The organism is Ensifer sp. 2TAB8, assembly GCF_052115125.1.
Lineage (GTDB): Bacteria > Pseudomonadota > Alphaproteobacteria > Rhizobiales > Rhizobiaceae > Ensifer.
Genome location: NZ_JBFRGB010000012.1, coordinates 110681 through 222738 on the forward strand (window position 1 = coordinate 110681; position 112058 = coordinate 222738).

At 61.3% G+C, this 112058-nt stretch carries 104 protein-coding genes and 6 pseudogenes (2 of these 110 running past the window's edge); 64 read left to right on the forward strand and 46 right to left on the reverse strand.

The features are described from left to right. The 5 genes from AB4Z53_RS20245 to AB4Z53_RS20265 all read right to left on the reverse strand — a co-directional run. Positions 1-420, reverse strand: the 5' portion of a protein-coding gene (locus AB4Z53_RS20245; RefSeq protein ID WP_441597464.1) for a response regulator transcription factor. It extends 273 nt beyond the left edge of the window; 420 of the gene's 693 nt are visible here — the first part of the coding sequence; it begins with the start codon at positions 418-420; the stop codon falls past the left edge of the window. Continuing rightward, on the reverse strand, positions 417-1865 hold the full coding sequence (locus tag AB4Z53_RS20250) for a sensor histidine kinase (RefSeq protein WP_441597465.1): 1449 nt from the start codon (positions 1863-1865) through the stop codon (positions 417-419). Before AB4Z53_RS20250 ends, AB4Z53_RS20245 begins: the two co-directional genes overlap by 4 nt. A gap of 235 nt (positions 1866-2100) precedes the next feature. Next, the gene (locus tag AB4Z53_RS20255; RefSeq protein ID WP_441597466.1) at positions 2101-2694 is read right to left on the reverse strand and encodes an OmpA family protein; all 594 of its coding nucleotides are present in this window, start codon (positions 2692-2694) and stop codon (positions 2101-2103) included. After that, complete coding sequence (locus AB4Z53_RS20260; protein ID WP_441597467.1) at positions 2691-3194, reverse strand: hypothetical protein; 504 nt, start codon at positions 3192-3194, stop codon at positions 2691-2693. The genes AB4Z53_RS20255 and AB4Z53_RS20260 overlap by 4 nt, the downstream gene beginning before the upstream one ends. A gap of 16 nt (positions 3195-3210) precedes the next feature. Further along, positions 3211-3900: a TetR/AcrR family transcriptional regulator gene (locus AB4Z53_RS20265; RefSeq protein WP_441597468.1), complete on the reverse strand. Its 690-nt coding sequence runs from the start codon at positions 3898-3900 to the stop codon at positions 3211-3213. Positions 3901-4157: 257 nt separating this feature from the next. Here AB4Z53_RS20265 and AB4Z53_RS20270 point away from each other — a divergent pair. Then, positions 4158-4562 (forward strand): annotated as a pseudogene (locus AB4Z53_RS20270) (ISNCY family transposase); the annotation flags it as partial. A 41-nt stretch (positions 4563-4603) separates the two neighbouring features. On the opposite strand, the pseudogene AB4Z53_RS20275 reads toward AB4Z53_RS20270, so the two are convergent. Continuing rightward, positions 4604-4765 (reverse strand): annotated as a pseudogene (locus AB4Z53_RS20275) (IS30 family transposase); the annotation flags it as partial. Positions 4766-5330: 565 nt separating this feature from the next. Here AB4Z53_RS20275 and AB4Z53_RS20280 point away from each other — a divergent pair. From AB4Z53_RS20280 to AB4Z53_RS20315, 8 genes are all read left to right on the forward strand, one after another. Beyond that, positions 5331-5918, forward strand: coding sequence for a hypothetical protein (locus AB4Z53_RS20280; RefSeq protein WP_441597469.1), 588 nt, complete (start codon positions 5331-5333; stop codon positions 5916-5918). 22 nt (positions 5919-5940) lie between these two features. Continuing rightward, entirely contained in the window at positions 5941-6618 is a 678-nt protein-coding gene (locus tag AB4Z53_RS20285; protein ID WP_441597470.1) for a hypothetical protein, read from the forward strand. Between the two features lie 6 nt (positions 6619-6624). Continuing rightward, positions 6625-7980, forward strand: a complete 1356-nt coding sequence (locus tag AB4Z53_RS20290) for a hypothetical protein (protein ID WP_441597471.1) — start codon at positions 6625-6627, stop codon at positions 7978-7980. Between the two features lies 1 nt (position 7981). After that, positions 7982-10156: a hypothetical protein gene (locus AB4Z53_RS20295; protein WP_291157281.1), complete on the forward strand. Its 2175-nt coding sequence runs from the start codon at positions 7982-7984 to the stop codon at positions 10154-10156. Positions 10157-10175: 19 nt separating this feature from the next. Then, entirely contained in the window at positions 10176-11252 is a 1077-nt protein-coding gene (locus AB4Z53_RS20300) for an aminotransferase class I/II-fold pyridoxal phosphate-dependent enzyme (RefSeq protein ID WP_441597472.1), read from the forward strand. A 13-nt stretch (positions 11253-11265) separates the two neighbouring features. Beyond that, entirely contained in the window at positions 11266-12114 is an 849-nt protein-coding gene (locus AB4Z53_RS20305) for a peptidoglycan-binding protein (protein WP_441597473.1), read from the forward strand. 40 nt (positions 12115-12154) lie between these two features. Next, complete coding sequence (locus AB4Z53_RS20310; RefSeq protein ID WP_441597474.1) at positions 12155-12883, forward strand: hypothetical protein; 729 nt, start codon at positions 12155-12157, stop codon at positions 12881-12883. Between the two features lie 96 nt (positions 12884-12979). Further along, the gene (locus tag AB4Z53_RS20315; protein WP_113536209.1) at positions 12980-13729 is read left to right on the forward strand and encodes an amidohydrolase family protein; all 750 of its coding nucleotides are present in this window, start codon (positions 12980-12982) and stop codon (positions 13727-13729) included. Here AB4Z53_RS20315 and AB4Z53_RS20320 read toward each other — a convergent pair. Then, on the reverse strand, positions 13705-15102 hold the full coding sequence (locus AB4Z53_RS20320; RefSeq protein ID WP_441597475.1) for a sigma-54-dependent transcriptional regulator: 1398 nt from the start codon (positions 15100-15102) through the stop codon (positions 13705-13707). The genes AB4Z53_RS20315 and AB4Z53_RS20320 overlap by 25 nt on opposite strands. A gap of 687 nt (positions 15103-15789) precedes the next feature. Next, positions 15790-17373: a sulfatase-like hydrolase/transferase gene (locus AB4Z53_RS20325; protein ID WP_441597476.1), complete on the reverse strand. Its 1584-nt coding sequence runs from the start codon at positions 17371-17373 to the stop codon at positions 15790-15792. Between the two features lie 211 nt (positions 17374-17584). Between AB4Z53_RS20325 and AB4Z53_RS20330 the strand changes: the two are divergent. The 4 genes and pseudogenes from AB4Z53_RS20330 to AB4Z53_RS20345 all read left to right on the forward strand — a co-directional run. Continuing rightward, a pseudogene (locus AB4Z53_RS20330) lies at positions 17585-17809 on the forward strand (LysR family transcriptional regulator); the annotation flags it as partial. A gap of 460 nt (positions 17810-18269) precedes the next feature. Continuing rightward, positions 18270-19106, forward strand: a complete 837-nt coding sequence (locus tag AB4Z53_RS20335) for an alpha/beta fold hydrolase (RefSeq protein ID WP_441597477.1) — start codon at positions 18270-18272, stop codon at positions 19104-19106. A gap of 97 nt (positions 19107-19203) precedes the next feature. Next, positions 19204-19662: a RidA family protein gene (locus AB4Z53_RS20340; RefSeq protein ID WP_441597478.1), complete on the forward strand. Its 459-nt coding sequence runs from the start codon at positions 19204-19206 to the stop codon at positions 19660-19662. 117 nt (positions 19663-19779) lie between these two features. Beyond that, positions 19780-20466 (forward strand): gamma-glutamylcyclotransferase, encoded by a 687-nt coding sequence (locus AB4Z53_RS20345; RefSeq protein ID WP_441597479.1) that lies wholly within the window; start codon positions 19780-19782, stop codon positions 20464-20466. Positions 20467-20506: 40 nt separating this feature from the next. On the opposite strand, the gene AB4Z53_RS20350 is transcribed toward AB4Z53_RS20345, so the two are convergent. After that, positions 20507-21406 carry a LysR family transcriptional regulator gene (locus AB4Z53_RS20350; protein ID WP_441597480.1) on the reverse strand — a complete coding sequence of 300 codons (900 nt, stop codon included), beginning with the start codon at positions 21404-21406 and terminating at the stop codon, positions 20507-20509. 111 nt (positions 21407-21517) lie between these two features. Here AB4Z53_RS20350 and AB4Z53_RS20355 point away from each other — a divergent pair, with 111 nt between their 5' ends. From AB4Z53_RS20355 to AB4Z53_RS20380, 6 genes and pseudogenes are all read left to right on the forward strand, one after another. Continuing rightward, positions 21518-22450, forward strand: a complete 933-nt coding sequence (locus AB4Z53_RS20355; protein ID WP_441597481.1) for a VOC family protein — start codon at positions 21518-21520, stop codon at positions 22448-22450. Between the two features lie 315 nt (positions 22451-22765). Continuing rightward, on the forward strand, positions 22766-23455 hold the full coding sequence (locus tag AB4Z53_RS20360) for a hydrolase (RefSeq protein WP_441597482.1): 690 nt from the start codon (positions 22766-22768) through the stop codon (positions 23453-23455). Between the two features lie 64 nt (positions 23456-23519). After that, positions 23520-23798, forward strand: a complete 279-nt coding sequence (locus AB4Z53_RS20365; protein WP_113536219.1) for a XapX domain-containing protein — start codon at positions 23520-23522, stop codon at positions 23796-23798. After that, positions 23798-25783, forward strand: coding sequence for an amidohydrolase (locus tag AB4Z53_RS20370; RefSeq protein ID WP_113536220.1), 1986 nt, complete (start codon positions 23798-23800; stop codon positions 25781-25783). The genes AB4Z53_RS20365 and AB4Z53_RS20370 overlap by 1 nt, the downstream gene beginning before the upstream one ends. 160 nt (positions 25784-25943) lie before the next feature. Next, positions 25944-26387 (forward strand): DoxX family protein, encoded by a 444-nt coding sequence (locus tag AB4Z53_RS20375; RefSeq protein ID WP_441597561.1) that lies wholly within the window; start codon positions 25944-25946, stop codon positions 26385-26387. Between the two features lie 140 nt (positions 26388-26527). Beyond that, positions 26528-26717, forward strand: a pseudogene (locus AB4Z53_RS20380) (MFS transporter); the annotation flags it as partial. A gap of 232 nt (positions 26718-26949) precedes the next feature. Here AB4Z53_RS20380 and fabF read toward each other — a convergent pair. The 3 genes from fabF to AB4Z53_RS20395 form a co-directional block, all read right to left on the reverse strand. Next, positions 26950-28218 (reverse strand): beta-ketoacyl-ACP synthase II, encoded by a 1269-nt coding sequence (fabF, locus tag AB4Z53_RS20385; RefSeq protein WP_441597483.1) that lies wholly within the window; start codon positions 28216-28218, stop codon positions 26950-26952. Between the two features lie 88 nt (positions 28219-28306). Beyond that, positions 28307-29500, reverse strand: a complete 1194-nt coding sequence (locus AB4Z53_RS20390) for an acetyl-CoA C-acyltransferase (protein ID WP_441597484.1) — start codon at positions 29498-29500, stop codon at positions 28307-28309. Positions 29501-29560: 60 nt separating this feature from the next. Beyond that, positions 29561-30154: a TetR/AcrR family transcriptional regulator gene (locus tag AB4Z53_RS20395; RefSeq protein WP_441597485.1), complete on the reverse strand. Its 594-nt coding sequence runs from the start codon at positions 30152-30154 to the stop codon at positions 29561-29563. Positions 30155-30409: 255 nt separating this feature from the next. On the opposite strand from AB4Z53_RS20395, the pseudogene AB4Z53_RS20400 reads away from it, so the two are divergent. The 8 genes and pseudogenes from AB4Z53_RS20400 to AB4Z53_RS20435 all read left to right on the forward strand — a co-directional run. Continuing rightward, positions 30410-30658 (forward strand): annotated as a pseudogene (locus AB4Z53_RS20400) (alpha/beta fold hydrolase); the annotation flags it as partial. Positions 30659-30770: 112 nt separating this feature from the next. Continuing rightward, the gene (locus AB4Z53_RS20405) at positions 30771-31436 is read left to right on the forward strand and encodes a DUF938 domain-containing protein (RefSeq protein WP_441597486.1); all 666 of its coding nucleotides are present in this window, start codon (positions 30771-30773) and stop codon (positions 31434-31436) included. A 396-nt stretch (positions 31437-31832) separates the two neighbouring features. Next, positions 31833-32450, forward strand: coding sequence for a helix-turn-helix domain-containing protein (locus AB4Z53_RS20410; protein WP_291162326.1), 618 nt, complete (start codon positions 31833-31835; stop codon positions 32448-32450). A 244-nt stretch (positions 32451-32694) separates the two neighbouring features. Then, entirely contained in the window at positions 32695-34281 is a 1587-nt protein-coding gene (locus AB4Z53_RS20415; RefSeq protein WP_441597487.1) for an ABC transporter substrate-binding protein, read from the forward strand. A gap of 87 nt (positions 34282-34368) precedes the next feature. Continuing rightward, positions 34369-35418, forward strand: a complete 1050-nt coding sequence (locus AB4Z53_RS20420; RefSeq protein WP_441597488.1) for an ABC transporter permease — start codon at positions 34369-34371, stop codon at positions 35416-35418. Positions 35419-35427: 9 nt separating this feature from the next. Then, positions 35428-36330, forward strand: coding sequence for a nickel transporter permease (nikC, locus tag AB4Z53_RS20425; RefSeq protein ID WP_441597489.1), 903 nt, complete (start codon positions 35428-35430; stop codon positions 36328-36330). After that, complete coding sequence (locus AB4Z53_RS20430; RefSeq protein ID WP_291162336.1) at positions 36327-37178, forward strand: ABC transporter ATP-binding protein; 852 nt, start codon at positions 36327-36329, stop codon at positions 37176-37178. The genes nikC and AB4Z53_RS20430 overlap by 4 nt, the downstream gene beginning before the upstream one ends. Next, positions 37175-37945 carry an ABC transporter ATP-binding protein gene (locus AB4Z53_RS20435; RefSeq protein WP_291162339.1) on the forward strand — a complete coding sequence of 257 codons (771 nt, stop codon included), beginning with the start codon at positions 37175-37177 and terminating at the stop codon, positions 37943-37945. The genes AB4Z53_RS20430 and AB4Z53_RS20435 overlap by 4 nt, the downstream gene beginning before the upstream one ends. 188 nt (positions 37946-38133) lie before the next feature. Here AB4Z53_RS20435 and AB4Z53_RS20440 read toward each other — a convergent pair whose 3' ends face one another. The 3 genes from AB4Z53_RS20440 to AB4Z53_RS20450 are packed head-to-tail and all read right to left on the reverse strand — an operon-like array spanning position 38134 to position 40337. Next, positions 38134-39189, reverse strand: coding sequence for a LacI family DNA-binding transcriptional regulator (locus tag AB4Z53_RS20440; RefSeq protein ID WP_291162342.1), 1056 nt, complete (start codon positions 39187-39189; stop codon positions 38134-38136). An 8-nt stretch (positions 39190-39197) separates the two neighbouring features. Beyond that, the gene (locus tag AB4Z53_RS20445; protein ID WP_441597490.1) at positions 39198-39410 is read right to left on the reverse strand and encodes a tautomerase family protein; all 213 of its coding nucleotides are present in this window, start codon (positions 39408-39410) and stop codon (positions 39198-39200) included. A 15-nt stretch (positions 39411-39425) separates the two neighbouring features. After that, positions 39426-40337, reverse strand: a complete 912-nt coding sequence (locus tag AB4Z53_RS20450) for an SMP-30/gluconolactonase/LRE family protein (RefSeq protein ID WP_441597491.1) — start codon at positions 40335-40337, stop codon at positions 39426-39428. Positions 40338-40688: 351 nt separating this feature from the next. Here AB4Z53_RS20450 and AB4Z53_RS20455 point away from each other — a divergent pair, with 351 nt between their 5' ends. The 5 genes from AB4Z53_RS20455 to AB4Z53_RS20475 all read left to right on the forward strand — a co-directional run bounded on the left by AB4Z53_RS20455 (position 40689) and on the right by AB4Z53_RS20475 (position 45975). Continuing rightward, the gene (locus AB4Z53_RS20455; protein ID WP_441597492.1) at positions 40689-41813 is read left to right on the forward strand and encodes a sugar ABC transporter substrate-binding protein; all 1125 of its coding nucleotides are present in this window, start codon (positions 40689-40691) and stop codon (positions 41811-41813) included. 67 nt (positions 41814-41880) lie between these two features. Next, the gene (locus AB4Z53_RS20460; RefSeq protein ID WP_441597493.1) at positions 41881-43422 is read left to right on the forward strand and encodes a sugar ABC transporter ATP-binding protein; all 1542 of its coding nucleotides are present in this window, start codon (positions 41881-41883) and stop codon (positions 43420-43422) included. After that, positions 43419-44399, forward strand: a complete 981-nt coding sequence (locus tag AB4Z53_RS20465; RefSeq protein WP_441597494.1) for an ABC transporter permease — start codon at positions 43419-43421, stop codon at positions 44397-44399. The genes AB4Z53_RS20460 and AB4Z53_RS20465 overlap by 4 nt, the downstream gene beginning before the upstream one ends. An 11-nt stretch (positions 44400-44410) precedes the next feature. Next, the gene (locus AB4Z53_RS20470) at positions 44411-45382 is read left to right on the forward strand and encodes an ABC transporter permease (RefSeq protein ID WP_441597562.1); all 972 of its coding nucleotides are present in this window, start codon (positions 44411-44413) and stop codon (positions 45380-45382) included. A gap of 380 nt (positions 45383-45762) precedes the next feature. Beyond that, positions 45763-45975, forward strand: coding sequence for a hypothetical protein (locus tag AB4Z53_RS20475; RefSeq protein ID WP_441597495.1), 213 nt, complete (start codon positions 45763-45765; stop codon positions 45973-45975). 349 nt (positions 45976-46324) lie between these two features. On the opposite strand, the gene AB4Z53_RS20480 is transcribed toward AB4Z53_RS20475, so the two are convergent. Together AB4Z53_RS20480 and AB4Z53_RS20485 are read right to left on the reverse strand one after the other, a co-directional pair. Continuing rightward, entirely contained in the window at positions 46325-46816 is a 492-nt protein-coding gene (locus AB4Z53_RS20480) for a hypothetical protein (protein ID WP_441597496.1), read from the reverse strand. A 198-nt stretch (positions 46817-47014) separates the two neighbouring features. Then, positions 47015-47172, reverse strand: a pseudogene (locus AB4Z53_RS20485) (adenylate/guanylate cyclase domain-containing protein); the annotation flags it as partial. Positions 47173-47410: 238 nt separating this feature from the next. Here AB4Z53_RS20485 and AB4Z53_RS20490 point away from each other — a divergent pair. The 7 genes from AB4Z53_RS20490 (at position 47411) to apnL (ending at position 55517) form a co-directional block, all read left to right on the forward strand. Then, positions 47411-48238: a phosphogluconate dehydrogenase C-terminal domain-containing protein gene (locus AB4Z53_RS20490; RefSeq protein WP_441597497.1), complete on the forward strand. Its 828-nt coding sequence runs from the start codon at positions 47411-47413 to the stop codon at positions 48236-48238. A gap of 123 nt (positions 48239-48361) precedes the next feature. Next, positions 48362-49303 carry a D-ribose ABC transporter substrate-binding protein gene (locus AB4Z53_RS20495; RefSeq protein WP_113536981.1) on the forward strand — a complete coding sequence of 314 codons (942 nt, stop codon included), beginning with the start codon at positions 48362-48364 and terminating at the stop codon, positions 49301-49303. Positions 49304-49371: 68 nt separating this feature from the next. Then, complete coding sequence (locus AB4Z53_RS20500) at positions 49372-50016, forward strand: DUF2291 family protein (RefSeq protein WP_113536982.1); 645 nt, start codon at positions 49372-49374, stop codon at positions 50014-50016. Continuing rightward, entirely contained in the window at positions 50013-51554 is a 1542-nt protein-coding gene (locus AB4Z53_RS20505; RefSeq protein ID WP_113536983.1) for a sugar ABC transporter ATP-binding protein, read from the forward strand. Before AB4Z53_RS20500 ends, AB4Z53_RS20505 begins: the two co-directional genes overlap by 4 nt. Then, the gene (locus AB4Z53_RS20510) at positions 51554-52618 is read left to right on the forward strand and encodes an ABC transporter permease (protein ID WP_223729586.1); all 1065 of its coding nucleotides are present in this window, start codon (positions 51554-51556) and stop codon (positions 52616-52618) included. Before AB4Z53_RS20505 ends, AB4Z53_RS20510 begins: the two co-directional genes overlap by 1 nt. A 2-nt stretch (positions 52619-52620) precedes the next feature. Next, positions 52621-53655 carry a Gfo/Idh/MocA family protein gene (locus AB4Z53_RS20515; RefSeq protein WP_441597498.1) on the forward strand — a complete coding sequence of 345 codons (1035 nt, stop codon included), beginning with the start codon at positions 52621-52623 and terminating at the stop codon, positions 53653-53655. Further along, positions 53652-55517 (forward strand): D-apionate lactonase, encoded by a 1866-nt coding sequence (apnL, locus tag AB4Z53_RS20520; protein ID WP_291162850.1) that lies wholly within the window; start codon positions 53652-53654, stop codon positions 55515-55517. The genes AB4Z53_RS20515 and apnL overlap by 4 nt, the downstream gene beginning before the upstream one ends. Positions 55518-55520: 3 nt before the next feature. On the opposite strand, the gene AB4Z53_RS20525 is transcribed toward apnL, so the two are convergent. Beyond that, positions 55521-56237 (reverse strand): transcriptional regulator NanR, encoded by a 717-nt coding sequence (locus AB4Z53_RS20525; RefSeq protein ID WP_113536987.1) that lies wholly within the window; start codon positions 56235-56237, stop codon positions 55521-55523. A gap of 135 nt (positions 56238-56372) precedes the next feature. Here AB4Z53_RS20525 and oiaX point away from each other — a divergent pair, with 135 nt between their 5' ends. From oiaX to AB4Z53_RS20540, 3 genes are all read left to right on the forward strand, one after another. Further along, positions 56373-57629, forward strand: a complete 1257-nt coding sequence (gene oiaX, locus AB4Z53_RS20530) for a 3-oxo-isoapionate-4-phosphate decarboxylase OiaX (RefSeq protein ID WP_441597499.1) — start codon at positions 56373-56375, stop codon at positions 57627-57629. Positions 57630-57632: 3 nt separating this feature from the next. Beyond that, a complete protein-coding gene (locus tag AB4Z53_RS20535) occupies positions 57633-58928 on the forward strand; it encodes a four-carbon acid sugar kinase family protein (RefSeq protein WP_441597500.1) in 1296 nt (431 codons plus the stop codon). A 455-nt stretch (positions 58929-59383) separates the two neighbouring features. Beyond that, a complete protein-coding gene (locus tag AB4Z53_RS20540; RefSeq protein WP_441597501.1) occupies positions 59384-61831 on the forward strand; it encodes an OmpA family protein in 2448 nt (815 codons plus the stop codon). A 122-nt stretch (positions 61832-61953) separates the two neighbouring features. Here AB4Z53_RS20540 and AB4Z53_RS20545 read toward each other — a convergent pair whose 3' ends face one another. From AB4Z53_RS20545 to AB4Z53_RS20555, 3 genes are read right to left on the reverse strand one after another with little or no spacing between them, the layout of a single operon-like run. Next, positions 61954-62568: a YceI family protein gene (locus AB4Z53_RS20545; protein WP_113536992.1), complete on the reverse strand. Its 615-nt coding sequence runs from the start codon at positions 62566-62568 to the stop codon at positions 61954-61956. 35 nt (positions 62569-62603) lie between these two features. Further along, a complete protein-coding gene (locus AB4Z53_RS20550) occupies positions 62604-63449 on the reverse strand; it encodes an arylamine N-acetyltransferase family protein (RefSeq protein ID WP_441597502.1) in 846 nt (281 codons plus the stop codon). Between the two features lie 58 nt (positions 63450-63507). Next, positions 63508-63969, reverse strand: coding sequence for a cupin domain-containing protein (locus AB4Z53_RS20555; RefSeq protein ID WP_113536994.1), 462 nt, complete (start codon positions 63967-63969; stop codon positions 63508-63510). A 281-nt stretch (positions 63970-64250) separates the two neighbouring features. On the opposite strand from AB4Z53_RS20555, the gene AB4Z53_RS20560 reads away from it, so the two are divergent. Both AB4Z53_RS20560 and AB4Z53_RS20565 read left to right on the forward strand, forming a co-directional pair. Then, entirely contained in the window at positions 64251-64724 is a 474-nt protein-coding gene (locus AB4Z53_RS20560) for a pyridoxamine 5'-phosphate oxidase family protein (protein WP_113536995.1), read from the forward strand. Then, on the forward strand, positions 64721-66073 hold the full coding sequence (locus AB4Z53_RS20565; RefSeq protein ID WP_441597503.1) for a GAF domain-containing protein: 1353 nt from the start codon (positions 64721-64723) through the stop codon (positions 66071-66073). The genes AB4Z53_RS20560 and AB4Z53_RS20565 overlap by 4 nt, the downstream gene beginning before the upstream one ends. Positions 66074-66141: 68 nt before the next feature. Here the strand turns inward: AB4Z53_RS20565 and AB4Z53_RS20570 are convergent, their stop codons facing one another. The 5 genes from AB4Z53_RS20570 to AB4Z53_RS20590 all read right to left on the reverse strand — a co-directional run bounded on the left by AB4Z53_RS20570 (position 66142) and on the right by AB4Z53_RS20590 (position 69867). Then, complete coding sequence (locus tag AB4Z53_RS20570) at positions 66142-66447, reverse strand: hypothetical protein (RefSeq protein WP_113536997.1); 306 nt, start codon at positions 66445-66447, stop codon at positions 66142-66144. A gap of 269 nt (positions 66448-66716) precedes the next feature. Beyond that, the gene (locus AB4Z53_RS20575; RefSeq protein ID WP_441597504.1) at positions 66717-66992 is read right to left on the reverse strand and encodes a metal-sensing transcriptional repressor; all 276 of its coding nucleotides are present in this window, start codon (positions 66990-66992) and stop codon (positions 66717-66719) included. A 58-nt stretch (positions 66993-67050) separates the two neighbouring features. Next, positions 67051-68064 carry an amidohydrolase family protein gene (locus tag AB4Z53_RS20580; RefSeq protein WP_441597505.1) on the reverse strand — a complete coding sequence of 338 codons (1014 nt, stop codon included), beginning with the start codon at positions 68062-68064 and terminating at the stop codon, positions 67051-67053. A 29-nt stretch (positions 68065-68093) separates the two neighbouring features. Next, positions 68094-68786 carry a class II aldolase/adducin family protein gene (locus AB4Z53_RS20585; protein WP_441597506.1) on the reverse strand — a complete coding sequence of 231 codons (693 nt, stop codon included), beginning with the start codon at positions 68784-68786 and terminating at the stop codon, positions 68094-68096. 91 nt (positions 68787-68877) lie between these two features. Next, on the reverse strand, positions 68878-69867 hold the full coding sequence (locus tag AB4Z53_RS20590; RefSeq protein ID WP_441597507.1) for an ABC transporter substrate-binding protein: 990 nt from the start codon (positions 69865-69867) through the stop codon (positions 68878-68880). Positions 69868-70109: 242 nt separating this feature from the next. Here AB4Z53_RS20590 and AB4Z53_RS20595 point away from each other — a divergent pair, with 242 nt between their 5' ends. Further along, positions 70110-71723, forward strand: coding sequence for an FAD-dependent monooxygenase (locus AB4Z53_RS20595; protein WP_441597508.1), 1614 nt, complete (start codon positions 70110-70112; stop codon positions 71721-71723). A gap of 64 nt (positions 71724-71787) precedes the next feature. Here the strand turns inward: AB4Z53_RS20595 and AB4Z53_RS20600 are convergent, their stop codons facing one another. From AB4Z53_RS20600 to AB4Z53_RS20620, 5 genes are all read right to left on the reverse strand, one after another. Continuing rightward, a complete protein-coding gene (locus AB4Z53_RS20600; protein ID WP_441597509.1) occupies positions 71788-73302 on the reverse strand; it encodes an ethanolamine ammonia-lyase reactivating factor EutA in 1515 nt (504 codons plus the stop codon). 3 nt (positions 73303-73305) lie between these two features. Continuing rightward, positions 73306-74544, reverse strand: coding sequence for a cupin domain-containing protein (locus tag AB4Z53_RS20605; protein ID WP_441597510.1), 1239 nt, complete (start codon positions 74542-74544; stop codon positions 73306-73308). A gap of 160 nt (positions 74545-74704) precedes the next feature. Further along, positions 74705-75454, reverse strand: coding sequence for an IclR family transcriptional regulator (locus tag AB4Z53_RS20610; RefSeq protein WP_441597511.1), 750 nt, complete (start codon positions 75452-75454; stop codon positions 74705-74707). 234 nt (positions 75455-75688) lie between these two features. After that, positions 75689-76381, reverse strand: coding sequence for a class II aldolase/adducin family protein (locus AB4Z53_RS20615; RefSeq protein ID WP_441597512.1), 693 nt, complete (start codon positions 76379-76381; stop codon positions 75689-75691). A 156-nt stretch (positions 76382-76537) separates the two neighbouring features. Next, entirely contained in the window at positions 76538-76855 is a 318-nt protein-coding gene (locus AB4Z53_RS20620; protein ID WP_113537006.1) for a non-heme iron oxygenase ferredoxin subunit, read from the reverse strand. 226 nt (positions 76856-77081) lie between these two features. On the opposite strand from AB4Z53_RS20620, the gene AB4Z53_RS20625 reads away from it, so the two are divergent. The 7 genes from AB4Z53_RS20625 (at position 77082) to AB4Z53_RS20655 (ending at position 83415) form a co-directional block, all read left to right on the forward strand. Then, a complete protein-coding gene (locus AB4Z53_RS20625; RefSeq protein WP_441597513.1) occupies positions 77082-78368 on the forward strand; it encodes an aromatic ring-hydroxylating dioxygenase subunit alpha in 1287 nt (428 codons plus the stop codon). An 84-nt stretch (positions 78369-78452) separates the two neighbouring features. Next, positions 78453-78974 (forward strand): hypothetical protein, encoded by a 522-nt coding sequence (locus AB4Z53_RS20630; protein ID WP_441597514.1) that lies wholly within the window; start codon positions 78453-78455, stop codon positions 78972-78974. Between the two features lie 80 nt (positions 78975-79054). Beyond that, positions 79055-79885 (forward strand): IclR family transcriptional regulator, encoded by an 831-nt coding sequence (locus AB4Z53_RS20635; RefSeq protein ID WP_113537009.1) that lies wholly within the window; start codon positions 79055-79057, stop codon positions 79883-79885. Between the two features lie 2 nt (positions 79886-79887). Next, positions 79888-80892 (forward strand): FAD-binding oxidoreductase, encoded by a 1005-nt coding sequence (locus AB4Z53_RS20640; protein ID WP_441597515.1) that lies wholly within the window; start codon positions 79888-79890, stop codon positions 80890-80892. Between the two features lie 29 nt (positions 80893-80921). Then, positions 80922-81872: a LysR family transcriptional regulator gene (locus tag AB4Z53_RS20645; RefSeq protein ID WP_162768701.1), complete on the forward strand. Its 951-nt coding sequence runs from the start codon at positions 80922-80924 to the stop codon at positions 81870-81872. A gap of 229 nt (positions 81873-82101) precedes the next feature. Continuing rightward, entirely contained in the window at positions 82102-83037 is a 936-nt protein-coding gene (locus tag AB4Z53_RS20650; RefSeq protein WP_441597516.1) for an ABC transporter substrate-binding protein, read from the forward strand. Between the two features lie 177 nt (positions 83038-83214). Next, complete coding sequence (locus tag AB4Z53_RS20655; RefSeq protein ID WP_113537012.1) at positions 83215-83415, forward strand: hypothetical protein; 201 nt, start codon at positions 83215-83217, stop codon at positions 83413-83415. A 154-nt stretch (positions 83416-83569) separates the two neighbouring features. On the opposite strand, the gene AB4Z53_RS20660 is transcribed toward AB4Z53_RS20655, so the two are convergent. After that, positions 83570-84166: a HupE/UreJ family protein gene (locus tag AB4Z53_RS20660; protein ID WP_441597517.1), complete on the reverse strand. Its 597-nt coding sequence runs from the start codon at positions 84164-84166 to the stop codon at positions 83570-83572. Positions 84167-84333: 167 nt separating this feature from the next. Here AB4Z53_RS20660 and AB4Z53_RS20665 point away from each other — a divergent pair, with 167 nt between their 5' ends. Then, a complete protein-coding gene (locus AB4Z53_RS20665) occupies positions 84334-85269 on the forward strand; it encodes a LysR family transcriptional regulator (RefSeq protein ID WP_441597518.1) in 936 nt (311 codons plus the stop codon). A 24-nt stretch (positions 85270-85293) separates the two neighbouring features. Here AB4Z53_RS20665 and AB4Z53_RS20670 read toward each other — a convergent pair whose 3' ends face one another. The 3 genes from AB4Z53_RS20670 to AB4Z53_RS20680 form a co-directional block, all read right to left on the reverse strand. Next, positions 85294-86154 carry an alpha/beta fold hydrolase gene (locus AB4Z53_RS20670; protein ID WP_441597519.1) on the reverse strand — a complete coding sequence of 287 codons (861 nt, stop codon included), beginning with the start codon at positions 86152-86154 and terminating at the stop codon, positions 85294-85296. A gap of 114 nt (positions 86155-86268) precedes the next feature. Further along, a complete protein-coding gene (locus AB4Z53_RS20675; protein WP_441597520.1) occupies positions 86269-86946 on the reverse strand; it encodes an RraA family protein in 678 nt (225 codons plus the stop codon). A gap of 23 nt (positions 86947-86969) precedes the next feature. Continuing rightward, positions 86970-88079 carry a zinc-dependent alcohol dehydrogenase gene (locus AB4Z53_RS20680; RefSeq protein ID WP_441597521.1) on the reverse strand — a complete coding sequence of 370 codons (1110 nt, stop codon included), beginning with the start codon at positions 88077-88079 and terminating at the stop codon, positions 86970-86972. A 157-nt stretch (positions 88080-88236) separates the two neighbouring features. Here AB4Z53_RS20680 and AB4Z53_RS20685 point away from each other — a divergent pair, with 157 nt between their 5' ends. After that, positions 88237-88530, forward strand: coding sequence for a hypothetical protein (locus tag AB4Z53_RS20685; RefSeq protein ID WP_113537017.1), 294 nt, complete (start codon positions 88237-88239; stop codon positions 88528-88530). Positions 88531-88553: 23 nt separating this feature from the next. Here AB4Z53_RS20685 and AB4Z53_RS20690 read toward each other — a convergent pair whose 3' ends face one another. The 4 genes from AB4Z53_RS20690 to AB4Z53_RS20705 all read right to left on the reverse strand — a co-directional run bounded on the left by AB4Z53_RS20690 (position 88554) and on the right by AB4Z53_RS20705 (position 91787). Continuing rightward, entirely contained in the window at positions 88554-89597 is a 1044-nt protein-coding gene (locus tag AB4Z53_RS20690; protein WP_441597522.1) for an amidohydrolase family protein, read from the reverse strand. A gap of 44 nt (positions 89598-89641) precedes the next feature. Next, positions 89642-90508, reverse strand: a complete 867-nt coding sequence (locus AB4Z53_RS20695) for a hypothetical protein (protein WP_441597523.1) — start codon at positions 90506-90508, stop codon at positions 89642-89644. Positions 90509-90664: 156 nt separating this feature from the next. Continuing rightward, entirely contained in the window at positions 90665-91204 is a 540-nt protein-coding gene (locus tag AB4Z53_RS20700) for a chromate transporter (RefSeq protein WP_113537019.1), read from the reverse strand. After that, positions 91197-91787: a chromate transporter gene (locus AB4Z53_RS20705; RefSeq protein ID WP_441597524.1), complete on the reverse strand. Its 591-nt coding sequence runs from the start codon at positions 91785-91787 to the stop codon at positions 91197-91199. The genes AB4Z53_RS20700 and AB4Z53_RS20705 overlap by 8 nt, the downstream gene beginning before the upstream one ends. Before the next feature lie 561 nt (positions 91788-92348). Between AB4Z53_RS20705 and AB4Z53_RS20710 the strand changes: the two genes are divergently transcribed. The 8 genes from AB4Z53_RS20710 to AB4Z53_RS20745 all read left to right on the forward strand — a co-directional run bounded on the left by AB4Z53_RS20710 (position 92349) and on the right by AB4Z53_RS20745 (position 101439). Next, the gene (locus AB4Z53_RS20710; RefSeq protein WP_441597525.1) at positions 92349-93860 is read left to right on the forward strand and encodes a tripartite tricarboxylate transporter permease; all 1512 of its coding nucleotides are present in this window, start codon (positions 92349-92351) and stop codon (positions 93858-93860) included. Continuing rightward, a complete protein-coding gene (locus tag AB4Z53_RS20715; protein WP_291149471.1) occupies positions 93857-94384 on the forward strand; it encodes a tripartite tricarboxylate transporter TctB family protein in 528 nt (175 codons plus the stop codon). Before AB4Z53_RS20710 ends, AB4Z53_RS20715 begins: the two co-directional genes overlap by 4 nt. 158 nt (positions 94385-94542) lie before the next feature. Then, entirely contained in the window at positions 94543-95547 is a 1005-nt protein-coding gene (locus AB4Z53_RS20720) for a Bug family tripartite tricarboxylate transporter substrate binding protein (RefSeq protein ID WP_291149474.1), read from the forward strand. Positions 95548-95587: 40 nt separating this feature from the next. Further along, complete coding sequence (locus AB4Z53_RS20725) at positions 95588-96592, forward strand: Bug family tripartite tricarboxylate transporter substrate binding protein (RefSeq protein WP_113537024.1); 1005 nt, start codon at positions 95588-95590, stop codon at positions 96590-96592. A gap of 115 nt (positions 96593-96707) precedes the next feature. Next, positions 96708-97562, forward strand: a complete 855-nt coding sequence (locus tag AB4Z53_RS20730; RefSeq protein ID WP_441597526.1) for an NAD(P)-dependent oxidoreductase — start codon at positions 96708-96710, stop codon at positions 97560-97562. A gap of 117 nt (positions 97563-97679) precedes the next feature. Next, positions 97680-98903: a hypothetical protein gene (locus AB4Z53_RS20735; protein ID WP_441597527.1), complete on the forward strand. Its 1224-nt coding sequence runs from the start codon at positions 97680-97682 to the stop codon at positions 98901-98903. A gap of 39 nt (positions 98904-98942) precedes the next feature. Beyond that, positions 98943-100448 carry an ethanolamine ammonia-lyase reactivating factor EutA gene (locus AB4Z53_RS20740; protein ID WP_441597528.1) on the forward strand — a complete coding sequence of 502 codons (1506 nt, stop codon included), beginning with the start codon at positions 98943-98945 and terminating at the stop codon, positions 100446-100448. Positions 100449-100485: 37 nt separating this feature from the next. Further along, a complete protein-coding gene (locus tag AB4Z53_RS20745; RefSeq protein WP_113537026.1) occupies positions 100486-101439 on the forward strand; it encodes a LysR family transcriptional regulator in 954 nt (317 codons plus the stop codon). A 121-nt stretch (positions 101440-101560) separates the two neighbouring features. On the opposite strand, the gene AB4Z53_RS20750 is transcribed toward AB4Z53_RS20745, so the two are convergent. Continuing rightward, on the reverse strand, positions 101561-103321 hold the full coding sequence (locus AB4Z53_RS20750; protein WP_441597529.1) for a hypothetical protein: 1761 nt from the start codon (positions 103319-103321) through the stop codon (positions 101561-101563). 161 nt (positions 103322-103482) lie between these two features. On the opposite strand from AB4Z53_RS20750, the gene AB4Z53_RS20755 reads away from it, so the two are divergent. Both AB4Z53_RS20755 and AB4Z53_RS20760 read left to right on the forward strand, forming a co-directional pair. Then, a complete protein-coding gene (locus AB4Z53_RS20755; RefSeq protein WP_441597530.1) occupies positions 103483-104040 on the forward strand; it encodes a phosphatase PAP2 family protein in 558 nt (185 codons plus the stop codon). 9 nt (positions 104041-104049) lie between these two features. Next, the gene (locus tag AB4Z53_RS20760; protein WP_441597531.1) at positions 104050-106092 is read left to right on the forward strand and encodes a VTT domain-containing protein; all 2043 of its coding nucleotides are present in this window, start codon (positions 104050-104052) and stop codon (positions 106090-106092) included. Between the two features lie 277 nt (positions 106093-106369). On the opposite strand, the gene AB4Z53_RS20765 is transcribed toward AB4Z53_RS20760, so the two are convergent. From AB4Z53_RS20765 to AB4Z53_RS20790, 6 genes are all read right to left on the reverse strand, one after another. Then, positions 106370-107431 carry an ornithine cyclodeaminase gene (locus AB4Z53_RS20765; RefSeq protein WP_441597532.1) on the reverse strand — a complete coding sequence of 354 codons (1062 nt, stop codon included), beginning with the start codon at positions 107429-107431 and terminating at the stop codon, positions 106370-106372. 58 nt (positions 107432-107489) lie between these two features. Next, positions 107490-109184: a M20/M25/M40 family metallo-hydrolase gene (locus AB4Z53_RS20770; RefSeq protein ID WP_441597533.1), complete on the reverse strand. Its 1695-nt coding sequence runs from the start codon at positions 109182-109184 to the stop codon at positions 107490-107492. Between the two features lie 17 nt (positions 109185-109201). Further along, positions 109202-109966 (reverse strand): amino acid ABC transporter ATP-binding protein, encoded by a 765-nt coding sequence (locus AB4Z53_RS20775; protein ID WP_273700238.1) that lies wholly within the window; start codon positions 109964-109966, stop codon positions 109202-109204. Continuing rightward, complete coding sequence (locus AB4Z53_RS20780; RefSeq protein ID WP_441597534.1) at positions 109963-110619, reverse strand: amino acid ABC transporter permease; 657 nt, start codon at positions 110617-110619, stop codon at positions 109963-109965. The genes AB4Z53_RS20775 and AB4Z53_RS20780 overlap by 4 nt, the downstream gene beginning before the upstream one ends. Beyond that, positions 110616-111278, reverse strand: coding sequence for an amino acid ABC transporter permease (locus AB4Z53_RS20785; protein WP_441597535.1), 663 nt, complete (start codon positions 111276-111278; stop codon positions 110616-110618). The genes AB4Z53_RS20780 and AB4Z53_RS20785 overlap by 4 nt, the downstream gene beginning before the upstream one ends. A 189-nt stretch (positions 111279-111467) precedes the next feature. Further along, positions 111468-112058 carry the 3' portion of a transporter substrate-binding domain-containing protein gene (locus tag AB4Z53_RS20790; RefSeq protein ID WP_113537031.1) on the reverse strand. It continues 183 nt past the right edge of the window, so only the last 591 of its 774 coding nucleotides appear in the window; its start codon lies off the right edge, out of view — the gene reads right to left on this strand; its stop codon occupies positions 111468-111470.

Genomic DNA, 112058 nt, shown 5'->3' on the forward strand with positions numbered 1-112058 from the left:
GTTGGTGCCATCCACCACCCATTGGTCGCCGTGGCCGTTCGTGGAAGCGGACAGTGGCCCGTTGCGCCGTAGCAGGCTGCGGGTCGCAGCCTCGATCTCGCGCAGCGTGCTGTGCTTGACGAGATAGATATCGGCGCCGCTTTCGAAACCTCGGATACGGTCGTCGCTGTCACCGAGCGCTGTCAGAATGATGATGCCGCAGCGATGGGTTCTGCGAAGCTGGCTGGCGAGCTCGAAGCCGTTGCCATCCGGCAGTCCGACATCGAGGATGACGACATCAGGCGTAGGCCCCTCTTGCAAGGCTTGCTGCAGCTCGTGCGCTGTCGCAACTCCGCTGGCCGCAAATCCGCATAGTCCGAGGAAATCCACCAGATCCTTACGTAGCCTGGTTTCGTCCTCGATGATCAGAATATGCGTCACGCTGTCATCTCCTCTCGCAGATAGGTACTGCGCGCCTCACGTGACGACGGTACGCGCACGATGGCTGTCGTTCCTACTTGGCCGTTCGTGACGAATTGCAACGTGCCGCCGTGATAGGCCAGAAACTTGCGGGCCGCGTAGAGCCCGAGGCCAGTACCCGTACTCGTCTTGGCGTTGGACGCCCGAAAGAAGCGGCGCCCAATCTTGCTGATTTCGGCGCTGGGAATTCCGATGCCCCGATCACGGACCTGGATTATGACGGAATCCACTTCTTCCCAGGCTTCAATGCGGATTGAAGGGTCGTCCGGCGCGTATTTCAAGGCGTTGTCGATCAGATTGATGATCACTGTTCCAAGCATGTCCGGGTCGCCATGCAGCAAGATTGTTTCATCGATCGGACTGAAGTGCAGACGATCACCGCGCTCCGTCATCTCAAAATGCAGCCGCGTATCCCCGATCAGGGAGCCGAGCTGCAATGGCTCGGGTTGGAAGCCATTTTCCCGGTCATCTGCCATGAACCTGTCGATGAGGGAGAAGAGTCGGTTGAGCGCCTCGTCGATGCCAGCGAGCCGCTCTCGGTTCGCTGCGGAGGATGTTTCGCCGACAAGGCCGATCATGTCGGCAGCGTTGCGAATAATCGCCAAGGGCGTTCGAAACTCGTGACTGACGACGCGCATGAAGTCCGCCTGCTCGTCACGCAAGGCACGCTCGGTCTCGAGGCTGGCACTCAGTTTACCCTCGAGTTTCCGTCGCTCTTCGACTTCCCGCAGCAGGGCATCGTGCTTCCCGCGCAGATCGGCGGAGAGCCTCGCACTGACCATGAAGAGGAGGCAGGCGAAAAAAGCGATCAGAAAGAGTGTACCCTGCAGCAGGTACCATGCGTTGCGATCGGCCAGGATCGGGCCGCCGTCGAAATCAGCGGACAGGCGATATTCGGCGACGCTCTGAAGGATGCTTGCCACCATATACTCGGCGAGAAGACCGATGGTGATCCAGCGCAGGAGCGACGGCTGCGTCCTGTCTCGCAGGAGACCCAGGCACATCACCGACATCATGACGACCGTGAAGATAGTCGAGCTGTGAATGCGGATCGCGATGTTGTCGGTGTCGATTGCAACGGCCGTGCTCCAGACGACGATCTGGCAGAAAAGGAGCGAGACGCCGATCCAAGTGTAACGCGGCTGCCCGAGGAAGCGAGCAAGTCCTTCTGCAAGCAGGACGAGCCCCAGCTTGATGACTATATTGTGCACTACGATGGCCAAGGCCGACGGCTCAGGGCCGCGGACGATCATCAACAGCAGGCCGAGGGCAATGGCCCCAAAGCCTGCGGCGAGAAACCTGAGTTCGTAGAGATGACGCCACGCCCGCCATACGAAGATCCAGGCGACCGCTTGCAGGCTTGCGGTCGCCAGTGAGACAACCAGAACCGTCTTCAGATCAAGCATTTCGGCGTAATTTCCCGAATCGTCTCCCGGCTGATGTTACATATAAACTGATGCTCTATTGCAGCGAATATCCCCCCGCCAAGATTCTGATATTTTTGGATTTTGTCAGAATTGATCTAAATTCGCTGGTAGAAACTCACTTCAGGCTCGTTTTATTCGAGCAGAAATACTTTTGTCTTTTTTAGCTCGGGTAGGGCTCATCGACCGCGGCGGCTGTCCCCGCAACGCCATGACATCACTTGATGTCCGGAAAGACGAATTCGACGCGCCGGTTCAGTGCGCGTCCCTCTGGATTATCTAGTCCCTCTCCATCCTCGTTGGGTGCAACGGGATGGTCGGGCCCCATGCCGGCGACAGCCAGCCTTGTCTGGTCGACACCGTGGGCTGTCAGCCATCTTGCGACCGCTTTTGCCCTACGCTCGGAGAGGATCTGATTGTAGGCGGCCGCCCCTTTCGAATCCGTATGTCCCTCGACCAAGATTCTGCCGCCCGGAGCGGAGACAATGAGGCGTGCAACCTCCTGCAATGTCGGTTTGGCGGTGGGCCTTATATCAGCGGCGTCAAAATCGAACAGCACGTCACCCAACATCGAAACCCTTATGGCCTTGCCTTCGCGTCGTGCCGTCAAGTCGCTGCGGTTGGTGACAAGGCTCTCTACCCTGCCCGACAGTGTTGAAGCCGAGGCCCCTGTTTCCGACTCGAGGCCCTTCAAGCTCAGGACGGTCGCTTTGAGGTCTCTGACGTCACGCTTGTAGTTGGAAGCGTAGCTGCTCGAATGGAAGGCCGCCGCACTGATCACAAGAGCGCATATTGTCGCAAATTTGCTCATTGCTGTTTGTCCGCAATAGGAATTCCATCGATCGTCTCTACGCCGCGAATGGTCAATGAGACTTCAGAAATCTCTTTCGGTGGAGCGGGAAACCGGCCGTACCAGGTCCCGGAAACCGTAGATTCCTTCGTATTTCGAATGGAAAGTTGCGGGCTTGCCAGGGGTGTATCTTGGCTGTCTCGCAGCAGGAGATACTTCTTGTCACCCGCAAGGACATAAAAGTTGTTTTCATAGTCTTGATCGGAAATTGCAGCGTAGATCGATTCCATTTTGTTCGGAACGATTGGGGCAAAGCGGATCTTGATCGTAAGGATGTCGCCGTTGCGAACAGCCTCGACGACTTGGGCCTCTGCCGCACCGCTATCGGTTATCCCGGTTGCGAGTGGCGGCTTGGATGTGCCCAATGCCTGAGCTTTAACAGCGTTGATGGCGCCAGTCCCGCTGATTGCCAGAGCGAGACACGTTGCGACGATACGCAAATCGGATCTATTCAAACGCATGAGCGAGTCTCTCCTATTAGAAACCATCGGAATGGATGTGACTACGGATGGGTTTCATCGTCGAAGCTGCCGAGACAGCCCTTTCAGGGACACCAATTTCGGCTTCAAGAATGAAAATAAGTATCTCTTTTTGCCGTTTCAGGAACTCAGCATCGGGCGCGAGAACATTGTAGAATATACTCCCGCGGAGGTTGGAAAGCGTGAAATGCATGAGATCCGAGCGCCTTTGGCTGTCTGGTATACGAGCCTCAAAGACCGCATCCCAATATCTCTCGAGTGTCGCTTGCGACTGGATTCTGTGCTGCATGAGTAATGTATGGAGGTGCGCGTCCGCGCGCGTTCCAATCACAATTTCCCATATCGCCATGTAGCTACGGCCGGCATAGATGTCGCGCAGAACCTCAATGAAAGACTTCCAATCAGTCACGGCGTTTCCGTCACTCGCGAACATCTCAAGCTGCGCGTGGACTGCCTCAAACTGATGATCGACGAGTGCAAGAACAAGGTCTTCTCTAGACGGAAAGTGATGTTGAAGTGCACCGGATGTCAGACCCGCTCTGCGCGTGATCTCGCCGGTCGTTGTGCGTGCATAGCCAAGCTCGACCAGCGCCGACATCATCCCTTCGAGCAGAGCCGCCCTGGTTTTGTCGCGTCGCTCTTGCTGTGTTCGTCCTTGGGTGCCCACCGGCTTTGAGGTCACTCGCATCGCCGACTCCTCTCCATGCAACATAAAACATCATATCGATGATGTTTTATGTTGCAATCATTTTCGGTCTCCCACGCGATAGCGGCATCATAGGGGAGGAGGCAGGAAGACTGGCTTTGAACAGGCGTAGCCATCGGGTCAAAAGCAGGAGCGCACGACGTACGCTCATCTAAAGTACTTCCTTGGATGCGTAGTTATTTCGGAACGGCGGACACCTCGGGCCAGGCTCGTGGGCCGAGACACGTCGGCAACGATGCCGATGCATTGATCCGCCCCGACCGCTGAACCTTGCCCCGGATCGGCTACGCGACGTTCTGTGCAAACGTGAGCAGCGTTATGTCGGTGCCCAGCTGACGTTTTCGTTCGAGCGCCAGCGGATCATGCTGGAGGAGACCGCGGTGACGCGCGGGCTGGTCGGTCGCTATGTCGAGACCTACGCGCTTGCCGACGGCAGGCTGGATGTGCGCTGGAAGGGGCATTCCCTACCCTACCGGGTATTCGACAAGGACCAGCGGGTGACGCATGCGGCGATCATCGAGAACAAAAGGCTCGGTGAACTCCTGACCTACATCAAGGAGCGTCAGGACCAGGAGGAAAAACCGGTTGTGAAGAGCAACAGCGAGAAGAACGGCTACGTTCGACGCGCGCGCGGCTTAGGGAGATCCTAACTGAAGTGCAACACGCCGGATTTCAGGGTAGGGGTTCAGCCTCCCTCTTGCAAATGTGCGCGGAACACTTCGGCGGGCGTCCTGTAGTCGAGGCACTTTCGCGGCTGGTCGTTGAGATGGCGAGCAAGCTGGATGAGCTTGCGTTGCGACACGCCTGCAAGGTCGGTATCGCCTGGCATGAACCGACGGATGCTTCGGAAGTGCTTTACGGTCAGTTGCGACAGTAGGATGAGGATAACCTATCTGACGGGCGGTGACGAGGATATGCGATCATTGCTGGACCACTGGCAAACCGGCCGCGAATCCGCTTCGCTGACAAGATCGCTATCCCTCTCGTCCCTAGTTCCATCGACGTTTACCACGATCCGGCGGGGTCGGTTCGTGATCCCACGATTGGAGACTTCCCGACGAAGCAGCGAACCCGTGCGTCGCTAAGCAGCGACTTGTGGCAGGACGGAGCGCGCATAGGAGCGGGCGCTCGCAATCTCTTGTTCAATCCTGGCTTTCGCCGCCGGTAGCGATCCGGGCAGCGGCGACCTTGGCAGCCCGCAAGAGAGCAGCGCGGAGGGGCTTGCGCTTGACCGGGTGATCCCGGCCAGAGGCGAATCGGACTTCGCCTTAAATCGGTACCCATCGCCCTGATTGCGAAGCTGTCTTCGCCTGGCGGGCCTGATTTTGCTTGAATCCCGGCCGAGGCGACTTGGCACGATCCTTGCGATCTCTGTTTCGGTGCAGCTGGTGGCTGCCGAATGGAGTGTTGGCATGAGCAACAGGCTTCTCACCTACAATCCTGAGACCGAGGGCGCAGACGGCCTTCTCATAATGGGCGTGCCGACGCGAGCGGCGCAGCCTCAGCCATCGACCGAGCTCGAGGAGCTCGAACTCGGCAGCGCCTTTCTCGAAGCCACGAGCAACAGCGAACTGGCCAGTGTCGTGAACCGGATTCTTCGCCATGGCGCATTGCTCGCCGGCAGGCCTATCGACCCGCAGGTCGTGCAGCATCTTGGATCGCGCCTAAACCGAGCCGGTCAATCCGTCAGGACTTTGCTGGCGCCGCCTGCGGGTCCATCCGACGCCGATCTTTCCGAGGCGATGGAGCGCATCACCGGCGCCGAGCTGGAAGGTCTGAGCGACGAGGATAAGGAATTTGAAACTGCGCGAGCGTTCGTGCGCTTCGCCATGGAGGCCGGGCGCCTCGCCGCCCGGGCGCCCTGGACCCAGCCGCCGGCCGCGATTGCGACTGCCGCGGCCAGGGTCGCGGCACGTCGCCACGCACCGGGATTGGACTTCGTCCAGCTTGTGCCGGGGTTCCGGGCGCGCCGCGCCATCAGACGTCAGAGCTTTGCTTGAAAACTCAACCCAGGAGAGCGTCATGCATGACATCGACCGTACCCAACTGGAATTCCAGGAAGCTTCCCCATTCCAGAACGAGGAGTTCGAATTCCAGGAATTCGAATGGGGCTCCGGCCAGTCGGAGCTCAGCGAGAACGAGGAAATCCAGCTCGCCCACGAGCTTCTGGCCGTCAACAACGAGCAGGAACTCGAGCAATTCCTCGGCGACTTCATCAAGAAAGCCGTCAGCGTCGTCGGTCAGGCTGCGAAGTCGCCCATCGGCCAGGCGATCGGCGGCGCGCTGAAGGGCGTTGCCAGGAAGGCCCTGCCCATGGCCGGCCAGGCATTGGGCGGTTACATCGCCGGGCCGCTGGGTGCCAAGATAGGTACCGGCCTTGCGAATGCGGCCGGCAGGGCGATCGGCCTTGAGCTCGAATTCGGCGAGAACGAGGAGTTGGAGTTCACCGGCGCCCGCCAGTTCGTCCGCCTCGCCTCAGACACTGCCAGGCAAGCGACCAGCGCGGCCGCCGCCGGAACGGATCCGCGCACTGCGGCGCAGCAGGCCGTGGTGGCCGCCGCCCGCAAGCATGCCCCAGGGCTCCTTGGGCCTGCAGGCGGAACGGCTTTGACGGCTAGGGCCGGCGGCATGCTCGGCCAACGTGCAGCCTCCGGCCGCTGGGTCAGGCAGGGCAACAGGATCGTCGTATACGGAGTCTGAGCTGCCATGGCGATCGACCCATTCACATTTCGCATGCTCGAGGAGGAGGCGCGCGGCCTACTGACGCGGCTCGACCGCGTCAAGCCGTTCGCCTTGCTCGAGCCGATGGTGCCGGCCGCCAATCTGTTTCCGAATGCGCAGTCGGCGATCGAGAGGGCCCTCATCGACGGGCGAAGGGAGCTAAGACGACTGATGGCAGGCTTCCTTGCCTGGCTGCAACGCGCAAGGGCGGTGGCGACGCCGGCCGATGCGCAACGACGCCTCTCGATCCTGCGCCTCAGGTTCCACCAGGTGCTCAACGAGTTCGACATGTACAGTGACGTCATCACGCAACGCAGCGAGCACGACAACGGGCCCTGGCTCTCAGGTCTCGATTCGGTCGCGGCCGATGCGCTCACTCTGAAGGGCCAATTCTACGACCTGCCGCCGGTCGTGTGTCACCTGGAGCGCGGGCCTGGCGCCGCTATCCGCCGGGCGCGCACGCGACTGCCCGGTGGTCGCACAAGTCCCGTCGCTGTCATCCGTGTCCCGCGCGAGCGAATGGTCGGCAGCGGCATCGCCTCTTCGCTCATTCACGAGACGGGGCATCAGGCGGCAGCCCTGATCGAGCTCGTTCCCTCGTTGCGCGCCATGCTGAAACCGCTCAAGGAGCAGGCCAGCCCCGACAAGGATCTGTGGGCGATCTGGGATCGCTGGATCTCCGAGATCGTCGCGGATTTCTTCTCGGTGGCCCGTGTCGGCATTACCTCGACGATCGGCCTGATCGGTGTCGTCAGCCTGCCGCGCGCCTTTGTGTTTCGCGTCGATGTCAACGATCCGCATCCAACACCGTGGCTGCGCGTGAAAATCAGTGCTGCGATCGGCCAGGCGCTCTACCCGCATCCGCAATGGGCCCGCATCTCGGCCCTTTGGGAACAGCTCTATCCGCGCGAGGGGCTCGACCTCGAGCGTCGTACCCTGTTCGAACGCCTCGAGACCCATATGCCGCAGTTCGTGGCGCGGCTCGTCGAGCATCGTCCGGAAAAGCTGCGCGGACAGACGCTGCCCGAGGTGCTGCAGGTCCAAACCCGCGCGCCGATGCAACTTTCGCTGATGTTCCAATCATGGTCGCGGTCGCCGGCTGGCATGTACCGGGCACGGCCGACGGTCGTTTTCGCGGTGCTGGGTCAGGCCCGCGCCGACGGCAAGCTCTCTCCGGAAGACGAGAGCGTGCTGATCGGCAAGCTGCTGACCTTCTGGGCGCTCAAGTCGACGCTCGACACCAGTTACGCATGCGCCCTCACGGGCGAGACCCTGCGTGGCGGACCTTTCCCCGCCGCTATCCGATCCACGAACCCCAGTCTGACCATCCAAGGAGGATGAGATGAGCCCGAGCACCGTTTCCGACAAAGTTCGCATCACCGTCCATGTCAGGGGCCTGCTGAGCACCGGCCTTCGCGTGTGCCTGACCGGCGTGGAGGTCGCCATCATCGATGACCGGACGATCGTTACCCAGATCAAGAAGGGCAAGGATGTCATTGGATACATCGTTGAAAACTGGGACACGATCCATCACGAGACGACAAAGGCGGATGGCAAAGCCAGGTTCGAGATCCCGAGGCCCGACGACATGGAAGAGGACTATGCTGTCGTAGTGCGCTTCCATAACGACGACATAAAGGAGCAAAAGCCCTTCCTGCTCAACCAGGACGGCGAGACGAGCATTGCGCTTAAGCTTCACCTCACCGACAATTTCAAGCTCTATGTGGCCTCGCCCGACCAGACTTCATTCGTGGAGGTTGGCGCTCGATTGCCGACGCTTCCCGTGGGGAAGAGCGCCACGTTCAAGTTCCGCTGGCCCACGGGCAAAGCGATCGTGCATGCACACCTTCGCGCTTCGCTGGGCCGCGTTGCGCCGGCTGCCCAAGATATCGAAGAAGGTGGCATGCTCGACAGCGAGTTCGTCCTGACGGCCGACCGCCAAGGCGAGGTCCACATGGTCGGTGGCTTCGGGAACGTGCCTCCCCAGGGGTTCGACTTCGCCAATGATGCGACCTCGTCCGGCGTTGTTGCACCGCCGGAACCCTCGGCCGTTGTCGGCCCCGTCACCGTCACCATGCAGCGCGCAAGCTCGTTCTCGACCAACGACATCTCGGTCGGGCCGGAGATTCGACGTGGCACCGACGCGCTCCTGTTCAAGAACTACTTCGATTTCATGGACTGGGTGTTCTGCGGCGATCCGCTAGGAACCGGCAATCCGATCGATAGAGGTCGAACCAGGGACACGCTGGCACGGACCACAAGGCGCCGGGCGCTGCCCTTCACGGACACCGACGCCTACCGCAACATCAAGGTCGCGACCGAAGCGTTCGTGATGGCGAATTGCGGCTTTCTCGGCGATGGGACCAGCTATTCCCAGGATGACGCTGACTTCATCACAAACCGCGTGGTCGTGCCGACGAACATCGGCGATCTGTCCACCTGGCTCGGGCGTTATCTCGAATTCGATTTCCAGGCGCAGGCGGGGCTGCTTCCTTATCTTGCCGTCATCCGGCGCAAGATGGCCGACGAGCCGATCAAGCTGACCGATATCGGCGACGTCGACCTCGAGCTTGATCCGAACGATTTTCATGAGCAGGTGAGCCGCTGCTACGGGATACTCAGGTCTCGGCTGACACAGCCCTGCCTGCTCGAACTCATCTGGTCGTACTGGCAGGAAGAAGGGATGCTCGTCCAAGCGATGAACTCGATCACGCGGCGCTTCCAGAACATCCGCGGGCCGATGCAGAACGATCCTCTTGCCAACATGGAGGTCGACCCGTTGCGGCCGCTCAACAATCTGCTCTGGGGTTACATCCAGGACGAGCAGCACCGCTTGAGCGTCGTCAGGCGCAACTACGAATATGACCACCACTACGGGCTGAGGCTCTCCGGCAAGGCCGTCAACAACATGCGCCCTGCTGACAGCCGGTCGAAATTCCTGGAGGCCTTCCACACGCTGCTCTCCGTCGTGTCGCGCTTCTACCGGCTTGACGACGACACGACCGTCAAGGCGGACGCGTTCCCGGTGCTCAACGCCCTGAAGGAAGCGCATCTCGTCCTGTCGCAAGGCGCGCACAACCAGTTCGGTGACCTGCCTTCGACGGCGCGCATCGAGATGCTCATGCAGCAGTGGATACTCGCTCGACCCGAGTTCCGCGAGTTCCTGCCGACGCGCATCATGGTCGCCTATCCCGAACCCTGGATGGATCGCGTCGATGCCATGAAGAAGCTGCAGGGATGGTCGGACACCAGCAGCCTGCACTTCCGCAACCTCGCGATCTTTGGCGAGCAGGTGCTGCTGTCGGTCCGTTTCGGCAATTGGGCCGACGTCAACGATCCCTACAGCGCGCTGAACTGGGCCCGTTACTGGCGCTCCGAGGTCCAGGGCTACCTACATGCCTACCGGTCGGCGACCGGCATCGACTTGTCGCTCGACGTCCAGAACGCGCGGATCGACGCCACCATGCCCTCGGTGCATCTCGTCAGGCGCCTGGACGAGCAGCGGCGCCTGGTCTGACCGCGAGGGAGTGTGTGCCATGCTGGACTTTACGTCCGCACTCTATCTCGGGTTGGACCATCCGAGCGCATCGCTTGCCCCGTGGCAGGCGTTGACGCTCGGCCGGCCCGCCGCCCTCGATGAGCCCAAGGGCGCGCGCCCGCTGGCGCGGGACCTGGCACTGCTCATGGGCGAGGAGGCTGGGCTGCTCTATCCTTCGACGCTGCACCTGTTCCGCGATCTGTTCCAGGCCGCCGTGTCGAAGGACAGCCTTCTCCTGTTCGACGCTTCATCCTATCCGATCGCACGCTGGAGCGCCGAGCGCGTCCAGCTCGACCAGGTGCCGGTGGAGACCTACCGGCACCATGATACGGCCAGCTTGGAGCGGCGGCTGCGAAAGGCGCGTCGCGCCGGCCAGCGTCCGGTCATCGTCACGGATGGGCTTTGCCCATCTTGCGGCCAGGTAGCGCCTTTGCCCGCTCTGTCGCGCCTGGCGGCCGACATGGGAGGGCGCCTTGTGATCGACGACACCCAGGCGCTCGGTGTGCTTGGCCGCAACCCGTCGCCGGCCAAACCGCTTGGCCTCGGCGGTGGCGGCTCGCTCGCCTGGCATGGCCTGTCCTGTGCCAACATTGCGACGGGTGCATCGCTCGCCAAGGCGTTCGGCGTGCCTTTGGCCGTGCTGTGCGGCACCCAAGACTTCATCGCGCGCGCCGCGCGTGACGGGGAAACCCGTGTTCACACCAGCCCGCCGTCGGTCGCGGACATTGCCGCGGCAATGTCCGCGCTTGCGGCAAACTGCAGCGCCGGCGACACTTTGCGGGCGCGCGTCGCGCTGCTTGTCGAGCAGTTTCGCGCCGGCGTGAGGCGGATAGGTTTGCAGGTCAGGAGCCTGCTGCCGGTTCCGATGCAAACCATCGCCATGCCTTCCACCGACGCGGCGCGAGCCGCGCTGGAGTCGCTTGCCGGCATGGGCGTGCGCGCGCTGGCGACCCGTTCGTGCGGCGAGGGCAATCCGAACCTTTCGTTTTTGGTGACTGCGCGTCATGCGCCGGCCGACATCGGCCGCCTGCTGGCCGCACTGGAGCGCATCGCGGACGGCATTTCGGCCGCGTGAGACAGGAGGCGTTATGAGCACGATCCGAACCATCGACCCTTTCCCGGCGCAACTGGAATTCGAGCGCTCATCCAGGTCCGCCCGTGGCGCAGCCGCGGGGCCGAGGGGTGGACAGCCGCCCCGCCCGACGCGCTCGTCCCAGCCGCCATACATTCCCGCCTGGCGCAGGCGGCGATCTGGCGGCCCGCGCTACCCGACGATCGGCCCTGCATACGACGAGCCGGATCCGCAGCCAGCGCTGCGCATGGCGGACGGAGAGCCGGCGCGTCCGGGCAGCTCCGAATATGTCCGCTGGGTGCAGGACACGCTCAACACCGCTCTCGGGACCACGCTTAGTGTCGACGGCGTCATGACCAACTCCTTACGACAATGGATACGCGCCTTCCAGCGGCGTTGTCGCTTGCCGGTCAGCGGCTTCATCGGTCCGGATACCGAGGCCGCGTTACGCAGGGTCCGGCGCGACCGTGAGCAGCGCGAGTTCGAATTCGAATGGGAGCTATCGGGTGAGGCGCTGAGGGCGGAAAACGCGCTCGCGGTTGCCAATGCAAAGCCCGTGGCGCTCGTGTTGAAGGCGCTGGGCAACCAGAAGATTCCCGGTCTCTACCGCTTCCACACGCCCACCGGCAAGTTCTACACCGGCAAGGCCGTCGATCTGCGCCGCCGCCTCATCCAGCACATGTGGTGCCTGTCGCATTTCGGGAAGACCGCAAGAGGCATGAAGCTCGCGCTCCACCTCATGAGGGACGCCACGGAAGCGCAGGTCCGTGCGCTCGAAAAGAAGATCAACGAGCATCACAAGAACGACAACAACCGCCTCAACAGGGTCACCGAGCTGGAGGTCCTCGCGCTCAATGAAATCTGAACACGCAATCATCACGTCACTCTAACAACAGGAGGCTAGTATGCATCCGCTGAGCTGCAATTGCCCAAACTGCCGCGCCGCGGCAGGGGAATTTGAACTGTATGGAGCTTTCGAGGCCGGCGAGCTCCTCTCAGAGAACGAAGAGTTCGAACTGGCCATGGAACTGCTCTCTGCCCAGAACGAACAGGAGCTTGAGCAATTCCTTGGCGGTCTCTTCAAGAAAGTCGGCGCCGGTCTGAAATCGGTCGGCAAGTTCGTCGGCAAGAACGTGCTGCCGGTGGTCGGCCCGGCGCTGAAGTCGCTTGCCAAGGCCGCGCTGCCGATCGCCGGCGGCGCGCTCGGCTCGCTGATCCCCATTCCTGGGGTCGGAACGATGATCGGCCGGGGGCTGGGCCAGGCTGTGGCCAGCGCGCTCGAATTGGAAACCGCGGGGATGAGCCCGGATCAGGCCGACATCGAGAAGGCTCGCCGCTTTATCAGGATTGCAGCAACCGCGATCGCCGATGCCTCGGCGGCGCTCGGAACCTCGCCGGTCGTGCCCGGTTCTGCGCCTGCCGAGCAGATTGCGCGCAGCGTCGTGGCCAACGCAACGCGCCGTCATGTGCCTGGCGTGAATGCCACCGTGCTGCGGCAGGTCGCGTCCGGAGCCCGCACGTCGTACCCGTCGAAAGGGCTGGCCGCATCGGGTGGGGCTTCGGCGATCGCCGGAAGATCTGCGGGCGGCAGGTGGTGGCGCCGCGGCAACGCCGTGGTCATCGAAGGCGTGTAAACATCCTGTCCGCCGCGGACGGCTGTCCCCAATCCTTTCGGGATGAGCCCGGCCGTGGCGGGCCGGGTCCGGTAACCGCATTGAGGTTCTCTGGCCATGATCATCGACTGCCATTGTCACGCCGGAAAGGGCAACGGGCTCACGCAGCCTGCCGACACGTCCGCTCCGCTTGGCCGTTATCTCGCCCGTGCGCGCGAGGCCAATATCGACCGCACCATCATCTTCGCGGCCTTTTCCGACGGCTACCTTCTGGCCAATCGGGAAGTGGCGCGCATCATTGCCGGCAGACCCGATCGCCTTCTCGGCTTCGCCTTTGTTCACCCGGTCGCCGACAAGGGCCGCGTCGAGATGATGATCCGCGAGGCGGTAGTGTCGCTGGGCCTCGTCGGCATCAAGGTTCATCGTCACGACGGGCACATAACCCGCGAGATCTGCGAAGCCGCGCGCCGCTATCGGCTTCCGGTCCTCTATGACGTCATGGGTGAAGTTTCGGTCGCCGAAATCCTTGCCCAAGAATATCCGGACGTGCCGTTCATCATTCCGCATCTCGGTAGTTTCGCCGACGACTGGAAGGCGCAGAGTGCGCTCATTGACCATCTGGTCCGGCACAGGAATATCTTCACCGACACTGCCGGCGTGCGTCGTTTCGACATTCTCGAAGAGGCGGTCAAACGCGCCGGCGCCAGCAAGATACTGTTTGGGTCGGACGGGCCCTGGCTGCATCCCGGCGTCGAGATCGCCAAGATCGAGGCGCTTGGTCTCAACCCCGAAGACCGTGCAGCGGTCCTCGGCGGCAATGTGCTCAGGCTTGTCAGCCGCGTTCAGGGGTTCTCGGTCGCCGCGTGACGTGCGCCGGCCACGGCCGGCTGGCCTTGACCGGCGCGGCGCAGTTGCAGCGCGCGATCGGTGATCCCGAGGCGGCGCGCGGCGCGATGTAGGTTGCCGCGCTCCTGTTCGAGCGACAGGTTGATGGCAGCGTTGGAAACGGCGCGGCCGATTTCCTTCAGGCCAATGCCGTAGTCGAAGGCGTGCTGGATTGCCAGCAGGAAGCCGGGCTCGCCGAATGGTTCGGGCGGTCGCCCGCCCGCCGGCCGATCGTCGACCGGAAGCGCCCCGATCGTGATCGGTCCCTTGCCGACATGGCGCGAATGAAGACGCATTACCAGCCGTCTCAGATCGCGCACATTACCTGGATAGTCACGGCTGACGAGATAGTCGGCCAGGGCCGGTTCGATTTCGGGAGCGGCGGCGTCGCCGCTCGCAGCCGTCAGGAAATGCCGCGCCAGCGGGAGGATGTCGGCGCGCCGCTCGCGCAGCGGCGGCGGGTTGATCACCCAGTCGGCGATCCGGTAGTACAGGTCGCCGCGAAAGCCGCCTTCCGCCACGAGTTTCTCCAGGTCGCGGTTGCTGGCGCAGATCAGGCGAAACTCGGAGCGGTTCCACACATTGCCGCCGACGCGCTTGTAGGTACGCTCCTGGATCACGCGCAGCAGTTGCGCCTGCAGCTGCAATGGCAGTTCGCCGATCTCGTCGAGGAAGAGCGAGCCTCCATTGGCGAGTGCGAAGGCGCCGTCACGCTCCGTGATAGCCCCGGTGAAGGCGCCGCGTTCGTGCCCGAACAGCTCGCTTCCCGACAGCTCCGGAGACAAAATAGTGCAGTCGACGACGACCAGTTCCGGCTTGCCTGCCCGCTTGCTAAGCTTGTGAATAGCTCTGGCGATCTGCTCCTTGCCGGTGCCGGTCTCGCCGACGAGGAGCACGTTGCCCAAGGAATATGCGGCCGCCTCGACCAGTTTGCGCTTCAATGATTTCCAGCACAGGGAGCCACCGACGAGGTTCTGCCGAAGCGTGTCGCTCTCGACCAGCTGCGCGATCTCGATCCAGCGCGTGAGGCGCGCCGCGATTTCCTCGGGCAGCGCACGCTCGTCGCTCCAGTCGAGCACGTCCATGGCGCCTGCGTTGAGAAGCTCCCACCGCGCATCTGCCGCGCCGTTTGAACCCGGGATCAGGACAACGATGAGCTGGAAGCGCTGTGACAGCTCGCCGATATAGGCGATGAGCGCGGCATCGACGTCCGAGATGAAGGCAATGCAGTACTCGGCGTCGCCTTCGCGTTCTGCAAGCGCGTCCTGAAAGCCGAGTTCCGATAGCCGGCTTCGCACGACATCGACGGCTGTCCCCGTGCCTGCGAAACACAAAAAACGGACCGGGTTCCCCATCGCGGCCGCTCCACATCAAGCGGCGATGGTTAGATCCGCAAAACCTACCGCGTCGAGGCGCGTTCGATCACTTGCTTGTGGCAAGTGCCGCCTTCCCAGGCCCGGCCCATGCGCAAAAAGAGGTGGCGCACATCATTTGACGGAATTTCAACACCATCGTTGCCGACTCGAATTTCACGAATACGCTGCGCTGACACTGGGCAACCCCTAGGCTGCCATTACTAAGATGCGACCACAAGAACCACGGTTCCTGCCCGGCGCGTGGGCCAATCTTCAAGCTCGGGAGAGTATCTCTCATCATTGACGAGTTCAACCAAACCTGGGTCTTCCTCAATATGTGTGGTTCATTCGACGTTAACGATAATGCCGCTTTGGGCGGCATGCGAACCAAAACGAAATGGGCACCCGGCCCAGGTCAAAGTTCTTAAGCGTCGCGCTCATCGATGATACGAGCCGGGTTGTTTCCAGTGGGGGATCACCCGCATTCGCGCAAATGCGGCATGACAGCCGCGCTATGGCCTTCGGCGACGCCCTCGAACGGCTGCACTTGACCCTCTTCCACGTATCTGGCCGCAATTGAGCGGCGGTCGCTTGGTGACCAATAAATGCTTCTCGAGGACGGTCGTCCCCGCTCTGGATATCGGCTCACATATCCGAGTGAAGTAGCTGTGTCCGGCTTCCGGCCGATCAAGTCGATGGTTTCAGGCCCCATAGGCGGTCGCGCAATGCGGTATCGGCCAGGATGGAATGATCAAGGAAAGGCAAGCCTATCTGCTCTACCAAAGTTGGTGCGGAGGAAAACAACGATGTTCCCAAGCCGGCCCGATCGTTCGGAAGCTCGTAGTTCATGGCCTCCAGGATCGTCGGAAGGACATCGATCATACTTCCGGCCTTTGGGGCTGTTTGGCCTGAAATTCCCTCTTTGATAATAATCAGCATGTTGCGCCGCTCCTGACCCTCAAGCATCGAATATATCTCGTTGCGCATGGCAAGATGGTCGCTTTGAATGACAAGGACAGTGTCTTCCATAAGGCCAGACCGCTCCAGGCGGTCGACAAACTCGGCAGTCAAGGCATTGGTGCACGCCAGAGCCCTGAGCGTGTCATTCGGATAGCTCATAATGTCCGAACGTCCTGTGCAGCCATTTGATATATAGCCGCGTGGGCTGTGGCCACCCAGAGTTTGAAGCGTCATATGGAACGGCTTTGCTTCGCGTTTCAACAGCTCGATCTGTTGAAACGCAGCTTCAAAAACGCGTTCGTCGTCCAGGCCCCAATCATTGTCAGAGACGCGTTCTTCGCCCGCGAGCTCGTCGAAGCCGTATGTCTCTTCATATTTGTGGGCGGCGAGATACCGGTCGGTGCCCGAAAAGCTAAGCTGAGCTCCCTTGATAAAAACCTGTCGGTAGCCGTCCCGTGCGAGCACGTCGCCCAGGCATGTCGCGTTCGGCATAAAATCGGCAATGTTCGAGAACTCGTTGCGGTCGATTGCACCAAGGCTGAAGAGGGGCACGCCGCAATCGCTCGCCACCGTTCCAGCGAGCGTCCATCCCGTAAGTTCTATCTGGTGAATTCCGGTTGCCGAGAATCCACGCTGTTCGAGCTTTTTCAGCGGTGCTGCGACATGGCCGAACAAATCCTCGTTCCAGATTGTTCTTTCGGTGCTCTCCAGAATGACGCGGATCAGGTTCTTGGGCTTCTCCGTCGGCGCCGCCGCAAGGGACGGGTCGGTGTAGTAGGAAGCCAGGGAAATACTGGATGTGGAATAGGCGCTCTTAAGGTACGCTGCCGTTGCGGTTGTAAACGGGTTGACCACGAGGAAGGGCAAGACCATTGCTCTGCCAAATCGTTGTAGCTGTCTGTTTCCTCGCGCAAACGCAACCCAACAGGTCGCGACAAGAACAAATGGGAGAATGGCATTCGCTATTTGCAGAGCGACTTCGGAGGCAACATCGTTGGAGCCGAGATCGTATTGAAGGTGAAATAGGATAGCAGGTATCGAAAAGGCGCCGAACACCTGAACGAAAACATGCCAAATCATCCAGAGGGTAAGCGGGGCGAGGGGCAGCCACCAGCCGGCGTCGGACCTTGCATTTGGGGCCGATCGCCCAAGGCGCATCAGGAAGAAGGCCAAGCCCACAATTGGGAATAAGTAAAGGATGACGGACGGATTGACGTCAACGGCATAAACAAAAATATGCGTTAGCCCGTAGGCGAAAACGAACGCCCAAACYGGCCAAAAGAATCGCTGGGTATGAGTATGATCAGCCATCACAAGCAACCTGTGCGAGAATAACAGCACAAGAAGGCGGTATAGTTGTTAATGTCAGACTAATAGTCTTCGTGAAAATGCTCGTTCTGGTGGAAAGCTTTGATGACGTCGCATGCACTATGAGCGAGAATGGGCTTTTCCGCTTTTGCCCGATCCTTACAGCCGCAGGAAGATCAAGGCTTCGACCGCACTCGGTTCATCCTAAAAACGCTGCGACGACACGTTCTCGCTGGTGTCGCTGGTTTCAGCCGGCCTCGGCATCGGCTTTGCGCCGGAATGGACGAAGGATCTGCCGAACCGCAACTTCGAGCTTAAGTCCGTGCGCGGCGTCGATCTGAAGATCGGGCTGGGCGTCGCCTGGAACAAGGAAGATCCGACGGCGTCACGGGACGACATCATCGACATTGCCCGGTCGCTGGCGCGGCCGGGCAGGTGAGGGGGAGGGTGCTTGATCGCCCACCCTCACTTCACGATCGGCCATTGGCCTAGCTCCAAGCCGCTGCGCGACGCGTCTGTACCAGACCAAGGCGTTTGTCTCCGCTTGAGCATTCAGGACCGGGGCTGATCGGACCGTAGCGTGGCGAAATGTTGAGGAACCATCGGACCATCGATCGCCTCACCGTTTCAATTTCCGCAATAAAATCGAAACTATTGGCGCAATTGTGAGTGCCATGCGCTTGCGGCACTATCAGCCCGTCAGACGAACTTAGTGTCGACTGAAGCCTCAATGAAGAAGCCGCAGGCAGACGAAAATGACCCAGACCTTTTCTTCCATCACACGCAGGAGCGCGCTTCGTTCCGCAGGTGCCGCCGTCGCAGCCTTTGCGATTTCACCATCGCTCAATCTAGCAGCCAAGGCTGCATCAGCATCCAGCATAACCGAAGGAACCAAGACAATGGCATATGTCACCACCAAGGACGGCGTTGAAATATTCTACAAGGACTGGGGTCCGAAGGACGCTCAGCCGATCGTCTTCCACCACGGCTGGCCGCTGTCGTCGGACGACTGGGATGCTCAGATGCTGTTCTTCCTGTCGAAGGGTTATCGCGTCGTTGCTCATGATCGCCGTGGTCACGGACGTTCCGCCCAGGTTTCCGACGGCCATGATATGGATCATTACGCCGCGGATGCCTTTGCCGTCGTCGAAGCGCTCGACCTTAAGAATGCCGTCCACATCGGTCACTCGACTGGTGGTGGCGAGGTCGCCCGCTATGTCGCCAAGCACGGCCAGCCGAGCGGTCGCGTCGCCAAGGCGGTTCTCGTCTCCGCCGTGCCTCCACTGATGCTCAAGACTGAAGCCAATCCTGAAGGCCTGCCGATGGAAGTCTTCGACGGGTTCCGTTCGGCGCTTGCCGCCAACCGCGCGCAGTTCTTCCGCGACGTTCCGGCCGGCCCGTTCTACGGCTTCAACCGTGATGGTGCCACAGTCCAGGAAGGCGTGATCCAGAATTGGTGGCGCCAGGGCATGATGGGCGGAGCGAAGGCCCATTACGATGGCATCAAGGCTTTCTCCGAAACCGACCAGACGGAAGACCTGAAGGCCATCACGGTGCCGACGCTGGTCTTACACGGCGAAGACGACCAGATCGTGCCGATCGAAGACTCTGCACTGAAGTCTTCCAAGCTCCTGAAGAATGGCGCGCTCAAGACCTATCCCGGCTTCTCGCATGGCATGCTGACCATCAACGCAGATGTCTTGAATGCCGGTCTCCTGGCCTTCGTGAAGGCCTGATCGCTCCGGCGGCGGGTGCGGCCTCCCAAGCATCCGTCGCCTCCATGAACCACGAGTGCGTACTCGGCGCGCCATCATTCTATGCAAGGAAGCTATCATGACGAACAGCAAACCATCCAAAAAGGTAGAGAACCATGGCGTCGCCTGGGAGCGCGCCTTCGGATATGTTCAGGCCGTGCAGGTCAAGGACACGATCTATCTCTCGGGCCAGTTGAGCCACGATGACGACGGCAATCTTGTCGCTCCGGCGGAACTCGATGAGGATAGGCGGCCTGTGGACTTCTCGCACATGGAGAGCCAGGTCCGCCAGACCTACGTCAACGCAAAGACGCTGCTGGCCAGATACGGTGCGACCCTCGATGATGTCGTTGAAGAGACGCTGTACGTGCTTGATGTTCCTAGCGCCTTTGCCGCTGGATCCAAGGTCCGCAAGGAAATGTACGGCACCGATGTGCCCCAGTGCGCCAGCAATCTCATCGGGGTTTCGGCGCTGGCTTTCCCCGAGCAGCTCGTCGAAATCACGTTCCGGGCAATCATCAACCGACCCGCTGATTGATCGGGCGGCAGCCACCCCAAGAACCGCCGGAGGCCATGAGCCGCCGGCGGCAAACTCGTTGAAACGGTTGACACGATGCCAAAGACACCGGCCGCCAAGGCGCCCGCACCTGCTACCATGGACCTTACCCCCGAGCTCGTCGCCACCACCATCAGGATTGTAAAAGACGAAGGCCCGGAACCCAATTGGCATCCGATCTCGCCCGAGCAGCTCGACGACCTCGTCTGCAGGGTTGAGGAAGAGGCCGGTGACGAGGAGATATGGGTGTTCGCGTATGGTTCCTTGATGTGGAACCCGGGTTTCGAGGTGACTGCCAGCGAAGAGGCCGTCGCTTACGGCTGGCACCGTGCGTTCTCGTTGAGGATTGAGCGGCTAAGGGCCACCTCCGACGCGCCCGGTCTCATGCTCGCGCTTCGGCCAGGAGGAAGCTGTTCGGGTCTTGTCCTCAAGCTTGCGTGCACTACCAGGAGGGAGGATCTGCGCACTCTTCTGGCGCGAGAGCTACGGTATGCCGAAGTGTGCGACATGGTGCGGTGGGTTTCAGTCAAGACACCGACGGGTGTGCGGCGGGCGCTCGCGTTCTGGGCGAGCGGCAGGCAATCTGCGCTCACGCAGAAGATCCCCCTCGAAGAGGCGGCAGGGTTGATCGCGCAGGCCTGTGGACCTGCCGGATCTTGCGCGGAATACCTGCATCGGACGGTTTCAGATCTGGCGGACCGCAAAATCTATGATCGAAACCTATGGCAGCTACAGCAAATAGTCGCGGGTAGGCTTCGAGCACTCCAACAGCATGATCCAATCTGAAACGGGTGTGCCAGAGCATGGTGACGGGCATTTGCGTGCGTCAGTCCAACATGACCATCTTTGCCGCGACCTGCTCCTCGAAGAACTTGGAGAATGACGCAATCCTTGGCGGGAGGGTTTGGTAGGGCGGGTAGAACAGCGTCAGCCACAGTTCCGGCGGCGCCCATCCCTTGAAGACGTGGACGAGGCGACCGCTACTGATGTGATCGGCGATGTTGAATCCTGGAAGCAGCGCGACACCCGCGCCGTCGGCGGCCATGTCCGCCAGAACCTCTCCGCTGTTCGCGCTGAAGGCTCGACCTGCCGAAATCGCGATGCTTGACGCACCGTCCGACAGCACCCAGTTCTCACGCCGGCTTTCGCCGCTGTAGGCGAGGCAGTCATCGGGCTTCAGTTCGTTCGGGTGCTGCATGTCGACGTATCTGCTTCCGGGAGCGGCAACCAGGATGCGCGGCACCACCCGGATCTTCCTCCAGATCGTGAACTTGTCCGAAGGCTGCGACGAGATGCGGATCGCCAGATCGTAGTCGTCGCCGACGATGTTCACCAATCCATCGGACAGCGAGATCTCGAAGCTCATCTTCGGATAGCGTTCCTTGAACCCAGACAGGATCGGCGGCAGCACTGTCTTGCCGAACCATGTCGGCGCACTGATACGCAGCCGGCCCTCGTCCGACTTGTGTGCGTTCATTACTTCGCGCCGCGCCTCCTCCAGAGTCTTGAACGCTGGCTGGATCTGCGCCGCAAAGATTGCGCCGTCGGTTGTCAGCGATACCTGCCTCGTCGTGCGAACGAAGAGCTGCACGCCAAGTTCCGCCTCGAGTGCGGCGATCGCCCGTGTGACGGCTGCGGGCGTCATGTCCAGTTCGCGGGCGACCTGGGCAAAGTTCCGCTTCTCAGCCGCGAGCAGAAAGGTTCGGAGAGCTTTGTAGTCGTTCATCTCATTGTTTCATGAATTGCAATTCAATCAAAAGGAATATTGCAATTCTGAACGACGATCAACGGGTCTACATTCTTATCAACACCGGAACTCAAACCGAGAGGCTTCAGGATGATCAAGGACATCAAGGGACTGCACCACGTGACTTCGATGGCATCGGACGCGCGGCAGAACAACCGATTCTTCACCGTCACGCTCGGTCTTCGTCGCGTCAAGCAGACTGTTAACTTCGACGACCCGAGCGTCTATCACCTCTACTATGGAGACGAGGCGGGCTCGGCCGGAACGGTGATGACCTACTTCCCATTCCCGAACATGATGCTTGGCCGCCCCGGTGTCGGTGAAGTCGGCGAGACCCAGTTCTCCGTTCCCGAGGGATCGCTGAAGTTCTGGCAGGATCGCTTCACAACCAAAGGCGTGGACGGTCTGGAGCGCGATACTGTCTTCGGCGTCGACCGACTCCGTTTCATGGGACCGGACGGCGACAGCTTTGCGCTTATCGAGTCCGCTGACGACAAGCGTGCTCCATGGCTGGCAGATGGTATTCCAGATGATGCAGCCATCCGCGGTTTCGCTGGCGCGCGCTTCAGCCTGCACGACACCGCTGCAACGGAGGAGCTGCTCGGCTTCATGGGCTACGAGCGCGCCGAGAAGGAGGGCGACGTCGTACGCTTCATCATGCCCAACGGTAACGGAGCGGACACGATCGATCTACTGGCGTTGCCAAAGACACCGTTCGCGCGACAAGGTGCAGGTTCGGTGCACCATATCGCATTCGCCGTCGACAACCGCGAGAAGCAGCTAGAGGTGCGCAAGGCGCTGATGGACACCGGCTACCAGGTCACCCCCGTCATCGACCGCGATTATTTCTGGGCCATCTACTTCCGCACGCCGGGCGGTATCCTCTTCGAGGTCGCCACAAACGAGCCTGGATTCAACCGCGACGAGGATACAGCCCACCTCGGGGAAGCCCTTAAACTTCCGGCCAGATACGAGGAATACCGCGAACAGATCCAGGCCAATCTCGTGCCGCTGGCGGTATAAGCAGCAGTCACCGAAAGTTTGGAATGACAGCGCCGTGATCCGAAAGGATCGCGGCGTTCTTCCGTTTCTAACGTGCCCCCAAGCAACGATTATTTCAAATATAGCAATTCAATCAAAATTTTTATTGCAATTCCTCGGGTGGTAGCGGCGCGGTAAGTTTGTTTTCAGCAGCCAAGACGACGAGTGCATCGGCCCGGAACGGAGCCAGCAACACTCAAAGAATTGCAGAGCGAGCGCCGCTCGACGGCGTCCGATCGACCGCTGCTGACCGTTTTCTGGCACCGCACACGGGCCGCAACCGAAGAGGAAAGAACCATGTCCAAGCTTGAAGTCCTGACCCCGGCGAACAGCCAGCTCATCTTCATTGACCAGCAGCCGCAGATGGCCTTCGGTGTCCAGTCGATTGACCGCCAGACGTTGAAGAACAACGTCGTCGGCCTTGCCAAGGCCGCCAAGATCTTCGATATCCCAACCACGATCACCACGGTCGAGACGCAATCCTTCTCTGGCAACACCTTTCCCGAACTCCTTGCCGTTTTCCCGGAGAACGACCTCCTCGAGCGCACGTCGATGAACTCCTGGGACGATCAGAACGTCCGTGACGCTCTGGCGAAGAATGCCTCCAACGGCCGGAAGAAGATCGTCGTCTCCGGTCTCTGGACCGAGGTGTGCAACACTACGTTTGCTCTTTCCGCTCTCCATGATGTTCCGGAATACGAGATCTACATGGTCGCCGATGCTTCCGGCGGCACTTCCGCGGACGCGCACAAGTACGCGATGGACCGGATGGTGCAGGCAGGCGTGATCCCGGTCACCTGGCAGCAGGTCCTGCTCGAATGGCAGCGCGATTGGGCGCGGAAGGAAACCTACGATGCGGTCACCACGCTGGTGAAGGAGCATTCCGGCGCTTACGGCATGGGCATCGACTACGCCTACACGATGGTTCATGGCGCAGAAGAACGCGTCAGGCATGGCAAGCGCATCGGCCCGAACCCCGCAAAGTAGGGGCCCGATCCAACCGCTCCGATCACACGGTCGGAGCGGCCCTTTCGCAACCGGAGATCATCCCATGAAGCTCTACCTCCTATCGCTAGGCGCAGGCCTGCTTGTTGGCATCGTCTACAGCCTGCTCAATGTCCGCTCACCCGCGCCGCCCGTAATCGCCCTCGTTGGCCTTTTGGGCATCCTGGTCGGCGAACAGATCATCCCGCTCGCGAAATCTCTCTGGACGAGGGAACCGGCGGCCATTTCATGGATCCATCAGATCAAGCCACACATGTTCGGTCATCTGCCGAAGGGCAACGAGGTTGCTCATCAGACGAAGGTTCATGTAGGGGAGCGGAGCTGATGACGACGCGTCGATCCTTTCTTGGAGGCGCATCGAGCCTTGCTTTCTCGAACCTCTTCTCACCGGCGAAAGCCGCCGATCCCAGCCAGACAGGAGTAGCCACGGTGCAGCATCCCGACTTGATCCTCCACAATGGTCGCGTGACCACTCTTGACCGAACCAATCCGAATGCGACAGCGATCGCCATCAAGGATGGTCTGTTTCTCGAAGTCGGATCCGACAGCGAGATCATCGCACTCGCAGGTTCCAGCACCAGGATCGTCGACCTCAAGGGCAAGCGTGTCCTGCCCGGTCTCATTGACAACCACACCCACGTCGTGCGCGGCGGCCTGAACTACAACATGGAACTGCGCTGGGATGGCGTGCGCTCGCTCGCCGACGCCATGGACATGCTGAAGCGCCAAGTGGCGATCACGCCTGCGCCGCAATGGGTGCGCGTGGTCGGCGGCTTCACCGAACACCAGTTCGCCGAAAAACGCCTCCCGACCATCGAGGAAATCAACTCAGTCGCGCCCGACACGCCTGTCTTCCTCCTTCATCTCTACGACCGCGCGCTGCTCAACGGCGCCGCTCTTCGTGCCGTCGGATACACCCGCGATACGCCGAACCCGCCTGGCGGCGAGATTACGCGTGATGCCAGCGGGAACCCCACGGGCATGCTTCTCGCCAAGCCGAATGCAGGCATTCTGTATTCGACACTTGCGAAGGGTCCGAAGCTTCCTCTCGACTATCAGGTCAACTCGACCCGCCACTTCATGCGCGAACTCAACCGCCTCGGCGTGACAGGTGTCATCGATGCAGGCGGCGGCTTCCAGAACTATCCCGACGATTATGAAGTCATCCAGAAGCTTTCCGACGAGAACCAGATGACGGTGCGGCTGGCCTACAACCTCTTCACCCAGAAACCGAAGGAAGAGAAGCAGGACTTCCTGAACTGGACGCAGTCAGTCAAATACAAGCAGGGCAATGACTACTTCCGCCACAACGGCGCCGGCGAGATGCTCGTCTTCTCGGCCGCCGACTTCGAGGACTTCCGCCAGCCGCGTCCGGAGATGGCCCCGGAAATGGAAGGCGAGCTTGAAGAGGTCGTCCGCGTCCTGGCGGAAAACCGCTGGCCCTGGCGTCTGCATGCCACTTACGACGAGACGATCTCTCGCGCCCTCGACGTGTTCGAGAAGGTCAACAAGGACATCCCGCTCGAAGGTCTGAACTGGTTCTTCGACCACGCAGAAACGATCTCCGACCGCTCGATCGACCGGATCGCCGCCCTCGGTGGTGGTATCGCCACGCAGCACCGCATGGCGTATCAGGGCGAATATTTCGTCGAGCGCTACGGGCACGGCGTCGCGGAAGCGACACCGCCGATCAGGAAGATGCTCGACAAGGGCGTGAACGTCTCGGCTGGCACCGATGCCACCCGCGTCGCCTCCTATAATCCTTGGGTTTCGCTATCGTGGATGGTGACTGGCAAGACCGTTGGCGGCCTGCAGCTCTATCCGCGAGCCAACTGCCTCGACCGTGAAACCGCGCTCCGAATGTGGACGGAAAAGGTCACATGGTTCTCCAATGAGGAGGGTAAGAAGGGGCGTATTGAGAAGGGCCAGTTTGCCGACCTCGTGGTGCCGGACAAGGATTTCTTCTCCTGCGCCGAGGATGAGATCTCCTTCCTGGTATCGGAGCTGACCATGGTCGGCGGCAAGATCGTCTATGGCGCGGGCGACTTCAAGACGCTGGACGAGAACGACATCCCGCCTGCGATGCCCGACTGGTCGCCTGTCCGCAAATTCGGCGGCTATGCGGCCTGGGGTGAACCGGAAGGGGCGGGCGCTCGTTCCCTGCGCCGCACCGCGATCTCCACATGCGGATGTGCGAGCGATTGCGGCGTTCACGGCCATGACCACGCCGGTGCCTGGACATCCAAGCTCCCGATCGCCGATCTCAAAGGTTTCTTCGGCGCTCTCGGCTGCTCCTGCTGGGCGGTCTGAGCAAACTTCAGCTCGGGTGATCTGGTCACCCGAGCATCACTCTATAATTGCAGATTTTGCAATTAAATCGAAACTATTGCTGCAATTGTTGGTAAGGCGGCAACCAGACAATATCGCTCCATCGAATGCAGCCGCTCGCGGCGACCACGCAGGAGCAGATATGATCTACCAATCTCTAAAATCCAACTCAGTCCGGAGCGGTTTGGCACGCGTCGTCGCCTCGCCTGTTGTGCGGACGGTTTCGCTGCTGGCACTTTGCGCAGCCTATATCCAGGGTTCGCTCACCAAGATCTTCGACTTCAATGGCGCGTTGGCGGAGATGGAACATTTCGGCCTGCAGCCGGCCGCGTTCTTCGCAATCGCCGTTATCGCATTTGAACTGACGGCTTCCGCCCTGGTGATCTCCGGTTTCCTGCGGTGGGCGGGCTCCCTGGCGCTGGCCGGCTTCACGCTTCTCGCGACCTTTATCGCGTTGCGCTTCTGGGAGATGGCTCCGGGCCTGGATCGCATGATGGCGACCAACGCCTTCTTCGAACATCTCGGCCTCGCTGGCGCATTCCTCTTCGTCGCCGCATTCGACTTATCCAAGGAAGCTGGCAAATGAGCGCCGCAAAATCATCCAGGGGCACCTTCGCTCTTCTCTCGCAGCCTGTGTTCGCGGTCCTCTGGATCGCAACCGTGCTTGGCAAGGAAGCTTCATGCGCGATGTCGCAAGCGCCTGGCTAATGTCCTGTCGCTTGCTTCATCGCACTTCTTTTCCTCGGAGGCGCATGGATCACCGCCCTGACGACACTCAATGGCGCCGCGCAGTCCGTCCTACCCTGGGTGCGAGGTCGTGGTCTCGCCGTCTATCCGACCGTCTTCAACGGTGCGATGACAGCAGGAAGCCTCGGCTGGGGCGCGGTCGGTGAGGCTGTCGGCATTCAGTCCACCCGGGTTTGGGTTTTCGCTGCGCTCAGACCGGGTGGTCTATGCCTTCGGGCATGGCCATCTGGGCCTAGCGATGGCCGGGATCACTGAGCAGTTAGTTGTTGACCTGACTTCAAATCGCTCTTCGGGTTTCGCCCTTTCGGCGTTCCGTCCGGACAGATTTTGACGCGTTCGCCGCATGCAATGGGTCTTCGCCGCGACGAAGACATCGGCCGCAATCTCCGACGTAATTATGATCACGCTTGCCATCGGCGAAACACAACGCTCGCATTGACACCACCGAAGCCGAAGCCGTTGGAGATGGCATAATCGAGTGACATCTTTCGCGCCGCGTTGGCGACGATGTCGATGCCCTCGGCAGCCCGATCGGGCGTTTCGAGATTGAGCGTCGGCGGCACCACCTGGTCGCGCAGCGCAAGCACGGTAAAGATCGCCTCCAGGCCGCCGGCAGCCCCCAGCAGATGTCCAGTTGCGGATTTCGTCGCGCTGACGGCGATACTTCCGTTGTTTCCAAAGACCGACTTGATCGCCTCGATTTCGCCCTTGTCGCCGACGGGCGTCGAGGTCGCATGGGCGTTAAGGTGACGGATATCGCTTGGACGAATGCCGGCCTGGGCGATGGCGATTTCCATGGCGCGCCGGGCGCCTGCGCCGTCCTCCGGACCTGAGGTGATATGGTGGGCATCGGCCGTCGTGCCGTAGCCGACGACTTCGGCAATCGGTGTCGCACCCCGCGCCAAAGCGTGCTCTAGCGTCTCGATCACGACGATGCCGGCACCTTCGCCCATGACGAAACCGTCACGATCCACATCGAACGGCCGCGAGGCGCGATCGGGTGTCTCGTTGAAACTGGTCGATAGAGTGCGGGCGGCGGCGAAGCCACCGAGGCTGATGGTATTGATGCAGGCTTCAGCCCCGCCGCAGACTGCGATATCCGCCTCGCCAGCACGGATCAGCCGCGCGGCATCGCCGATCGCCTGGACGCCCGCGGCGCAGGCAGTCACCGGTGCGCCGATCGGCCCCTTGAACCCGTGGCGGATCGAAATCTGGCCGGCGGCGAGGTTCACCAGAAACGAGGGCACCGTGAAGGGAGAGAGCCGCCGAACGCCACGTTGATCGACCGTGCGCACCGCTTCCGAGATCGCCGGGAAGCCACCGATGCCGGATGCGATCACCGTGGCCGTGCGCTGCTGTTCGATTTCTGTTGCCGGCTTCCAGCCGGACTGTTCGATTGCCTCTTCCGCAGCTGCCAGCGCCAACAGGATGAAGCGGTCCATCTTGCGCTGGTCTTTCGGCGGGATGACCCGATCGGGATCGAAGCCAGCCTCCGCGTCGTCGGCAGGCGTAGGCACCGTCCCGGCAATCTTGCTGCCAAGGTCGGCGACGACCTCATCCGGCAAACGACGAAGTCCCGAGCGTCCGGCAAGAAGCCGCGACCAGCCTGCCTCAACGCCCGCTGCCAAAGGGCTGATCGCCCCCATTCCTGTTACAACGATCCGACGCATCGGCTCTCCTGACCTGGGTTGCGCAACCGAATGGAAGCCGTTCGTGTTGCTCGAAATTGCTCTGGATTGCGGGCCGCGTTCAGTGCTCTCAGCGCGGGCGCTCGATGGCGATCGCGGTCGCCTCACCGCCGCCGATGCAGAGGGCTGCGACACCCCTGGCAAGCCCGCGGCGTGCCAATGCGTGAAGCAGGGTCACGATCAGTCGCGCGCCGGTGGCTCCGATCGGATGACCGAGCGCGCAGGCGCCGCCATTGACGTTCAACCGATCTCGGGCGATGCCAAGGTCCCTGGCCGCTGCCATGGCGACAATGGCGAAGGCTTCGTTGATTTCGAAGAGGTCGACGTCGTCGACGCTCCAGCCGGTCTTTTCCAAGAGCTTGCGGATCGCTGGAATAGGTGCCGTCGTGTACCAGGCGGGTTCCTGGCTGTGCGTCGCATGCGCCTTGATTTCAGCGAGGATCGGCATGCCTTCGCGCTCGGCAATCGAACGACGGGTCAGAACGAGCGCGGCCGCACCGTCGGCATTGGCCGACGCACTCGCTGCCGTGATCGTGCCATTGGCGCGAAAGGCGGGCTTCAGGTTCGGGATCTTTTCGGGCGAGACCTTCAGCGGATGCTCGTCGGTATTGATGACCCTGTCTGCGCCTTTGGTAGCGACAGTGATCGGGGCGATCTCGGCGGCAAAGGCTCCGGCTTCGATCGCTGAGCGGGCGCGTGTCAGCGTTTCGACCGAATAGGCGTCTTGATCTGCGCGGCTGAAGCCGTAGGCTTCGGCTGCGGCCTCGCCAAAATCGCCCATCGGGCGGCCGGGCTCATAGGCATCTTCCAGCCCGTCGAGCATCATATGGTCGAAGATCCGGTCATGCCCGGCGCGGTAACCACCGCGCGCCTTGGAAAGCAGATAGGGCGCGTTCGACATCGACTCCATACCGCCGGCGACGGCGACATCGATCGATCCGGCAAGAATGAGATCATGCGCCAGCATGGTCGCCTTCATGCCGGAACCGCAGACCTTGTTGATCGTGGTGGCGCCAACGGCATCGGGCAGACTCGCGTCGCGAGCGGCCTGTCGGGCCGGGGCCTGTCCCTGGCCTGCGGGAAGCACACAGCCCATCAGCACCTCGTCGGGACGATCGGGCGAGAGCTGTGCCCGTTCAAGAGCGGCGCGGATGACGTGAGCGCCGAGCGAACTCGCCCGGACCGGTGCAAGATCGCCGAGGAAACGGCCAAGCGGCGTGCGAACGGCAGATACGATCACGATCGGGTCCGATGGATTGGACATGTGAAATCCCTTCCTCAGGAGGAAAAATGGCGGAGGTCTCTTGCGGGCAGTGCCTGCGCTTTAGTGCGGCGCCGTCGATGCTGACTCATCGGCGAGCAAACTTTCGGCCGCGGCTTGAAGAAACCGGTTTGAGAGTTGCTCGTCGTCTACAGCGCGTGAAAGCACCAGCGCACCGACCATCGTCGAGAGTGCGGCGATAGACCGGTTGCGCGTATCGCCGCCCGGGTCGGACGGGACCATCCCGTCGAGAATATCGAGATGGTTGTTGATGCCGGCCTCGAAAGCTTGGCGCAAAGCAGGGCTGCGGCGGGCAGCCTCCGGCGCGAGAGCGGCAAGTGCGCATCCAATGCTTGTTTCCTGACGGTGCTGTCTGGAAAGGTAGAAATGAACGAGGGCGCGAAGCGGCTTGCCGGCTGCCTTGGAATCGACCCCCGCCCAGTTCGCCACGCCCTTCTCCAAGGCCTTGGAAGAGGCCTCAAGGATGAGGTGGTCCTTGGATTCGAATTGTTTGTAGAAACCGCCTTGGGTCAGGCCGGCGCCCTTCATCAGATCGTTCAGACCGATGCCGTCGAAGCCTCTCTCCCGAAAAAGGCGACTTGCGACGTCGACGACGGTTCGGCGGTTTTCCTCCGCCTGTACGCGGCTCACTCTCATTTCAGCCCCAACCAAGCAAATGCGACTGTGGAGTTATATTTCGATCGTCATCTAAGTGTCAAGATTTAGATTGCGAATAAAATCTAAGAGTCTCAAGCCAGAACCTTTCGCCGTCCCTTCGTGCTTTGGCAACGCGAGCAGAAAAACACCGGCATCAGCCGAGCCGCCCAGGTTCAGCGATAAGAATATTGGGACGAATGGGTGTTCTCTTGACACCATCAGTGTTGCGGCAATCGCCGCAGGGACTCCAGCACCGGACTGCCGATCGAGGCCTTCGACGGGTCTCGGGCTGCCTTGGCAGCAAACAGATCAAAGTTCTATCTGGACGTTACCGGCGGGCCCTTCTGCGGCTTCAATCGTGCGGGCGTAAAACGATCGGATGCCATGGTCTCGAATTGGTGGCGTCAGGGCATGACAGGGGCTGCGAACGCACACTACCTCGGCATCAAGGCGTTCTCCGAGACGGATTTCACCGAGGATCTGAAGATCATCGATGTGCCGACCTGGTCGGTCGCCTTCCGCGCTCCGATTTTTGAAAGCAACCCTTGAGCCAGGTTTCAGTCCCTCAATCTCAGCGATAAGGTGGGAGACATCGCCCAAAGGAGGTTCAAGACCCATGCCTACAGAGAAGGAAGTTCGCTCGTCTGTTGCGCTGGAATTGCGCAACACAAGCTCCGACCAGCGCATGTTCTCGCCTTCCGTTGCGCGAAATTCCGCGCCGATCCTCGCGGCCCTAAAACATATCCTTCCACCACATGGGGCCGTGCTGGAGATTGGTTGCGGGACCGGCGAGCACGCCGTGTGTTTTGCGGGAGCAATGCCCAATCTCACTTGGCAGCCGAGCGATCCGGATGCCGACGCGCGCGCCAGCACGTCCAGCTGGATCAAATTCGCGGGGCAGGAGAATGTGCTGGCACCGCGGGATATTGATGTGTGCTCAGAACATTGGGGCGACGAACAAACGGGGCATTTTGATGCCATCGTGTCGATCAATATGATCCATATTGCGCCATGGGCGGCAAGCTTAGGTCTGTTCGCAGGAGCTGGCCGTTTGCTTCGCGCTGATGGGCTTCTTGTTCTCTATGGCCCATACATGCGCGATGGCGCACACAACGCTCCTTCGAACGCTGCCTTCGACGCGGCTCTAAGAGAGCGAAACCCATCATGGGGTGTGCGCGATATCGCTGATCTTGAACAAGTGGGTGAGGCCGCGGGACTTAATCTCCGCGAGACGATCGAGATGCCTGCCAACAACATGTTGCTGGTCTTTCGCCACCGGTAGGCAGCGGAGCTGGAGCGCTACATTCCTCCTCGGCAGGCTTGCCGTTGAAGATGTCATCCAGAATCCATCGATTTCCACCCGGCCGCTGAACAGAGCGTGCCCGGCACGTCTCATGAGGCGCGCGCCGCTCATCGCTTGTTCTTTAACACCACGAAGACGCCGTGCTGCAGGGATAGTGCTGAATTTCCGGCCTTCCAACCACGACCCATGTGCTGACGCTGCTGCATCACTTCGTTGGCGGCAAGTCCACCGAAACATCCCAAGGGCGGCATTTCTTTGTGCCAATCCCAGGTCGGCGTGCAGCGCAAAACAACATCTCGGGCACTATTTTAACTTGCATGGCTTACTTTAGTGATACTAAAGTTTTCTCAGGCCAGCAAAATGCGGAAAGACAATATGAGCTTCAACGATCGGGAGGTGCAGCAGAAGGCCTCTCAGCGATCCCCTCTTTTTCCACCTGCTATTTCACTCGGGCGTGCGCTTCGAGAGCGGCGCAAAGAGATTGGCAAGACCATGCGGCAGGTAGCGCGCGAGGCCGGCCTCAGTGAGGGCTTTGTCAGTCAAGTAGAGCGCGGCCTTTCGACGCCCTCCTTGATCTCGCTTTGCAACCTCGCCTCCAGTTTGGAGGCCAGTGTTGAGGCCTTTCTGCCGCAAGTGCCGCAGCGCACCCACTCCGTGGTCTCGCATGCCAGCGAGCGCCACAACTACACTCTCGAGGCGGAAGAGCGGGTGTACCAACTATTGCAGCGCGGTTTTCCCGGGGCGCTTCTCAACAGCTGTATCACGCACATGCCTCCCGGATACGTCTCGGATGTGACACGCCACGAGGGCGAAGACTTCCTCTATCTCATCGAGGGCGAGATGCTCTACGAGGTCGGCGACCGCAAATATCTACTCACGGCCGGGGACACGTTACATTTTCTCGCATCGTTGCCGCACCGTGCACGCAATGTCGGTCCTGGCGAGGCGCGGGAACTTTGGGTTGGCACAACGCGGATCATACCGGAGCGGTGATCGGGGAGAATAGAGGTCAGTATTCAAAATTGTCACGAGCCCGATTGACAACCGCCCCTCTTGAACTTTAGCCTGACTAAAGTTCAAGAGGGGCGGGAGCGGTGGAGGCCGCTCGATTGGGCGCACAGCTTGGCCGGTGCGGGAACCTTCACGGGACCGGACCGTAAAAGCGGAAGGCTTTTCAAACAACGCAACGTGGGAGCGGGCGGACGCAGGTGAAACCTGCACGCCTGAAGGAGGAAAAATGCGCGCAAAAAAACTGATCAATGGGGTTGCCCTCGTGCTGGCACTGGCGACTGGCCAAGCCCTGGCCGAAACGCCGAAGAACACGCTCGTGGTCGCCGATGCCATCGACGATATCATCACGCTTGATCCGGGCGAGGTGTCGGAGGTTGGCGGCGTGCTTGCGGCAAATCAGATCTACCAGCCGCTTCTGACTGCAGCGACCGACGATTCCAGCAAGATTATCGGTGTGCTCGCCGAAAGCTGGACGGCGTCGCCGGACGGCAAGAGCCATACCTTCAAGATGCGTCCGGGCCTGAAGTTCGCCTCCGGCAACCCGGTGACGGCGAGGGATGCGGAGTATTCGCTGCGCCGCGTCGTGCAAATGAAGTCGCGCTCTGCCTTCATCCTCACCCAGTTCGGTTTCACGCCTGAGAACGTCAAGGATCACATCAAGGCGACTGACGACATGACGCTGGTCATCGAGATCGGTGACACCTATGCGCCGTCATTCCTCTACTACTGTCTGTCCTCCTATGTCGGCGGCATCGTCGATTCCAAGCTGGTGCAGGAGCACGAGGTCAATGGCGACTTCGGCAATGGCTGGCTGAAGGTTGAGAACTCCGCCGGTTCCGGCCCGTATGTGCTGACGCGCTGGGAGCCCAAGCAGTCGATCATGTTGACCCGCAATCCCAACTATACCGGCGAGACCGGAGGCCTGGAGCGGATCTTCCTCCAGCATGTTCCCGAAAGCGCCGCGCAGCGCCTGTTGCTCGAAAAGGGCGACATCGACATAGCCAACAAACTCGGCCCGGATGATTTCGGCGCTATCGAGGAGAACCCGGACGTCGGCTTCGTCGACGGTCGTTCCGGAACCATCTACTACATGGGCCTGAACGTCAGGAACGAGCACCTGGCCAAGCCCAAGGTCGTGCAGGCGCTGAAGTACCTGGTCGACTACCAGGGCATCGCTGACACGATCTCGCGCGGCACGGTGGAAGTCCACCAGACGCTGGTGCCGAAGGGCTTCCTCGGCGAAATCGACTACAATCCGTACAAGCTCGATATCGAGAAGGCGAAGGCGCTGTTGGGCGAGGCTGGAATTTCGGGTGAGCTCACGCTGGATACCGTTGTCTGGAACACACCGCCCTACACGGATTTCGCCCAGGCGATCCAAGCGACCATGGCGCAGGCCGGCGTCAAGCTGAACCTTGAAGTGGTCGACGGTCAGCAGTGGCTGGAACGCTATCGCTCGTCAAACCTCGACATCTGGCTCGGCCTGTGGGGCCCGGACTATCCCGACCCGCACTCCAACGCCAAGGCCTTTGCCGTGAACAAGCAGGACGCGCCGGACGGTTCCGCCGGCCTTGCTGATCGATTTGGCTGGAACGCTGGAAGCCTGTCGCAGGATGCGATGGCGGCCGTGCGCGAGCAGGATACGGACAAGCGCCGGGCGATGTATGAGACCCTCCAGAAGACCCACACCGACACCTCGCCCTTCCTCTACATGTTCCAGCAGGTCCGAAAGGTCGGCGTACGCAGTTCAGTCAAGGGGGTCGTCCTCGGGCAGACGTTCGCCGACGACCGCTACTGGAACGTAACCAAGTAGCCGTCCGAACCCATGTTTCGGACGCGATCGGGGCTCCGGCACCGGTCGCGTCCGAGGTCAGTCCCAGCAAAGCCAACGGAGTGGTTCGTGCCGGCAGTTCTCATCAACCGGGTTCTCGGTGTCACCGGCCGGATCCTCACGCTTCTCCTCACCGTGGGCATCACGCTCAATGGCCTGGTGGCACTCACCTTTTGCATCGGCCGCGTCGTGCCAATTGATCCGGTCCTGTCGGTTGTCGGACAGAAGGCGAGCGAGGAGGTCTATCAGCGCGTCTTTCTCGAAATGGGCCTCGACAAGCCGCTCTGGCAGCAGTTCCTCGCCTATGCCGGAAAGCTCGTTCGGGGCGATTTTGGCACGTCTTTCGTCACCAACCGACCCGTGCTCTTAGACCTTTCCGGCTTCTTTCCCGCGACGTTGGAGCTTGCGACGCTCGGCCTTCTGGCCGGCACGCTCATCGGCGTGCCGGCGGGCGTGGCCGCTGCCTATTGGCACGACAAATGGCCCGACTACGTGATCCGCTTTGTCGGCCTCATCGGCTATTCCGTGCCAATCTTCTGGCTTGGACTGGTCGGTCTTTTCGTCTTTTATTCACGGCTCGACTGGGTGTCTGGTCCTGGCCAGATCGACGTCTTCTATCAGGGCATCGTCAAACCGGTAACCGGTTCGCTGTTGATCGACTCGCTTCTATCAGGCGAGTGGGAAGTCTTCGGCAATGCCTTGAGCCATATCGTGCTGCCGGCAGCGCTGCTCGGCTATTACAGCCTCGCCTACATCTCGCGCATGACACGCTCGATGATGCTGGACCAGCTGTCGCGGGAATACGTGCTGACGGCCCGCCTCAAGGGGGCGACCGAATATCGCGCCGTGATGCTGCATGCGCTACGAAATGCCGCCATCCCGCTCGTCACGGTGATCGCACTTTCCTATGGCGGCCTGCTGGAAGGCTCCGTGCTTGTCGAGACCGTCTTCGCTTGGCCGGGCATCGGCAACTACATAGCCTCGTCGCTTTTTAGAGCCGACATCAACGCCGTGCTTGGCGGCACGGTGCTGGTCGGCGCCGTGTTCGTTCTGCTCAACATGGTCTCGGACGTCGTCTACCAGATGCTCGATCCGCGCTCCAACCTTCGCCGCCGGTAGGAGGCTGCCATGACCGCCGTCAACCTCACCTATGCCGAGACCCGCCGCCAGCTCCGGCGCGCGCGCCTCGGTGAATTCACCAAATTCGCGCACCGCTTTGTCGGTAATCCACTCGGCATGATCGGCCTTGCCATCCTCGGCGTGCTGTTGGCGAGCGCAGTCTTCGCGCCGCTTCTCGCGACCCATGATCCCTACTTGCCCGATCTCGTGCATCGCCTTTTGCCGCCGAGCTTTAAGAACTGGCTCGGCACGGACGAGCTGGGCCGTGATGTCTTCTCCCGCATCCTCTACGGCGCCCGGCTGACCCTGCTCATCGTGGGGCTGGTCGTTGCGACATCTGCGCCGATCGGCCTCATCATCGGCGCGGTGGCGGGAACATCGGGCGGCTGGGTCGATGCGGTGTTCATGCGCATCACCGACGTGTTCCTTGCCGTTCCGAAACTACTGTTGGCGCTCGCCTTCGTTGCTGCGCTTGGCCCCGGCATCGTTAATGCGGCGCTGGCAATCACGCTCACCGCCTGGCCGCCCTATGCGCGGCTGGCGCGGGCCGAAGCCCTCATCGTGCGCGACAGTGACTACGTCAATGCCGTCAGGCTGGCCGGCGGCTCAGAGTTCCGCATCGTCTTCCGCCACATAATCCCAATGTGCCTTTCCTCTGTTATCGTGCGCATGACGCTCGACATGGCCGGCATTATCCTGACGGCCGCCGGCCTCGGGTTCATCGGCCTCGGCGCGCAGCCGCCGCTGCCGGAATGGGGCGCGATGATCTCGACCGGCCGCAAGTTCATCTTCGATCAATGGTGGGTGGCAACGATGCCTGGTCTTGCGATCTTCATCGTTAGCCTCGGCTTTAATCTTCTGGGCGATGCCATGCGCGACCTGCTCGACCCGCACTTAAGGAGGCGCGCATGAGAGAGACGCTTGTCAACGTGGAAAACTTGCGCATCGGCTTTGCCGGAGAGGGCGGCACAATGATCGAGGCGGTCAAGGGCGTTTCCTTCCAAGTCGGCCGGGAAAAGCTCGGCATCGTCGGCGAAAGCGGCTCGGGAAAGAGTCTCTCCAGCCGCGCCCTGATGGGCGTTCTGCCGGAGCATGCGCGCGTCTCGGCTGATGTAATGTCCTTTGCCGGCATCAACCTGCTTACGGCCTCGCCGCGGGTACGTCGGCAGCTGCGTGGCAATCGCATGGGCATGATCCTGCAGGATCCGAAATTCTCGCTCAACCCGGTCATGCGTGTCGGCAAGCAGATCGCCGAGGCGATCCGGCTCGGTGCTCGATCGCTGACGCCGGCAAAGGTGCGCCAGAAAGTACTTGACGTCTTGGAGGCGGTGCATATCCGCGCGCCGGAGCGCGTCTACGACCTCTATCCACACGAGCTCTCTGGCGGCATGGGCCAGCGGGTGATGATCGCCATGATGGTGGTGCGCGAGCCGGAACTGCTGATCGCTGACGAACCCACCTCCGCCCTCGACGTTACCGTGCAGTTGCAGGTGCTCGAGATCATGGACGAACTGGTCAGGCGCCGTGGCATGGGTCTTGTCTTCATCAGCCACGACCTCAACCTTGTCTCGCGTTTCTGCGACCGTGTACTGGTCATGTATGCCGGCCGGATCGTCGAGACGCTGGATGCGCGACGCATGCACGAGGCGGTACATCCCTATACGCGGGGGCTGCTCGCCTGCCTGCCAGCCATCGATGGGCCGCTGACACCACTGCCAACTCTCGCGCGCGACGCGAGCTGGGGAGAGGCCCGCTTATGATCCGCATCGACAATCTCAGCGTCCATTTCGGCAGCGCCGTCGCGGTTGAGAACGTCAGCCTCTCAGTGGAGAGCGGCGAGAGCTTCGGTCTCGTCGGCGAAAGTGGCTCGGGCAAATCTACCGTCTTGCGCACCGTCATGGGTCTCAATCGCCATTGGACCGGTGATATCCACATCGCCGACATAGATCTACGCAAGGGAAGGCGGCGCGACCTCGTGCGCGTGGCGCAGATGGTGTTCCAGGACCCCTATGCCTCGCTGCATCCCCGTTACACGATTGGCCAGGCCATCGCCGAGCCGATGCTGATCAACCGCATGTCGGATGTGGATGCCCGCACGGTCGAGTTGCTGGAGATGATCGGGCTGACGGCGGCACACCGGTTCCGCTTCCCGCACGAATTGTCCGGCGGCCAACGCCAGCGCGTGGCGATCGCCCGCGCACTGTCGCTGTCCCCTACGGTGCTGCTGCTCGACGAGCCGACCTCGGCGCTCGACGTTTCGGTCCAGGCCGAAATCCTCAATCTCCTGAACCGCCTTCGTCGTCAGCTTAACCTGACCTTTGTCATCGTCAGTCACGACCTCGCGGTCATCTCCTATATGTGCGATCGATTGATGGTGATGCAGAACGCCCGCGCAGTCGAAACGCTGACGCGCGCACAATTGCGCGCTGGCGACATGGAGCACGACTATACGCGCACACTCTTTCGGGCGAGCCGTCGCGATCGCATGGGCGCTCCTGCTTCGGCCGAAGCTGGTTGTTGTGGATGAGCGCTCCGCGGCACTTTTGCCAAAGCTTGTCCAGAATGTGTGCCGCCGGCGCTGCAATTGCTGCAAATCTTTGGCGCCACGACCGGCCGTCAACTGCGCAGAAGTCGGGATGGTGGGATCATCAGGGCCGCGATCGCTAATATATCATCTGGATGTGCGCTGCGGCCGATCCGTGAGGATGTGCCGCTTCATCGCGTCGTACTTTCGCGAACCTGAAGCTCGAAGCCCAGGTCGACGATTGGCGATTCAATTGGCCGGCCGGCAAGTCGATCCAGCACCATCTGCACCGAGAGCCGGCCTATATCATAGCGCGGTGTGCGTACGCTTGTGAGCGACGGGTAGGCGACATGCATCATATCAAGGTCGTTGAAGCCGCAGATTGCCATGCGGTGCGGGACAGCGATACCCGCCCGCTGGCATTCAAACAGTACGCCCATCGCAAGGTCGTCATTGTTGCAAAAGACCGCGTCAAGGTCGGCCGCCTTCGCCAGCGCATCGGCGAGCAGCTGCCCGCCGAGTGATACGCGCGACGGCGTAAGAGTGGTGGTTACCAGCTTGGGATCGAAGAGCTGCGCCGCCTCCAGCGCTGAGCGATAGCCGGCCAGTCGGCGCTGCGAGCGTGGATCCATGCGCGCGCCGATGAAGCCGATCCGCCGGTATCCAGCTTCGATCAAGTGGTTGGTAGCCGTTTTGCCGCCTTCGAAATGGGAAAAGCCGACCAGCATGTCGACCGGAGTGTCGCCGTGCTCCATGATCTGCACGATTGGGCAATCCGCGCTCTCGAGCAATTTGCGGGTCCTCTCGGTCTGGTCTATGCCGGAGACGATCAGTGCTGATGGCCGCTGGCTCAGAAACATGCGGACCAGGCGCTCCTCTTCGCGAGGCGAATAGTGGGTATTGCCCATCTGTATCTGCAGTGGACCGTCGCCGAGCCCGTCATAAATGCCTCTCACCGTGTCGGCGAAGACGATGTTCGTTAGCGACGGCACGAGAACACCGATCACGTCGGCTCGGGAGGAAGCAAGCGCGCGCGCATTGGGGTCGGGCGCATAGCCGAGCTGCGTCACCGCCGTATCGATCTCTGCGCGCAGTTCGGCCGAAACTCGGGACGGATCGCGCAGCGCGCGCGACACGGTGATCGCGGCAACGCCGGCCAGTTTCGCGACGTCGGCGATCGTCGGCCTGCCACTGCTGCGCCGGCTTGTTTTTCGACCCTGGTCCCTGGAGATGATGTCGTCCGTCACGTCGACTCCTAAGCGCTCCGCCTGCGCAGGGTCTCGACATCGGTGCTGCCGATGTACCAGTTCCTGGCCTCCACCTCATCGAACACGACGGAGACTTCGCGCTCAGGAAGTCCGGTTGCTTCGGCAATCGCCGCTGCGACCTTGCGACTGACGACAGCCTTCTTGCCGGAAGGATCATCGGCGAGGGTCTCTCGCACGATGGTGATGCGCACAAATGGCATGGCTGACCTCCCTGCTCAGTAGAGTTTTGCGCCGTTGACCATGAGCCGAACCGCATAAAGCGAGCTGGTCGCGCAGATATAGAGGATGTTTCGTTTAGGCCCGCCGAAGACGCAGTTGGCGGTATTCTCCGGTACCCTCACCTTGCCGAGCAGGGTGCCGTCCGGGTGGTAGCAGTGGATGCCATCGCGCGCGCTCGTCCAGATCCGTCCCTCGTCGTCCAGACGAAAGCCGTCAAAGAGGCCAGCAGTGCAATCGGCAAAGACGCGCCCGCCCGAAATTACGCCCGCATCGCTGACATCGAAGACGCGCATATGTGCAGGATGGTCGGGCCCGTGGGTGCGGCCGGTGTCGACGACGTAGAGCTGTCTTTCGTCAAGGGAAAAGGCAAGGCCGTTCGGCCGCACCATGTCGGTAATGACCGCGGCGACCTCGCCGGTCCCCGGGTCGACGCGATAGACGTAGCAGGCGCCAATCTCGCTTTCGGCCCTATGACCCTCGTAATCGGACTCGATGCCGTAGGCGGGATCGGTGAACCAGATCGACCCGTCCGACCGCACGACGACGTCGTTTGGCGAGTTGAGCCGCTTGCCGTTCCAGCGGTCGGCGATGGTGGTGATCCTCCCGTCATGTTCCGTACGGCTTACGCTGCGGCGGCCGTGTTCACAGGTGACCAGCCGGCCTTGCCGATCCGTGGTGTTGCCGTTTGAAAAGTTCGACGGTTGGCGAAAGACGCTCACATGCCCGTCGGTCTCGTCATAGCGCAGCATCCGGTCATTGGGGATGTCCGACCAGACGACATAGCGTCCGGCCGCGAAATAGGCCGGCCCCTCGGCCCAGCGACACCCCGTGTAAAGCTGCTCCACCCGGGCGCTGTGGTTGACCAGACGGGCAAAGCGCGGGTCCACGATCTCGAAATCCTCGGCCATGGGGCCTCCCTCATGCGACAAAGAAGGTATCTGAGCGTGGTGATATGATAGCGCTATCATAAAGGAAGGGAATAGCCTTCCTGCTGGAATGCCGAAACGACACTGATTTTGATCTGAAATCTCGGATATCCGGCGTTTTGTAATCCGCAAATGTTACTTTACAATCGGATGTGGTAGCGCTACCTAATTAAGGGACAGCGGTGTTTTCGGGAGGAGACCAGAGCGCCTCGTCAATGGTGAAAGCAGGCATCCAGCGTGCCGGTGCCTCAGGAGTTCGTGCCGTTCGGGGGAAGGATTTCCGCCCCGGGCTGGAGAACAAAATAAGTGGCGCGCCAATGGGAGGAAATGTCGATGGTGAAGTCACTCGCTGGCGGCATCGTTGCCGCCACTGCCTTTTTCATGCTGGGCTCTGCTGCCTACGCAGATCCGGAAATCGTCTCGGGGCCCGCGGCTGAGCCGGAATGCTTCGCGCCGTGGTCGGCGGACACCAAGTTCTTCAAGTTTCCAAAAAAGGACGGCCCGTATCGCGTTGCGCTGGCAAACGGCTACATCGCCAACACCTGGCGCATCCAGATGGTGCAGACCGCCAAGGCCTATGCCGCTCAGCCCGACGTTGCGGCCAAATTGAAGGAGTTCAAGGTCGTTTCGACGGGTGAGGACGTGCCCGCGCAGATCTCGGCGATCAACAACTTCATCGATTCCGGCTACGACGCCATCGTCGTCAACGCCCAGAACCCGACGGCCTTCGCGCCCGTCATCAAGCGGGCGAAGGAGGCTGGCGTGGTGCTGGTCGCCTTCGACAACATCCTCGACACCGAGGACGCCATCAACGTCAACGTCGACCAGAAGGGGCTCGGGCAATTGTGGGGCGACTGGCTCGTCAAACATCTGCCTGATGGCGGCAAGGTGCTCGAGGTGCGCGGTGTCGCCGGCACGTCTGTCGATACCGACAGGCACGACGGCATCCATGAGAAGCTCCAGGCGTCGGGCAAGAACTTCGAGGTCGTCGAGGTCATGGGCAAATGGGACGATGGCGTCGCCCAGAAGGTGACGGCGGATGCGATCGCCACCAGCGGTCCCTTTGATGGCATTACCGGTCAGGGCGGCGATACCGGCATCGTCCAGGCGATGATCGACGCCAAGCACCCGTTCGTACCTTTTGGTGGCGAAACCGAAAACGGGTTTCGCAAGTTCTGTGCGGCACATGCCGCCGACGGCCTGAAATGCTCGTCAGCCGGAACCGGACCCGCACAGGTGGCCGTTGCCATCAAGACGGCGATCGCCGCGCTTGAGGGACAGGTGGTGCCGCAGTCGGTCAAGTTGCCGTTGGCCATTGTCGAAGATCCCAATTTCAAGGAGGGCCAGGACTACTTCCAGTCCGAATCCGACAATTTCTTCGTCGGGAACTCCTTCCCCACTTGCGGGATCAATTTCTCCGCCCAGGAGATCATGAAGCAGAGCAAGGAAAACCAGTAGGCCAACCAGTTCGGGCATCGCATGCCTTTGCGATGCCCGTCGCCAGGAACGGATCCCGGAGAGATCAATGGAAAGTGGCGCACCGCTCTTTCGCATGGAAGGGATATCGAAACGGTATGGTGGGGTTCGGGCACTTGAAAATGCTGACGTGTCGGTCAGGGCAGGGGCAATCCACGCCGTCCTCGGCGAGAACGGTGCCGGTAAGTCGACGCTCATCAAGATCATGGCCGGGGTCGTGGCTCCCGACGAGGGACAGATGACGCTCGAAGGGCGGCCGGTGGAGTTCGCCTCGCCGGCTGCGGCCAGCGCCGCCGGCATCGCCTGCGTTTTTCAGGAGCTATCGCTGATTCCGGAACTCAGCGTCGCAGACAATATCGTCATTTCCGATCCGCCGACGCGGTTCGGCATGATCGACCGAAAGGCCCAGCGGCGCCAGGCCGAGGAGGCGCTGGCGCGCGCCGGTGCTGCCGACATTCACCCTCTGGCGCTCGTCAAGGACCTGCCGCTGTCGCGACAGCAGATCGTCGAGATCGCCAAAGCGCTGGCTCGCAAGCCGCGCATCCTCATCCTCGACGAGGCGACATCGGCGCTGACGGCCGCCGACGTGTCGAAAATCTTTGCGGTGCTGAAGCGATTGCGGGCCGAAGGGCTGGCGCTTGTCTACATTTCGCATCGCATGAACGAGATTGCGGAGCTTGCGGACGAGTGCACGGTGTTCCGCAATGGCAGCAAGGTCGCGAGCTATGCGGCGGGCACAAGGAGCGACGCGGAGGTCATCGAGATGATGATCGGCCGTGAGTATCACAGCGTCTATCCGCCAAAGCCAGATCGGCCTGCCCAAACCGCGCCCGTGCTTGAGACGCGAGGCCTTTCCTGGGCGGACCGCCTTCGTGACATCTCGTTTTCGCTGCATGCGGGTGAAATTGTCGGTCTCGGCGGTCTGGACGGGCAGGGGCAGCGCGACCTGCTTCTGGCCCTGTTCGGGGTTTTGCGTGGGCTGCGCGGCACGGTGCTTGTCGACGGCAGCCCGGTCAGCATTGGCAGCCCGGCGCAGGCGCGCCAGCACGGCATCGGCATGGCGCTCATCCCAGAAGACCGCAAGACCGAGGGGTTGATGCTGCCGATGACTGTGCGCGACAATCTCTCGCTCGCCTCTCTCGACCGGTTGACACGAGCGGGGATCATCGACAGCGCGAAGGAGGAGAGCGCCATCAACCACATGATGGCGCTGCTTGCCATCAAGGCGGGAAACATTGACGCGCCCGTCGGTGCGCTCTCTGGCGGCAACCAGCAGAAGGTTGTCATCGCGAAATGGCTGATGCGGCAGCCGCGCATCATTCTGCTAAACGATCCCACGCGTGGCATCGACGTGGGAACCAAGCAGGAGATCTACCTCTTGCTGCGGCGCCTCGCGGACGAGGGCGCGGCCATCCTGTTCTATTCGACCGACTATGCCGAGCTCATCGGCTGCTGCGACCGGGTCCTCGTGCTCTATGACGGAACGGTGAAGCGGGAACTGGCCGGAGCAGAGATAACGGAGCGCGCCCTGATCGCGAGCGCGCTCAACATCCCGTCCGCGGAACCAACCCAGCGGGAGCCGGCGCTATGAAGGACTGGGAATATCGACTGGCGGAGCACCGGGGTACGCTGACGGCGGTTGCGATATTCGTGGTGATGTTCATCATCTACACGGCGAACCATCCGGCCGGCTTCACCGCCAACGTTATCCAGACGGCCGCCAACAAAGGCGTGCTCCTCGCCTTTGTCGCGATGGCTCAAACCATGGTGGTGATCACCGCAGGCATCGACCTCTCGGTCGGCATGATCTTCCTTCTCACCAACTGCCTGGCCTCATGGCTGGTCGTGGGTTCGCCGCTCGAGACGGCTTTCGGGGTGGCTGTTGTCCTGGCCGTTGGGGCTGTGTGCGGCGCGATCAATGGCGCAATCGTCATTTACGGGCGGCTGCAGCCGATCGTAGCGACGATTGCGACGGGGGCGATCTATTTCGGCTTCGCCCTGTTGCTGCGGCCTTTTCCGGGTGGGTCCGTCAACGAGAGACTTGCGGATGCCCTCACCGGCCGGATCTTCGGGGTCGTCCCGGGGAGCCTCGTGGCACTTGCGGCAGTGGTCGCCGTAGTATGGGTGCCTTTCAGCCGGTCGGTCTATGGCCGGGCGGCCTATGCCGCCGGCTCTTCCGAAACCGCGGCCTATATGTCCGGCATGCCGATCCGCCGTGGCAAGCTGCTCGCCTATACGCTTTCGGGCTTCGTGGCCGCCCTTGGCGGGTTGTTCCTCACCTTTTTTACCTATACCGGCGACGCGGCCTTTGCCAGCGGCAATGCCTACACGCTGTTTTCGATCGCGGCCGTGGTGCTGGGGGGTGTGTCGCTGTTCGGCGGCAAGGGCAGCGCCATCGGCGCCGTCTTCGGGGCGCTGGCGTTCCGGACGATCGGCGACCTTCTGTTCGTCTTCGATCTTGATCCGCTCTGGCAGCCGCTGTTCCAGGGGCTGATCCTGCTGGCGGCCGTCAGCCTCGGCGCGCTCGCCCTCTTCCGTGTACGCAATCGATTGGAGTGGTTCCTGTGAGCGAGACGGCAATGACGCGGGCAACGGAGCGGAAGCAGGGTTTCATGCGCAGTCTCGATCCGGCGGTGCTCACCGCATTTGGCTGTATCGTGTTGCTGCTTGTCGTTGGCAGCTTCTACTCGCGCAGCTTCCTGTCACCAGAATATCTGCTGCAGCAATTGAAGGTGGCGTCCTTCCTCGGCATCATCGCCACGGGCATGATGCTCGTCATCCTGCTTGGGCAGATCGATCTTTCCGTGCCGTGGACCGTAGCAACGGGCGCGATGATGGCCTGTGCGGCTGCGGCATACGGATCCCTCGGCACGGCGCTTGCCATTCCCTTCGGCATCCTGTGCGGCATCGCCATAGGGCTCGTCAATGGCGTTGGCGTGGCATACCTGCGCATACCCTCAATGATCGTGACCCTTGCGACCAATGCCGTCGCGCAAGGGGTCATGGTGGTCTACACAGGCGGCTTCTCGCCACAGGATTCCGCGACCGGAGCCATGCGCTATCTGGCCACCGGCGCGTTGATTCCGGGCATCCCGAATGTCGTCTTCATCTGGGCGCTGATCGGCGCGGCGATGGTCTTCCTTCTGCGCCGGACGGGCTTCGGGCGGGCGGTCTACGGTATCGGCAATCGCGAACGTGCGGCCTATCTTTCCGGGATCAACACCCGCCGCATCGTCATGATCGCCTTTGCCGCCTCGGGCGGCCTCTCGGCCTTTGGCGGGGTTCTGCTTGCAGGTTACGCCTCCAAAGCCGCGCAATCCATGGGCGACGCCTACCTTCTTCCTGCCATAGCGGCCGTGGTGCTCGGCGGTACCTCGATCCTCGGCGGGCGGGGATCCTATGTCGGCACGGTCGCCGGCGTCATCCTCGTCACGCTGCTGCAATCGATCCTTTCCGTCACCCAGATGCCCGAGGCCGGGCGCCAGATCATCTACGGCGTGGTGATCATCCTGATGCTCCTGCTTTATGGTCGCGCACCAGCAAGCCGGTAAGTCCTCGATGAGCAAAGGAACGGCGGCCTTGAGCGTTCATCAAGCTATCTGCTCCTTTTTCGGCTTGGACGGGAGCAGCGATTGACGAAAACTTGGGACACGATTTCAGCGCCGCCGAAGCCCCGTCGCCGACATCACGGCAAAGCGCCCGCATATCGTCCCACAGCGCAGTCTTCGCTACCGGAAGGGATCGTTGAGAGGATGTGAGAAATGACGAATGCGCTACAGGGTGGGTATCCTCCGGCCTCACACAACTAATGGAAGTCGCAGTCCGGATAATGTGATCGAGATTACAGCAATGTAAGATTTTCTGCTGGTAGGACGGGGTATAATTTCGCCCGCCGTCGTGGCAGGCGGCATCCCTAGACAAGGAGAAAGTCATGTTCAGGATTGTTTTGGCAGCCTGTGTGATGCTCAGCGCAGGGCAAACATTTGCGGCGACCCATTATTACGTTCAACACCATGCCGGCGGAAAGTGCACGATCTCCGAGCATAAGCCGAGCGGCAAGACCGAAACGCAGATAGGCGGAGCCTGGTCGACGATGGTTCAGGCTGAGCATGCCATGAAGTCGGCACATGAGTGCGGGTACTAAATCGAACTTGGGCCTTCTGGTTAAAAGATCGCAGTAGGCAATGGTATTGTCGCCGCTATAGGGAGATAAAATTTGAAACGTCCAGCCGGCGTCGAAGCTGACGCCCTTCTGCTTTAGGGGGCGCGACCTTGGGCGCACGCCTTTCTCGCTTTGGAACTGCTCAGGTCCAGGGTTGCGGTTACCGATGAATTCCATCCCGACGCGGGTTTTCGGAACGCGAGGCTAAGGCATTAGCTTGCAGGCGCCGCCGTCACGCCTGTGGCAGTGCGGTACTCTTCAACGAAACCATCCAGTTCGGCGCGTTCCAGATCGGACACCGCCCAGTAGCTAAAGCCGCTGCTCGTCCATCTCACCATGTTGTAGCCGTCGGTCTGTTTGCTTTGGGGGCCGGAAGTCCCGGCCGCTGCCGGCTCCGCCACCACCGTGATGAGATGCTCGTTGTGGCGATAGACGAGTGTCGGGACGGCATTGCCTCCGATGACGTCGACGCGGCCGCCGACAAGCGAGAAGCCTTTCGCAGATGGGTGATGTCGCCCGTATGGATCATGAAGGCGGGCTTCACCGGAAGCGCCTTGATCCTGTCGGTCGCCTCGGTCAGCGTATCGACGGCGGTCACCTTGGCTTCCTTGTCGAAGCCGATATGGCTGTCCGAGATCTGCAGGAAGGTCATCGCACCTTGCGCGGCGTCGGCCGCCTGAGCTGTGTCGAGCAAGCTGAGCGACTTGGGGATGCCGCCCGAGACGGTCCACACCACGCCCGTTCCCGCCCATACCATGCATTCGAGCGCATGCCGGCGCGTCAGCACGAAGGCAGCATCGGTCACTTGTTCGTCCTTGCGCATTTCCGTTCTCCTTTCGAACGTCCGTCGCCGGAGTAGGAGACCGAGGAAGCTGCGCGCTTATTCTGGGCGAGCACTCACTTTATCGTGAGCGGCGCGGCGACAATATTGGCCGCCGATTACATTTCGCGTCAATGAGACAGCCGAAGCGGAAATTATTTCCGCTGAGCTCAAATCGCGTGAGTCCTCCTTTTCTTCAAGATCGCGCATCGCGGCCGACACGGCGATGCCGCCCGGCCTTGCAGCCACTCAAGCCTTGCCGCGACGTTCACGCCGTCGCGGAAGATGTCGTCGCCATTCTCCAGGATGACATCTCCCAGATTTACTCTGATGCGGAATTCAATGCGGCGATCGGGTGGCGTTGGCTGCCTGGCGCGCTCTCTCCTCAATCGTGGCCCGGTGACGCCCGGCATGTGTGTTTACGCCTCCCGGCGCGTCGCGTCACCTCCAATGACCACTTACGGCAACATATTCTCAAGGGTAGTTATTGACATGTTATACCAGTTGAGAAATATATCTCCCTGCGCCGGATGAATGGCGCTGTGAAATTTGCACCTGACCGAGGTGGTGAGGTGTGCGGCATTTAGGGAGGTCTCGATGACATCGATCGCGCTGTTTGGTGCCGGTGGTAAAATGGGCTATCGGCTCGCCAAGAACCTCAAGGGTTCGCGCTTCGATGTCCGGCATGTCGAAGTCAGCGAGGCCGGAAAAGCGCGGCTTGCGAATGAGCTCGGCATCGCCTGCGTTACCTCTGATGAAGGTCTGAAGGGCGCCGACGTCGTCATCCTCGCCGTTCCTGATACGGTGATCGGCAAGGTCGCGTCTGCAATCGCAGACAAGCTGCAGCCGGGTACCATGGTCGTTGCGCTCGATGCTGCAGCACCCTTTGCAGGCCATTTGCCGGCGCGCACCGACCTGACCTATTTCGTCACGCACCCTTGCCACCCGCCCATCTTCAATGATGAGACCGATCCGGCCGCCAAGCGCGACTTCTTCGGCGGCATCGCGGCAAAGCAGCATATCGTGTCCGCACTGATGCAGGGCCCAGAAAGCGCCTATGCCCTTGGAGAGGAGATTGCCAAGGTCATATGGGCGCCGGTCATGCGCTCGCACCGCGTCACGGTCGAACAGATGGCGCTGCTCGAGCCGGGCCTTTCCGAAACGGTCTGCGCTTCATTGCTCGTCGTGATGCGCGAAGCCATGGACGAATGCGTTCGCCGCGGTGTTCCGAAGGAGGCGGCCCGCGATTTCCTGCTCGGCCACATGAACGTGCTTGGCGCGGTCATCTTCGAGGAAACGCCCGGAGTGTTCTCCGACGCCTGCAACAAGGCAATCGAATTCGGCAAGCCGGTGCTCATGAAGGACGACTGGAGGCGGGTCTTCGAGCCGGAAGAAATTGCCGCGAGCATCCATCGCATCACCTGACGAAACGGCAAAATTGCGCGCCGTTCGAGGCCGCGCTTTCGCCCGAAACAAGCAATCGCACGGGAGGGCCACTTTCAATGGAGGGGTGGCCGAGGAAGTCTTGTGCATAACTGGGAGGAGAATATGAAAGTTACCCGCAGACTGATCACCGTCGGCTTCGCTGCCGTCCTGGCTGCAAGCGCCGCGATGCCGGCATTCGCGGCAGACCTCATCGCCATCATTACGCCGAGCCATGACAACCCTTTCTTCAAGGCGGAAGCGGTTGGTGCCGAGGCCAAGGCGAAAGAACTCGGCTATGAAACGCTGGTGCTGGTGCATGACGACGACGCGAACAAGCAGTCGCAGCTGATCGATACCGCAATCGGCCGCGGCGCGAAGGCGATCATTCTCGACAATGCCGGATCCGAGGCGTCAATTGCCGCGGTGAAAAAGGCGAAGGATGCAGGCGTTCCCTCCTTCCTCATAGACCGCGAGATCAACGCGACCGGCATTGCCGTCTCGCAGATCGTCTCGAACAACTACCAGGGTGCCCAGCTCGGCGCGGAAGAGTTTGTCCGCCTGATGGGTGAGAAGGGCAACTATGTCGAGTTGCTCGGCCGCGAAGCCGATCTTAACGCCGGCATCCGCTCCAAGGGCTACCACGACGTCATCGACGAGTTTCCGGAGATGAAGATGGTTGCCCAGCAGTCGGCCAACTGGAGCCAGACCGAGGGCTACTCCAAGATGGAGACGATCCTTCAGGCCAATCCCGACATTCAGGGCGTGATCGCCGGCAACGACACGATGGCCATGGGGGCGATCGCAGCGCTCCAGGCGGCCGGGCGCAAGGACGTCATCGTCGTCGGCTTCGATGGTTCGAACGACGTGCGCGACTCGATCAACACCGGCGGCATCAAGGCAACCGTCATGCAGCCGGCCTACGCGCAGGCCCAGCTTGCTGTGCAGCAGGCGCACGACTTCATCACCACCGGCAAGGCTCCGGCGGAAGAGAAGCAGCTGATGGACTGCGTGCTCATCACCGCTGACAATGCCGACAAGCTCGAGACCTTCGCGCTCTCCCAGTAATCTTCCCGCGACTGCGCAAGGCGGGCCGATCCCCGCCTTGCGTTCACTGTTCATGACGGAGAATGGGAATGCCCAGATTTCAGGCTGCATGCGCACTCATGCTTGCCGGCGCGCTCGCGCTTGGCGGCTGCAAGCTCGTCAAAACGGAGGATGAGCAAAGGCAGACGGCGGCTGAGGCGTTCAATCCCGACAAGCTGGTTGCCGATGCCTGGGACACGAAGGTCGTGCCTTATCTTGAGCAACGCGCCGGTGTCTTCCAGGAGGTCTCGGCGCTTGCCGCACGTGACCTCAACGCTGCGGCGGAGAAGTATGGGCATAAGGAGAAGCAGGGCAACGCGCCCTGGACCTTTGCGGCAAAAATAGACGGTGTGATCGTCGGGGAAGAAACGAAATCGCGAGCAGCCTATGTCGACGTGGATGTCGATGGTGACGGCAAGGCGGATGTCCGCGTTTCAATCGGTCCCGCCATTCGCGGCACGGCGCTGCGCGACAGCCTCACATTCGTGAACTTCAACGAGTTCAAGAACCAGATCGAATGGGCGCAATACGGCAAATCGTTCAACACCCACGTGAACGGCACGCTGCTCGAAAAGCTGCCGCGTGACGGTCTGACAGGCAAGACGATCAAGGCGACCGGGGCCTATCCGCTGCCGGCCAAGGGCCAACTGCCGCAATTCGTGCCGGCCACGATCACCGTCGGGAGTGGGGCATGAGCGATACGAATGAGGATGTCATTCTCGAACTCAAGGATGTCACCAAGGCCTATTCCGGCATCGTGGCCCTGAAGAAGGCCAATCTGAAACTCCGTCGTGGGGCCGTTAACGTCCTCGTTGGTGAAAATGGCGCCGGGAAGTCGACGATGATGCGCATTATCGCCGGCGTGGAACGGCCGACACTCGGCGAAATCTGGCTGGACGGCGAACTCATTCATCTCAACAGTCCCGCCGATGCGGTCAAGCACGGCATCGGTATCGTCTTTCAGGAGTTGAACCTCTTCGGCAACCTTTCCGTTGCCGAGAATATCTTTGCGACCCGCGAGATCACCCGCGGTATCCGTGGCATCGATCACCGCGGCCAGGTCAAGAAAGCCAATGCGTTCCTCGACCGCCTGGAGGCAGGGATCTCCGCCGAGACGCTGGCGGAAGATCTGCCGATCGGCCAGCAGCAGCTCGTCGAGATTGCGCGAGCAGTATCGCTCGACACGCGCATCCTGATCATGGATGAGCCTACCTCGGCGCTCAGTGCGGCTGAGGTCGATGTCCTGTTCCGCGTGATCGCCGATCTGAAGGCGCGTGGTGTGGCGATCGTCTACATTTCGCATCGGCTGGAAGAGTTGATGCGTATCGGCGACTACATCACGGTGCTCAAGGATGGCCAGATCACCGGCCATGCCATGGTCAAGGATATCGATACGCGCTGGATCGTCCGCTCGATGATCGGCTCGGACGCCAAGGACTTTGCGAAGAAGGTCGATCACAAGCCAGGCGAAGAGATCTTCCGTACCGAGAACATCTGCCTGCCGAGGGCGCAGGGCGGCTTTGCCGTCGATCACGTCTCGATCGGTGTGCGCAAAGGAGAGATCCTCGGCATCTACGGGTTGATGGGGGCCGGCCGTTCGGAACTCTTCGAATGCGTCATGGGGCGGCACGAACACTATACCGGCAAGATCTACGTCGAAGGCAAGGAACTCAAGGGCGGGGATACCACCCGGCGCATCCGTGAGGGGCTGGCGCTCATCCCCGAGGACCGGCAGCGCGAGGGGCTGGTTCAGTCCATGTCGATCGCCGACAACCTGACGATGGCGAGCCTGGGACAGTTCCTGAAGGCAGGTTTTCACATCGACCTTGCGCGTGAAGCAAAGGCGATCGCCGATGCCATCCGCAACCTCTCGATCAAGGCGAAGAACCCGGAATTCGACGTGACGTCGATGTCGGGTGGAAATCAGCAGAAGGTCGTGATCGGCAAGGCGCTCATGACCGGACCGAAAATCCTTCTCATGGATGAGCCGAGCCGGGGCATTGATGTCGGCGCAAAGGCCGATGTCTTCCTCACTATGCGCCGCCTGGCGGGCGAGGGGCTGGCAATCCTCTTTTCCACTTCCGATCTCGAAGAGGTGATGGCGCTTTCCGATCGCATTGCGGTGATGAGCAATGGCCGGCTGGTCACGGTTGTCGACCGCAAGGACGCGACAGAAGAAATGATCGTTTCGGCCTCCGCAGAGGGACATAAAACCAAAAGGATGCATGCGTGATGACGACAGCAACGCAAACTGCCGCCGCCGACAGCTTCTCCAGCGGCTCGGCGCTCCTCACGCTGATGAAGCTGAGGACATTCATCGCGCTCTTCGCGGTGATTATCTTCTTCTCGATAGCTGCACCGAACTTCCTTTCGACCGCGAATATGATCCTGATGACGAAGCATGCGACGCAAAACGCGTTTCTCGCGATCGGCATGACCTTCGTCATCATCACCGGCGGCATCGACCTGTCCGTCGGTTCGATCGTCGGTCTCTGCGGCATGATCGCGGGCGGCCTGATCATGTACGGCGTGGCGCTGCCACTCGGCTACACGATGTATTTCAACGTCGTCGAGGTTGCCGTCATCGTTGCGGTCGTCGGTATCCTGATCGGCGCGGTCAACGGCCTGCTGATCACCCGATTGAATGTAGCGCCTTTCATTGCGACGCTCGGCACTCTGTATGTCGCGCGCGGCATGGCGCTGCTCTATTCCGACGGCCAGACCCTGCCCAATCTCACGGGGCGCGAGGACCTCGGCAATCAGGGCTTCAGCTATCTCGGCTCCGGCACGATCCTGGGATTGCCCGTGTCGGTCTGGATCCTGATCGCCGTGGCTGCGGGGGCTGCCTATTTCGCCCGCTTCGTGCCGCTCGGCCGGCATATCTTCGCTGTCGGCGGAAACGAGCGTGCCTCCCGCATGTCGGGCATCCGGGTCAATCGGGTCAAGATGTTCGTCTACATGTTCTCCGGCTTCTGCGCGGCGATCGTCGGACTGGTGATTTCGTCGGAACTCATGGCCTCGCATCCGGCGACCGGCACCAATCTCGAACTCAACGCCATTGCAGCAGCCGTTCTCGGTGGTACATCGATGTCCGGCGGTCGCGGCACGATCGGCGGCACGATCATCGGCGCATTCGTGATCGGCATTCTCTCGGACGGATTGGTGATGATGGGTGTGAGCTCATTCTGGCAGATGGTGATCAAGGGGCTGGTGATTATCGTGGCCGTCGTGGTGGACCAGGCTCAGCGCCGCCTGCAGCAGCGTGTCGCGCTCATGCAAATGGCAAAGGCGGGCTGAAAATGGCGAGGATCAAGGGCGCGCTGATCGGTTGCGGCTTCTTCGCCATCAACCAGATGCATGCTTGGCGCGAGCTGCCGGACGTCGAGATTGTGGCGATCTGCGATCGCGATCCCGAGCGGCTCAAGATCGTCGGCGACCAATTCGACGTCGCTCGCCGCTACGCGTCGGCGGATGAGATGTTCGCAGAAGGTGGGTTCGACTTCGTCGACATTGCCACGACCGTTGGCAGTCATCGTGCTCTCATCGAACTCGCCGCGCGCCACAAAGTGCCGGCGATCTGCCAGAAGCCCATCGCGCCGACGCTCGACGATGCCAAGGTGATGGTGGCAGCGGCGGAAGAGGCGGGGATCGCGCTGATGATCCACGAAAACTTCCGCTGGCAGACGCCCATCCTGGCCGTCAAGGAAGTCATCGACAGTGGCGAGATCGGTACCCCCTTCTGGGGGCGCGTGTCGTTCCGCTCCAGCTTCGACGTGTTTTCCGGCCAGCCCTATCTTGCGAAGGGCAAGCGCTTCATCATCGAAGATCTCGGCATCCATTCCCTCGACATCGCCCGCTTTCTGTTCGGCGACGCACTAACCCTGTCTGCCCGCTCGCGCCGGATCAATCCGGATATCGCCGGCGAGGATGTGGCGACGATGATGCTTGGCCACGACAACGGTGTCACCTCGATCGTCGACGTCAGCTATGCGACGAAACTTGCCGAGGAGCCGTTCCCGCAAACCTTGATCGAGGTCGACGGAACCAAGGGTACGCTGCGCCTTGGGCTCGGCTACAAGCTCACCGTCCACGGTCCGGCCGGAACGGTCGAACGCGACGTCGCGCCGAACCTGCTGCCCTGGGCGTCGAAGCCGTGGCACAACATCCAGGAGAGCGTCGCTCTCATCCAGAGACACTGGATCGAGCGGCTGGCTTCCGGCCACGCGCCTGATACGTCTGGGCGCGACAACCTCAAGACCTTCGCATTGGTGGAGGCTGCCTATCTCAGCGCCGAGTGCGAAGAGACCGTCGTCGTCGGAGACCTGTTGCGATGAAGGATGAGCTGTTTCGGCTCTATGGCACTGCCGAATGCGAGCCGGAAAGCCGCACGCTGGTCGCCGGCAAACTGAGCATCGACTTTCAGGACGGCAACCTGCGCAGCTTGCGGTTCGGTGGCCATGAGGTGCTGCGTGCAATCTCGTTCCTCGTGCGCGACAAGGATTGGGGCACCTGCCGGGCTCGGCTGAGCGATCTGAGGCTCACGGAAGACGGGCGAGGCTTCGCACTCACCTATGCCGCACGCTTTACAGCCCCTTCCGGTGCCAATCTCGATTGCGATGTCGCGATCTCCGGCACGGCGACCAGCGTGCATTTCTCTGCTGATTGTGTGAGCGATGCGGATTTCGAAACCGCCCGTGCTGGTTTCGTGGTCCTGCATCCGGTCATCGGTGTTGCAGGAGAACCAGTTGCAATTACGCACGATGACGGCTCGGTGGAAGAGGCACGCTGGCCCGATACGATCGAACCGTGGCAACCATTCAAGAACATTGCTCAGATCACCCACCGTGTGGCGCCCGGTATCATGGCGACAACCAAGTTCATTGGCGATGTCTTCGAGATGGAGGATCAACGCAACTGGACCGATGCCTCCTACAAGACGTACGTGCGGCCTTTGGCGTTGCCCTGGCCCTATCTCGTGCCGATGGGTGAGCGCTTCAGTCAGCGGATCTCCGTGGAGGTCCTTGCCGAGAGGAATGCGGAGATTGTAGCCGACCGTTCGGATGCGATATCCGTCAGGCTCATCCCGACGAATGTCAGGCTTCCCGCGATTGGCGTAGGGCTGCGACCCGAGTGTCTCCGGGAAGAGTTGGCTTCGCTCGATATCTTGAAGGCCATCGGGGCGGAACATCTGATCGCCCATTTCGATCCCGCTGCAGGGCATGGCATCGAGGCACTGAAGGGTTACGCGGCGATTGCGGCCGGTTCGGGCCTCAAGGTGACGCTGGAGCTTGCGGTGCCTTGCCTAAGGCCCCTCGGCGAAGAGATGGCGCACTTTGCAGCGATGGTCGATCAGGCCAGGCTCCAGCTCGATACGCTGTTTGTTTGCCCGTCTGTCGATCGACAGTCGACACCGCCGGGGAGCAAGTGGCCGGAATGTCCAGCACTTGGCGACGTCTACGCTGCTGCGCGCGTTGCCTTTCCCGATCTTCGGCTGGGTGGTGGAATGATGAGTTACTTCACCGAGCTCAATCGCAAGCGCGTGCCGCCGGATCAGATCGACTATATCAGCCACGCGACGAACCCGCTCGTGCATGCTGCCGATGATCTTTCGGTCATGCAGACCTTCGAGGCGCTGCGTCATGTCGTCAGCTCTACCCGTGCTATCTACGGCAACAAGCCGTATCGCATTGGGCCCTCGACGATCGCGATGCGTCAAAATCCTTACGGCAGCGCCACGAAGGACAACCCGGCAGGATCGCGTATCCCCATGGCGAATGTCGACCCCCGGCACAATGGCCAGTTCGGCGCTGCCTGGACACTGGCCTATGCGGCAACGGTTGCGCCGGCGGCGCTGGACGTTCTCACCCTTTCGACCCTTGTCGGCCCCTTCGGGCTTTTGGCCGGTCAGGGGGAAGCCACGATCAGCGGCGAGTTGCGACCGCTGGCGCATGTCCTCGCGCGACTTGCGTCCCTGTCCCACGAGCTCCTGTTTGCCGTCGAGACGTCCCGGCCAGATGCCGTGTTGGGACTTGCCACCCAGAAGCGGCTTCTCCTGGCGAATATCACCTGCGACGAGCAGACGGTCGCCTTGCCGGCAAGTCCAAGTAAGGTTTCAACGATCGCGGATGGTGGCGAGCTCGCAGTGCAGCAGCAGCTTATGCTGGCGCCCTACGCCTGTGTCGATGTCGCTCTTTGAGCGCTATCCCTGGGTCTTGAGAGCGTAGAGCGCGCGCGAGCGCTCGAGGTGCTTGACCATCGCCTGCTCGGCCAGATCGGCATCGCGGCTCTCGATGGCGCGGATGATTTCCTCGTGTTCGGAAAGCGTGAAATTCTCGCGACCGGTCCAGATGAGCATTTCGGTATGGTAGGACTTCAGCCACCCCAGCATCGCGCCGCTGACGGCGACAAAGATCGGATTGCCGGAAATCCTGGCGATGCACTGATGAAACTCCATGTCCGCATCGATGAAGGCATCCGCGTCGCCGAGGCTCTGCTTTTGCTTGTCGAGAAGTGCGTGAAGTTCGGCGATATGCGACGAGGTTGCCTTGGCCGCCGCCTCACGGATCATGCCGCGCTCGAAGAAGATGCGCGCGTTCTTCAGATGCTCCAGCGTGTCTGCGGAACCGGAGAGCATCAGTTTTGCCGGCAGGTCGACCTGCTTGATGATGGATTCGGCGGTAATGCGCAGCACCTTGGCGCGCTCGCCTTGCGAGATTTCGACGAGCCCCTTTCCGGCGAGCGCCTGCATGGCTTCGCGAATGGCCGGACGACCGACACCGTAGCGTTCCATGAGTTCGCGTTCGGACGGCATATCGTCGCCCGCCTTGAGTTCGCCGGCTTCGATCATCTGCTTCAGCCGAGCGAAGACCTCGTCGGACAGTTTCTTGCGCACAATCGGTTCGGAAACGACGTTCATGAGTCACCTGATTTCGACAGGTTTGAATATGCATCAAGTTCCATCGCCGCAATAGCCTGTCAGCGGATGGCTTGCAATAACATAAATACTCATTATACCAGTTAGCAAGCTTTAACTTGGGCCTGAGAGAGAACCATGATCCGCCTGACCTATCGCATAGAGACGCCCGGCTCGGTGGAAGCGCTGGCGGCCAAGATTGCCAGCGATCAATCGACGGGAACCTTCGTCGCATTGCCAGGCGAGACAGAGGAACTGAAGGCGCGAGTGGCCGCCCGCGTTGTCGGCATCCGCAGCCTGCCTTCGTCGGATCGCGCTTCCTTTCCCGATGAGGCCCACGGCGCCATCCATTTCAACAGGGCGGATGTCGACATTGATTTCCCGTTGGATGCCATCGGCACCGATCTCTCGGCATTGATGACGGTCGCGATCGGTGGTGTCTTCTCGATCAAGGGCATGACCGGCATTCGCGTGGTCGGCATGCAGCTGCCAGAGGCGTTCGCTGCGGCGCATCCCGGTCCGCAGTTCGGCGCGCGCGGCAGTTTTGCGCTGACGGGGGTGAGCGGGCGCCCGATCATCGGAACCATCGTCAAGCCGGCGCTGGGATTGCGGCCGAGCGAGACCGCCGAGATGGTCGGCGAGCTGATCGACGCAGGAATCGATTTTATCAAGGACGACGAAAAGCTGATGAGCCCGGCCTATTCGCCGCTAAAAGAGCGCGTGGCCGAAATCATGCCGCGCATTCTCGATCACGAGCAGAAGACCGGCAAGAAGGTCATGTATGCTTTCGGTATCAGCCATGCCGATCCGGACGAGATGATGCGCAATCATGACATGGTGCTTCAAGCCGGCGGAAATTGTGCCGTGGTCAATATCAACTCGATCGGGTTCGGCGGTCTCGCCTTCCTGCGCAAGCGCTCGGGCCTCGTGTTGCATGCCCATCGCAACGGTTGGGACATCCTCACGCGCCATGCCGGCCTTGGCTTCGAGTTTTCCGTCTGGCAGCAGTTCTGGCGCCTGCTGGGTGTGGACCAATTCCAGATCAACGGCATTCGCGTGAAATACTGGGAGCCGGATGAGAGTTTCGTACGCTCCTATAGGGCTGTCAGTACGCCGTTGTTTTCCGAAAGCGACGTGGTGCTGCCGGTAATCGGCTCGGGCCAATGGGGTGGACAGGCACCGGATACGATCGCGGCCACGGGAGGCTCGACCGAGCTTCTCTATCTTTGTGGCGGCGGTATCGTCAGTCATCCCGGTGGCCCCGGCGCCGGTGTGAAAGCGGTCAAGCAGGCATGGGAAGCAGCCGTCGCCGGAGTTCCACTGGAAACCTATGCGAAGGACCACCCGGAGCTTGCGCAATCCATAGAGAAATTTGCAGATGGCAGGGCGGCCTGAGACATGACGCGACCGCTGATCAGCTACTACGGCGACGATTTTACCGGCTCCACGGACGTCATGGAGGCATTGTCCTCCAACGGCGTCGAAACTGTGCTGTTTCTGAAGGTGCCGGACGCGGCGTTATCATCGCGTTTCTCCGGGGCGCGCGCGTTCGGTCTTGCCGGGACGAGCCGCAGCGAGACGCCGGAATGGATGGACGTGCATCTGCGCGGAGCCTTTGAATGGCTGAGAACATTGGATGCAGACCTTTGCCACTACAAGGTTTGCTCGACATTCGATTCCGCTCCGCATGTCGGCAATATCGGCCGCGCGATCGAGATCGGCCGCAACGTCTTCGGCGCCAAGACCGTGCCGCTCATCGTGGGCGCCCCGCAGATACGCCGCTATACGGCGTTCGGCGAACTGTTTGCCGCATACCAAGGCGTGAACTATCGCATTGATCGCCACCCCGTGATGTCGCGCCATCCGGTCACGCCGATGGATGAGGCCAATCTGCTGCGGCATCTTTCCCGTCAGACGAAGCTGTCATCGGCACTCGTCGATGTCGTTTCACTTCTCGCGGCCGGCCGGCCGGAGAAGGCCGATATCATGCTTCTCGACGTCCTCGACGAGGCAAGCCAGAGCGCCGCCGGTTCGCTGCTCTGGACCCAGCGACGGGAGAACGGTCGCTTCGTTTGCGGCTCCTCGGGCGTCGAATACGCGCTGCTGCCGGCCTGGCGAAGCGAAGGGATCCTTGGCGCCAAGCCGGTCTTTGTCGCAGCCGGCCCGGTCGACCGACTTGCTGTCGTTTCCGGCAGCGTTTCGCCGACGACGGAGCGGCAGATCCGGCACGCGATTGGAAACGGCTTCGAGGGCATCATGCTCGATCCCATTGAATTGTCGCGCGAAACGGAGGGGCCGGAGATTGCGATCACCGTGGAGGCTGCACTCAAGGTGTTGAGGGAGGGACGCAGCGTCATCCTGTACACGGCGCTCGGGCCGGCAGCCGACAGGGGGGGCGATCTGTCGAACAGTGCGCGCCATCGTCTCGGTCGGGCGCTCGGCCGCATCCAGGCCGCCCTTGTTTCGCGCGCCGGATTGTCACGGGCCGTTGTCGCCGGCGGCGACACGTCGAGCCATGCGCTGGGCGAGATGGGAATTTCCGCCTTGACCCTGAAGATGCCCCTCCCGCAGACACCCGGATCGCCACTCTGCATCGCTCACGGCGGTCCCTCGGACGGCCTGGAGATAGCGCTCAAGGGCGGTCAGGTCGGCGGCGACGACTATTTCTCCATGATCCGCGCCGGTCGCGTCTAACGCACCTTGCGCGGTGCCTGAGCTTGCGCGGGAGCGCGCGCAACGACGAACTTAATGATCAGTTCGGCAATCGACCCTTCGCCTGTTCGTTTCAGTTCCTTCGTAATTTCGAGCCCTTCGAGCGTACCGAACGGAGCCGTCAATACGCGGTTTCGAAGCGGTCTAGACATGGACCGGAGCGAGCCGTTCGTGCGCCCGCCCGCGGACTCCGCATTTTCGCCTTTCGGATCGATACAAATGGCGCGCGACCTGCGGTCGGCAGTTTCTGAATAGGCCTGCAAGCGGAACCGATCGGTAGCTGCGGCGTTTGGACTAGCCTTTGACTGACACAAAAAAGTCGGAGCCGCGGGTCATGGCCCCCTTGTGGCGCGCGTGAAGGCGCACCGCTCGGCCGGCATGATGCCGGTGACAAGCGCAACTGGCGCGGGGGCCTCCCAATAAGAGGAATATAGAACATGTCGATACCTTCCAAACTTTTCGCAACGGTGGCCTTGCCAGTCTTTGCAGTATCATTCGTGGTTCAGCCGGCGCTGGCCGAGAGCCTGATGGCACCGTTCCAGGTCGCGCAGGAAGGGTCCGACCAGCAGTCGCCCGAGGATTTGCTGCTGCTCAAGAAGCACAAGAAGCAGAAGGCCGCCGAGGAAGGCCAGACAGAACAACAGCAACCGCAGGCCGAGGCGCCGCAGCGCCAGGCAGAAGAGCCGTCGCGCAAGAAGCGCAAGCAACAGGCTGAAGAGCAGCAGCCCGGTTCCGAGGAAAGCGCACCGCGGCAGGCTGAAGAACAACAGGCGCCCGAGCGTAGGAAGCGCAAGCAGCAGGCCGAACAACAGCAGCCTGGTGCAGAGGAGGGCGCGCCGCGACAGGCCGAAGAGCAACAGGCGCCTCAGCGCAAGAAGCACAAGCAGCAGGCTGAGGAACAGCAGCCCGCGGTAGATGAGGGGGCTCCGCGGCAGGCTGAAGAACAGCAGGCGCCCGAGCGCAAGAAGCGCAAGCAGCAGGCTGAGGAACAGCAGCCCGCGGTAGATGAGGCGGCTCCGCGGCAGGCTGAAGAACAGCAGGCGCCTCAGCGCAAGAAGCACAAGCAGCAGGCCGAAGAGCAGCAGCCTGGTGTAGAGGAAGGCGCTCCGCGGCAGGCTGAGGAACAACAGGCGCCCGAGCGCAAGAAGCGCAAGCAGCAAGCCCAGGAACAACAGCCCGCCGTAGAGGGAGAGACCCCGCAGCAGGTCGAGGAACAGCAGGCGCCCGCGTCCAAGAAGCGCAAGCAGCAGGCAGAAGGGCAGCAGCCCACTCCGGAGGACGGCACCCCGCAGCAGACCGAGGAACAGCAGGTGACCACGCCCAAGAAGCGTAAACAGCAGGCGGAGGGTCAGCAGCCCGCCACAGAGGAGGGCACGCCGCAGAACGCCGACCAGCAGCAGGTACCGGTACCCAAGAAGCGCAAGCAGCAAGCCGAGGGACAGCAGGAAGAGCAGAAAGCCCTGGAAAAGAATGCCGTACCGTCCGCCGAGCAGCCAACGCCACAGACAGGTGAGGGTGAGCAGCAGCCGGTTCCAGGCTCCGAACAGCCCGCAACGGCCGAGCAGCGCCAGGGCGAGGAACCTCAGGCCAAGCCTGCTCCGGTCGTCGTCGACAAGCGAACGAAGGAAGAAAAGCGCAAGATCGCCCAGGATCCGGCGGCGACCGACGAAACCGTCGTGCTTCCGGTCGATAACGGCGCGGCTGTGCTCGACAGTGACAAGGACGCCGACAAGTCCGGTGGCGACCAGGGGCGCGAGGCTCGGCGCAAGCAGCGCGAAGAATTGCGCGTCCAGGAAAAGAACGTAGCGCCGCCGACGGATGACGCCGCGGCCCAGGCCGAAATACCGGCCGACGTGCGGCAGGCGGTTCCGCAGAGGATCGAGGCCGGGATCAAGGAGGAAGGCCGACGCGTCGACGCGGCGCCAGCCTTCGCGGTTCCCGACACCACGAACATCGTCAACAACACCGTCATCAACAACACGGTGATCAACAACACGACGGTCAACAACACCACGAACAATGATGTGACCGAGGTGCACGTGGTCGAGAGGCACGACGATCGCGTCGTCCTTGGCGTCGGCGACCAGATCTTCGTGCGTGGCGACGATCGTCCGCGCCTGCGCCACGACGCGCAGGAAGCGTACTACGACGAGCTTCCGCGCGGCCGCGTTCGTGAGACGATCGTGCGCCCGGGCGGCTACCGGATCGTTACCGTCTATGACCGGTATGGTGACGTGTTGCAGCGCTCACGCGTCGATGGCGACGGCAACGAATATGTGCTGATGTACGCACCGGACTATCAGGACGAACGGCGCCCGGCGATTGTCGACGTTGGCTATGACCTGCCGCCGATGCGCCTGACGATCCCGGTCGATGACTACATCGTCGACTACTCGCAGGAGCCCGATCGGGATTACTACGAGTTCCTGTCTGAACCGCCGGTCGAGCGCGTGGAGCGTGTCTACACCATCGATGAAGTGCGCAATTCGGCCCGTCTCCGTGACAAGGTCCGGCGCATCGATCTCGACACGATCCATTTCGAGACCGGCAGTGCCGAAGTGTCGATGTCGCAGGCAAAGACATTGCGGACGGTCGCCGACGCCATGCAGAAGGTACTCGGCAAGGATCCCGGTGAAACCTTCTTCATCGAGGGGCACACTGACGCTGTCGGTTCCGACCGCTCGAACCTGGTCCTCTCCGACGAGCGTGCCGAGTCCGTCGCGGTCCTCCTGACGGAAGTCTACGGCATCCCGGCGGAGAACCTGGTGACGCAAGGCTATGGCGAGCGCTTCCTGAAGATCAGCACGCAGGAGCCCGAGGAGGAGAACCGCCGGGTGACCATCCGCCGCGTGACACCGCTGGTGCGCCCGGTCGCGCAGCGATAACGGAAATCTGCACCGCCATGCGTCGTTTCAGATACATGGCGGTGCAGCATGCCGAGTACTTCTTTCGTAAGGCGGACATGACTGCGGCCTATCGCGGTCAATGCGGACCTGCCGCACATTTTTCACTGGAACGAATAATCGGCCGGAACCATCTGGGTTTCGATGGCGAAGGTGACCTCGTCGCCGAGTTCGGGGATCGCGAAATCCAGCCCCCATTCACTGCGGCGGATACTGCCGGTTGCCGAGAAGCCGATCTTCGGGACGCCCATCATCGGATGCTCGGCCATCGAGCCGTTGAAGGTGACGTCGAGTGTTGCCGGGTGCGTCTCGCCGCGGAAGGTGAGAAGACCTTCGACGGTGCCGGTCTTTTTGCCCGTGATACGGACCGCCCTGGAGACGAAGGTTATCGGCCGGGCGGCGAGGAACGTGTCCTCACCGCCGATCTCGGCATCGAAGTCCACTTTTTCCGGCCAGGGATAGTCGGTGCGGACCGATAGCGGATCGATCGTGACGGAGAGGGTGGAGGTATCCGGCCGGTCCGGCTTCCAGTCGAGCCGCGCGTCGACCCTGGTGAAGCGTGCAGTGTAGTGGGAAAGGCCGGAATGGCTGAACGACCAGTTGAAACTCGAATGCGAAGGGTCGGTCTTGTAGGCGCCGGCGGGCGCCGGGTCGCTGGCGGCGGCAAGAGCGACGGTGCCGGTGGCAAGAGCGAACGAGAAAGCAATAATGCGAAGCATGGATGTTTCCTTGATTGCGGAATGATGGCGCCGGCTCAAGCGGCCCTGTCACGACCGATCGCCTGGACACGCTCCCAGACGCGTCCAGGCCGGGGGACGTTGAGGTCGAACACGCTGTTGAATATGTCGGCGAGTTGGTCTGCGCTGGTGATGCGCTGTTCGCTGAGGCCTTCCGCCGACACGCGGCGCAGGCGGTCATTCTGCAGGGCGACATAGCCGTCCGCCGTGTGCCGCAGGACCGCAAGTGCATTGGTGAACGGCGAGCCCGGATCCTGCATCAGCCAGCCTTGCGTTGCGGCCATGGCCGCCTCGTCGCTGTGGTCGGGCCGGAAATCGAAGCTCTTGGCGATGCCGTGTGCGTGGTTGTTGAAGCGCAGCCAACCACCATCCGCCGGCATGATCGAAAAATCGAAGCCGCGCTGGCTGAACGGCCCGAGGGCAAGCGGCACCGGCTCGACGATGGCGTCCGCCACGCCGACCTCAGCAAGATAGGGACGGTCGAGATCGACGCGCAGGGTGAGATGATTGCCGACGGCGATGTCGCCGAGCTTTTCCCGCTCGACGCCGCCGCAAAGGCGGGTCACGCGGAAGCCGAGGGCGGCCAGGGCCGCGCCAAAGAGGCCATTCATCTCGTAGCACCAGCCACCGCGCCGGCCCTCGACCATCTTGGCAAAAGCCGCGGCTGGACTGATTGCGGAAGGCCACCCCATGAAGGCATCCAGTGCCTCCCAGGTGAAATTCATAAGATGGGCGCGATGCAGTTGCGACAGGCTGCGAATATCGAGGCAAGCCGGATGCTCCATTCCGATCCGGACGAGATAGGCCTCGAGCTGTGCTGCGGTCAGTGTCAATTCGTCTTCATTCGAAGGCACGTGTGTCATCCTTCGGTCTCCTTTCGATGGACCGTTGCTGCGTTTGCGGTGCGTGTTTCGGGTTGGTTCAGGCGACCTGACGGTCGTCGTCAGGCAGAAAGGTCAGGCCGAAACCCTTGGCGACAGAGGCGATCTGCTCCGGTGTTTCGGGCCTGCAGAGTTCGACGATGGAAAAGAAGTCTTCAAACCCGCCTGGCGTGACCACGACCATCAGGTGGCCTTCTGCTTTCCCGATATTGCGGAACCGGTGTGGCACGCCACGCGGCAACGCGATGCAGCCGCCGTCGGTGAGTTCGACATAGTCGCCGGCGCACCAGAAGCCGAAGCGCCCGGCAAGGACGCGGATCAACTCGTCCTCCCGCTCGTGCACATGAAGCGGCGGGCCTTCGCCGGCTGGAACATGGGCCTCGAACATGCCGAGCGAACCGCCCGTATTGGTTGCCGTCATGCGGACGACGTGTTTGCCGAACGCCATCGCCGGCGTCCCATGTCCCGGCGGAGTGACCGCCGCATAGGTGAACTTCTTCATTTCTCTCTCCAGGTTCGGATGCATCCTCGATGCTTTCGCTCATGCCGAAGGACGCAGAAATCCCGTCTCCACCGCGGCGTTCGGGGCGAAGTCGATATGTTTCGCCCGGGCGACACAGGGGCCGTCCAAGAGCGCTGATTGGTGGATTTCCAGGCCGTCCAGCCGGTACGGCCCCTCTATAGCGCACCGCAAAAACCGGCGTTCCTAAATGAATATGCAAGGCGTCCCTAATATCCTAAAAGTTTGCTAAGAAGGCCAAGGACACGCTACGGGGAACGACAGTGAAGCTCGACGACAAGCTCCTCGACTTTTTCAATAGGCCGCTGATGTGCATCATTGCTGTCGCCGACGAGACGGGCCGCCCCTCTGCGGGACGCGGTGTGGGCTTCCAGCTCCTCGAAGACCGCGAGACGATCGACGTCCTCTTTTCCGACTGGCAGTGGCCGCGCCTCGAGCCCTGCATCCGGCAGACCGGGCGCATCGCCGCCACCTTCGTCAGCCCCTCGGATTACGTGAGCTTCCAGTTGAAGGGGTTGGCTTCGATGCGGAAAACGGAAACGGCCGACCTCGATCGCGCCGATCGTTTCATGACGGCAGCGACAGACGAACTCGAGTCTCTTGGTGTGCCCCGGGACCTCATCGCGCCATGGTTGACAGCGCGCGAAACGAGGGTCGCCCGGCTGGCGATCAGCGAAATCTATGTCCAGACGCCGGGTCCGCTCGCCGGCATGCTGGCCGGGGCGAGGTCGCAATGAACCTGCGGCTTTCCGATCTTTGCGCCTGTTTCGAGGGTGTCATCCCGTCCATCATCGCCACGGCTTCGGCCGATGGGATGCCGAACATCTCCTATCTCTCCCATGTAGTGCAGGTCGATGAGGAACATGTCGCGCTCTCCAACCAGTTCTTCGCCAAGACGGCGGCAAACGTGCGTGCCAATCCCAAGGTCACGTTGATCCTTGTCGACGGCTTCACCGGAGACCAGTTCCTGCTCGACATCGGCTTCGTGCGATCCGTCGATGCCGGCGCACTGTTCGACAAGATCGCCCGCCAGCTCAAAGCGAGCAGTGCGCAGGTCGGCATGTCGGATGTCATGCGGCTCAGGAGTGCCGACGTCTTTCGCGTTCACGCGATTGAAAAGGTTCGCTCACCGGTGGAGACCGGTTCGACCATGGCAGGTCGCGCGCCCGTCAGCCTTCCCGCCCTTTCGGAGGCGATCAACGCCATCGAGCGGCAGGCGGAAGCCGACGAAATCATCGACAGCCTGCTCGGCGAGGTCCAGCGTGTTCTCGGATACGGCAACGCGCTCGTGCTCATCCACGACCACCATCGCGGTTGCCTGATCACCACCGGCAGCATCGGCTATGAGCGCTCGGGGCTCGGATCGGAAGTCGCCGGCGGAGAAGGATTGATCGGTGCTGCGGCAACGAGCGGCCAGACGGTCAAGGTCAGCGACATGAGCCGCGTACGTCGCTTCGGCGAGGCGATGGGCCTGGAAACGGAGGGCGCCGAAGACGCCACACGCACGGTCGGCTTCCCGCAATTGCCGCGGGCCATGAGCCAGATCGCCGTCCCCATGACCAGCCGCGGCACCGTAGCGGGCGTGCTCTATGTTGAAAGCACGGAACGGCTGGCCTTCCGTCAGGAAGACGAGGCGGCTCTCGAAATCCTGGCGAAACAGGCTGCCAGTGCGCTCAGAGCCAGCGAGAGGGAGGCAGCCGCAGCTGAGCCGCGGCAGGCCGTACCCGCACCTCAGCCGGCGGTCAACGGGCGAGCAATCCGGGTTGCTCATCACCGCTTTGATGACAGCGTGTTCGTCGACGGCACCTACATCGTGAAGGGCGTCGCCGGCACATTGCTGCGGCTGATGCTCGACTGGCATCTGAGCGACGGGCGAAGCGAATTCACGAACAGGGAAATGCGGCTTGCGGCCGGCGCCCGCATGCCGGAGATCAAGGACAATCTGGAAACCCGGCTCCTGCTGCTCCGTCGCCGGCTCGAAGAAAAGCACGCGCCCATTCGCCTTGTTCGCGTCGGCAGAGGCCGCGTCCGGCTGGAGGCTGAGGGGTCGCTCGTGCTCGAAGCGACCACGGGTGATGGGCTGTGACCCGGTACCGCAGCACCTTTCGTCCCGGAAATTGATGGACCAGATCGCTCCGGTGGAGGCGTGAGCTGTTAAATCCCTGACCCGTCGAGCTCTTCTTCATCGTCGCCTTCCCACGGGGTGGGCATCGACGTGCGAGTGAGATTGGCCGATGGCATCGGCATCCAGCACTTCAGTTCCGGCTCGGCGTATTCGATGATGCGCCCGGGGGAGGAATCAGAAGCACGCCAGCCTTCTGCACCGAACTGATCGCCATTCGACCAAAACGCGAGGTCGACTTCCGCCGCTCCCTGTTCGGACGGTCGGATCGTGACGAGGATCCGACTGCCGTTTTTCGGCGCACTTGCCATGTGACGCCAGTTGTCTGGCTCGGCCATCATTTTTCCTCCTGCCTCGCTACAGGTTGCAAGTGTCGCCGCGCGATCGAAAACGGTCAACTCAAACTTTGCGCAACCCATCGTGCAGCGATTACCGGTGGCAGTCTGTCGCCCTGCTATCCATCAGCTGCAGGCCACGCTCTTGGGTTTTCAAGGACTTGGACACGCCAGTCATACCGGCGACAACTCCGATCGTGGCAAACGGGAGGATACGAAATTCGGCCGCCGGACAAATTCGACAGCGCCGTGTTCCCCGATGCAACGGCCCCTTAAAGGTACTTGGCGATAGCCTTGAGTCCATCGAGCGCCAGCCGCTGGTGCCGGTCGATGCCGCCGATCGTGTCTTCCAGGCAATGGTCGAGATGATCCTGGATCAGGCTGCGCTTGGCGTTGGTGATGGCCTTCTCAACGGCATGGAGTTGTTGCGTGATATCGAGGCACGGGCGACCGTCCTCGATCATGGCGATCACGCTTCTCAGATGGCCTTCGGCGCGTTTCAGCCGCTTCACGATCTCCGGGTGGGTCTCGTGTTTGTGTTCGTTCATGAAGGCTTCCTGTCCGTTGAAACGTGATCCGTTTTTGCGGAGAACCGTGACTTGGCGCTTACGCTTTAAGCCCAAATAGGTTCTCTGCGTTGCGGAAACAGATCTTTTCCATGTCGGCGGCGGGGAGATCGAGCCCCTCCAGGATCTTGATCGTGTCGCGGATGTAGCCGGGACCCTTTTCCGGATCGAATGGAGAATCCGAAGCGAAGAGGATGCGGTCGCTGCCATAGAACTCCAGGCCGCAGAGCGTCGCAGCGCGGGAGCCGAATACGGCGGTGTCGGCATAGAAATCCTTGAAGTAGTCGAGCGGCCTCTTCTTCAGCCGTTGAAGCACCAAGGAGAGGTCTTCATCCGATGTCCGCTTGCCGAGCTGATCCCAGCCCGGGCCGACGCGGCCTTCGAAATAGGGCACCATCGCACCCATATGGTGGGCGAGGACCTTGAGATCGGGCAGGCGATCCATGAACCCGGAAAACACCAGGCGCGCCATGGCCGCGCTCGTTTCGTAGGGCCACCCGAACGTCCACCAGATCTCGTACTTCGATTTGTCCTCGGTCGCATAGTCGGGCATGGACGCGGTGCGTGATGGGTGCAAAAGCACAGGCTTTCCATGCCGCGCAGCCGTCTCGAATATCGGGAAGAAACGTTCCTCGTCGAGCGGCGCGCCGTTGACGTTCGTATGGATCTGCAGGCCGTTGGCGCCAAGCTCGGTAAAGGCGCGTTCAGCCTCTTTGACAGCCGCCTCGGGTGCATTCATCGGCAGGGCGGCAACGAAACCGGCGAAGCGATCAGGGTGCGCGTTCACCAGGGCCGCCAGGCCGTCATTGCCGATGCGGGCCAGTTCTGTCGCCAGTTCCGGGCCGCCCATCGCCTCCAGCGGCGGCATGCCAAGAGAGAGGATCTGCGTGTAATCCCGAAACTGGTCCATCACCCGGAACCGCGTTTCAAGATCATGGATGCAGGGAACGCCCTGCATGCGCCGACCGATATCCTTGCCCGCGCCTTCCAGCTGCTGGATGCGGTCCCATAGGGCTTTCGGAAAGAAATGGTTGAATGCGTCGATGTAATGCATGAGTTCCTCCGGACGACCGATGAAGCCGGTCAACTGCGTTGCAGGTGGCGCACGAGATAGGCAAACGTTGCCTTGAACATCTCGTCGCGAAACATGTGCTTGCGCTTGGCTTGGACGTCCTCCGGCTTGCCAAGCGCCTTTGCACCGCCGGCTGCTTCCACCCAGAGCTGCATCATGCAGGCGTTCTCAAGCGACAAGGCGAGATAGACGGCTTGCTCAATGGTCGGTGCAGCGGTGACGAGGCCGTGGTTCTGCAGCAACATCGCGCCGTGGGTCCCCAGTGTCGTCGCTACCGCACGGCCACGATCTGCCGTCGTGATCAGTTCGGTCGTTTCGGAAAAGACGGGAAGTCCTTCCGCGAAGATCGCACCGGGATGGCCTATGGCCTGGAGCGGCTTGCCAAGTGCGGAAAAGCTGACGGCATGCGGCGCATGGGTATGAACGACGGCGTTAATGTCGGGGCGCGCGCGCAACACTTCGGAATGGATGTAGACCTCGTTGTGTCGGCCATGGTCGCCCTCGATCTTTTCGCCATCGAGGCCGACGGTAATGATGTTGTCGAGGGCGATTTCCTCAAGGCCGATCTTGGACGCCTTCATGTAGAAGCGGTCCGGGGCGTCGGGGACGCGCAGGGAGATGTGACCGCGGGTCCAGTCCCCTTGTCCTGCCTGTTCCAGAATGCGCCCGGCTTCGATCATGCGCTGCTTCAGCTCGTCGTGCACGCCGGCCTCCGTTGGTTTCGGCGGCTGTTGGCAGTTCGTCGCCTGCCAGGCCGGCCTGAATTCGTTGAGTTCGGTGGGGGTGGGACAGCGGTCACACACGGTGCTTGTCACCGCGCTTTCGACCCTGCGAGAGGTCGACAAAGAGCTCGGAGAGTTCGACCTTCCTGTCGATCAGACCCTGTTGCAGGGCGTAGCCGACGGCCGTCTCTATCGTCCTTATGTTTTGATCGTTGAGGCCGTAGGCCCAAGGGTCGTCGCCCAGGATCGCCTGCTGCTCCTCCCAGGCCTCGCGATACCAGGCCAGCGGCACGATGCGCGGATTTTCCATGCGCTCCATGGCGATGCGCTTGGCCTCGTTGAAGGCCTGGTAAAGGTTGATCGGTACCCAGGGATGACGCGCGACGATTTCGGGACGGATGCCGAGCACGTGCATGATGGGAAAGATGCCGGTGCGTCTGAAGTACTCGACTTCCTCGCGCTTGTAGTCAGGAAACAAACGTCCAACGCGCGGATCCTTCTTCACGATCGGATCGATCAGATCGGGGTGGAGGAGGGCGTCGATTTCGCCGTCGACCAGCATCTGCTCGACGGATTTGTCATCCGGCAGCCGATGCAGCCTGAGGTCGGCAGGGGGCGTGAAGTCGACATCTTCATCGAGTTCGGCGTACCAGTCCATGGAGGTGTGCGGTACGCCGTACTCGCTCTCCAGCAGACCGCGCTGCCACAGGGTCGCCGTCACGAGATAGTTCTTCACGCCAACCTTGCGACCGATCAGGTCTTTCGGTTCGCGGATGCCGCTTCCTGTGTTGGTGTAAATGAAGCCATGCCGGAAGCGGCGGTGCAGGAAGACCGGAATCGCTTCGAAGGGCAGGCCGCGGCCCTTGGCCGCGATGTATGAGGAAAGCGAGACCTCGGCCACATCGAATTCACGATTTCGCAGGAAGCGCCAATGTCGCGTGGTGGAGTCCATCTCCGTCAGGATGGTGAGTTCGATGCCGTCGGGCCTGACCGTACCTTCCTTGAGGGCGCGAACGATCTCGTAGTCGCCGCACGCGAGCGTCAGCTCCAGCTTTTTTGTCATGCTCTCCTCCTCTGCGGCCCGTAATCGGACGGCGTCGACACCATGCTTCAGTCGCAATTTCTTGTCCAGGGTTTTTTGTAAAATCTCAAATTATGAGATTTGGCGAAGATTGGCATTGACGAAAGAAATCGCCCTGCAATACTGAACGGACGAGAGATAAGGCGGAATGCGCGATCGAAATGCCGAGAACGGTTGCCGAAAAGCCAACCGTAGCGTTCACCCATGTTTGATGGAATCCCATAATGTATGAAGCGGATGTCGTTATTGTCGGAGCCGGTCCAGTGGGGCTGACGCTCGCAATCGATTTGGGACAAAGAGGGGTGCGCTGCATCCTGCTTGAGAAGAAGGAGAGTCCCGAATTCCTGCCGAAGATGGAGCGCTGCAACGCTCGCACCATGGAGATCTTCCGGCGTATGGGGTTGGCCAAGAAGATCCGGGCGGCGGGTCTCGACGCATCGGTGCCGATGGACGTCTATGTCGTCCTCTCGATGAGCGAGCCTCCATTGCTCCGACTGCCCTATGCCTCGGTGTCGCTGGCGCAGGAGGAGATCGCGCGATCCAAGGATGCTGCGCTGCCGCTCGAGGCCTACCAGTTGATATCGCAATACACGCTGGAGCCGCTGCTGAAGTCTGTCGCTGAAGCGCTCCCGACGGTTTCGGTCCGCTATGGCTGCGAGTTCCTGTCGCTGGAGCAGGACGCGTACGGGGTAACGGCGAAGATCGTCGACGGCAAGGGAGGTCTGGGCGAGATCCGGGCAAAGTTCCTGGTCGGTTGCGATGGCGGTGGGAGCCCGGTGCGCAAGCAGCTTGGGATCAAACTGCGCGGCGAGGGAAATCTCCTGCATCTGCGGCAGGCGCTCTATTCCAGCCAGACATTGTATGATCGGATCCCGATCGGCGATGGTCCTGGCAGGGGGCGGCACTTCCATGTGGCGGACGGGCAGGCGACGTTCCTGATCATGCAGGATTCCACCAGGCATTGGACGTTGCATGCCGTCGTCGAGCGCGACGAAGATATGGCGGAGCAGTTCGAAAAGGCGGTCGGTGCGCCAGTCGACTACACCATGCTTTACGTCGGGCAATGGAAGCAGAACCTGCTTCTGGCCGATCATTACGGTATTGGCCGGGTTTTCCTTGCCGGTGACGCGGCCCACCTGGTGATCCCCACCGGCGGGCTCGGCATGAACACGGGCGTCGGCGACGCTGTCGACCTTGGTTGGAAGCTTGCGGCCGTGCTGGAAGGATGGGGCGGCCCCAATCTTCTCCGATCCTATGAGATAGAGCGCAGGCAGATAGGCGATCGCAATGTCGGAGCGTCTCGCTATGCGTCGCTCGGCCGCCGCAAATGGCGCGCCCAGTATCGACCGGACATTCGCGACGCGACACCGCAGGGCCAGGCGACGCGTGACAACCTCAGGAGCGTCGCGGATGTCGAGCAGCGCAAGACCAACGAGATGATCGGGGCCGAGCTCGGATATCGCTATGTCGGGTCGCCTGTCATCACCGACGAGCCGGGCGGGCCGGAGCATCTCTTTCGCGAATACCACCCGACGACGTGGCCAGGAGCACGCCTTCCACACATCTGGCTCGATAACGGCGCGGCCGTGCAGGACCTGATCGGGAATGGCTATACCTTGCTGCGGCTGGGTGGAACCGGCGCCGACAGCGGGGGGCTGGCGCAGGCGTTCGCTGCCCGCGGCGTACCTTTCGCGGCCGTTGACATTGCGGAGCCAAGAGCCCGCGACATCTATGGCTATGACCTGATCCTGGTCCGGCCGGATATGCACGTCGTCTGGCGTGGCCGGCAGGCGCCGGAAGATGCGGATGGGCTGGCGGCCATGGTGACCGGTCATTGAGGAAAGGGGGCCGCAGGCCCCAGGAGGGACCGCGGCCCGGACGCGCGATCGTGACAAATCGGCGCTATTGCTTCTCGAAGGCTTCATGGCCGAGGCCCAGGCTCGGAAAGACCAGCGACTTGATCACCACCGGCACGGCACCGGAAGTCTCCAGCATTGCGCCAATATCGATGAAATCGAATTCGTCGAGCTTGATGCCGTCGATCGAGATCACCCGTGCGACATTCGCCTCCTGGCGGCAGTGCATGCCGACCAGCCCGCCGATATCGCCTTCGCCGACAAGAATGAGCGGGTGGCCCTTGGCAAGGATCGGCGCAAGGCCCATCAGCACCCCTCGGCAGAAGCCATCGAGCCGTCCGTAGCTGGCGGAGCCTTCCCACTCGTAGCAAAGCCCAACCGGGCTTTCGCCTTCGACAAGGTCGAGCCTTGCGAGCGCGTCGCTCACGGCCTCGGCGATGGAGCCGGTATCGATTTCTTCGCCAAAGGAGAGCGATGGCTTGATCACGGGGACATTGCGGATTGGCAACGACCCCAATGGTTCGACGTAAATCGTGCTGCCGCTAACCTGCACGGTGTATTGCGACGCGCCGACCACGGTCGCGCGGATACCCTGCTGCGGGATCTCCAATGTCGGTGGCCAACCCGCAAGTTTCTTTCTCAGAGCCGCCGCGAGCAACGGGCCGAGATCGCCGAAACGCTGTTCTTCCCCGGCATAGAGGAATTCCGAGACGCCACCGGATATGGTCACGACATCCGGAAGTGGCCCGGCCGGTAGGGCCGGGAGACGGAGCAGGGCCGTTGTCTGCGGCCGCATTGATCCACCCTGCATCGTCTCGAACAGGCACTCGACCATGGTGTTGGCAATATTGCCTGCGTCCGTCTCCGCGAGAACAGCTCCAAGGACGACAGAAACGCCGGCCTGGGCTGCAAAGTATTGGCCTGCTTCCTCGATGCGGGTCACGCGGCGGTCGTCGTCGAAGGCGATGACGCGCGCGCCGATGTCGATCGCGGTGATGTGCCGGATCGAACCGCCTTCGCACAATGCGAGCTTCGACGTGCCGCCGCCGATATCGACGTTGAGTACGCGGGTATTTGCCTTTGCCGAGCGCGCAACGGCGCCCGAGCCGAAGGCGGCGAGCGTGGTTTCCAGGCCATCGCCTGCGCTGACGACCACGAATTTGCCGGTCTGGGCGGAGAAGATGTCGCCGATCGCACGCGCATTGCTTCTGCGCACCGCGACGCCGGTCAGGATAAGGGCACCGGTATCGATGGCGTCAGGTGTCAGACCGGCGGCGTCATATTGCTGCGCAATGAAGGCGCCGAGCGCGTCGGCGTCGATCTCGTTGTTGCCTCGATAGGGCGTCAGCAGGACGTCCGACTGGTGCAACAACGTGCGTTCGACCACCATATAGCGGGTGTCGAGCCGCTCGAGCACGATGCGCGAGAAGGCGAGATGCGAGGTGGAGGAGCCGATATCGATGCCGACGCTTGTCAGCACGATTTCGTCCTCCAGCTCCATGCTGCGGCCGATGTTCGAAAAGAATATGCGACCGCCCTGTTCTTCCTCGTCGTCGGCCATGGGTCAGACCACGGTCGACAGCTTCTTCGAGGTGTCGGCCGGCTTTTCATACCATTCCGGCTTCATGCGCACCTCCACGTCGTTCTTCTTCAACAGCGCCTCGTATTCCGCACGGATATGGGGATCCTCCATCCAGTAGGGGATGGCGGTGCCGCCCTCGTTGACGTCGATCGCCGTATAGTCGGTGTGCTTCTCGCCGGGTGCGCCGGGGTCGCGGCCAGGGTTGTGCGGGCCAAACCAGGCCGTGAGGCGGAAGGGCTCCTTCGACACGCTGAAATGCTGGTGATACCAGCGGGCGCCGCCGGGCGCGGCGGTGACCATGCCGTATGGGCCATAGTCCAGCCGGCGCACGCGATGGCCGTGGCCGTCCTTCCAGGGATTGACGCCGCATTCTTCCGGCCAGGTGTAGGTGTAGCCTTCGCCCTTGAGGCAAATGAGGATCGCTGCCGACGTATGTGCATGCGCCTTTGAGTAGCGACCATTTTCGTGTTGGCCGATCCAGTAATAGAAGGCGTTGTTGGTCATGAAGGGCTCGACGCGGCGATAGCCGACGGAACGGCGATTATCGAGGGGCAGGTCGCAGTTGACCGCGTCCGGCAGAAAATTGGTGCGGCGCATGGCAAGGCCGCGCACCGGATCCGGCTCGATCTCCTCTCGGTATTTGTAGAAGTCGTCCGCGCCGGAGAAGCGATCGCGGAAGACGAAGGGGTTGTTGAAGACCGCCTCGACGTTCTGGATCTGGTTCAGCACGTTCGGGGCCGTCGTGCCTCCAAGCAACAGCGCGGGGCTGTTGGTGGCGTTGACGATGCGGTGCATCGCATTCATCGGGATGGAGAACATCGAGCCCTCCTGCCATTCGAAGACATGCTTCTTGCCTTCGCCTTCGATCCAGACCTCCGTTGAGCCACGTCCTTCGACGACCAGATAGATCTCCTCGTACATGTGCTTTTCGGCGTTCAGTGCGCCCGCTGCCGGGACTTCGACGAGATGGCAGCCCCACTTCGTTTCGGTGCCGTAGAGTTGGATATACGTGCCGCGACCGCCGGTCCGCTTCCAAGTCGTCAGCGGCAGGTTCTTCACATTGGACACACCGAGATCACGGAAGACGGGAATGCCTTCGCTTTCCATGAACTGATCATAGGGGGTGGGCTGCTTCTTGAACTCGCCAAAGCCAGCCTTTTTCGTTCCGGCCGGCTCATGCCAGTGCGTGCCGGTTCCGCCGCCAAGTGGGTCCTGATGCATCGTCGTCTCCTCTCAAATCCGGTTTCAGGAGGGGATTCGATGCATTGCGCCGCACGGCAGCGATCAACCCTCTCCGGTTGGAGAAGGACGCTAAACAGATGCCCATCGGTGCGGTAGCGCGATTTCGGAAAGGGCTTGTTTCTGAGGGGAAGCGACAGGATCAGCCGTAGGCGATGGTCTTGGAGATCACACCGGCACAAAAGGTAACGCGTTCGGCGATGTCCTCGAGGGACCGCGCCTGGATTTGACCATCAGGCAGCGTCAGGCTGAGGCTGCCGATGATCTCGGACTGGGCATCGAAGACCGGGGCAGCGACGCCTGTCACACCCGGTGTGACGTCGCCTCGCGTGCTCACCCAGCCGCGTTGGCGCTGTTCGCGCAGGATCGCCTTTGCATCCTTCAGCGTCGTGCCAAAACCCGCTTCGGCGAACTCGCCCGTGGCCTGCCCGTGAAATTTTCGCAGTTGATGATCGGGCAGATAGGCGAGGATCGCGAGCGAAGCTGCCCCATGCAGCAGCGAACGCCGACGGCCCCGTTCATAGCTGGAGTGGATCAGATCGGTGCCGCTTTCCTGGTGCACGCACATCACCTCGAGGCGATAACGGCGGCATAGGAGTGCAATGCCGCGAAACTGAGCCGCCAACTCCTCCATGACCGGTCGCGCCGCACGGATCAACACGTCGCCCGTGCGGATTTTGTAGTCCAGCTCGACGATGCGCGGGCCGAGCATGTAGCCGACCGATGGAAGCGACGTCAGCAGCCCCGCATCCGTCAGGGTCTTCAGATAGCGGTACAGAGTGGATCGGGTGTAGCCGAGCCTTTCATGCATTTCGTCTATGGTCACGGTTACGGCCTTCTCCTCACCGTCGAACAGGTCGAGGAGCCCGAGCATCTTTTCATGGCTATTCAAGCGAGGTGGCTCCCCGAAATGGCGAATGGAGGCCTCACAAATGGACGAAAAGCGGGGCGATGTCGCAACGGCATGTCTCTCAGCTCGGGTTTGCAAGCGGCGAGAACCGCCGCCGCGCCGGCCGCCGGCGCCGGGAAGGCGGGCGGGCCGAAGCAGCGGCCATTGTCTGTCAGCATGAAGCGGCCATCAAGCGGTTTCGACAGCGACCCCGGCAGGCCTGTGGCCTGTGGCCGTTCAGGCTTCTGCCACCCAGGTCTCGGGGAAGACCCCTTCGCGGATGGCGCCGAGCGTGTAGTAGTTCCAGAGTTTGCGGATGTGGTGGCCGCGGCGGAAGCTGTGCGAGAAGGATTCGATCTCCGCTTCCGTCAGCGGCTTCGGCTTGCCAAGCGAGCAGGCGCGATAGGCAGCCTCGGCATTCTCCACGAGATGGACGGAATCGATGAAGACCCCACGCACGGTTTCGGCCGTTACGATCTGGCCGTGTGCGCGGATCTGCATGGCATGATGGTCGCCCAAAGTCTTCACGATCGCTCTGCCGCGCTCGGCGTCGTCGACGTGCGCCGGGTCGGGATGGACCGGAATGCCACTCTTCCAGCGAATGGCGTGGTTTTTGAAAGCGCGCAACGGCACGTCTTCGACGAGAGTGAAGACGTTGGTGACGTCGTGGTGGAAATGGGCGATCGCATTGACGTCGGAGCGGTGCCGATAAATCTCACAGTGCAGGAAAACTTCGGATGGCGGCCTGACACCGGACGGGCCGACCACCACCTTGCCGTCAAGATCGCAGATCAGGAGGTCTTGTGGACCGACCTCGGCACGACTTTTGTTCTGGGGCTGAACAAGAAACGTTTCTCTTCCCGGAAGCCGGGCCGATACGTGGCCGCTATACTCGAGGATTTTCATGCTGTTGAGCAGTCGGGTGCTCATGGATACGTCCAGCCTGAGCGTTTCCTCAGAGTGCCCATCCTGCGCGCCCGTCCCGTGTTCCACTAGCTTCGGCTCTGTCATTTCATCCTCCATTTTTGATAAATCCTAAAATATGGGATTTTTGCAAAATGACAAGCGGTCGCGGTGATCGCCGAGCTAGACCTCGATCAGCACGTGATCGTCCTCGATGACCACCTTGTAGGTTTTTACCGGGACCATGCACGGCGGCGCGACGACTTCGCCGGTGCGCAGGTCGAACGCGCCGTTGTGGAAGTCGCATTCGATCGTGTGGCCGTCGAGATAGCCTTCCGACAGCGAGCCAGGGCCGTGCGTGCACAGGTCGTCGGTCACGTAGAACACGCCGTTGACGTTGAATACGGCGAGGACGAGGTCACCCTCCTCAACGCGAATGGCGCTGTCCCAATCCACCTCGCTCGTCGAACACAACCGGATTGTGGTGCATGCCTCGGCCATTTTGCAGTTCCTCCTCTGAGATTCAGGCGGCGCTTGACGACGCCCCGTTGGGCGAGTACGTTCCTTAAAAAGAAACAGCGTTCCGTATAAAGGAACAATCACAGGATAGACGATCATTCAAGAACGTCAACCCGAATTTCCAGCACCCAGCCCTCGGGCAACAGCTGCGGATCCGGGGCGACAGGGAAACGATGCTGCACGGGCAGCTTCGATCTGGAGGAGAGAAATGCTCAAGAAGGAACAGAACGATCTACTGACCCAGACGGGTCCGGGCACGCCGATGGGCGATATGTTCCGCTGCTACTGGATCCCGGCGCTGCTTGCCGAGGAATTGCCGGACAACGATTGCGCGCCGGTTCGGGTCAAGCTGCTTGGTGAGCGTCTGCTGGCATTTCGCGACAGCGAAGGGCGCTATGGCCTTATCGACGAGTTCTGCGCGCATCGCGGCGTCTCGCTCTGGTTCGGTCGCAATGAGCAGGGCGGCCTGCGCTGCCCATACCATGGGTGGAAATACGACCACACCGGACAGTGCACGGAAGTTCCTTCAGAGCCGAAGGAAAGCGGCTACTGCGGCAAGATCAAGCTGAAGAACTATCCGCTGGTCAAGATCGGAGACATCCTGTGGACCTATATGGGGCCGGCCGACAAGCAGCCGCCCCATCCCGAATGGGAATTCTCGCTTGTTCCTTCGGAGCAGACCTTTACGTCGAAGCGGTGGCAGGAGTGCAACTGGCTGCAGGCCATGGAAGGCGGCATCGACTCCAGCCACGTCTCGTGGCTGCACAGCGGCAGCCTCAACAGCGACCCGCTTTTCAAAGGCGCGCGCGGCAACAAGTACAACATGTCCGATTCCCGTCCCTTCTTCGAAGTGACCGATAGCGCCGGCGGCCTCTATATCGGCGCGCGGCGCAATGCGGAGGAGGGGCACTATTACTGGCGGGTCACGCCGTGGGTCATGCCGTCGTTCACCATGGTGCCGCCGCGCGGAAACCACCCGGTTCATGGACACTTCTGGATACCGATCGACGACGAGAACTGTTGGGCCTGGAGCTTCGACTATCGTCCGGAGCGCGCTCTGACGCAGGAAGAGCGGCAGGCAATGATCGACGGCAAGGGCATTCACGTGGCCTATGTTCCGGGCACCTATCGCCCTCTCGCCAACAAGGACAACGACTACCTGATGGACCGCGAGGCCCAGCGCAAGGGCACCACCTATTCCGGCGTAGAAGGCATCGCCATGCAGGATGCCTCGTTGCAGGAAAGCATGGGGCCGATCGTCGATCGCTCGAAAGAAAACCTCGTGTCGACCGACAACGGCATCATCATGGCCCGCCATCGCCTGATGAAGGCGGCGCGGGCGCTGCGTGACAAGGCCATCACGCCTCCCGGCGTCGATCCGGCCCATCATCGTGTCCGCTCTGCGGCAATCGTCCTGCCGGTCGAAAAATCCTATGTCGATGTCGCCGAAGAGGCGCTCGTCGTCATCGAGGGCAAGGCACCGACAAGCGTCTGATCGAAAGGCGCCGCCGGCACTCATTCGTGGGAGTCGGCGGCCGCAACTCAGGGACATGGGTCTTCGGAACGGAGGAGAACATCTATGCAGCTCGGAATGAGCGAGAGTGCGCGCTTCAGCACAGCGGAGGAAGCCTGCTTCCGTATCAGCTATCCCAATTCGCGGCCCCGCAAGTCGCGGATCATCGCGCTGGATTCGGCAAGTCTCAAGACACTCCGCAACCTTGCCGGCCTCACCTGGAACGGTGCGCGCTTCCTCAGCTACGTGGCGCCCAAGCCGGCGAGCGATACGCTGCACATGCTGTCTGTCGACGCGGAGCTCGAGGACCTGGACGGCAAACGTTCCAGCCTTGTCGAGGAGCTCGCGGATGCGGACGTGGTGGTGATGGTGACGACGGCCGGCAATGCCGCGGAGGCGGCCGAAGTCATCGGGAATGCCTGTTTCGTGCGCAACAAGCTGGCCACTGGCCTAGTGCTGAGCGCGCCCGACGTGGCCTACGAAGTGCTGTCGCGCACACTCTCCAACATGCGTCCGTTCGCGGCCATGCTCGTGATTTCCAATGGCGACGAATATGTCGGCGAGATGCTGAGTGCCTTGAGGGTTTGAGATCGGTCGGGCGGCGTTGCCGGATACCAGCGTAATCGTGTTATGGACGAGCCACGAGCCTACAATCGGATGACCTGATCATGAACGCACCCAAGAAGCAGACTGCGCAGCAAGACAAGGGCCCCGCCACCCGAAACCGCCTTTCGTCGGTGGCGACCGCCATCCACCTCTTGAAGGCCTTTACCGAGAACGAAGCGGAAATCGGTGTGAGCGCGCTCGCGAAGAAGCTCAAAGTGGCGAAGAGCACGGTACACCGGCTTGCCCAGACCCTGGTTTCCGAAGGGCTTCTCGAGCAGAACCCGCAGACGGAGCGTTATCGCCTGGGCGTTGGTCTTTTCGCGCTCGGCACGCTCGTGCGTCGGCGCATGGATCTGCCGAACGAGGCGCGCCCGTATCTGTTCGATCTCAGAAAACTGACGGGCGAGACGATCATTCTCGGCATCCCCTCGGATGGCGAAGTCATGCATATCTACGATCTTGAAAGCCCGCAGGCGCTGGCGATGAAATCGGATCTCGGTGCGCGCAAGCCCGCCCATTGCAGCGCGGTCGGCAGAGCGATCTACGCCTTCGCGAGCCCCGCCGTTGTGGACCAGGTACTGACCGGTCAGCTCAAGCGTCGCACCCCGAAATCGGTCACGGATCCGGAGCGATTGCGCGCGATTTTCGCTGAGGTGCGCGAGCGTGGCTTTGCGCTCGAAGACGAAGAAAACGAACCGGGTATCCGCGGGATCGCGGCACCCGTTCGCGATTCCACCGGTGCCGTCATCGGCGCAGTCGGCATCGCAGGCCCTCTGCAGCGCCTCTCGATCGAGGCCCTTGAAGGATTTTCGCAGCCGCTTCTTGCCGCGGTCGCGTCCATTTCATCCCGCCTTGGTTACACGGCGGCCTACCAGCATGACCTAGGGAGTTGACGATGCCGACGATTGCAGTCCGGGGAAGCGAGACAAAGTGGCAGTGCGCAGACGATGATACGATCATGCGATCGGCCCTCAGGGCCGGGCTGGGCTTTCCCTACGAATGCAACGTCGGTTCCTGCGGCAATTGCCGTTTCGACCTCCTGGAAGGCGACATCGTCGAGATGCGCGCCGACGCACCGGGGCTGAGCGAGCGTGATCGGGAACGGGGACGCCGGCTCGGCTGCCAGGCCCGTCCCCTGGGCGACTGCGTCGTCAAACTCAGGTTCATGCCGCAATATGCGAGCCATTTTCCGCCGGTTCGCCAGTCCGCCACACTTTCGGCCGTTCGCGATATCACCCACGATATCCGTGAATTCCGTTTCAAACTCGATCGGCCGGTTCATTTTCTGGCCGGCCAGTATGCTCTCCTCGAGCTTCCGGGTGTGCAGGGCAACCGGGCTTATTCCATGGCAAACATCGACAACGACGCCGGCGAATGGCATTTCCAGGTGAGGCGCGTGCCGAATGGCTTAGCGACAGCCAAGCTTTTTGACGCCCTTCAAATTGGCGAGCGGATTGGTGTCGACGGTCCCTACGGAATGGCCTATTTTCGCGAGGAGGCAGAGCGGGACATCATCTGTCTTGCCGGCGGGTCGGGTCTCTCGCCGATGATATCGGTCGCGCGTGCGGCAGCCGCTTCGCCGCGTTTTTCCGGACGCTCCATCGATTTCGTCTACGGCGGGCGTACCGCGCGCGACATCTGCGGCGAGGAGATGCTGTCGGAGCTGCCGCGTTTCGGTACCCACATCCGCTATCATCCGGTCGTGTCGAACGGCGACGATGGTGCCTGGCCCGGCCATCGCGGCTTTGTCCACGAAGTCGCAGAGCGGCTGTTTGGCGACAGGCTTCGCGATTGCGAGATCTATTTTGCCGGTCCCCCGTTGATGGGGCAGGCGATCCAGAAGATGCTGATTGACCTCGGCGTACCGTCGGCCCAGGTTCATTTTGATCAGTTCTACTGAGACGGCACAATCACATGCTGGGACATGCAATGAAGCTGCGCCAACTTGCCTATTTCGTGAAGGTCGTCGAAGTCGGGAACATCACGCGCGCGGCTGAACAACTGAACCTCGCGCAGACCGCACTCGGTATCCAGATCCGAAATCTGGAGGACAACCTGCAAATCCAGCTCCTCGATCGACATTCCCGCGGCGTGAGTGCGACGCCCGCCGGAATGCTGCTTTACGAGCGGGCAATCGAGATACTCCAGCGTATCGAGGAAACGCGGCGCGATCTGATTGCGCTTGGGGGCGAGAAGGTCCGTATCCGCTTCGGAGCGACGCCCAGCATCCTGAAGCTGATCGGCACCGAACTGCTTGTCGCCGCCAACGCACAGCTGCCCAATATCGCGCTTGAGGTGGTCGAAGAGCTGAGCTTCGTGCTGACGGATGCGTTGGAACGAGGCGAGCTCGACTATGTGCTTGCCTATGACATCGAAGACAATCCCGGCGTTCGCCGGGTCGCGTTGCTTGAAGAGGAGCTCCTTCATGTCGCCGCGCCAAGCGGCAAGGATGAGGAGGGCGATATCTCCTTCCGCCAGGCCGTCGCCGGTGACCTTGCCCTTGTCTCCAACCGGGACATCATCTGGAAGCGCGTGCAGGAAACGGCGTCAAGGCTCTCCGTCGACGTGAAGATCACCTATCAGGTGCAGTCCAACGAGGCGATCAAGGCTCTGGTGCTGCATGGGGTGGCGCAGAGCATCATGCCCTACGGGATTGTGGCCGAAGAGGTGAAGAAAGGCCTGATCACGGCCCGCCGCATCGCGCGGCCGGCCGTGAAGCGCACGCTTTTCCTTGCGCATCCGAGCCACCGTGGCTTTGCCGACGAGAGGCCGTTCCTCGCATTCATTGACCGTATGGTCGATCGGCTGACGGTGGAGGTTGGCCCCTATGCGCATACGATCGACAGGCTCTTGCCGGTCGAGCAAGCGGATTTCGTTTGAGCAAGCCTATAGGTTTTATCTTGGACATCCGCTTCCGTGCGTTCGATGATCGGCGCCATCGAAACGGGAGGACGGGAGAGGAAGCTGCGACGGACCGCTGGTAGTCCAACCCATGTGGGGGACTGCCGTCGGTTGGCAGCTCCGTCCTCGGGATGCCAGGGAGAAGATTCTGAGTTCGCTGCTACGTTTGTCGTTCGGTTGTTGGGATTACGACCGGATGCGCCCCCTCATGGACAAGACGATCGCTCCCGACGGTATAGATCTTGTCTTTTTGAACATGCCGGTCGAAGAGACCTTCTTCCGCATGCTGCGTCATCGGGAGTTCGACATCGCGGAGATGTCCCTATCGTCCTATGTGATGTCGTGTTTTTCAGAGCCGCGGCCATTCGTGGCCATTCCGGTGTTCCCGTCGCGCTTCTTCCGGCATTCCTCGATTTATGTGAATGCGAATGCCGGCATCGGTGAACCGCGGGATCTTATTGGAAAACGGGTCGGAACGCCGGAATACCAGATGACCGCGCCCGTATGGATCAGAGGCATCCTGTCGGACGAATATGGCGTCAAGGTCGACGACGTGACCTATTTCGCCGGTGGTGAGGAACAACCGAACCGACCGGAAAAGCTTCCGCTCGACCTGCCGGAGCACATCCGCTTGAAGCGGCTCGGGCCGGATCAGACTCTCTCGACGATGTTGAGGGATGGTGACATCGATGCGCTCTACACCGCGCGCAAGCCCTCTTCCTATGGCGGACCATCGGGGCAGGTGCGGCGTCTGTTCGAGAACTTCGTCGAGGTCGAGCGGGCCTACTTCCGCAAGACGAACATATTCCCGATCATGCATACGATCGTCATACGCCGCGAGCTCTATGAAGCCCATCGCTGGATCGCCCAATCGCTCTACAAGGCCTTTGGAGAAGCCCAGCGCCGTGTCTACCGCGACCTGCAGGAGACGGCAGCCCTGAAAGTCATGCTGCCCTGGCTCAGCGCCCATGTCGAGGAGGCGAGGCGGCTGATGGGGGACGACTACTGGAGCTATGGGTTCAAACAGAACCGGCAAACGCTCGACACCTTCCTTCGCTACTCCTACGAGCAGGGACTGTCGAAACGGCAGCTTTGCGCCGAAGATATCTTCGCGCTGGAAACCATGGAAAGCTTCGTCATCTGATGGCCGGCCTGGGCCGGCCACGATCGCCAGGATCGGTTTGAGAACAATATCTTGGCCTCGGCAATAATTGCCCTCGCCCTGCCATGCGGTAGCCGCATGGCAGGGCTGTGCGCGTTGCTCTTTTCTTTGTTGCGCTGCAGCATTATATGCTCTGCATATACAACGGAGAGACGAGAGATGACGACGATGGTCGCGCGCTACGCAAACACGAACTGGGTCAGCAGCATGTTTGGTGGTTTCAAGAATGGCATGAGCCTGTTCAACGCTGCGCAGGAATGCGCTGCTGCCACGCGCGAACGTCGCACTCCTTCCGCCAGCGCACTTCACACGCTCGGGATCGACGAGGCGGCATTCCGTCGGGCCGTCAAGCGCGCCTGATTGAAGTCTCTAACGTGATCCTTCCGCCATCCTGCTGCGGAAGAAGCGTGAACAGACAAACAAAAAAGCCGCCTCAACCGAGGCGGCTTTTTTGGTGCTAGCGGCGAAGCTTGGCTTGCAACACGACGCGCCCTGCGGGGCGATCAAGATGCGATCAGATGTATCCCGCCAGAAGGCCGACGCCCGCCAGTGCCATGGCGCCGCCGCCGAAGCGCATGGCGGTTGTCGCGCGGCCGCTCAAGCGGGTGATGATGCTGCCAATGCCGATGCCGGCGATATGCAGGAGGGCCGTCGCCGCCATGAAGCCGATCGCGTATTGCTTGCCGGAAGCATCAAGCGGCATTTCGGCGCCATGTGCGTAGCCGTGGAAAATTGCGAAGAGGCCGACAATGCCCATTGCCGCGACAGTGGGTGCGTTCCACCGCAAGGCAACGACAAGCCCGAGCACGACGACGGATGCAGCGATGCCGGTTTCGACAAAGGGAACGGCGACGCCTTCCATGCCAAGATCGCCACCGACCGCCATCATCGCGACGAAGCTTGCAGGCACCAGCCAGAGTGCGCGCCCGCCAAGGATGGCGGCAAACATGCCGACGGCGACCATTGCGAGAACGTGATCAAGGCCGCCGACCGGGTGCATGAAGCCATGGCCAAGCCCRCCTGCCGGGCCAACCCCCGTGTGAGCATAGGCGACGGCTGGAAGAGATGCGGTGGCCAAGACCAGCAGACCGCTCCTGATTGCTGCTTTCATTTCTCGATTCCCTTGATGTTTCGAATGATTCTGCAGATCCCAGGCGCTCGCCAGCGGCGCAGTTTGTCGTAAGGGGTTACTCTGCTGACATTGAAAATCGGCCATCTCCAAGGGAAAGTAAATTTTAATCTCTTTACCTCCGCATTAAGTTTTTCTATTGTCCGACTATGAAAAACATCACTTTTCGCCAGCTGAAGTCTGTGCGTGCGATCGAGAGGCACGGTAAGATCGTCGGCGCTGCGAAAGTGCTTGGTCTGACGGCGCCTGCCGTGACGCTGCAGCTCAAGCAGATCGAGGCCGAAGCTGGAATTCCTCTGTTCGATCGGATGGCGCACGGCATGTTTCCGACCGAGGCGGGCCACGCTGTTCTTTCCGCTGCGCGCGACATTGAGGAGCGGCTTGCCCAACTCGGTGAAGAACTCGACGCTTTCAAGGGAGTAAAGCGCGGCCACATCACCGTCGGTGCCGTCTCGACGGTCAAGTACTTTGCCGAGCCGATGATCAGCGCCTTTGCGGCCGCCTATCCGAACGTCAGCCTTGAACTGTTCATCGAGCGGCGGGCCGAAACGGTCGAGCGTCTTCGCAACCGTACGATCGATGTCGCGCTGCTCGGCCGGCCGCCCAGGGAGTTTTCGGTTCGTGCGGCGATCTTCGGCGAGCATTCTCTCGTCGCCGTGAGCGCGCGCCACCATCCGCTGGTCGGAAAGCATGCAATCTCAAAAGCGGAAATTGCGCGAGAGCATTTCTATCTTCGCAGTCCCGATTCCGGGACACGCATCTTCTTCGACCGTTTCATGAGCGAAATCCCCGGGCGTGCGGATGGCCCGAACACCGAGATGGAGTCGATCGAAGACATCAAGCGGGCGATACTTTCCGACAATGGCGTGGCCTTTCTCGCCGCCCATAGTGTGGCGGCGGAGGTTCAGGCCGGAAAGCTTGCGATCCTCGATGTAATCGGCCTGCCCATTCGGCGGCAATGGTTTGCCGTCACCCGGACGGACCGAGCAATGACGCCGCTGATTGCCGCCTTCGAAAAGTTCCTCTCAAGCGAGGGGGAAAAGTTCCTGCCGGATTTCTTCGGGTTGGAAGACGCATCCGCCTGACGGGGATGCGTCCCCGGGGGACGATCAGGCGGAGCCGGCGACCTTACGCAGGAACTCGATCACCCGTGCGTTCGTGGCTGTCGAGGTTTGGCCCGAAACCGGGACATCCCAATATTCGGAGCCGGGAATGCACTCCTGGAAGTAGCGAGCGGCGGACGTGGCATGGGAAGCGTCCGCGCCGGGGATGATGAGCGTGGGTATGTCGAGCCGCAACAGATCTTCCGGCTCGGCGCCGGGAGCGGTGTCGCGGTCGAGCAGCGTGCGCACCATACCTGCGACGAGCACCTTGTAGTGATCGACGTTCTGGCGGACATAGCGAGCGGCGAAATCCTTGTCGTGCCGCAGGACCGAGACCCACGGCCCGCTACGCGGGTCCGCGCCGAAGGGCTTGTTGCTTTCGCCGGCGAGCGTCACGACGGCCTCAAGTCCGTTTTGGTGAACGAAGGCCAGGTGCTCGGCAAAGCGCTGGTGGCCTGCCATGCGGTAACGTGCGCCGCCCACCGGCCAGAACAGCACGTTGCCGAGAACCGTTTCCGGATGCTCGACGGCAAAGGCGGCGGCGACACTGCAGCCCATGCAGCCCCCCATCAGGAAGGCCTTGTCGAAGCCCAGATGTTGCAGCAGCCCCTTGCCCTGCCGCACGTAATCCGACCATGTCACCCGCTCCACGCGTCCTCCGGATTGCCCGGTCTCGCGCCGGTCGAAGGTGATGCAGGTAAAATGGTTCGGCAGTTGTTCCAGAAACTGGATCTCGGCATAGATGCCCTGCGTCCGCCATTTCTCCAGCGTCGCGTCAAATCCACCCGGCGAATACATCAACAGCGGCGGTCCCGAACCGAGCACCTCGTAGCGAGTTGCAATTCCATCGATCGTCGTCGTTGCCATGATCAAACCTCACATTCGTTATGCACGGCGTCATCGTCCAGCCGCGCGCATCCCTGGCCGGCGGATGCCGCGCCAGGATTCCTGTTCGAAACGGACCTGCAGGCCGGCTCGATGCTAAACGCCTTCGCAACCGAGCTTGCGCAGGCAGTCGTCGACCCAAAGCTTCGGGTCGAGTTTGCCAGCGAGCGTGTTGGCGAGCGTCTTTGCCTCTGCTTCGTTCTTGGACTTCGCAAGGGCATGAATCCGGCCGGTGTCATCGTAGGGAACGCAGACCAGGCCATCCTCGTCGCCGAGGATCAGATCGCCGGGTTCGATGATCATCCCTCCGAGCGAGATCGGTACGTTGATCTCTCCGGGGCCGTCCTTGTAGGGACCGCGATGCGTGATGCCGGCGGCAAAGACCGGGAAGCTGTTGGTCCTGATCCAGCCGTAGTCCCTGACAGCGCCGTTGATGACCACACCGTGGGTGCCAATGGCGCGCGCGTGGGAGAGCATCAGCTCGCCCACAAGCGCGTTGGTGAGGTCTCCGCCGGCATCGACGACGATCACGTCACCGGGACCAGCCATCAGCAGGGCCTTGTGGATCATCAGATTGTCACCCGGCCTTGTCTTGACCGTGAAGGCGGCACCCGCAAGCACGCCGCCGGCGTGGAACGGGCGAAGATCCGGTCCCGCTGCAGACATGCGAGACATGACGTCGCTGACATTTGCGACGGGGACATCGCGAAACAACTCGATCGTTTCGGCGCTCACGCGCCGGCGACGTTCGACAATTCGGAAACCAAGCGTCATTTCCATTCCTCCCGCAGGCCCGGTCACATCCACGGCATCAACGATGCGTGGATGACGTCGGGCACGCCGTGGCCGCCGACGGAGCGGATGGCGAGGTCTGCATCCTTGAGCCCGAAGGTATGGGTGGTGATCCTTTCCAGAGGGAACCGGTTGGAGGCAATCTGCTCAAGAGCAAGCTCACAGGCGAGGTAGCTGTGGCCGCGGGCGCTCTTGATGGTGATCGCCTTGGTGGTCACCTTTTCAAGGGGGAAGTTCGGGAACTCCTTCATCTCGCCCTGGACGAGGATAGTGCCGGCCTTCCGCTTCAATGCCTCCACGCCGAGGAGGATCGGGATCGTGCCGGCGCCGGCCGTGCAGTCGAGGGAGATATCGACACCCTTTCCGCCGGTGATCTCCATGATACGGGCGAGAGGGTCTTCCTGCTGAACGTCGATGACATAATCGGCTCCAAGCGCCTTGGCGACCTCCAGCCGGGCGGCGTCCTTCGTCGTTCCCGTCACGATGATGAGCGAGGCGCCTGCCTGCTTGCAGACCACGGTCTGCGACAGGCCCTGCTGGCCCGGCCCCTGGATGAGCACGGTGGAATTATAGCCGACGCCCGCGTCGAAGAGCGACCATTCGACGCCGTTGGCCATTGGAGTGACAAGACCGGCGAGTTCGGGCGTCACGCCCTTGGGTACGCGGTGAACCACTGCGTTCCACGGCAGATAGACATATTGGGCGAAACCGCCCCACAGGTGCGGCGCGCGTTCGGCCGAGGTATAGCCGTAGCGAATGCCTTCGGGATTGTTGCGCCAGTCGGTGTTTTCGCAATGGCGATACTGACCCTGGTGGCACCATTGGCACTTGCCGCACATGACGTAGTGCTCGACGAAGACGAGGTCGCCTTCCTTGAAGCCCTTGCGGCGGGTGAATTCACGGCCAGCCTTGGCGATGTACCCGATGTTCTCGTGACCCATGATGGTGGGCGCATTGTTCGGCGGGCTTTTGAACAGCTTGACGTCGGTGCCGCAAATGCCGGCGACTTCCATCTTCAGAAGGGCGGCGTCTTCCGGGATGTCGGGCATGGGGAATTCGCGCATTTCCATCTTCCCCGGGCCGGTGCGGACCGCTGCGAGTACCTGTTGCGTCATCTCTTCATCCTTTCGAGTGCTGTCCGACGGCGGGCATGCCTGGCATGCCGTTTTCGCCCGGTTGGTTTTTCCGAATTGGTTTTTGACAGGCCGGATGCCGGCCCTCTAAGTATTGGGATGCCATCCGCCGCGATGTCGGCAGGCTAGGATCGAAACCATGCTCAAATCGTCTGCAGCCCGTTCTGAAGCGCTCGCTGCCACCCGCCGGGTGAAGGCCTGGACGCGTGAACGCTTTTCGCTGGACGAGGACGTCGTGGTCGTGGTGTCCGAGGTTGCGTGTGGCCTGCCCGGATGCCCGCCACTGGAGACCATCGTCGCCTTCTGGACCGCGCCCGACCGACGCCATCAGTTCAAGGCTTTCAAACGTGTTGCAGACGTCACCGAAGACGACCTGCCGCCTTACTGGATGAAGGATGCGATCCTGTCTGACGGCGACATGTCCTGCTGCTGACGAAAACGACGCGGCGACCATGACTAACGTCCGGCCCGGCCTGGGCGCCCGCGTTTGGTGAGCTGCGCATCGAGGCGCGGATAGACGCGCCGCGCGTTGCCTTCAAAGACCTTGTAGCGGCTTTCTTCGTCGAGCGTCGTCAGCTGGTCGATGTAGCGCTTGGTGTCGTCGTAGTGGTGGCCCGTCTCCGGATCGATGCCCTTGACCGCGCCGAGCATTTCGGACGCGAACAGAATGTTGTCGATCGGGATGACCTTGGCCATCAGCTCGATGCCCGGATAGTGGTAGACGCATGTGTCGAAGAAGACGTTGTTGAGCAGGTGGTCCGTAAGGAGCGGCTTCTTCATTTCCTGCGCCAGACCGCGATAGCGCCCCCAATGGAACGGTACCGCCCCGCCGCCATGCGGGATCACGAACCGCAGCGTCGGGAAATCCTTGAACAGGTCACCCTGTATCAACTGCATGAAGGCCGTCGTGTCGCCGTTGATGTAATGCGCCCCCGTGTGGTGGAAACAAGGATTGCAGGACGACGTCACATGGATCATGGCGGGAGCGTCGAGCTCGCAGAGCTTTTCGTAGAGCGGGTACCATTGGCGGTCGGTGAGCGGTGGGTCGGTCCAATAGCCACCGGATGGATCGGGGTTGAGGTTGACGCCGACGAACCCGAGTTCGGTGACGATACGCTCGAGTTCAGGGATACAGTTCTTCGGCGGCGCGCCGGGATGCTGTGGCAACTGTCCGACCGCTGCAAAGTTGTCCGGCAGGAGTTTGCAGATGCGGTGGATCAGGTCATTCGACATTTGCGACCACTGCATGCTGACGGCTTCCGTGCCGACATGATGGGCCATGCCGGCGGCGCGGGGTGAGAAAATCGTCAGGTCGCTGCCGCGTTCCCTCTGAAACGCCAATTGCGGCTCAACGGACTTCAGAAGCATCTCGTCGGTGATGCCGAGATCGGTGGTGAGCGGACGGCGCATCGGATCAGCGAGGCCGGCGAGCTGCCGGTCGCGGAACAGGTGCAGAGCCTGTGGCTCGGTCGTGTAGTGTCCGTGAATGTCGATGATCATGGCGATATCCTTGAATGCCATTTCTTGGGGCGCGGAGCCGAACTTCAGATCGCGGGGTAGAGCTCGCCGGCGTCATAGGTGCGCGGCGTGATGCCCTGCTCGGCGGAATAGGCAAAGGCGAGCTGCAGCGAATCCCTGTTTGCCTCAAGCCCGTAGGCCGGCGGCGGTGCCGCGCCATCGGCGACGGCCAGGTGGCGTGCCTCCTCGAACATTTCCATCAGCTCGCCGGCGAGCCAAGGATATTCCTTGAGGAGCGCCGTCTTGACGGTAACAGTGTGATTGATGGGCACGATACCGGTGCGAGCAATCCAGGCTTCAGCGGTGGCCTCCGCGTCCGGGATCACGGTGCGAATGCCTGCGGGATCGACGTCGCGCTCACCCATGATGGCTGCGAGCGCGCCCGAGAGCATCAAGGGACGAAGCGCCATTTCGCTGCGGTTGCGTTCGGTGTTCGCAGGATCCTGGTACTCGCCGAGATGGGCGTCTTCCATGGTGACCCAGGTGATGCCGTCGAGATCGACGCCATACTCATGCTGGAGGAAGCCGCGCACCCAAACGCCGGAGGTCTGAGCATAGGCCCGTACGCCGACCCGGGTTCCCGCCAGATCCCGCGGACCTTCAATAGGCGATGTGGCGGGACAGACGAGATTGGTGTGGGGCAGACGGCTCCAGAGCGGGATCGCGAGGCCCGTGATCGGTTTTCCATAGTGATGCGCCAGCAGGTGCGTGACGATCGCCATTTCCGAAACGTCGAGGTCACCACCGCGAACCATCGTACGGAAAGCCTTGGGCAAGGGCTCGAAGTCTTCGAACACCAACTCCACTCGGTTCGAGCGAACGCGTCCGTCCTTCAGTGGCTTGACGTGATCGTGCTTTCCAAGCGCCGTTTTCAGCACCAGGGGGTGCGTCATCTTCCTTTCCTCCCGAAATAGAAGAGTGTTCCTTTATATGGAACAGCGTTCTTGTTTAAGTATCATACTGTGAATCGGAGTGCGGTCAATCGCGCCGCGCCAAAATTATCCGTTGCAGGAAGCGCTGAGGGTTGCTCAGCGAACGATGCGTGCGCCTCAGACCTGTCCGGCGAGGCTCAAGATGAAGTAGAGGGCACCGGCTGCTGCCAGCAGCGGGTAGGGGCCGAGCTTTGTCCGCAGGAGGACGATGCCGGCCGCAAGAGTGGTTGCCAATTCGACCGCCGAGAACTGTGCGGAGCGGCCTACGGCGAAGACACCCGCAAAGATCAATCCGACCGCCACCGGAGCCAGACCTTTTTCCGCCGCGATTGCCCAGGGACGGCCTCGGTGTCGCTGCCAGTAGCTTCCGACGGCGCAAATGAGGATCGATGACGGCAGAAAGATCGCAAGTGTCGCGAACACCGCGCCCAGAATGCCGCTCACTTCCCAGCCTATGAGCGAGACGATCATCGTCCCCGGTCCGGGTGCCGCTCGCGATATTGCGTAAAGATCGGTGAAGCGGGCAGCGCTCAGCATGTGCTGTGCGTCGACGGTCTGATGCTGGAGGCTCGCGATGATGGTTTGGCCGCCGCCAAAGGAAACGAGGGACAGCGGGATGCACATCATGATGAGATTGAGGAGCTTGCCGTCATCCATGATGCGACCTCCGCCGTTCAAGCCAGAAAGTGGCGGCGACACTGATGGGGATAGCGCCTGTGACGACCAGGACGAGAGGCCAGCGCAAGACGCCGACTGTCAGGAACACCGCAATCGCGATGCCGATCGGCAAAACGTGGGGCTTCAGCCGGCGCGCCGTCTTTATGCCCATGGTCAGGCTCGAGGCGATGCCGACGCAGGCAAGCCCGCGCAGAACTGCCTGTGCCTCCGGATAGCTGCGCAGCTGTTGATAGGTAAAGCTTAAGGCCAGGATCGCGAGGAAGGCGGGCATGATCATGCCGCACAGCGCCGCGGCCGCTCCCCGCAACCCGGAAAGCTTCAAGCCGATGTAGACGGCGAGGTTGACCGGATTGGCGCCTGGCATGATCTGCGCGATCGTCAGTGTCTGCAGGAACTCCTGGTCCGTCAGCCAGCGCCGGCGCTCGACGATTTCACGATGTGTCCAGCCCGTCATTCCGCCGCCAAACGACGAAGCGCCGAGCCGGAGGAAGGACGAGAGCAGGTCTAGAACCGGGACAGGTTGAACCGCGACTGGCGCGCATTCTCCTACGGGCTTGTCCATCTCTCCTCCGGGGACGATGCGGGTCGGCCTGATACCTGATGACGGGCGTGATCACGGCCTGGGAAAGCGCGGGCAAACTGCTGTCGGCGCTGGAGCTGATGCTAAGAGGCGAGCCGCCGCGAAGTCCACGCCATTTCGGCTTAGCCTCGAAGTAAGAAAAACTTAGCGCGGCGCGCCGGCTTGCCGGGGTTGCGGTCGATAAGAAAACGAGCCTGGGTTGGAAACGCAGCTCCAACCATGCGCGGCTTGCCGACGTATCCGCCGCAAACCAACCAATAAGTTCATGAAATACCTAGAAAAAATGGGAGAAATCGTGACGCTGACCGATTGCCGTCTCAAGGGTTGCCAAACGCTGCCCGCGCAAAAACTGCTGGACTAAGCATAATTTTTTGCTTTGGACAAAGATTGGGCCGGTGGCACTAATTGACAAAAGCGAACGGCAAGCAGCCGACGCAAAATGACGGCAATCACCCAGCTTGCGGGAGGAGATCGCAAGCGATTGCCCGACGGGACTCATCGCCTTGGCGATGTCATCCCGTCCTACGGGAGGTGGAACCAGAAATGATCGAGACTATGTTCGGGGCGCTCTACAATCTTGTGAGCACGCCCCACATCATGGGTCTCATGCTGATTGCGGTCGTCTTCGGCCTGCTCGTCGGCGTGACGCCCGGCATCGGTGGGAAGCTTTCCATCGCCATGGCTATTCCATTCGTCTATGGCATGGACATGGTGGCCGGTGCGGTTTTCCTCTTGACGATGCATGCCGTCAACGGAACCAGCGGCCAGATCTCCAGTATCATGTTCGGCATTCCGGGCGACGGCGACGACGCTGCGACGACGCTCGACGGGTATCCGCTTGCCAAGCAAGGGCAAGCGGCGCGGGCGCTCGGCGCCAGTATCACCGCGTCCGGCGTTGGCGGCATCATCGGTGCGGTTGTCTTCGCCGTGATGATCCCGGTGCTCGAACCGGTCATCTTGATGTTCAGCCCCGCGGAATTCTTCCTGATCGCCCTGCTCGGTATCAGCTTCATCGCCTTCCTGGCCAGTGGCAGCAAGATCGTGAAGGGCCTGATTGTCGGGTTCTACGGTCTGATGCTGTCGACCGTCGGCATGGATCCGATCACCGGCACCGCTCGTTACGCCGGTGACATGCTGTTCCTCTGGGACGGTGTCAGCCTGGTTACCGCCGTTCTCGCCATGTTTGCCGTGCCGGAAATGCTGGCGCTCGCCACCAAGGGCGGTGCGATCTCGGCAGTGCCGATGGACAAGGCGTTCTCATACCGTCAGCTGTTTTCGGGCGTCATGGAAGTGCCCCGCCATTGGTGGCTCGTCATCCGCACGTCGATCATCGGCGCGATTATCGGCATGATCCCGGGGCTTGGCGGCTCGACCGCGGCCTGGCTTTGCTACGGTCACGCCGTCCAAAGCTCGAAAACGCCGGAGCGGTTCGGCAAGGGCGCGATCGAAGGCGTTATCGCCCCTGAAACCGCCAGCAATGGCAAGGAAGGCGGCTCGCTTCTTCCCACCCTCTTCTTCGGCATTCCGGGAAGTTCCGGCATGGCGGTTCTGCTCGGCGCCTTCCTTATTCTCGGCATCCAGCCGGGCGCAATGATGGTCACCAAGCACCTCGACCTGGTTTGGACGCTGATCTGGGCGCTGGTGGTCGGCAACCTGATCGCCGTCGGCATCCTGCTGTTCGCCTGCCGCTGGATTGCCGTGCTGACCTTCGTGAACGGCCGCATGCTCGCTCCGTTCATCCTGATCTTCGTCACGATCGGCTGTTTCGTCAGCGACGTGCAGTGGCAGAACCTGGTGCTCCTCGTTCTCTTCAGCGCGGTCGGCTACGGCTTCCAGCGTGCCGGCTGGCCACGTTCACCCTTCGTGATCGGTCTGGTTCTCGGCGGACAGGCGGAGGCCTCGCTCCATCAGGCTCTGCAGTTGTGGGGATACTCCTTCTTCCTGCGCCCGATGTCGCTCGTATTGATCAGCATGATCGTCGCCCTGATGGCCTACGCCTTCTATCGCAACTTCCGGCCAAGCAGCTCGCATCCGGGCGTGGAGGTCAACACATGAGACGCTTTACATTCAGCACCTGGCTCACCGTCGGCATGCTCGCCTTCTTCTGCGTAATGGTGGGACTGTCGATGGAGTTCCCGGCAAAGGCCCGCTTCATGCCGCTGATCGTGGGCATCCCGGCAATTGGGCTCTGTCTCATCCAGCTGGCGATCGACCTTTTCCATTCGCCGAAGAGTGCCTTCCACGGTGCCCCGCGCGCAGGTGTTGCCCATGTCCCGGGCCCCGAGCCGGAGCTACCCGAGTTCGGTCCGCACACCGTGCGGCAGGAACTCACCATGTTGACCTACTTCGTAACCTTCGTGGTGGGCATCGTGGTCCTCGGCTTCTATGTGAGCGTGCCGATCCTTCTGCTGACGTTCCTGCGATTGCAGGCCGAGGCGTCGTGGAAGATGACCATCTCACTTGCTGTCGGCGCGACGGCCTTTCTCTACCTGATGTTCGGCGCGCTGCTGCACATCCAGCTGTTCAGCGGCTTCTTCACGCCCTGGCTCCTGAGGTCGATCGGTATCGGCATGGCCTGAATGCCGCAGCGAAAAGGGCGCCCGCTGGGCGGGCGCCCGGAAAGGCAAAAACGGGAATTGTGGACGGCACAGGTTGGTTCGGCCAACGGTGAAAGGCGCCGCCTGCGCGGCAAGCCTGCTACTGGTTTGGCGAACGGCTGTGAATTCGGGAGGACGAAATGCACATCAATCGACGGGTTTCGGCAGTGGCCATTTCCACGGGGTTTCTCGTTGCGGGGATGAACGTGGCTGGCGCGGAGGACGGTGCCGGTTTCTTCGACGGCAAGACGATCACCTATATCGTCGCGACATCGCCCGGCGGCGTCTACGACACCAATGGCAGGCTGGTTGCCCAGTACATGCAGAAGCATTTGCCGGGCTCGACCTTCGTCGTTCAGAACATGCCGGGCGCCGGGCATCTGATCGGCACCAACTACATCTACGCATCAGAACCAGACGGCCTGACGTTCGGTACCTTCAATACCGGCCTGATCTACGGCCAGCTCAGCGGTGATCCGAACATCAAGTTCGATCTGACGAAAATGTCCTGGATCGGCAAGGTTGCCTCCGATCCTCGGGTGATCATCGTCACGAAGGAGTCCGGCATCGAAAGCTTCGAGCAGCTTCGTTCACTCGATCAGCCGATCAAGTTTGCCACCGCGGGCAAGGGCAGTGCCTCGATGATCGAGGCTACATTGTTCGTGAAGGCGCTGAAGCTGCCGATCCAGGTCGTGTCGGGTTACAATGGCAACGAAGACCAGCTCGCAATGATGCGCGGTGAAGTCCAGGGCGTGATCGGCTCTCGCTCGGAGTTCCAGCAATTCGTGGACGAAGGAAAGGGTCGCTTCGTCGCGCAGATTGGAGGCAGCGATACGGATGTTCCGCAGCTGTCGTCGATGATTGACGGTGACACGGCGCGGCAGGTCGTGGCCCTGATTGAATCGCAAAGCGGGATTTCGCGGCTGACGGCGGGCCCGGCGGACATGCCGGACGATCGTCTGAAGGCGCTGCGAGATGCTTATGTCGCCGCCACGTCTGACCCGGAATTCATCGAAAAGGCGCGCACGCTGGGCCTGCCCGTCGATCCGCTTGTCGGAAACGATGTCGGCGCTCTGGTCGAAAAGGCACTCGATCAGAAACCCGATGTCATCGAGGCACTGAAGGAAGCTTTGAGCGAGGGTTGAGGCTCGCTCTTAAACATAACTACAACAAGGAGGGAACCCAATGAATATGAACCGCATCCATAAGGCCGTCGTCGCTGTTGCGACCATGGCCGCCGTCATGGCAACTCCGGCACTGGCGCAGGAGGGCGCCGAGTTTTTCAACGGCAAGACGGTGAACTATATCGTCGCCACGGCTCCGGGTGGTGGCTACGACACCAACGCGCGCCTGGTCGCCCAGTTCATGCAGAAGAACCTGCCGGGCTCGACCTTCGTGGTTCAGAACATGCCCGGCGCCGGCCATCTGATCGGCACCAACTACGTCTATGCCTCCGAAGCGGACGGCCTCACCTTCGGCACGTTCAATACAGGCCTCATCTATGGCCAGCTGGCGGGCGATCCGGGCATCAAGTTCGACCTCGGCAAGATGTCCTGGATCGGCAAGGTCGCTTCGGATCCGCGTGTCATCGTCGTCACCAAGGCTTCGGGCATTGAAAGCTACGAGCAGCTCAAGAACAGCAAGGAGCCGGTAAAGTTCGCGTCTGCCGGTGTCGGAAGCGCTTCGACGGTCGAAACGACCATGCTCGTCAAGGCGCTTGGTCTGCCGGTCGAGATCATCTCGGGCTACAACGGCAGCGACGACCAGCTCGCCATGCGCCGAGGCGAAGTACAGGGCATTATCGCCTCGCGTTCGTCCTTCCAGCAGTTCGTCGATGAAGGCAATGCGAAGATCATCGCCCAGATCGGCGGATCGGAAACGGACGTGCCGCAACTGTCCTCTCTGGTCGACAACGCCGATGCGCAGAAGGTGATCGCGCTTGTGGCATCGCAGAGCAACATCTCGCGTCTGACGGCCGGCCCGGCCGGCATTCCTGAGGACCGCCTGAAGGCCCTGCGTGACGCCTATGCCAAGGCGGTCGCCGATCCGGAGTTCCTCGAAAAGGCCAAGCAACTGGGCCTGCCGATCGACCCGAAGGTCGGTGACGACGTCGCAAACGTGGTCAAGGCTGCCCTCGACCAGTCTCCGGAGATCGTCAGCATTCTCCAGGATACGCTGAAGAAGGACTGATCCTGACCAAAAAGAGCGGGCAGCCTCTTGGTTGCCCGCTTTTCGGCCTGTTGGAGGCCACGTCGGCCGCAGGGAGGATTGCGTCCAGGCGGGCCATGACGTTTTCGAGGTGGAAATGAGAGTAGCAGTCATCGGGTCGGGCGAAATGGGGCTTGCCATGGGCGGCCACATGCTCCGAAAGGGCTTTGACGTTTCGGCCTTCGACGTCGACGCGGAGCGGCTGCGGCAGGCCGGCGAACTGGGACTTCAGCCGAAGGAAAGCCTGGCCGACGCGGCCCGATCCGCGGAGATGTTCCTGCTTGTCGTTGCCAACGATCAGCAAGTGATAGACGTCTGCGATGGGCTTTCGGAGGCGGTCGGCGCGACCATCGTCGTTGCGGCGACCATCAGTCCGGAGACCATGCTTGGTCTGAAACCGCGTATCGAGGAGCGCGGGCAGCGTCTCGTCGATGCGCCCGTGGTCTACGGTGCCTCCGGCGCACGCGACGGAACGCTGTTGTCGCTATGCGGCGGCGACCCGTCAGATGTGGAGAGCGTACGCCCCGTGCTGTCCAGTTACAGTCGGGACGTGGTGCATGTCGGTCCGCTCGGTGCCGGGCAAGTCGCCAAGTCCTGCAACAATTTGCTGCACTGGATTCATTGCGTGGCGAACTTCGAAGCTCTTTTGATTGCCAAACGTTACGGGATCGATGCGCAACGCATGCGCGAAATCCTGCTGGCCTGTCCCGGCACCAACGGGACGCTTGCCCGGTGGGATACGACCCGCTTCACCTGGCAGGAGAAGGACATGGACGTGACCATGGATCTTGCGCAAAAAGCCGGGCTGATGCTCCCGCTTTCGGCGCAGGTCGATCAGCTGGTCAAGACGTTGAAGGCATCTGACGTAAAGGCTCTGCTCTATGGACCGGAGGCGACCTATCTTGGCCGCACCGTGCGTCCGCTTTCCGCCGGCGAGGGTGGCCTGGGCTAGCGCCGGGGCTTGTCCTCCCGGGAAAATGCCTTTTCCGAAAACACGCTACCGTCCCGGAATTCCAGACACCATAGTCCGGCTACACGCCGAGTTTGAAGATCAACGAAAGACGATGAGATGAATAGCCAGAGCAAATCCCCGTTCAACGGCGAGCCAGCGGTGACACCCGACCCGGGCAACCGGAAGTTCCTCGTCGACCCATACAAGGACTGGTCTCGAGGCGAAGGCATCCCGATCCATCTCGACCTCGGCCACGATCTGCTTGCTCTCGAAACCGGCGAATGGGACCGTTACGAGGCGCGTGGGTGTTTTGCCCATACGCATGGGATGGGCGACTTCATGGCCAATTATGTCATCGAAGTCATGCCGGGCAAGAAGACCCGCCCGGTGAAGCACCTTTACGAAGCGTTCTTCTATGTACTGTCGGGTTACGGCTCGACGACTGTGTGGCTGCCGGATGGGCAGAAGCGCACTTTCGAGTGGGGGCCGAAGGCGCTCTTTGCGATCCCGCTCAACTGCAAATACCAGTTCCACAACGGTTCCGGTCAGGAGACGGTCAGGCTCTCCTGCACCAACGATGCACCGCTGACGATCAACCTCTATCACAACCTCGACTTCGTCTTCGCCAACGACTTCGTCTTCGAAGATCGCCTTGGCGGTGAAAAACACTTCGAAGGCGATGGTTCGCTCTATTCCTACGGTCTGGACTCTGCGCGCAAGGTTCAGAACATCTGGGAAACGAACTTCGTCCACGATCTGACAAGCTTCAAGCTCTATGAGTTCGAGGGCCGCGGCAAGGGATCGCTCAACGTCAACTTCGTGCTCGCGGACGGCACCATGCATTCGCACGTCTCGCAGATGCCTGTGGGCCGTTACAAGAAGGCTCATCGACACGCCGCCGGCACCCACGTTCACGCCGTCGATGGCGAAGGCTATTCGCTGATGTGGTACGAGGGCGATTCCGAATTCAAGGAAATCCCCTGGCGACATGGCTTCATGTACACCCCGCCATTCTGGATGTATCACCAGCATTTCAATACCTGCGATCAGCCGGCGCGCTACGTCGCCTGCAGCCTCGGCAGCCGGCGGTATCCTTTCATCTCGCTGCGCCGCAAGAGCGCCGAAGGCGGTGGTGCCACGTCGGTGAAAGACGGCGGACGCCAGATCGAGTACGAGGATCAGGATCCGCGCGTTCACCGCAAATTCCTGGAGGAATTGCGGAAGACGGGCGTGCCCTCCGCCATGGGCGATCTGTTCGATGAAGAGGCAGTTATGGCCCTCCCGGAGGAAAGCTTGACTGGGGTTATCCAGACGCCGATCCTTGCCGGGCCTGCGAGCTGAGCGGCCACACGCACGGGGATAAACGGAGGCCAAGGATCATTGCACGACCTCGATTTCGAACATGAACACGAAGATATCTCGGAAACCGAGCGCCAGGAGATCGCCGATTGGCTCTGGAAGCAGGAAACCGTCGAACTCCTGACGGTCGGCATCGATATCGGCAGTTCGACCTCGCACCTGCTGTTTGCGCGGGTCGTCCTGCGGCGTGACACGGAAGGGCTCTCCAGCAGCTTTACGGTTATCGATCGGAAGGTAGTCTGGCGTTCGCCGATCCTGCTGACACCATTCTTGCCGGATGGCACGATCGATGCGCGTGAGTTGCGCCACTTCTTCCTGCATTGCTACGAGGACGCCGGCTATCGCCGCAGTCATATCGACACGGGCGCGGTTATTCTGACCGGCGAGGCAATCAAGAAGAAGAACGCACGCGCGATCGATGAAATCTTCGCAAGTGAATCCGGACGATTTGTGTGCGCAACGGCCGGCCACAAGCTCGAATCAATGCTGGCGGCACATGGTTCAGGCGCCACCACCTTATCGAAGAAACGAGGAGCTTGCGGCCTTCATGTCGATATAGGCGGCGGCACGACGAAGCTCGCGCTGATCGACGACGGCGAGATCATCAGCGTCGCGGCCTTTGCAGTCGGCGGCCGGCTCCTGGCGCACGACAAGGATGGGATCTGGTCGCGGATCGACGATTCCGCACGCGCGGTTGCCGAGGAACTGGGGCTCAGTGCGGACCCCGACACCATGGCGGACCCCGGCAACCGCGCAGCGATCGCTCGCCGCCTGGCAGCGCTGGTGGTGGATGAAGTACTGGGCACGCCACTTGACGATATGGGGAGGAGGTTCCTTCTCACGGAGCCGCTCGAACGGCGTGTCGAGCCGACCTACATTACTTTTTCTGGCGGCGTGTCGGAGTATATCTTCGGCTACGAAGACAAAGATCACGGCGACATAGCACGTTTGCTCGCTGGCGAGATCATCGCTCAGTTGACGCCGCGCATCGATATTCCGATTGTCGATGCGGGCCAGCGCATCCGCGCAACCGTCATTGKCGCTTCGCAATTCACCGTGCAGGTGAGCGGAAAGACGCTCTACATGAACGGTGCGGACGTCCTCCCACGCCACAATATTCCGGTGGTTCACCTTGGGCGGGAGCTTCCCGAAGTCATAGACGCGGACGAGATCGCCGCGGCTTTCCGTCAGAGTGCCGATCGACAGGACCGTGACACCAGGGCGACCGTGGCCCTGGCCTTTTCCTGGACGGGATCGCCGGACTATTCGCGGCTCCTGGCTATGGCTAAGGCAATCAAGGCCGTCGCGGCTCCCGACGGAAAACGCGGAGAGCCTCTCGTCTTGATGATCGACGGTGATGTCGGGCAGACGATCGGTCGAATTCTTGATCGCGAACTCGGTATCCACACGCACCTGATTTCTGTCGATGGCGTTCGGCTGAAAGACCTCGATTTTGTCGATCTGGGTGAGTTCATGACCCCGCCAGGCGTAATTCCCGTTGTCATCAAATCACTCCTTTTCTCCTGAGTTGCCGGAAGGGCCGGCATGTGCCAATAGCTTGGCAATGGCCAGTTCTCCCGATGCAACCCGATCGAGCTTCGACGGACTTGATCTGAACGATATCGTCGTTTTCGCGCGCGTGGTGCAGCATGGCAGTTTCACCACGGCGGCCAAGCTGTTTGGCAAGTCGCCGTCCTATATGAGCAAACACGTCACGCAGCTCGAAAATGCCTTGAAACTGACGTTGCTCAATCGATCGACGCACAACGTCTTCCTGACGGACGCGGGCAGCGTATTCTTCGATCACTGCGTTCGCATCCTGTCGGAGATCGAGGCAGCGAAGGCCGATGCGAGCGGTCTTGGTAGCGAGCTGATCGGCACGTTGCGCGTCCATTCGACACCAGGCGTCGGTCAGGCTCTGGTTGCGCCGGCCATCATCGACTTCAATGCGCTTTATCCGACCGTGAAGGTCGAGCTCACGGTTTCCGCAAGTTCGGTCAACCTGATGGAGCGCGGTGTCGACGTCGTGATCGGGAGCCGGGATTTCGACGACGACGATTCGTTTCACACGGGCCTGTTTGAACGAAAGCTTGGGCCGGCTCCCTATGTCATCTGTGCTGCCCCTTCCTACCTGGAAAAGCATCCGCGCCCCGTAAAACCTGACGACCTTCGCCATCACAACTGCCTGATTCACACGACCCAGAAGCCCAATCCCAGGCATTGGAGTGCGCGCGTGGACGTGGAAGAAGTGGTGGTTGAAGTGGACGGAGCGTTTCACTCCAATTTCGAAAGCGCGATCGTGCTTGCGGCCGTGCAGGGGGCGGGTATTGCGCGCCTGCCGTTCTACAGCGTCGCCAGGGAAATCCGCACCGGCGAACTCGTGTCGATATTCGACGGCGAGATAGTATCCCGTCGCGTCATCAAGGCTTTCTATCCGAAGAGCCGGTTCGTGCCGAAAAAGTTGCGGGCGTTCCTTGCCATGCTGGAAGCGAGATTGAAGGAAACCGTATCCACCTGATCGCGCGGGACGCACCGGCATGAAAGCGGTGTGGACAGCCTACTCACACGCGTTTTATGCCGTTGATGCCTCTAGAAGCTCCGGATTTGCAGCCCTTTCCGATGGCAAGAATTGGCGCTTCTCAATCCGCATTGCCGACCATGAGAACCTGCATGACCGCGGACATTGCGGGGTCCTTACCTGTGGCATAGTCGGCGAAGGTCGCTGATCTCAACATGGCTGGTTGCAGGGAGCCTGCCGGTACGTCGTAGAAGTAATTTAGCAGGAAACAGGTCCTGAGTTGCGACAGGCTGCAGCCGTGCTCCCAATCATGATAGGCCGTGGTATAGCGGATGGTGATCCGTGAATTCGGCAGAACCGCGCGGCCGCCTTCGCCCCAAAACTGCAGCCGGTCGCCCATCGGCTCGCCGAGCAGAATGGTTTGCGTTCCACCGAAATACTTCAGTCGCGCCGCAGTGCTGATCGCGGCGGAGAAGGTGTTTGCGCTGGTCAGTACGAAGAGCCGCCCTTCCGGCGGAAGGATTTCCGGAAGCCTCCGAGAGAATTCAGCCGTCAATTCGTAATTGCCGCCGCTGTTGAACCGCAGGTCGACAACGGCGTTGCGTATGGGCTTTTGCTCGGCTTCATCGAGTATCTTGGCGAGCGATCCGGACAATCCCTCCGGTGTGTCGTCCCTGATGCGATTGATCTGGACATAGAGAAGGTCGGGCAAGGGATACTCGTGCCAGGAATTGGCGTCGAGCTGCTTGAGATAGGGCGGGAGCGTGACGCCATCGAGCATGTGTCGCCATCCGGCGCCCCGGTCGGCTTGCGAGAGCGGGCTCAAATCGCGCCGCGGCCAAAGATTGCCGGTCAATGGTTCTTGCGCGCCAGGGTTCGCGACAAGTGCGACATCTTCCACACGCCCATCCAGGAGGCCAACACGGTAGGTACTACCTTCTGCGCTATCTGCGAGATCGGCGGCAAGAAGAAGCTCGGGCGAAATCGCGAAGTTGGGCACAAATTCCCGGGCGAGATTGGCGGGGCCACCAACATGCGGGCGCAGCGCCTCCACCAGGGCGTCCGTCGTTCTTCCGTTCACCGCAAGGATCTTTCCACCGAGAAGGCGCGATTGATCGCTCGCCGCCGCGATCACAAACAGGCCGTCGGCGAACCAGCCAAGACGAATGGGAACGGCACTAAAACCGTAGCCGCCGACGAGCCCGACGACGTTGGTATGACCATTGTCGGCGAGCGCGACCGCCTTCGCGGCGGCCATCGCCAGACCGGGCCGATCGAGATCGCCGGCCCGCTGCTCCAACGAATCGAGGGCATGCGTAAATGCTGCCTTGGACGCGGGTGTGAAGCTTCGATCGACCTCAATCAGACGCCGCAGATGCGCGATATCCTGTCTGTTTTGTTCAAGTTGCGAGGTGGCAGCTGGAAGCTCGGTCTCCGGATAAGCCTTCAGCGTCGGATAGAGAACGACCGCAAACGGCAGCACCACAACAATGAGCAGGGCCGTCAAAGCGATTGCAACGAACCGAACCCCTCGACGACGCCACAGCCCCTTGCCCTTCGCTGCCGGACTGTCTTTGCCGATTGGTGCCATGTTCCCCATCCTTTTGTCGTCCGACTGTCGTTCGTGCTCGCCAGCAAAGTGCCCGCTGCGGATCGTTCGAGTTTTGGAGAGTGCCCCCAGGAGCCAATGTGGGGAGGCTTCAAGAGTATTGCAATTCCTGCGTGCGCGACCCGGGTGCTTGCCGACAGGTGGTCTGGCGACCGAAACGGTGCGCGGTCGCTGGTGCTGTCGGCCAGGCGAGAGCCTGAACGGGTGCCTCGAAATCGGAAGCTTGCTATTGCGCGGTTTCGACGACGAAATTGTAACCCGCCGCGCCGTCAAGGTTTGCTACCCAATGAGGTGGTTCGCGCCGAAGACGCTGCGGCGTTCCTTGCCATCTTGGAAACATGATTGGAGGAAACCGTGTCGACTTGAGCTTGCACCGGCGACAGCCACTTGCTGTATCAAGGGTCCCGAGCGCGGACTAGGAATGAGGGGCGTTGATGCAGTTGTATGGAATTGACGCTGCGGCGACCCGCGCGATCAACGATCTGGCCGGAACTGCCGCGGCCGCGGATTTCCTGTGCATCTGGATATCTGCCATCGGCATACCGTTGCTTGTAGTCGCCGTTGCCGCGCAATGGTGGTACGGATCCGCCAGGAAGCATAACAGGCACGTGCTCGTCGCAGCGGGTCTCTCCTTCCTTCTTGGCCTTGCCATCAATCAGATCATTCTGGTGTTCGTTCACCGCATCCGGCCGTATGACGCCGGTATCACCCGGCTGCTGATCGAACGCAGCGCCGACCCGTCGTTCCCTTCTGATCATGCGACAGCGGCCTTCGCGATCGCAGCCACCTTCCTGCTCTGCGGCATGCGCACGCGGGGCTTATGGTTCCTTGGCGCAGCAGTACTGATTGCCTTCTCCAGGGTCTATCTGGGTATTCATTATGTAGGTGACATTCTCGGCGGCGTGCTCACGGGGGGCCTTGCTGCCATGTTGGTCCGCACGTTCTACCGGGAGGGAACGCGCGTCGACCGGGTCATCACGGGGATCTTTTAGGTCGAAACCATGGTCGCCTCGTTCCTGTCCGCTGTCACGGGGTTTATTGCAGCCCATCCGGGCGTTGCCTATGCGGCCGTGCTGTTGCTGGCGCTGTCGGAATCGATTCCATTTTTCGGCGCCTTCATTCCGGGGACGGCCGGGATTCTTGCGATCAGTGCCCTGGTGCCAAGCGGGATCGTGCAGCTTTGGCCGCTGCTCGTGGCAGCCTCGACGGGAGCAATCATCGGCGACGGTCTCTCTTTCTGGATCGGGCACCACTATCACAGGGCAATTCTCGAGCGGTGGCCGCTCAATCGGCATCAGGACCTAGTGGCCCGCAGCGAGACATTCTTCGCGCGACATGGCGACAAAAGCGTTTTCATCGCGCGTTTCACTCCCGGGGTCCGTGCGATCGTTCCTGTGCTTGCCGGCATGTCGCAGATGTCGGCGCGGCGGTTCTACTTTGCCAATGTTCTGTCCGCGCTCGTATGGGCGCCATCGCATATTCTGCCGGCTGTTTTCGTCGGCGCGGCCTTCAGCCGTTTCGGTTCCGCCGCCAAACCACTCGCCATCCTGGTTATCCTCTTCGTCGTCATCGTCTGGCTGGTAAGCTGGCTCGTTCGGCTTGCCGTGCGCCGCGGCGTGCCCTTCGTCGCGAACATGCAGCAAAAGCTTCTGGAACGTGCCGCGGCGAGCCACTCCCGCTGGGGCCGTTTCGCGCTTGAGTTTCTCGATCCGTTGCGCCCCGAAACGCGTGGAATATCGCTACTGCTGCTGATGCTGGTTGCGTCGGCCTGGTTGTTCTTCGGCGTGCTGGAAGACGTGGTCAACGGCGACCCGCTGGTTCGGGCCGATATCGCAATCTATTCCGCCTTGCAGGAACTGCGCAGCCCGCCGGGCGACGTCATCATGCTCGCGATCACGGAACTGGGCGATACGGGCGTCGTGCTGGCCGTAACCACGCTCGTGTTTCTGTGGCTGGTGTGGAGGCGCGCCTGGCGCGCCGCTACATTTTGGATGGCGGCGGTCGGAGGGGCGTCAGTCCTGAACACGGTCGTGAAGGTTACGCTGCACCGCGCCCGCCCGTCGGAGGCGTCCTACACCGGCTGGAGCGCCTTCTCCTTTCCAAGCGGCCACAGCACGGTCAATCTCGTCCTCTATGGGTTCCTGGCGTTCCTGATTGCCCGAGAACTCAAGCCGAACTGGCGCTTCCCGGTGGGACTTGCCGCGCTCACGTTCGCGATTTCGATTGCCTTCTCACGGCTCTATCTCGGCGTGCACTGGTTCTCGGACGTAATCGGAGGGCTCGCTTTCGGCACGGTGTGGCTGGCAGTGGTTGCCATCTTTTACCTGCGCAGAGACGTTCCGCGCATGGGCGCGCTGGGACTGGCGCTCGTTGCCGGCCTGGCACTCGCTCTTGCGGGCGGTACCAATGTCTATCGTCATCATGCGCGCGACACGGCCCTTTACGCCAAGAAAACCGAGATGCCGGCGATGGCTGGCGAAGATTGGTGGTCGGGCGGTTGGCGGCAGCTTCCATCGCAACGAATTGACCTGACCGGCGAGACCGAGGAGCAATTGACCATCCAGTGGGCCGGTGACCTGCATGCCATCGAAGGACGGTTGCTTGCGGCCGGGTGGCGTGTCCCGCCGCCCTGGGCGTCGTTGCAGACGCTAGGCTGGCTTTCGGGCGGTGCGTCACCCGCGGATCTGCCCGTGGTGCCGCACCTCGCTTTCGGGCAACTTCCCGCCTTGACCCTGATCCGAGTGCCGGGCGAAGCCAAACCCCCATCACGCGTGGTATTGCGGCTGTGGTTCGCCGACCTCCAGGTTCGCGATGGAAGAACCTCGCCCCTGTGGCTGGGCTCAATCGTCGAAGAGGAATTCAGCAGGCCGTTCTCGCTCATGACCGTCAGCCGGCAACGAGCCGGCAACAGTATGATGCCGGAACTGCCGACCATAGTGGGTTTGGACACGAAATCGGCAACCCGCTCCGGCCCGTCCGGGGACCTCGACAGGGCAGCCAAAGTGTTGCTGCTACGCGACCGCCCAACGGAGCCGGCGCACTGAACCAGGCGCCACACGTCCGCTACCGTGTCCTTGCTTGAAGGTGGCCTTCGCGCGGCGTACGCAATCGTTCCGCGACGATGCTGACCGCCAGCACTTTATCGCAGGCTATCTCAAGGCAGATCTGCCGGAGTGAGCGATGCCGGAAAACAGCGATGTGATATCCCGGGCGTTCTGATTGCGAACCGAAAGGCTGGCACGGCGCCCAAACAGCTCACCCTTTGTGCCTCAACCAAGGCGCGGTCGACGGATACTGCCGTGGTGGGCAGATGTGGAGGCGTCATGCGCAGTGTAACTTCGCCTCGCATCGCAGGAGCATGCCATAGAGATCCCGTGGTTCGTCGGGATCGGCGAGCAAGTCGAGATCGGTGTAGAGCCCCGTTTCCTCCAGCTTGCTGCGCACATAACGCAATGCCGAGAAATCCTCGATCGCAAACCCGACGCTGTCGAACAGCGTGATGGTCCTGTCGGACTGCCGACCCTGGCGTTTGCCCGCAATGACCTCCCAAAGCTCCTTCACGGGGTAATCTGCGTCGAGCTGCTGGATCTCACCCTCGATCCGCGTCTGCGGTGGATATTCGACGAAGATGTCCGAGCGCAGCAGGATGTCCTTGTGCAGTTCCGTCTTGCCAGGGCAGTCGCCGCCGACGGCATTGATGTGAACCCCCGGTCCAACCATGTTGTCGGACAGGATCGTCGCGTATTGCTTGTCGGCGGTGACGGTCGTGATGATGTCTGAACCTTCCACCGCCTCTTGGGAGGACGCGCAGGTCGTGATCGAGAAACCTTTGCCGGCCAGATTTCTTGCGCACCGCTCGGTGGCGGTTGGATCGAGGTCGTAGAGGCGCAAATCCGTCACGCCAACGATCGCCTTGAAGGCAAGCGCCTGAAATTCGCTTTGCGCGCCGTTGCCGATAATGGCCATGGTTTTCGAGTTCGGCCGAGCAAGGTGCCTTGCAGCCACAGCCGACATGGCGGCCGTGCGCAGAGCGGTCAGAATGGTCATTTCCGAAAGCAGCATCGGATAGCCATTGCCGACGTCCGAAAGCACACCGAAGGCGGTAACCGTCTGGCGTCCTTCCTTCCTATTCTTGGGATGACCGTTGACGTACTTGAAGCCGTAGAGCGTTCCGTCGCTTGTCGGCATCAGCTCGATCACACCCTCTTCGGAATGCGATGCAATACGGGGCGTCTTGTCGAACTGTTCCCAGCGGCGAAAATCCTCTTCGATCACCGCGGCAAGTTCCGTGAGGAACGTCTCGATACCGATCTTCAGGACAAGGCGCATCATGTGATCGACGCTGACGAAGGGTACTATGTTGAGACCAGACTGGGTGGTCATTGGCTTGCTTCCTGTCATTGGATATTTCGGGCCGTCAAGGCTGGCGGGGTTCGGCAGATCAGCCGGCGCCGTTGCCGTCGGCGAGAAACGTTCTGGCGATTTCAGATACGAGGTCCGGCAAGACCCCAAACGCGTAGGGTTGGTGCACGCGCTCGAACTTCTGATGGAATTCACGCCCCCATGGGCCGAGATTGACTGCCGGGAAACACACCGCGTCTTCAGGCGGATGGTCGATCAAGCGCGAGATGGGTGTGTTGTCTGAAACGACCTGGCTTCCGCTCGCCGAAAGGCCGAGGAAGCTCATATCCGATATGCCCTGGAAATGGGGCTTCCACACGAGGCTGCGCTCGGGATCGTTGTCGAGGCCGGCACGAGCCTTCTCGATGGCCTGATGAAGCGAACGGTCATTTGCCTCGCTGAGGCGCAGCCGGCTCGATGGGTAGTGAAGACCCGAGAAGCCGACCACGATCGCCGGGCCGGACAGGCGGGCGATCCCGACCAGCCATTCGGTCAGCTGTCGTGTAAGCACCAGGGGATTGTCCACGCCTGAAAGCGCCTTCTCCTGATCCGCATAAAGAGAGCCGAAATCCGCTCCGCACGTCTGCGCTGCCAGCGCTCTCAACTCGTGAAAGCTCAGGAGGCGCGGCTTTGCAGGTGTCGCCCCGGCGCTTCGGCCGACGAGTTTGCCGAATTCACAGGATTGGCTTGCAAAGCGATCCACCGCCTCGGTCGCGCCGGTCAGCACCTCGCGCTTGAACCGGTCAAACAATTCATCTGCTGTCATGGCATGGTACAGCCAGTTGAAAGCAATCCAGAAGCGCTCCGGTGTCGTGACTTCGTACCCGTCCCTGAGGTCCTTTGCCTCGAGGCAGATCGGTGGCGGCGAAACGTCGTTTTGGTCACGATCTGCCAGTGACGCGTTGCCCTCGATGCGCGCCAATATCCCTGCGGCCATGGCTTGCGCGCTGACGCCCTCGAACGGATAACTGGCATGAGAGCTGCAGCCGATCACGAGCGCAAAAGGCAAGAGTTTGCCGATCGTGCCGGCATAGACCGCCCGACCTTCGCGGCCGTCACCCTGGTCGGAGGTAACGTCGAGATTGATGGCGGCCGCGATCTCGACGCCGAGATCCTCTACGAGACCCGGCAATGCATCCCGAAAGGACCGCATGCCGCGGCTTTCGCGTTCTTCGTCCGGCGTGGCGACCATCATCAAATTGCCCTGGCGGTCCGGGTCCGCTGCGAAATTCTCCAGGCAGGCGATGGCAACGGCGATCCCGCTCTTCATATCGAGCAGGCCACGGCCGGGGAGGAAGTCTCCGCTTAGAAGATCCTGCAGCGCCCGTTCTTCCTGTTCGGAGCGGTCGCTACGTTTCGAAAGGCTTTCGATCAGCGCATCCTTCAATTGGAGGCTGTCGCACGCCAGCGGCTTGAGTTCATGGTAGTTGTCGGTGGAAACGGTGTCGAAATGGCCGGCCATCACGAGTGTCCGCGTGCCTGTGCCGCGCACAAGCGCGACGACATTGCGCGTCAGCGGATCGCCGTGACTGTCCAGAAGCCGCAAATCTTCCGGATGTTCGCGGAAATAGGGAAGATCGCGCAAGAGATCGTACAGGCGGTCGGCGAACGACGCTTCGCCCGGCGTACCGGTTTCGCTCGACCAGGACGTAAGCTGCAATGCCAGATTCGTCACCCGGTTCTGGTCGATGTGCGTGTCCAATGGGGCGCCAGTCTCTTTTCGTGCGCTTGTCATCTTTGCTTCTTTCATTCTCAATTCGACAGGTATTTGCGCAGGAACGCGCGAGTGCGGGCCTCGACGGGATCGGAGAATACGCGCTCTGGCGCTCCTTGCTCGACCACCACGCCACCGTCCATGAACATCACGTGATCGGACACCTCGGCGGCAAACCGCATTTCGTGGGTCACGATCAGCATGGTCATGTGTTCTGCAGCGAGCTGCTTCATGACCTGGTTGACCTCTTCGACAAGTTCGGGGTCGAGGGCCGAGGTGGCCTCGTCGAACAGCATGACCTTGGGCTGCATCGCCAGTGCGCGGGCGATGGCAACCCGCTGCTTCTGCCCGCCCGACAGCCGCGCCGGATATGCGTGCCCTTTTTCGGCAAGGCCGACCTTGGCCAGGAGCGCATTTGCTCGTTCAAGTGCGGCGTCCTTGGTCAGACCCTTGAGCCGCATTGGTCCGATCATGATGTTCTGAAGCACGGTCAGATGCGGAAACAGATTAAACTGCTGGAACACCATGCCCATCTCCTGTCGGATATGGTTGATGTGGTTTTCGAACGCGCGGCCCTTGAGAGGCCGGTTGACCTGTTGACCATCGAGCCAAATTTCGCCAGAGGATGTCTCCTCAAGCATATTGATCGATCGCAGCAGCGTGCTCTTTCCAGAGCCGCTCGGCCCGATGATGGAGACGATTTTGCCACGCGCCACCTGCAAGTCGATGCCCTTGAGCACTTCATGGGTGCCGTAGGATTTGCGGATCTGCCGCAGCTCGATCATGGGATTGTGTTCTGTCATCGGATGGCTTCCGCTTTGCGGGCGGCCTTGCTCAGTACGAACTCCATCGCCAGGTTGACGATGTAGTAGAGAACAGCCGCGGTGAAATAGAACTCGAAGGGACGATAGGTCTCGCTGATGGCGCGTTGAGCGTTGAGAACCAACTCGGCGATGCCGAGCACGGAAAGAACGGCCGTATCCTTCAGCAGGATGATGCTGTTGTTGCCGACCTGTGGCAGAGCAGTCAGGATGGCTTGCGGTACGATGAAGTGACGCAAGGTTGAGCCCCGGCTGAACCCAAGAGATCGGGCGGCCTCCGTTTGTCCGGCATCCACGGCTTGCAACGATGCCCGGAAAATATCGGCATTGTAGGCGGCGTAGTGCAAGCCTAGTCCGATGAGACCGGTCCAGAAGGCCGGCAGCATCAGGCCTATCTGAGACAGGCCATAGTAGAGCAGGTAGAGCTGCAGCAGCAGCGGCGTTCCCATGAAAAGAAACGTGACGCCGCGAACGGGCAGGCTGACGAGCTTTGGACCGTAGAGCGTTGCAATTGCAACAATCACGCCGAGCACGACACTGATGGTGCCTGCGAGAACGGTGATGATGATGGTCCAGGCCAAGCCGACCAGCAGGAGGCTCCAGTAGGGCGGTACCACGCTAAAATCGAGTGTCATGCGACTGCCTTTCCGCTTGCGTCGAAGGCACGCTCGACCCCGCGGGCGGCAAGGGAGACGATGGCGATTATCGCCAGGTAGGCCACGCCGGCGACAGCAAAGACCTCGAACGGCTTATAGGTGGAGGTCACGAACCGCTGTGCGGAATACGTCAGTTCCACCACGCCGATCGTCGACACCAATGCGGTGCTTTTCGACAGGATGACTGTGTTGATGCCCAGGGAACGCACCATCAGCGGCGCGGCCTGAGGTAAGATGAACAGCCGCAACGTATCGAAACGGCCGAAACCGAGCGATCGCGCTGCTTCGGCCTGTCCCTTGTCGACGGCGAGGATGGCTCCCTTGATCCCTTCGGACATGTAGGCGCCAATGTTGAAGCCCATCGTCACGACACCGGCGACGAACGGTGTAAACTCCAGCCCGAATTGCGGCCCCCCGAAGAAGACGATGAACAGCTGCACGATCAGGGGCGTGCCCCGCATGACGCTGACGTAGAAGGTCGCAAGCCACCGGATCGGTCCGATCTTCGAAAAGCGCCCGGTGGCGACGACAGCCGCGACCAAGAGCCCGATCGCCAGCGAACAGACGGTCAGGCCGATCGCCACCAACGATGCTTCTGCGATGAAGGGCGCTATTCGCCCGATCAATTGAAAATCCATTCCGGGTCTCCGGACCTGGCTCGCGGGCAATGCTCCGCCATCGTTCAGGCCGCATGAAACATGCGCCTCCGCGTGGCAGGGCCCTGGAGCTGCGAAATTCGAGGTAATGGCGATGTCAAGGCCGCAGCCGAACGTGCGCCTAACCGTCGGGGAAGGCCGGGATGCTGTTTGACATCCCGGCCGATTGAGCTAGCGGATGTCCTGACCGATCCACTTCTTGGCGATCGTTTCGTAGGTGCCGTCGGCCATCATGCCGTCGAGAGCCTTCTGCATTGCAGCTGCGAGCTCCGGATTGCTTTTGCGAATGGCGATGCCGGCGTCGTAGCGCGGCAGCTCGTCGTTCTTGACCTGCTCGACGGGGGCGTTGCTCTTGGCAATCGCCACGAAGACTGGAACGTCGTCGGCTACGATCGCATCCACGCGGCCCGCAGCGACGTCCAGGAGCATTTCAGGCAGTCCCTTGTAGGTGCGGACTTCGTAGGCGTTCTGCTCACGCACCCATTTTTCGGCGGTCTCTCCGAGCGTCACGCCGACCGTTTTTCCTTTGAGTTCGTCGACGCGCGTCACGCCGGCTCCCTTGCGCACGAAGAACGCCAAGCCCGAGCGGTAGTATGGTCCGACGAAGTCGACGGCTTTCTTTCGTTCGTCGGTGATGCTCATGGAGCCGATGATCGTATCGTAGCGGCCGGTGACCAGGCCGGCGATGATGCCGTCCCATGCGGTCGTGATGATAGTCGGCTCGACCTTCAGGCGACGGGCGATTTCCGAGGCGACGTCCAC

What these genes read in the sequence shown, in the direction of transcription:
- AB4Z53_RS20475 (WP_441597495.1), top strand. Translation starts at nt 45,763, where the DNA reads ATGTTCAGGATTGTTTTGGCAGCCTGTGTGATGCTCAGCGCAGGGCAA.
- AB4Z53_RS20495 (WP_113536981.1), top strand. Translation starts at nt 48,362, where the DNA reads ATGAAAGTTACCCGCAGACTGATCACCGTCGGCTTCGCTGCCGTCCTG.
- AB4Z53_RS20555 (WP_113536994.1), bottom strand. Translation starts at nt 63,969, where the DNA reads ATGAAGAAGTTCACCTATGCGGCGGTCACTCCGCCGGGACATGGGACG.
- AB4Z53_RS20720 (WP_291149474.1), top strand. Translation starts at nt 94,543, where the DNA reads ATGCACATCAATCGACGGGTTTCGGCAGTGGCCATTTCCACGGGGTTT.
- AB4Z53_RS20705 (WP_441597524.1), bottom strand. Translation starts at nt 91,787, where the DNA reads ATGGACAAGCCCGTAGGAGAATGCGCGCCAGTCGCGGTTCAACCTGTC.
- AB4Z53_RS20675 (WP_441597520.1), bottom strand. Translation starts at nt 86,946, where the DNA reads ATGACGCTTGGTTTCCGAATTGTCGAACGTCGCCGGCGCGTGAGCGCC.
- AB4Z53_RS20450 (WP_441597491.1), bottom strand. Translation starts at nt 40,337, where the DNA reads ATGGCCGAGGATTTCGAGATCGTGGACCCGCGCTTTGCCCGTCTGGTC.
- AB4Z53_RS20355 (WP_441597481.1), top strand. Translation starts at nt 21,518, where the DNA reads ATGATCAAGGACATCAAGGGACTGCACCACGTGACTTCGATGGCATCG.
- AB4Z53_RS20350 (WP_441597480.1), bottom strand. Translation starts at nt 21,406, where the DNA reads ATGAACGACTACAAAGCTCTCCGAACCTTTCTGCTCGCGGCTGAGAAG.
- AB4Z53_RS20620 (WP_113537006.1), bottom strand. Translation starts at nt 76,855, where the DNA reads ATGGCCGAGGCATGCACCACAATCCGGTTGTGTTCGACGAGCGAGGTG.
- AB4Z53_RS20650 (WP_441597516.1), top strand. Translation starts at nt 82,102, where the DNA reads ATGGACAAGACGATCGCTCCCGACGGTATAGATCTTGTCTTTTTGAAC.
- AB4Z53_RS20335 (WP_441597477.1), top strand. Translation starts at nt 18,270, where the DNA reads ATGGCATATGTCACCACCAAGGACGGCGTTGAAATATTCTACAAGGAC.
- AB4Z53_RS20255 (WP_441597466.1), bottom strand. Translation starts at nt 2,694, where the DNA reads ATGAGCAAATTTGCGACAATATGCGCTCTTGTGATCAGTGCGGCGGCC.
- AB4Z53_RS20365 (WP_113536219.1), top strand. Translation starts at nt 23,520, where the DNA reads ATGAAGCTCTACCTCCTATCGCTAGGCGCAGGCCTGCTTGTTGGCATC.
- AB4Z53_RS20600 (WP_441597509.1), bottom strand. Translation starts at nt 73,302, where the DNA reads ATGGCCGACGACGAGGAAGAACAGGGCGGTCGCATATTCTTTTCGAAC.
- apnL (WP_291162850.1), top strand. Translation starts at nt 53,652, where the DNA reads ATGAAGGATGAGCTGTTTCGGCTCTATGGCACTGCCGAATGCGAGCCG.
- AB4Z53_RS20290 (WP_441597471.1), top strand. Translation starts at nt 6,625, where the DNA reads ATGGCGATCGACCCATTCACATTTCGCATGCTCGAGGAGGAGGCGCGC.
- AB4Z53_RS20590 (WP_441597507.1), bottom strand. Translation starts at nt 69,867, where the DNA reads ATGACAAAAAAGCTGGAGCTGACGCTCGCGTGCGGCGACTACGAGATC.
- AB4Z53_RS20310 (WP_441597474.1), top strand. Translation starts at nt 12,155, where the DNA reads ATGCATCCGCTGAGCTGCAATTGCCCAAACTGCCGCGCCGCGGCAGGG.
- AB4Z53_RS20410 (WP_291162326.1), top strand. Translation starts at nt 31,833, where the DNA reads ATGAGCTTCAACGATCGGGAGGTGCAGCAGAAGGCCTCTCAGCGATCC.
- AB4Z53_RS20250 (WP_441597465.1), bottom strand. Translation starts at nt 1,865, where the DNA reads ATGCTTGATCTGAAGACGGTTCTGGTTGTCTCACTGGCGACCGCAAGC.
- AB4Z53_RS20550 (WP_441597502.1), bottom strand. Translation starts at nt 63,449, where the DNA reads ATGACACACGTGCCTTCGAATGAAGACGAATTGACACTGACCGCAGCA.
- AB4Z53_RS20515 (WP_441597498.1), top strand. Translation starts at nt 52,621, where the DNA reads ATGGCGAGGATCAAGGGCGCGCTGATCGGTTGCGGCTTCTTCGCCATC.
- AB4Z53_RS20785 (WP_441597535.1), bottom strand. Translation starts at nt 111,278, where the DNA reads ATGGATTTTCAATTGATCGGGCGAATAGCGCCCTTCATCGCAGAAGCA.
- AB4Z53_RS20735 (WP_441597527.1), top strand. Translation starts at nt 97,680, where the DNA reads ATGAATAGCCAGAGCAAATCCCCGTTCAACGGCGAGCCAGCGGTGACA.
- AB4Z53_RS20455 (WP_441597492.1), top strand. Translation starts at nt 40,689, where the DNA reads ATGGTGAAGTCACTCGCTGGCGGCATCGTTGCCGCCACTGCCTTTTTC.
- AB4Z53_RS20715 (WP_291149471.1), top strand. Translation starts at nt 93,857, where the DNA reads ATGAGACGCTTTACATTCAGCACCTGGCTCACCGTCGGCATGCTCGCC.
- AB4Z53_RS20285 (WP_441597470.1), top strand. Translation starts at nt 5,941, where the DNA reads ATGCATGACATCGACCGTACCCAACTGGAATTCCAGGAAGCTTCCCCA.
- AB4Z53_RS20700 (WP_113537019.1), bottom strand. Translation starts at nt 91,204, where the DNA reads ATGGATGACGGCAAGCTCCTCAATCTCATCATGATGTGCATCCCGCTG.
- AB4Z53_RS20680 (WP_441597521.1), bottom strand. Translation starts at nt 88,079, where the DNA reads ATGACGCAACAGGTACTCGCAGCGGTCCGCACCGGCCCGGGGAAGATG.
- fabF (WP_441597483.1), bottom strand. Translation starts at nt 28,218, where the DNA reads ATGCGTCGGATCGTTGTAACAGGAATGGGGGCGATCAGCCCTTTGGCA.
- AB4Z53_RS20460 (WP_441597493.1), top strand. Translation starts at nt 41,881, where the DNA reads ATGGAAAGTGGCGCACCGCTCTTTCGCATGGAAGGGATATCGAAACGG.
- AB4Z53_RS20295 (WP_291157281.1), top strand. Translation starts at nt 7,982, where the DNA reads ATGAGCCCGAGCACCGTTTCCGACAAAGTTCGCATCACCGTCCATGTC.
- AB4Z53_RS20465 (WP_441597494.1), top strand. Translation starts at nt 43,419, where the DNA reads ATGAAGGACTGGGAATATCGACTGGCGGAGCACCGGGGTACGCTGACG.
- AB4Z53_RS20580 (WP_441597505.1), bottom strand. Translation starts at nt 68,064, where the DNA reads ATGCATTACATCGACGCATTCAACCATTTCTTTCCGAAAGCCCTATGG.
- AB4Z53_RS20280 (WP_441597469.1), top strand. Translation starts at nt 5,331, where the DNA reads ATGAGCAACAGGCTTCTCACCTACAATCCTGAGACCGAGGGCGCAGAC.
- AB4Z53_RS20360 (WP_441597482.1), top strand. Translation starts at nt 22,766, where the DNA reads ATGTCCAAGCTTGAAGTCCTGACCCCGGCGAACAGCCAGCTCATCTTC.
- AB4Z53_RS20300 (WP_441597472.1), top strand. Translation starts at nt 10,176, where the DNA reads ATGCTGGACTTTACGTCCGCACTCTATCTCGGGTTGGACCATCCGAGC.
- AB4Z53_RS20640 (WP_441597515.1), top strand. Translation starts at nt 79,888, where the DNA reads ATGCCGACGATTGCAGTCCGGGGAAGCGAGACAAAGTGGCAGTGCGCA.
- AB4Z53_RS20595 (WP_441597508.1), top strand. Translation starts at nt 70,110, where the DNA reads ATGTATGAAGCGGATGTCGTTATTGTCGGAGCCGGTCCAGTGGGGCTG.
- AB4Z53_RS20755 (WP_441597530.1), top strand. Translation starts at nt 103,483, where the DNA reads ATGCAGTTGTATGGAATTGACGCTGCGGCGACCCGCGCGATCAACGAT.
- AB4Z53_RS20575 (WP_441597504.1), bottom strand. Translation starts at nt 66,992, where the DNA reads ATGAACGAACACAAACACGAGACCCACCCGGAGATCGTGAAGCGGCTG.
- AB4Z53_RS20730 (WP_441597526.1), top strand. Translation starts at nt 96,708, where the DNA reads ATGAGAGTAGCAGTCATCGGGTCGGGCGAAATGGGGCTTGCCATGGGC.
- AB4Z53_RS20545 (WP_113536992.1), bottom strand. Translation starts at nt 62,568, where the DNA reads ATGCTTCGCATTATTGCTTTCTCGTTCGCTCTTGCCACCGGCACCGTC.
- AB4Z53_RS20605 (WP_441597510.1), bottom strand. Translation starts at nt 74,544, where the DNA reads ATGCATCAGGACCCACTTGGCGGCGGAACCGGCACGCACTGGCATGAG.
- AB4Z53_RS20760 (WP_441597531.1), top strand. Translation starts at nt 104,050, where the DNA reads ATGGTCGCCTCGTTCCTGTCCGCTGTCACGGGGTTTATTGCAGCCCAT.
- AB4Z53_RS20765 (WP_441597532.1), bottom strand. Translation starts at nt 107,431, where the DNA reads ATGACCACCCAGTCTGGTCTCAACATAGTACCCTTCGTCAGCGTCGAT.
- AB4Z53_RS20370 (WP_113536220.1), top strand. Translation starts at nt 23,798, where the DNA reads ATGACGACGCGTCGATCCTTTCTTGGAGGCGCATCGAGCCTTGCTTTC.
- AB4Z53_RS20570 (WP_113536997.1), bottom strand. Translation starts at nt 66,447, where the DNA reads ATGGCCGAGCCAGACAACTGGCGTCACATGGCAAGTGCGCCGAAAAAC.
- AB4Z53_RS20525 (WP_113536987.1), bottom strand. Translation starts at nt 56,237, where the DNA reads ATGAACGTCGTTTCCGAACCGATTGTGCGCAAGAAACTGTCCGACGAG.
- AB4Z53_RS20775 (WP_273700238.1), bottom strand. Translation starts at nt 109,966, where the DNA reads ATGACAGAACACAATCCCATGATCGAGCTGCGGCAGATCCGCAAATCC.
- AB4Z53_RS20510 (WP_223729586.1), top strand. Translation starts at nt 51,554, where the DNA reads ATGACGACAGCAACGCAAACTGCCGCCGCCGACAGCTTCTCCAGCGGC.
- oiaX (WP_441597499.1), top strand. Translation starts at nt 56,373, where the DNA reads ATGATCCGCCTGACCTATCGCATAGAGACGCCCGGCTCGGTGGAAGCG.
- AB4Z53_RS20670 (WP_441597519.1), bottom strand. Translation starts at nt 86,154, where the DNA reads ATGGCAACGACGACGATCGATGGAATTGCAACTCGCTACGAGGTGCTC.
- AB4Z53_RS20320 (WP_441597475.1), bottom strand. Translation starts at nt 15,102, where the DNA reads ATGGGGAACCCGGTCCGTTTTTTGTGTTTCGCAGGCACGGGGACAGCC.
- AB4Z53_RS20635 (WP_113537009.1), top strand. Translation starts at nt 79,055, where the DNA reads ATGAACGCACCCAAGAAGCAGACTGCGCAGCAAGACAAGGGCCCCGCC.
- AB4Z53_RS20305 (WP_441597473.1), top strand. Translation starts at nt 11,266, where the DNA reads ATGAGCACGATCCGAACCATCGACCCTTTCCCGGCGCAACTGGAATTC.
- AB4Z53_RS20395 (WP_441597485.1), bottom strand. Translation starts at nt 30,154, where the DNA reads ATGAGAGTGAGCCGCGTACAGGCGGAGGAAAACCGCCGAACCGTCGTC.
- AB4Z53_RS20345 (WP_441597479.1), top strand. Translation starts at nt 19,780, where the DNA reads ATGGACCTTACCCCCGAGCTCGTCGCCACCACCATCAGGATTGTAAAA.
- AB4Z53_RS20500 (WP_113536982.1), top strand. Translation starts at nt 49,372, where the DNA reads ATGCCCAGATTTCAGGCTGCATGCGCACTCATGCTTGCCGGCGCGCTC.
- AB4Z53_RS20480 (WP_441597496.1), bottom strand. Translation starts at nt 46,816, where the DNA reads ATGCGCAAGGACGAACAAGTGACCGATGCTGCCTTCGTGCTGACGCGC.
- nikC (WP_441597489.1), top strand. Translation starts at nt 35,428, where the DNA reads ATGACCGCCGTCAACCTCACCTATGCCGAGACCCGCCGCCAGCTCCGG.
- AB4Z53_RS20630 (WP_441597514.1), top strand. Translation starts at nt 78,453, where the DNA reads ATGCAGCTCGGAATGAGCGAGAGTGCGCGCTTCAGCACAGCGGAGGAA.
- AB4Z53_RS20695 (WP_441597523.1), bottom strand. Translation starts at nt 90,508, where the DNA reads ATGACGCACCCCCTGGTGCTGAAAACGGCGCTTGGAAAGCACGATCAC.
- AB4Z53_RS20745 (WP_113537026.1), top strand. Translation starts at nt 100,486, where the DNA reads ATGGCCAGTTCTCCCGATGCAACCCGATCGAGCTTCGACGGACTTGAT.
- AB4Z53_RS20375 (WP_441597561.1), top strand. Translation starts at nt 25,944, where the DNA reads ATGATCTACCAATCTCTAAAATCCAACTCAGTCCGGAGCGGTTTGGCA.
- AB4Z53_RS20645 (WP_162768701.1), top strand. Translation starts at nt 80,922, where the DNA reads ATGAAGCTGCGCCAACTTGCCTATTTCGTGAAGGTCGTCGAAGTCGGG.
- AB4Z53_RS20625 (WP_441597513.1), top strand. Translation starts at nt 77,082, where the DNA reads ATGCTCAAGAAGGAACAGAACGATCTACTGACCCAGACGGGTCCGGGC.
- AB4Z53_RS20430 (WP_291162336.1), top strand. Translation starts at nt 36,327, where the DNA reads ATGAGAGAGACGCTTGTCAACGTGGAAAACTTGCGCATCGGCTTTGCC.
- AB4Z53_RS20435 (WP_291162339.1), top strand. Translation starts at nt 37,175, where the DNA reads ATGATCCGCATCGACAATCTCAGCGTCCATTTCGGCAGCGCCGTCGCG.
- AB4Z53_RS20615 (WP_441597512.1), bottom strand. Translation starts at nt 76,381, where the DNA reads ATGAGCACCCGACTGCTCAACAGCATGAAAATCCTCGAGTATAGCGGC.
- AB4Z53_RS20340 (WP_441597478.1), top strand. Translation starts at nt 19,204, where the DNA reads ATGACGAACAGCAAACCATCCAAAAAGGTAGAGAACCATGGCGTCGCC.
- AB4Z53_RS20685 (WP_113537017.1), top strand. Translation starts at nt 88,237, where the DNA reads ATGCTCAAATCGTCTGCAGCCCGTTCTGAAGCGCTCGCTGCCACCCGC.
- AB4Z53_RS20405 (WP_441597486.1), top strand. Translation starts at nt 30,771, where the DNA reads ATGCCTACAGAGAAGGAAGTTCGCTCGTCTGTTGCGCTGGAATTGCGC.
- AB4Z53_RS20665 (WP_441597518.1), top strand. Translation starts at nt 84,334, where the DNA reads ATGAAAAACATCACTTTTCGCCAGCTGAAGTCTGTGCGTGCGATCGAG.
- AB4Z53_RS20415 (WP_441597487.1), top strand. Translation starts at nt 32,695, where the DNA reads ATGCGCGCAAAAAAACTGATCAATGGGGTTGCCCTCGTGCTGGCACTG.
- AB4Z53_RS20565 (WP_441597503.1), top strand. Translation starts at nt 64,721, where the DNA reads ATGAACCTGCGGCTTTCCGATCTTTGCGCCTGTTTCGAGGGTGTCATC.
- AB4Z53_RS20780 (WP_441597534.1), bottom strand. Translation starts at nt 110,619, where the DNA reads ATGACACTCGATTTTAGCGTGGTACCGCCCTACTGGAGCCTCCTGCTG.
- AB4Z53_RS20770 (WP_441597533.1), bottom strand. Translation starts at nt 109,184, where the DNA reads ATGACAAGCGCACGAAAAGAGACTGGCGCCCCATTGGACACGCACATC.
- AB4Z53_RS20265 (WP_441597468.1), bottom strand. Translation starts at nt 3,900, where the DNA reads ATGCGAGTGACCTCAAAGCCGGTGGGCACCCAAGGACGAACACAGCAA.
- AB4Z53_RS20260 (WP_441597467.1), bottom strand. Translation starts at nt 3,194, where the DNA reads ATGCGTTTGAATAGATCCGATTTGCGTATCGTCGCAACGTGTCTCGCT.
- AB4Z53_RS20445 (WP_441597490.1), bottom strand. Translation starts at nt 39,410, where the DNA reads ATGCCATTTGTGCGCATCACCATCGTGCGAGAGACCCTCGCCGATGAT.
- AB4Z53_RS20690 (WP_441597522.1), bottom strand. Translation starts at nt 89,597, where the DNA reads ATGATCATCGACATTCACGGACACTACACGACCGAGCCACAGGCTCTG.
- AB4Z53_RS20710 (WP_441597525.1), top strand. Translation starts at nt 92,349, where the DNA reads ATGATCGAGACTATGTTCGGGGCGCTCTACAATCTTGTGAGCACGCCC.
- AB4Z53_RS20315 (WP_113536209.1), top strand. Translation starts at nt 12,980, where the DNA reads ATGATCATCGACTGCCATTGTCACGCCGGAAAGGGCAACGGGCTCACG.
- AB4Z53_RS20390 (WP_441597484.1), bottom strand. Translation starts at nt 29,500, where the DNA reads ATGTCCAATCCATCGGACCCGATCGTGATCGTATCTGCCGTTCGCACG.
- AB4Z53_RS20540 (WP_441597501.1), top strand. Translation starts at nt 59,384, where the DNA reads ATGTCGATACCTTCCAAACTTTTCGCAACGGTGGCCTTGCCAGTCTTT.
- AB4Z53_RS20490 (WP_441597497.1), top strand. Translation starts at nt 47,411, where the DNA reads ATGACATCGATCGCGCTGTTTGGTGCCGGTGGTAAAATGGGCTATCGG.
- AB4Z53_RS20470 (WP_441597562.1), top strand. Translation starts at nt 44,411, where the DNA reads ATGACGCGGGCAACGGAGCGGAAGCAGGGTTTCATGCGCAGTCTCGAT.
- AB4Z53_RS20655 (WP_113537012.1), top strand. Translation starts at nt 83,215, where the DNA reads ATGACGACGATGGTCGCGCGCTACGCAAACACGAACTGGGTCAGCAGC.
- AB4Z53_RS20505 (WP_113536983.1), top strand. Translation starts at nt 50,013, where the DNA reads ATGAGCGATACGAATGAGGATGTCATTCTCGAACTCAAGGATGTCACC.
- AB4Z53_RS20535 (WP_441597500.1), top strand. Translation starts at nt 57,633, where the DNA reads ATGACGCGACCGCTGATCAGCTACTACGGCGACGATTTTACCGGCTCC.
- AB4Z53_RS20725 (WP_113537024.1), top strand. Translation starts at nt 95,588, where the DNA reads ATGAATATGAACCGCATCCATAAGGCCGTCGTCGCTGTTGCGACCATG.